Origin of the sequence: Pseudomonas sp. CNPSo 3701 (genome assembly GCF_028674975.1) — a bacterium.
In the GTDB taxonomy this organism is placed as follows: domain Bacteria; phylum Pseudomonadota; class Gammaproteobacteria; order Pseudomonadales; family Pseudomonadaceae; genus Aquipseudomonas; species Aquipseudomonas straminea.
Window position 1 is genome coordinate 112,482 of sequence record NZ_JAQZSI010000002.1, and the last position, 115,343, is coordinate 227,824.

Genomic DNA, 115,343 nt, shown 5'->3' on the forward strand with positions numbered 1-115,343 from the left:
AACCGAAGTGGGCGATGGACGAATAACCGAGCAGACGCTTGAGGTTGTTCTGCACCAGGGCCAGCAGGTTGCCGAACAGGATCGAGGCGATGGCGATGACCGTCAGCAGGTCGTTCAGCCAGCCGCCGGCGGTGGCCGGGGAGAGCTGATACAGACGCAGCAGCACGGCGAATACCGCGACCTTGCTGGCGGTTGCCAGGAAGGCGGCCACTGGCGCCGGGGCGCCTTCGTAGACGTCCGGCGTCCACAGGTGGAAGGGCACCATGGACAGCTTGAACGCCAGACCGATGAGCATCATGCCGATACCGATCTGCACCAGCTGGCTGCCGCTGGCACCGGCCAGGCTGGCACCGATCTGGGCGAAGCTCAGGCTGCCGGCGTCGGCATACAGCAGCGCCATGCCGAACAGCAGGAAGGCGCTGCCGGCGGCCGACAGCACCATGTACTTGATGCCGGCTTCCAGCGAACGCTTGTTGAAGTAGGCATAGGCGATCATCCCGTAGGTCGGTACCGAGAGCAGCTCCAGACCGATGAACAGGCCCGCCAGGTGCTCGGTGCTGACCAGCACCAGGCCGCCAGCCGCGGAGAGCAGCAGCAGCAGGTACATTTCTTCGCGGTTGCGCGGGTAGCCCTTGGTCTGCCCGTCATTGACCTTGGCCTCGCCCAGGTAGGCGTGGGTGAGGGTGACGCACGCCAGGGTGGCGATCAGCACCAGCGCCATGTAATAGCAGGCGAAGGTGTCGATCTGCATCAGCGGGGTGACCTGCAGCGGCGTGACGCCAATGGTCGGCAGCAGCGACAGCAGGGCCGCGTTGAGGCCGATCACCGACAGCACGAAGGTCATCGAGTGGCTACGCTTCCAGGCGATGGCCAGCATGACCACCACCACGGTGGCGCAGGTTACCAGCAGCGGCAGCAGGGCGATCAGGTGTTGGGTGGAGAATTGCACAGCATGATGTTCCATAAATTTTAACCCTTACCGGCCCGAGGCGAGTTGATCGAGAGCGCCACTGAACCACTGCTGCACGCCTTGCATGCTGGCGGCAGAGGTGTCGAGCACCGGCTGCGGGTAAACGCCGAGCAGGATCAGCAGCACCGCGAGGCACAGCACCATGCTCAGTTCACGAAATTGCAGGCCCGGCAGCGGGCTGTCGTTCTTCACCGGGCCGAAGTGGGCGCGGTGAATCATGATCAGCGAGTACACGGAGCCCAGTACCAGGCCGGTCGCCGCGATCACGGTGACCCACGGCGCGGTCGGGAAGCTGCCGATCAGGATCAGGAACTCGCCGACGAAGTTGCCGGTGCCCGGCAGGCCCAGTGCAGCAGCCGCGAAGAACAGGCTGAGTGCCGGCAACCAGGACATGCGTGCCCAGATGCCGCCCATCTCGCGCATGTCGCGGGTGTGCAGGCGCTCGTAAAGCTGGCCGCAGAGGATGAACAGCGCCGCAGCCGAAAGGCCGTGGGCCATCATCTGCACCACCGCACCCTGCAGGGCGATCTGGCTGCCCGAGTAGATGGCGATCAGCACGAAGCCCATGTGCGACACGCTGGAGTAGGCCACCAGGCGCTTGATGTCGGTCTGCGCGAACGACAGCAGGGCGCCGTAGATGATGGCGAACACGCCCAGGTACATGGCGATCGGCGCGAACTCCGCCGAGGCATTGGGGAACAGTGGCAATGAGAAGCGTAGCAGGCCGTAGGCCGCGGTTTTCAGCAGGATACCGGCGAGGTCCACCGAGCCTGCGGTCGGCGCCTGGGCGTGGGCGTCCGGTAGCCAGGAGTGCAGGGGCACCACCGGGAACTTGACCGCGAAGGCGATGAAGAAGCCCAGCATCAGCAGGTATTCGGTACCTTCGGACAGCTCGGTCTTGAGCAGGTCGGCATAGTTGAAGGTGAATACGCCGGTCTGGTTGAAGTGCACGAACACCAGGCCAAGAATCGCCACCAGCATCACCAGACCACTGGCCTGGGTGAAGATGAAGAACTTGGTGGCCGCGTTGATGCGGCTCTTGCCAGGGCTGCCGCTATGACCCCAGAGCGCGATGAGGAAATACATCGGCACCAGCATCATTTCCCAGAAGAAGAAGAACAGGAACAGGTCGATGGCCAGGAACACGCCGACCACGCCGCCGAGGATCCACATCAGGTTGAGGTGGAAGAAGCCCACGCGCTTCTGGATCTCGTTCCACGAGCACAGTACCGACAGCACGCCGAGCAGGCCGGTGAGGGTGACCATCAGTACCGACAGGCCGTCCATCGCCAGGTGGATGCTGATGCCGAAGCGCTCGATCCAGCGCACCTGGAATTCGTGCGCCCAGCGTGGCTCGGCACCCGGCGCAGGCGCCAGGCTAAAGTCACCGGTGCCCCACAGCCACAGGCCGAGGCCGAACAGCAGGGACATGGTCAGCAGCGCGATCCAGCGCGGCAGGGTTCCGCCGAAGCGCTCCGCCTGCCAGCACAACAGGCCGCCGATAAAGGGGATCAGGATTAGCCAAGGCAGAATCATGACGGGCGAGTTTCCTTAGAAAAAGTATTCGGGATCATCGGTCAGGCCAGCAGCACAGCAGCGAGCACCAGCACGGCGCCCCCGGCGATGGAGATGGCGTACCAGCGCAGATGCCCGGTTTCGCTGCGGCTCAGCACGCCATGACCACCACGCACCAGGCGCGGGACGATGCCGATGGCACCGTCGATCGGGTCACGGGCGAGCAACCGGCAGAAGAACAGGTAGGGCTGCACGAAAATCTTGTCGTAGAGCCAGTCGAAGCCCCAGGCGGCGAACCACCAGGCCGACAGGAAACGACCCGGCGCGCTGCTGGCGACGGCGTTCACGAAACTGCGCTTGCCGAGGAACAGCATGGCGGCCAGCAGGATACCGGCCAGGGCGATGCAGCCCGAGACGATTTCCAGGCTGTGCTTGGCCTCGCCACCGGCATGGCCGGCGCTCTGCGGCAGCACGCCAGCCAGCGGCGGGGTGATCCAGGCACCGATGAAGGTCGACAGCACGATCAGCACGATCAGCGGCAGGTTGTGGGCGATGCCATGACCGGCATGGGCATCGGTCTTCTGCTCGCCATGGAAGGCGATGAAGATCAGCCGGAAGGTGTAGATCGAGGTCATGAAGGCGCCCAGCAAACCGGCGTAGAGCAGGCCGGAATTACCGCTGGCGAAGGCTTCCCAGAGAATCTCGTCCTTGGAGTAGAAGCCCACGGTGATAAGCGGCAGCGCCGCCAGGGCCGAGCCGCCGACGATGAAGCTGGCATAGGCCAGCGGCAGCTTCTTCCACAGGCCACCCATCTTGAAGATGTTCTGCTCGTGGTGGCAGGCGTGGATCACCGAACCGGAAGCGAGGAACAGCAGCGCCTTGAAGAAGGCGTGGGTCATCAGGTGGAAGATCGCCGCGTCCCAGGCACCCACGCCCAGGGCCAGGAACATGTAGCCGATCTGGCTCATGGTCGAGTAGGCGAGGATGCGCTTGATGTCGGTCTGCACCAGAGCGGCAAAACCCGCCAGCACCAGGGTCACGCCACCGACGATGCCGACCAGCCCGAGAATCTCCGGGGTCAGCAGGAACAGGCCATTGGTACGCGCGATCAGGTAGACGCCCGCGGTGACCATGGTGGCGGCGTGGATCAGTGCCGAAACCGGGGTCGGGCCGGCCATGGCGTCGGCCAGCCAGGTCTGCAGGGGCAGCTGGGCGGATTTACCGACCGCGCCGCCGAGCAGCATCAGGGTCGCCAGCCACAGCCAGGTATCGCCGGCTGCGTACTTCTGCGGGGCCAGAACCATCAGTTCCTGGATGTTCAGGGTGCCGAGGTTGAGGAACAGCAGGAACAGGCCGATCATCAGGAACACGTCACCGATGCGGGTAACGATGAACGCTTTCAGCGCCGCATTACCGTTGGGCACGTGCTTGTAGTAGAAGCCGATCAGCAGGTACGAGCACAGACCGACGCCTTCCCACCCGAAGAACAGGGTCATCAGGTTATCGCCCAGCACCAGCAGCAGCATGCTGAAGATGAACAGGTTGGTGTAGGAGAGGAAACGCGAGTAACCCTCTTCACCGCGCATGTACCAGCTGGCGAACATGTGGATCAGGAAGCCCACGCCGGTGACCACGCCGAGCATGGTCAGCGACAGGCCGTCCAGGTACAGGGTGAAGCTCGGCGCCAGGCCGTCGACGCTCATCCACTGCCACAGGGTCTGGGTGTGAACGCCGTCTGCCGGTGGCGCGACGTTGAACTGCCACATGATCCAGGCGGTGGTCAGGGCCGACAGGCCGACCGAGCCGACACCGACGATCGCGGCAGCGCCTTCGCTCAGGCGGCCGCGGGAAAAGGCCAGGATGAACCAGCCGATCAGTGGGAACAGGAGTGTCAGGAATAAGAGGTTCATCCGCGCATCTCGCTGGCTGCGTCGATATCGAGGGTGTGGAAGCGGCGATACAGCTGCAGCAGGATCGCCAGGCCAATGCTCGCTTCGGCGGCGGCCAGGGCGATGACCAGAATGAACATGATCTGCCCGTCCGCCTGGCCCCAGCGCGCACCGGCGACCACGAAGGCGAGGGCGGCGGCGTTCATCATCACTTCCAGGCTCATCAGCACGAACAGGATGTTGCGGCGCACCATCAGGCCAACCAGGCCGAGGCTGAACAGCACGCCGGCCAGCGCCAGGCCGTGCTCCATTGGAATACCGTTCATGGCGTAGCATCCTTGATGTCGTTACGGCCCAGGTGATAGGCGGCGACCAGTGCGGCCAGCAGCAGCATGGAGGCCAGCTCGACGGCCAGCAGATATGGGCCGAACAGGTGAATGCCCACGGCCTTGGCATCAACCGTGGTGTGGCCGATGGTGGCGCCGCTCGGTACGGCGAACAGCACGTACAGCAGCTGACCCAGCAGCAGCGCGGAGAGCAGCGCCGGGCCGATCCAGATGCCCGGGGTCAGCCAGGTGCGTTCCTGCTGTACCGAGGCCGGGCCGAGGTTGAGCATCATCACCACGAACACGAACAGCACCATGATTGCACCGGCGTAGACGATGATCTCCAGGGCACCGGCGAACGGCGCGCCGAGGCTGAAGAACACCATGGATACGGCGAGCAGCGAGATGATCAGGTAGAGCAGGGCGTGCACCGGGTTCTTGCCGGTGATCACGCCAAAGGTCGAGGCAACCGCGACCCCTGCGGAGAAGTAGAAGGCGAATTCCATTATGGCAACAACCCCTTGACGTTGATCGGCTCGGCTTCGTCCTGCGCGGCGCCTTTCGGCTTGCCGGCGATGGCCATGCCGGCCACGCGGTAGAAGTTGTAGTCCGGGTTCTTGCCGGGGCCGGAGATCAGCAGGTCTTCCTTCTCGTACACCAGGTCCTGACGCTTGAACTCGCCCATTTCGAAATCCGGGGTGAGCTGGATCGCGGTGGTCGGGCAGGCTTCCTCGCAAAGGCCGCAGAAGATGCAGCGCGAGAAGTTGATGCGGAAGAAGTCCGGGTACCAGCGACCGTCTTCGGTTTCCGCCTTCTGCAGCGAAATGCAGCCCACCGGGCAGGCCACGGCGCACAGGTTGCAGGCTACGCAGCGTTCTTCGCCGTCGGGGTCGCGGGTCAGTACGATGCGGCCGCGGTAGCGCGGCGGCAGGTAGACCTGTTCTTCCGGGTATTGCAGGGTGTCGCGCTTGCGAAAGCCATGGCCGAAGACCATGACCAGGCTGCGCAATTGGGTCGCGGTACCGACCAGTACGTCCCAAATATATTTGAACATCACTCGCTCCTTACTGGGCCGTGGCCAGCACGACGGCGCCGGTCACCAGCAGGTTGATCAGGGTCAGCGGCAGGCAGAACTTCCAGCTGAAGGCCATGACCTGGTCATACCGCGGGCGCGGAATGGACGCGCGCAGCAGGATGAAGATCATGATGAAGAAGCAGGTCTTGATCGCGAACCAGAAGAACGGGATCTGCGGCAGAATGCCGAACGGACCGTGCCAGCCACCGAAGAACAGGGTTACCAGCAGCGCGGAGATGGTCACGATGCCGATGTATTCACCGACGAAGAACATGCCCCATTTCATGCCGGCGTATTCGATGTGGTAACCGTCGGCCAGCTCCTGCTCCGCTTCCGGCTGGTCGAAGGGGTGACGGTGCGTCACGGCCACGCCGGCGATGAAGAAAGTACAGAAGCCGAAGAACTGCGGAATGATGAACCACAGGTTCTGGGCCTGGTAATCGACGATGTCGCGCATGTTGAACGAGCCGACCTGGGCGACGATGCCCATCAGCGCCAGGGCCAGGAACACCTCGTAGGAGATGGTCTGGGCCGAGGCACGCAGGCTGCCGAGCAGGGCGAACTTGTTGTTGCTAGACCAGCCGGCGAACAGCACGGCGTACACCGAAAGACCGGCCATGGCGAAGAAGAACAGAATGCCGATGTTCAGGTCCGCCACGCCCCAGTTGGGGGTGATCGGGATGATCGCGAAGGCCACCAGCATGGCGCCCATGGCGATGATCGGCGCCAGGGTGAAGATCAGCTTGTCGGCGAACGGCGGCGTCCAGTCTTCCTTGAAGAACATCTTGAGCATGTCCGCAGCGAGCTGGAACATGCCGAACGGGCCGACCCGGTTGGGGCCGTAGCGATCCTGCCACCAGCCGAGCAGGCGGCGTTCGACGAAGCTCAGCAGTGCACCGCATACCACCACGGCGAGCAGGATGACGATGGCCTTGAGCACTTCCTGGATGATGTCGAGCAACTGTGGAGTCAGCCAACTCATTGCGCGGCCTCCCCAATGTTGCTCACGGCCGCGCCAGAGATGGCCGCCGGAATGCCAGCCAGGCCGACCGGCAGGCCGACCAGGCCGATGGCCAGTTCTTCAGTGACGCGCAGCGGCAGGCGCAGGTTCTGGCCGTTGACGCTCAGTTGCAGCAGTGCGCCGTCGTTGACGCCCAGGCGATCGGCTTCATCCTTGGCCAGCGCCACGTAGGCTTCGGGTGTGCGCTCGGCGATCGGCGCGGCGCGCGAGGACATTTCCTCGCTACCGAACAGATGGTGCAGCGGCACGGCCTGCCAGGTGCCTTGGGCCGGGTTGAAGGCCGTCGGTGCATTGAACCAGCCCAGGCTCGCGCCCTTGGCTTCGATCAGGCGCACGCCGGGGTCGCCGGCACGCAGGTGACCACCGACTTCATCCTGGAACTTGTTCCAGGCCTGAGGCGAGTTCCAGCCTGGCGACCAGGCGAACGGGATCTGCTGACGGTCTTCCTTGCTGCCCGAGTAGCCTTCCATGGAGAAGGCAAAGGCGCTGTCCTTGTCCTGGGGCTGACGCGGCTCGTGCACGCTGATGTTGGCGCGCATGGCGGTACGACCGCTGTAGCGATGCGGTTCACGGGCCAGCTTGAGGCCCTTGATGCGGAACGAGGCGCTTGGCGCGGCATCACGGATGCCGGCCAGCTGGGCGGAGCTGTCGGCGCAGGCCGCGGTGACCTGGTCGAGCTGGGTCCAGTCGACGACGCGATTGTGCAGCGTGCTGTGCAGCGCGTGCAGCCAGCGCCAGCCTTCGCGCACCAGAATGTTGGCGTCGTAGTAGGACGGGTCGTAGACCTGGAAGAAACGCTGGGCGCGGCCTTCCTGGCTGACCAGGGTGCCGTCGCCTTCAGCGAAGCTGGCAGCCGGCAGCAGCAGGTGCGCCTTGGCGGTGGTGGCGGTGCTCTGGTGATCGGCGACGATCACCACCTTGGTGGCGGCCAGGGCGGCGTCCACACGGGCGGCATCGGCGCGGTGATAGAGATCGTTCTCCAGCACCACCAGGGCGTCGGACTGACCGGAGGTCAGCGCTTCGAGGGCGTCGTCCAGGCTGTTGCCGGCGAACTGCTCGCCCATCAGCAGAGCCATGCCCATGCTGTTGGCTTCCGGCACCACCAGGCTGATGGAGCCGTTCTTCTCGCGGTTCTTCAGGGCGCTGGCGATGTTCGCGGCGGCTTCGATCAGCGCGCGATTGCCCAGCGAGGCGCCGGAAACGATCAGCGGGCGCTTGGCGTTGAGCAGCGCTTCGGCGATGCGTTGCACCAGCTCGCCGGCCTCGGCTTCCAGGCCTTCGACGGCCGGGGCGCTCGGATCGATGGCGTGGGCCACCGCGAAGCCGATGCGCGCCAGGTCATCGGGCGCGGCGTGTACGCACTGCTCGGCGACGTCGTCGAGGCGAGTGGCGGTGACGCTGGCGATGAACAGCGGATTGAGCGCGTGCTGGGCGACGTTCTGCACGGCGGCCATGTGCCAATCCTGGATCTTCGCGCCGGCAGCGATCTCGGTGGCCTTGCCCTTGACCGACTGGCGCAGGGCCAGAGCGACGCGGGCGGCGGTCTGGGTGAGGTCTTCACCGAGCACGAACACCGCGTCGTGGCTCTCGATGTCGCGCAGGGTCGGCACCGGCAGCGGCCCGTTCTGCAGCACGTCGCGGATAAGGCGGATGTTGGCCTGCTCGGCCGCGGCGATACCGGAGTAGAAGTTGCCAGCGCCGACCAGCTCGCGCAGGGCGAAGTTGCCCTCCAGGCTGGCACGCGGCGAACCGATGCCGATCACCTTGCGCCCCTTGAGCAGGGCAGCAGCCTGATCCAGTGCGGCGTCCAGGCCCATCTTCATCTTGCTGAGCATCATCACCGGCTGACGCGGACGGTCTTCACGGTTGACGTAGCCATAGCCGAAGCGGCCACGGTCGCACAGGAAGTACTGGTTCACCGAGCCGTTGAAGCGGTTCTCGATGCGGCGCACTTCGCCGTAGCGCTCACCCGGGCTGGTGTTGCAGCCGCTGGAGCAGCCATGACAGATGCTCGGGGCGAACTGCATGTCCCACTTGCGGTTGTAGCGTTCGGAGTGGGTCTTGTCGGTGAACACACCGGTCGGGCAAACCTCGACCAGGTTGCCGGAGAACTCGCTTTCCAGGGTGCCGTCTTCGACGCGGCCGAAGTACACGTTGTCGTGGGCGCCGTAGACGCCCAGGTCGGTGCCGCCGGCGTAATCCTTGTAGTAACGCACGCAGCGGTAGCAGGCGATGCAGCGGTTCATCTCATGGGCGATGAACGGGCCGAGCTCCTGGTTCTGGTGGGTGCGCTTGCTGAAGCGATAGCGACGGGCGTTGTGGCCGGTCATCACCGTCATGTCCTGCAGGTGGCAATGGCCGCCTTCCTCGCACACCGGGCAGTCGTGCGGGTGGTTGGTCATCAGCCACTCGACGACGCTCTTGCGGAAGGCCACGGCCTCTTCGTCGTCGATGGAAATCCAGCTGTTGTCGGTGGCCGGCGTCATGCAGGACATGACCAGGCGGCCGCGCTTGTCGTTTTCGTCGCTGTACTGCTTCACCGCGCACTGGCGGCAGGCGCCAACGCTGCCGAGCGCCGGGTGCCAGCAGAAGTAGGGGATGTCGAGACCAAGGGACAGACAGGCCTGCAGCAGGTTGTCCGCACCATCGACTTCGAGATCTTTGCCGTCTACGTGGATAGTGGCCATTTTTCTTCAGTCTTCGTTTGCCCGCTCGAAAGCGGACGGGCTAAGGGAATTCTTGTCTTTGCCTGGGCCGGACGGCGCCATCGCGCCCACTCGTCCGGCCATCGGGCCTATACCGCGTGTGCCGCTACCGGCGGCTGCGGCGCAGTGGCGCCAACACCGGCTTCGAACTCTTCACGGAAATACTTGATCGCGCTGCCCAGTGGCTCCACGGCACCCGGTGCGTGAGCACAGAAGGTCTTGCCGGGGCCGAGGAAGTTGACCAGGCCGAGCAGGGTGTCGATGTCCTCGCGGGTGCCCTGCTTGCGCTCCAGGGCACGGAGGATCTTCACGCTCCACGGCAGGCCGTCACGACATGGCGTGCACCAGCCGCAGGATTCGCGGGCGAAGAACTCTTCCATGTTGCGCAGCAGCGAAACCATGTTCACCGTGTTGTCGATGGCCAGGGCCAGGCCGGTACCCATGCGGGTGCCGACCTTGGCGATGCCGGCGGCGTACATGGAGGCCTCGAGGTGCTCGGGCAGCAGGAAACCGGTGCCGGCGCCGCCAGGCTGCCAGGCCTTGAGGGTGTAGCCGTCGCGCATGCCGCCGGCGTAATCCTCGAACAGCTCGCGGGCGCTGATGCCGAACGGCAGTTCCCAGATACCCGGGTTCTTGACCTTGCCGGAGAAGCCCATCAGCTTGGTGCCGTGGTCTTCGCTGCCTTCGCGGGCCAGGGATTTGTACCAGTCCACGCCGTTGCCGATGATCGACGGCACGTTGCACAGGGTCTCGACGTTGTTGACGCAGGTCGGCTTGCCCCATACGCCCACTGCGGCCGGGAACGGCGGCTTGGCGCGCGGGTTGGCGCGACGGCCTTCCAGGGAGTTGATTAGTGCGGTTTCTTCACCGCAGATGTAACGCCCGGCGCCGGTGTGCACGAACAGCTCGAAATCGAAACCGCTGCCCAGGATATTTTTGCCCAGCAGGCCGGCGGCCTTAGCTTCCTCGATGGCGCGGTTGAGGTTGGCTGCGGCGTCGACGTACTCGCCACGCAGGAAGATGTAGCCACGGTAGGCCTTCAGGGCCCGGGCGCTGATCAGCATGCCTTCCACCAGCAGGTGCGGCAGCTGTTCCATCAGCATGCGGTCCTTCCAGGTGTTGGGCTCCATCTCGTCCGCGTTGCACAGCAGGTAACGGATGTTCAGCGATTCGTCGTTGGGCATCAGGCCCCACTTCACGCCGGTGGGAAAGCCCGCACCACCGCGGCCCTTGAGGCCGGAATCCTTGACCGTCTGCACGATGTCGGCTTGGGCCATCTCGGCCAGGGCCTTGCGGGCGGCGGCATAACCGTTCTTCTGCTGGTACTCGTCGAGCCACACGGGCTGGGCGTCGTCGCGCAGGCGCCAGGTCAGCGGGTGGGTCTCTTCGCTGCGGGCGATGCGGTTGGCCGGGCCGAAGGAGGTCAGCAGGTTGGAGCTGCGGCTGATCATTGGAAGTTCTCCAGCAGTTGCGCCACGCCTTCGGGTTGCACGTCGCCAAAGGTTTCGTCGTCGATCATCATCGCCGGCGCCTTGTCGCAGTTGCCCAGGCAGCACACCGGCAGCAGGGTGAAGCGGCCGTCGGCGGTGGTCTGGCCGGGCACGATGCCCAGTTCGGACTTGATGCTGCCCAGCACGTTCTCGTGGCCACCGATGAAGCAGGTCATGCTGTCGCATACACGGATGATGTGACGGCCGACAGGCTGGCGGAAAATCTGGCTGTAGAAGGTGGCGACACCTTCGACGTCGCTGGCCGGGATGCCGAGAATCGCGCCGATGGCATCGGCGGCGCCGTCCGGCACCCAGCCGCGTTCCTTCTGCACGATCTTCAGGGCTTCGATGGACGCCGCACGCGGGTCCTCGTAGTGGTGCATCTCGTGCTCGATGGCCGAGCGCTCGGTTTCACTGAGGGCGAAACGGTCGGTCTGAATCATGTTCATGGTGTTCTCCTCAGCGATCCACGTCGGCCATGACGAAGTCGATACTGCCCAGGTACGCAATCAGGTCGGCGACCATGCTGCCGCGGATCACCGAGGGGATCTGCTGCAGGTGGGCGAAGCTCGGCGTGCGGATGCGCGTGCGGTAGCTCATGGTGCTGCCGTCGCTGGTCAGGTAGTAGCTGTTGATACCCTTGGTCGCTTCGATCATCTGGAAGCTTTCGTTGGCCGGCATGACCGGGCCCCAGGAAACCTGCAGGAAGTGGGTGATCAGGGTTTCGATGTGCTGCAGCGTGCGCTCTTTCGGCGGCGGCGTGGTCAGCGGGTGATCCGCCTTGTACGGGCCTTCCGGCATGTTGCGCAGGCACTGGTCGATGATCCGGATGCTCTGGCGCATCTCCTCGACACGCACCATGCAGCGGTCATAGGCATCGCCGTTGGCGGCCAGCGGCACTTCGAACTCGAAGTTCTCGTAGCCGGAATAGGGGCGCGCCTTGCGCAGGTCGAAATCGCAGCCAGTGGCGCGCAGGCCGGCACCGGTGGTGCCCCATTCCAGCGCTTCCTTGGTGTTGTACTGGGCCACACCGATGGTACGGGCCTTGAGGATGCTGTTCCTCAGTGCAGCCTTTTCGTATTCGTCGAGGCGCTTGGGCAGCCAGTCGACGAATTCCTTGACCAGTTTGTCCCAGCCACGCGGCAGGTCGTGGGCGACGCCACCGATGCGGTACCAGGCCGGGTGCAGGCGGAAACCGGTAATGGCTTCGATCACCTTATAGGCACGCTGACGGTCCGTGAAGGTGAAGAACACCGGGGTCATGGCGCCGACGTCCTGGATATAGGTACCTAGGAACAGCAGGTGGCTGGTGATGCGGAAGAACTCGGCCATCATGATGCGGATGGTGTCGACCTTCTGCGGCACCTTGATGCCGGCGAGCTTCTCGACCGAGAGCACGTAGGGCAGGTTGTTCATCACCCCGCCCAGGTAGTCGATACGGTCGGTGTAGGGAATGAAGCTGTGCCAGCTCTGGCGCTCGGCCATCTTCTCGGCACCGCGGTGGTGGTAACCGATTTCCGGCACGCAATCGAGGATCTCTTCACCGTCGAGCTGCAGGATGATGCGGAACGCCCCGTGGGCGGACGGGTGGTTGGGGCCGAGGTTGAGGAACATGTAGTCCTCGTTCTCGCTGTGGCGTTTCATGCCCCAGTCTTCGGGGTTGAAGCGCGCGGCCTCTTCCTCGAGCTGCTGCTTGGCCAGGGTCAGGCTGAACGGATCGAATTCGGTAGCCCGCGCCGGGTAGTCTTTGCGCAGCGGGTGACCTTCCCAGGTCGGCGGCATCATGATGCGCGTCAGATGCGGGTGCCCGGTGAAGTGGATGCCGTACAGGTCCCACACTTCGCGCTCGTACCAGTTGGCGTTCGGCCAGATGCCGGTCACGGACGGCAGGTTGAGGTCGCCCTCGCGCAGCGCCACCTTGATCATCACGTCGCTGTTACGTTCCAGCGACATGAGGTGATAGAAGACGGTGAAATCGGCGTCCGGCAGGCCGCGACGCTGGGTGCGCAGGCGCTCGTCGACGCCGTGCAGGTCATACAGCATGACGTAGGGGCGGGTGGTCTCGCGCAGGAAGCGCAGCACTTCGACGAGCTTGTCGCGGCCGACCCAGATTACCGGCATACCGGTGCGGGTGGCCTGCAGCGTGAAGCTGTCGGCGTCAAAACGGGATTGAAGCTCAACGACGACGTCTTGGTCGTCCGCCTTGTACGGCGCAATGGACACGGTGGTGTCTGCAGTCATGGTCTCGATCGCTATCGGTCAACGGTGAGAGTGAGTCCGGCTTTTATAAGGAAGCAGGACTCAGACTTCGTCAGGGGAACGCAGGTTGGTAACCGCAATACGCTGCTCGCGGCGCTGTTCTTTCTGCGATGGCATCTCGGCGCGGTAAACGCCTTGATCGCCAACGACCCAGGACAGCGGGCGGCGCTCCTGACCGATGGATTCCTGCAGCAGCATCAAGCCTTGCAGGAACGCCTCGGGGCGCGGTGGGCAACCGGGAATGTAGACGTCGACGGGCAGGAACTTGTCGACGCCCTGAACGACCGAATAGATGTCGTACATGCCGCCGGAGTTGGCGCACGAGCCCATGGAAATGACCCACTTGGGTTCGAGCATCTGCTCATAGAGGCGCTGGATGACCGGCGCCATCTTGATGAAGCAGGTGCCGGCGATGACCATGAAGTCGGCCTGGCGTGGGGATGCGCGGATTACCTCGGCACCGAATCGCGCGACGTCGTGCGGCGCGGTGAATGCTGTGGTCATTTCCACGTAGCAGCAGGAAAGCCCGAAGTTGTACGGCCACAGGGAGTTCTTGCGACCCCAGTTCACCGCACCGCTGAGAACATCCGAGAGTTTCCCCATGTAGATGTTCTTGTGCACTTCGTCTTCTAGCTGTTGGTCGGTAACGACCTCCCGCTTGCCGATCGGGTATTGCTCGTTGGGAGCATCCGGATCGATCCGAGTGAGCTTGTATTGCATCGCCAAAGCCTCATTGTTTGAGCTTCGCCTGCCGAGCCTTACGACTCTCCGGTGCCCAATCCAGCGCACCGATACGCCAAAGGTAGACAAGACCTGCCAACAGAATGTTTATGAAAACGGCTGCTTCGATAAAGCCGGCCCAGCCGCTTTCGCGAACGGAGACGGCCCAAGCGAAGAGAAAGAGGGCTTCGACGTCGAAAATCACGAAAAGCATCGCGACCAGATAGAATTTTGCCGACAGGCGCAGGCGCGCGCTACCGGTGGGAAGCATGCCCGATTCGAAGGGCTCGTTCTTGCTGCGACCCCAGGCTTTGCTGCCCAGCAGGCTGGAGACGCCCATCATGAAGGCACAGAGGCCAACGACACCCAGCAGAAAAACGGCCAACGCCCAGTTATGGGACAGGGAACTGCTTGCTTCCAGCATGCCGGGGCTCCTCAGGCAAGGAACGGCTTAACGCACGATTTGAATGTATGCCAAGGCGCTACAGGGCCTTGAATCAATTCACATAATGTTATGCCTGTATCTGGTGTAAGTAAATTTTTCAGCGCAAAAAATAATAAAAAGTCGCATGGTCGCAACTGATCGAGTTTTAAAACTCCAGGCAAATCAGGGCCGCAGGGCAAGTAGGTAAACGACACATCAGAATATAAGAGGTGCAGTAATGAAAAATACATTTATGAGAATATTTATCATTTAAGAAGCTGTCTCTTTTGGTTCGCCGCATTTCCATTTTTCTCTATTTAAAGAAATAAACCTCGGGCCAGGTAGAACCCGTAAAAAAGCCCCGGCATTGCTGCCGGGGCCCAGACATTGGAAATGCTTTTTTATCAATGGAACTGGTTCATGGTGTTGTCCTTGCCGCCAGCCTTCAGGGCCGCTTCACCGGCGAAGTACTCCTTGTGGTTGTCGCCGATGTCCGAGCCCGCCATGTTCTGGTGCTTGACGCAGGCGATGCCCTGACGGATCTCCTGGCGCTGCACGCCCTTGACGTAGGCCAGCATGCCCTGGTCGGCAAAGTAGCCCTTGGCCAGGTTGTCGGTGGACAGCGCAGCGGTGTGGTAGGTCGGCAGGGTGATCAGGTGGTGGAAGATGCCGGCATTGGCCGAACCGTCGCGCTGGAAGGTGCGGATCTTCTCGTCGGCAATCTGGGCCAGCTCGGTTTCATCGTACTCGGCGCTCATCAGCTTGGCGCGATCGTAGGCCGATACGTCCTTGCCGTCGGCAACGAAGGCATCGAACACCTGCTGGCGGAAGCTCAGGGTCCAGTTGAACGACGGGCTGTTGTTGTAGACCAGCTTGGCGTTGGGGATCACTTCGCGAACGCGATCGACCATGGCCTTGATCTGGCCGACATGGGGCTTCTCGGTTTCGATCCAGATCATGTCCGCGCCGTTCTGCAGCGAGGTGATGCTGTCCAGTACGCAGCGATCCTCGCCGGTACCCTTGCGGAACTGGAACAGGTTGGACGGCAGGCGTTTGGGGCGCAGCAGCTTGCCTTCACGGTTGATCACCACATCGCCGTTCTTCAGTTCGGCCGGGCTGATTTCGTCGCAATCCAGGAACGAGTTGTACTGGTCGCCCAGGTCGCCCGGCTCACTGGTCACGGCGATCTGCTTGGTGAGGCCGGCACCCAGGGAATCGGTACGGGCGACGATCACGCCGTCGTCCACGCCCAGCTCGAGGAAGGCGTAGCGCACCGCGTTGATCTTGGCGAGGAAGTCGGAATGGGGCACGGTGACCTTGCCGTCCTGGTGGCCGCACTGTTTCTCGTCGGAGACCTGGTTCTCGATCTGGATGCAGCAGGCGCCGGCTTCGATCATCTTCTTGGCGAGCAGGTAGGTGGCCTCGGGGTTGCCGAAACCGGCATCGATGTCGGCGATGATCGGCACCACGTGGGTTTCGAAATTGTCGATCTGCGCCTGGATCTCGCTCTGCTTGGCACGATCGCCCGACTCGCGAGCCGCATCGAGAGCACTGAACAGCAGGTCCAGCTCACGGGCGTCGGCCTGGCGCAGGAAGGTGTACAGCTCTTCGATGAGTGCGGCGACCGCGGTCTTTTCGTGCATGGACTGATCCGGCAGCGGGCCGAAATCGGAACGCAGCGCGGCGATCATCCAGCCGGACAGGTACAGGTAACGCTTGTTGGTGGTCTTGAGGTGCTTCTTGATGGAAATCAGTTTCTGCTGGCCGATGAAGCCATGCCAGCAGCCCAGCGACTGGGTGTAGACGGACGAGTCGGCATCGTACTCGGCCATGTCCTTGCGCATGATGGCCGCGGTGTACTTGGCTACATCCAGGCCAGTCTTGAAGCGGTTCTGGGCGCGCATACGAGCGACGGATTCCGGGTTGATAGCGCTCCAGCTGCTGCCAGCGGCTTCTTTCAGGGCGGCAACGGCTTTGATGTCGTTTTCGTAAGCTGACATGGTCAATCCTTCAAGTGTGTGTTTGGTCGAGCACCGGGCATCGCGCATGGAAGCGCAGGCTCGGCGCGAGCTCACCGCAGACGTTGAGAGGAAACCGGAAAGAGGAGGGCCGTGGCCGGGTGGACGAAGCGCATCGTGTGCCCGCCGCCGGGTAGGCGAGCGGTGGTGCGTGCAGGCCCGTGGACGCCCTTGGCACTGTGCCGTTCGATGCGTGAAACGCTTCCCCGTCCCTCAGGACAACCTCGTTCCAGTCGCCATCTCGTCGAGCTGCCTTGTGGGCGTAACAACACGAATCGATCCCTGCGGTAAGCGGAGATTGACCCGGAGGTCCCGTTTCCAGAACCCCTGATTAGCGGGAGCGAGGCCATCATGCGACCGACGGAAATGTTCGTCAATCGTTTTTGTAGTGTTTTTTTAGGAGTACTACATAGGTCTTGGATCGACCGTATGGTCACGTTTTACGGGACTTTCAGTCGATCACCTCGACCTTAACGCGCATGCTCATGTCGTCGCGGCCTTCGGTCGAGTAGCGGCGCAGAACGCCACTGCGGTCGGCCTGGCTCTGCTCGCTGCTGCCGCCGATGGTGATCCACTCGCCGAGCCGACCGCTGACCCGAGTGTCGGCTTGCTGGATGTCGATCACGCCGGGTTGCTGCTGGCTGACCCGGTCACGGTTGCTGCTGATATCCAGGTGCACGATCTCGCCCGCCAGGCTGGCGGTGACGTAGAAGCCCTGGGTGACGTTGCGGTACTCGGTGTTGTTGTACACCTGGCCGTAGGGGCCGCGGCTGCTGGTGGTCACCGGCACGCTCTGGCCAACCTGGATCAGCGCCGGGTAACCCTCGCTGGTCTGCACCTGCTGGGTGCCGCCACCGCGGCTATCAGTGCTGCGGCGGATGATGCGCGCCTGGTCACGGCCGTTCACTTCGCCGCGGCCGATTTCCACGCGGCCATTGCCGGCGCTGATGCTGCCGTCGACCCCGTAACCCCGGTCGTCGCGGTAGGTCGATTCGCTGGTGTCGACGCTGATCAGCAAGCGCCGCGGCTGGGTGTCGAGCTGGCCGAGCAGGGCGCGCACCTCCTCGATCTTCGCCGGCGACGCATTGACGATCAGCTGGTTGCCGTAGGCGCTCACCCGCCCGTCGTTGCCCAGTGCAGATTGCACCACGGGTAGTAGGTCGCCTGCCGTGCGGTAGTTGAGTGGAATGACTTCGGTGGCGGCCAGCGCCGAGAGGCTGAGCGCGAGCAGGGCGGCGCCGAGAAAATGTCGCTTCATGGCAAGAAATCTCTTCATAGCAGAAAACTTCGCAAGTCAGGATCGGTGATGCTGGTATCCCAGGTCTGGTCGAATAGCCGCTGCAACTGACGCACACGGGCGGCGTCTTGGTAATTCGCATAGCCGCCGAACTGATCCGGCTCCGGGCGCATCATCAGGCCCTGGTCGTCAGCCAGCAGAAAGGCGCCCTCAGGAACAGGGTAATCAGGATGACAGAGGCGAATGTGCAGGTGGCTGGGCAATTTTCGCGACAGGGCGATGAGTCGGTGCCCATCACGAACCGCGCGGCTGCTGTCGCACACCAGGATGCGCAGGCTGCTGTGGCGATGGCGCAACAGAAAATCGCTGCAGGCCGCGTGAATGCTGCTGTGGTGGTAGAGCCAGGGTTCGAGATCGGGGCTATAGAGGCACAGCGTGCGCCTGGCCTGCTGCATCATCGCCAGGGCGTGGCTGCGAGCCTGGTCGGGCAGGCTGAAACGCTGCATGGCCGACTCGCTGCCGAGCACGAAGGGTGCCGGCTCCCAGGCGGCCGGCTGCGGCAGGGGGCTGTCCGGGTTGTGCAGGGTGAAACGCCCGGGCGACTCGAACTCGATGGGCTCGAGATCGGCGGGCGTGTGTTCGTCGTTCATGCTGACCTCTGTGGCACCGGTGTGCCACGGCTGAGATTAGCTGCTGCGCACCATGTCGACGTGAGGGATACCGGCTTCCAGGTACTCCTCACTCACTACAGTGAAGCCCAGCTTTTCATAGAACGGCGTCGCCTGCACCTGGGCACTGAGCATTTGCTGGCTCAGGCCACGTTTTTCCGCTTCGGCGATCACCGCCTGCAGCAGGGCTTCGCCTACCTTCAGGCCGCGCCAGTCCTTGAGTACTGCTACCCGGCCAATCTGGCCGTCGGCGAGCAGGCGCGCCGTACCGATCGGGTAGTCACCTTCGCAGGCGAGAAAATGCACGGCATCACTGTCTTCGGCGTCCCATTCCAGTTCAGGCGGCACGGCCTGTTCAGCGACGAAGACGGTTTCGCGGATGCGATGCAGCTCTTCGTAATCCTTGTGCCAGTCGGCGATGCGTACGTGCAGGTCATTCATCGGCAGCAAACTCCAGGCTTCCTTGCTTGGCCAGTTCGAGCACCAGCTCGCGGGCCTCGTCGTTGCCCAGCCATGGGCCGAGGTTTTCCAGATGCAGGGCGTCGGCCGAGCAGATCATCTTCAGCAATTCGCGCAGGCTGGCGGAGACCAGGCGGCTCTGCCCGCTGGCGAACAGCACCAGGCCATCGCCGACTTCCGACCAGGCCAGACGCGCGCTCGGGTTGCGAACCAGAATGGCCCCGTCCTCGAGCTGATCGAGGAAGCTGTCCTCATCGATCTCGATGCCTTCGACCAGCTCCGGGTACTTGGGCTCGGTCATGAACTGGCCGAACCAGGTCATCAGCAGGCGCTCGTCGCTCATGTGTTCGGCGAGCAGCGCCTTGAGGCGTTCGAGGGCGTCACGCTGGATCTCGTGCGGGTCGCTGGTCGGCGCGGTGCCGGCGTCGCTGTAGCGCGTTTCGTCCGGCAGGAACTGGCCAAGGAAGTCAGTGAAATGGGTCAGAACTTCGGCCGCGCTGGGTGCGCGGAAACCCACGGAATAAGTCATGCAATCGTCCTCGGCGGTGCCACAGTGGGCCAGGAGCGGCGGCAGATAGAGCATATCGCCGGGCTCGAGCACCCATTCTTCAGTTTGATCGAATTGAGCCAGGATCTTCATGTCCAGATCCGGCAACAGCGGGCTCTGGGCGTCGCACATCTGGCCGATCTGCCAGCGGCGGCGGCCATGGGCCTGCAGCAGGAATACGTCGTAGTTGTCGAAGTGCGGGCCAACGCCGCCACCTGGCGTGGCGAAGCTGATCATCACGTCGTCGATCCGCCACTTGGGCAGGAACTTGAACTGTTCCAGCAGCTCGGCAACATCGGGCACGAACTGGTCGACGGCCTGCACCAGCAGGGTCCAGTCACGCTCCGGCAGATCGGCGAAGGCGTCCTCGGCGAACGGGCCGCGGCGAACTTCCCACGGCGTTTCGCCGTGTTCGAGCACCAGACGCGACTCGACCTCTTCCTCGAGGGCCAGCCCAGCCAGCTCATCGGGAGAAATCGGGCTCTCGAAGTCGGCAATGGCCTGGCGCACCAGCAAGGGTTTCTTCTGCCAGTAATCGCGCAGGAATTCGCGTGCGCTCAGGCCACCCAATAGCTGAAGAGGAGCATCAGGATTCATTTGTAAGTCCTTGATATTTATCGGTGCGTATAAAAAGAAACGCCCGGCGTCTGCCGGGCGTTCTCGGACGTGCCCGTCGCTTAGATGCGCTTGGCCTGAGCGATTGCGTTGCCGATGTAATTGGCCGGGGTGAGCTGCTTGAGCTCTTCCTTGGCAGGAGCGGGCATGTCCAGCGCATCGATGAAGGCCAGCAGCGCCTCGGGTGTGATGCCCTTGCCGCGCGTCAGCTCCTTGAGCTTCTCGTAGGGGTTCTCGATGGCGTAGCGACGCATGACGGTCTGGACCGGCTCGGCGAGCACTTCCCAGCAGGCATTCAGGTCTTCAGCAATACGTTGAGTATTGAGCTCCAACTTGCTGATTCCCTTGAGACTTGCTTCGTAGGCGATCACGCTGTGAGCGAATCCCACACCGAGGTTGCGCAGTACGGTGGAGTCTGTCAGGTCACGCTGCCAGCGCGAGATCGGCAGCTTGCTGGCCAGGTGCTGGAACAGCGCATTGGCTATACCGAGGTTGCCTTCGGAGTTCTCGAAGTCGATCGGGTTGACCTTGTGCGGCATGGTCGACGAGCCGATCTCGCCAGCGACGGTCTTCTGCTTGAAATAGCCGAGGGAAATGTAGCCCCAGATATCGCGATCGAAGTCGATGAGAATGGTGTTGAAACGCGCGATGGCATCGAACAGTTCGGCAATGTAGTCGTGGGGCTCGATCTGCGTGGTGTAGGGGTTCCACTGCAGGCCCAGGTCACCTTCGATGAATTGGCGGGCGTTGGCTTCCCAGTCGACCTGTGGGTAGGCCGACAGGTGAGCGTTGTAGTTGCCCACGGCGCCGTTGATCTTGCCCAGCAGCGGCACGGCAGCGATCTGGTTGATCTGCCGCTCGAGGCGGTAGACGACGTTGGCCAGCTCCTTGCCCAGGGTAGTTGGCGATGCCGGTTGGCCGTGGGTGCGCGACAGCATCGGCACGTCGGCGAACTTGACAGCCAGCTCGCGGATGGCGGCAGCGATCTGGCGCATCAGCGGCAGCAGCACGGTGTCACGGCCTTCGCGCAGCATCAGGGCGTGGGACAGGTTGTTGATGTCCTCGCTGGTGCAGGCGAAGTGGATGAACTCGCTGACCTTGTCCAGCTCCGGCAGCTTGGCAGCCTGTTCCTTGAGCAGGTATTCCACGGCCTTGACGTCGTGGTTGGTGGTGCGCTCGATTTCCTTGACGCGTTCGGCGTGCTCGACGGCGAAGTTTTCCGCCAGCTCGTTGAGCAGGGCGTTGGCTTCGGCGGAGAAAGGCGCCACTTCGCTGATGCCCTCATGGGCGGCGAGGCGCTGCAACCAGCGGACTTCCACTTGGACGCGGAAACGGATCAGGCCGTATTCGCTGAAAATGGGGCGCAGGGCGCTGGTTTTGCCGGCATAGCGGCCGTCTACGGGCGAAACCGCGGTGAGCGAGGAAAGCTGCATGGGAGGCGTTCTCGGACAGTCGGGCGTTGAAAAGGGCGCATATCATACACGAATCCGGGCGCCTATCAGCGCTGCCGCCCGGCGAATCGACGGATGAAATGCATGGGGGCGCGGCGGATCAGCCGCGCAGCATCGGGTAGAGTTCTCGCAGCAATTTGCGGCGGCTGAACACCAGCTGCCAGCGATGCCCACCCAATTGGCGCCACAGGCGCGCCGAGCGAATTCCGGCGAGCAGCAGGCCGCGAATCTTCGAGGCATTGGCCGGTTGCTGCAGGAAGCGGCTGTCGCCCTGCACCTGAATGCGCTGCTTGAAGGTGCTGATGGTGTCCTGGTACAGCGCGCCACAGGAGGAAATGACGTTCTCGTGGCCAATGCCGAAATGGTCGGCCTGGCTCTGGATCTGGTCCAGACGATTGCCCATCAGTTGCAGCAGGTCGCCGCGTTTGTCGAGCTGCCGCTCCAGGCCCAGCAAGGCGAGGGCGTAGCGCAGCGGCTCGCGCTGCAGGCTGGTGGGGTCGCGCTCCAGGGCGCTGACCAGGGCGCGGTAACCGTCGCGCAAATTCAGGTCATCACCGCCGTACACGTCCAGCGTGCCGTTGGCATCGCGCACCAGCAGGCTGTTGATCAGGCAGGTCACTTCGCTTTCGGCGGCCTGGCCGGTCTTGGCGATCTTGTCGACCATCACCGCGGCCTGAAAAACCGCGCCCAGGGCGATCAGCTGTTCTTGAATGGGATTCATCGCGGTGCGCCCTCGCTCCAGGGTTCGGCGCTCTCGATCACGCCGCCGCCGAGGCAGACGTCGCCGTCATAGAACACCACGGACTGGCCCGGCGTGACCGCACGCTGGGGTTGCTCGAACGTGGCGCGGTAGCCATCGGCGGTGCGTTCCAGGGTGCAGGCCTGGTCAGCCTGGCGGTAACGCACCTTGGCGGTCAGCTTGCGCGGCACGTCGAGGTTTACCGGGTTGACCCAGTAGATCTGCGAGGCATGCAGGGCGCGGGAAAACAGCCAGGGATGTTCGTTGCCCTGGCCGACGATCAGCACGTTGCGGGTCAGGTCCTTGTGCAGCACGTACCAGGGCTCGTCGCCGGCATCCCTGAGGCCGCCGATGCCCAGCCCCTGGCGCTGGCCGATGGTATGGTACATCAGGCCGTGATGTTTGCCGATCACGTCACCCTCGGTGGTTTCGATGTTGCCCGGCTGCGCCGGCAGGTACTGCTTGAGGAAGTCGCTGAAACGGCGCTCACCGATGAAGCAGATACCGGTGGAATCCTTCTTCTTGGCGGTGGCCAGCTCGTACTTCTCGGCAATCGCCCGCACTTCGGGCTTCTCCAGCTCGCCGACCGGGAACAGGGTCTTGGCGATCTGCTCGCCGCCAACGGCGTGCAGGAAGTAACTCTGGTCCTTGTTGGCGTCCAGGCCCTTGAGCAGCTCGCTGCGCCCATCGACATCACGGCGGCGCACGTAATGGCCGGTGGCGATCAGGTCAGCACCGAGCATCAGGGCGTAGTCGAGGAACGCCTTGAACTTGATTTCACGGTTGCAGAGGATGTCCGGGTTGGGCGTGCGCCCGGCCTTGTATTCGGCCAGGAAGTGCTCGAACACGTTGTCCCAGTACTCGGCGGCGAAGTTGGCGGTGTGCAGCTTGATGCCGATGCGGTCGCACACGGCCTGGGCGTCCGCCAGGTCGTCCATGGCGGTGCAGTATTCGGTGCCGTCGTCTTCGTCCCAGTTCTTCATGAACAGGCCTTCGACCTGATAGCCGGCTTCGAGCAGGAGCAGGGCCGAGACGGAGGAGTCGACACCGCCGGACATGCCGACGATGACGCGCTGGGTAGCTGGATCTTGCATGGTCGGGATCAATACGGGCTTCGAAGGGACGAGATTCTAACAGGATGCGCGGTGCGTTTCAGTCTGCCGCGCAAGTCCGGTTTTCACATGGGGTCATGGATGAGGGCGAGGGGGAAGCGGGCGCCCGCCAGGTAGTCATCCAGGCAGCGCAACACCAGCTCGCTGCGCAGGCGGTCGCGCTCGGCCAGCAGTTCGTCATACGTGAGCCAGCGGATGCCACTGATGTCGCTGTCCAGCGCACGCTCGGCATGGTGCCGAACTAGGTTGGCGACGAAGCAGATGCGTTGATAGGTCACGCCGTTGCTCGGTGCGGTGTACAGGTAGATGCCGGTGACGCCGGTCAGCTCGACGTCGCAGCCGGTCTCCTCGAGCGTTTCACGCATGGCTGCTTGCTGCAGGCTCTCCTTCGGCTCCAGGTGGCCGGCCGGCTGATTGAGCACCAGGCGCCCACCCTTGAGCTCCTCGACGAACAGAAAGCGCCCCTCGTATTCGACGATGGTGGCGACGGTGACGTGTGCGTGCCAGGTCATGCGGACTCCTTTTCGAATTGTGAAAACGACAACCCCGGCGCAAGGCCGGGGTTGTCGGTGTCGCTATATCAGCGCGTTGCTCAGGCCAGGGAGGCCAGTGCAGCGTTGAGGGTCGCGCTCGGACGCATGACTTTTTCGGTCAGCGCCTTGTCCGGTGCGTAGTAGCCACCGATTTCTGCCGACTTGCCCTGTACCGCGCCCAGCTCGGCGACGATCTTGGCTTCGTTGTCGGTCAGGGTCTTGGCCAGCGGTGCGAACTGCGCCTGCAGGGCGGCGTCTTCGCTCTGGGCTGCCAGGGCTTGGGCCCAGTACAGCGCCAGGTAGAAGTGGCTGCCACGGTTGTCGATGCCGCCAACCTTGCGTGCCGGCGACTTGTCGTTGTCGAGGAACTGGCCGGTGGCCTGGTCCAGAGTCTTGCTCAGCACCAGTGCTTTCGGGTTGTCGTAGGTGTTGCCCAGGTGCTCCAGGGAAGCAGCCAGAGCGAGGAACTCACCCAGGGAATCCCAGCGCAGGAAGTTCTCTTCGACGAGCTGTTGCACGTGCTTGGGCGCCGAACCGCCAGCGCCGGTTTCGAACAGACCGCCGCCGTTCATCAGCGGCACGATCGACAGCATCTTGGCGCTGGTGCCCAGCTCCATGATCGGGAACAGGTCGGTCAGGTAGTCGCGCAGCACGTTGCCGGTCACCGAGATGGTGTCCTTGCCTTCGCGGATACGGGCCAGGGAGAACTTGATGGCTTCGACCGGTGCGAGAATGCGGATGTCCAGGTCGCTGGTGTCGTGATCCTTCAGGTACTTCTCGACCTTCTTGATCATTTCGGCGTCGTGGGCACGCGCCGGGTCCAGCCAGAACACCGCCGGGGTGTTGCTCAGGCGGGCGCGGTTGACGGCCAGCTTGACCCAGTCCTGGATCGGCGCGTCCTTGGTCTGGCACATGCGGAAGATGTCGCCTTCCTCGACCTTCTGCTCCATCAGCACCTTGCCGTTGGCATCGCTGACGCGAACCACGCCGGCGGCCTGGATCTGGAAGGTCTTGTCGTGGGAGCCGTACTCTTCGGCTTTCTGCGCCATCAGGCCAACGTTCGGCACGCTGCCCATGGTGGTCGGGTTGAAGGCGCCATTGGCCTTGCAGTCTTCGATCACGGCCTGGTAGATACCGGCGTAGCAGCGATCCGGGATCACGGCCTTGGCATCCTGCAGCTCACCCGCGGTGTTCCACATACGGCCCGAGTCGCGAATCATCGCCGGCATCGAGGCGTCGACGATCACGTCGCTCGGCACGTGCAGGTTGGTGATGCCCTTGTCGGAGTTGACCATCGCCAGTGCCGGACGATCGGCGTAGACGGCGTTGATGTCGGCTTCGATCTCGGCCTGCTTGTCGGCCGGCAGCTTCTTGATGCTGGCGTACAGATCGCCAATGCCGTTATTCAGGTTGAAGCCGGCTTCCTGCAGGGCAGCAGCGTGCTTCTCCAGGGCCGACTTGTAGAACTCGGCGACGATCTGGCCGAAGATGATCGGGTCGGAGACCTTCATCATGGTGGCTTTCAGGTGCACCGAGAACAGCACGCCTTGCTTCTTGGCGTCTTCGATCTGAGCGGCGATGAAGCTGCGCAGGGCCTTCTTGCTCAGCACCGAGCAATCCAGGACTTCGTCAGCCAGCACGCTGGTTTTTTCTTTCAGCACGGTGGTGCTGCCATCAGCGCCGACCAGTTCGATCTTCACGCTGCCTTTGGCGTCGATCAGGGCCGCTTTCTCGCTGCCGTAAAAGTCGCCGCTTTCCATGTGCGCGACATGGGATTTGGAGTCGGCAGTCCAGGCGCCCATCTTGTGCGGGTGCTTGCGGGCATAATTCTTAACCGACAGCGGTGCGCGGCGGTCGGAGTTGCCTTCACGCAGGACCGGGTTCACGGCGCTGCCCTTGACCTTGTCGTAGCGGCTACGGATGTCGCGCGCCTGCTCGCTGTCGTCGGCGTCCGGGTAGTCGGGCAGGGCGTAACCCTGGCTCTGCAGTTCCTTGATGGCGGCCTTGAGCTGCGGCACCGAGGCGCTGATGTTCGGCAGCTTGATGATGTTGGCTTCTGGCGTGGTGGCCAGGGCGCCCAGCTCGGCGAGGTGATCACCCTGTTTCTGAGCATCGGTCAGAAACTCGGGGAACAGCGCCAGGATACGGCCGGCCAGCGAAATGTCGCGGGTCTCGACGGCGATATCGGAGGAGGCGGTGAAGGCTTTGACGATGGGGAGCAGGGAGTAGGTCGCGAGCGCTGGGGCTTCGTCGGTGAGGGTGTAAATGATCTTCGAGCGTGTGGTCATATTTGATTTAACTCTCTCTTTACTGAACTTGCACGGCACTGATCCGGGTGAGGTGGCTTCTGACCACAGCGCGGCATCAATGAGGTGAATTCGAAGTTCCATCCCGATGATGTTGGGTGTCGCAGCTGCCTGATGGCGGTATCTGGATCGCCTGACAGGGCACGCGCGACTGGTGCTGGAAGCCGTACTCCAGGCAAAGGCGCCCTTATGACTACTCAGTCAGCGCCCGAGTATATCAAACCGTCGCATCAAGTTGCTCATGGCCGTGGTGAAGAGGTTGGTCTTGGCGCTCGGCAACGAACTTGAAGGCTGTACTATTTTTGCCGCGCCTATAAAAAACCGGCCACATGGGCCGGTTGTGTCAAGCAGCGAGAATCAGGCGCCGACCGCTGTGGCGCGTGCTGGGCTGGCTGCCGGGGTTGGTTTGTCCTGGCTGGCCTGGGCGGCACTGATGTTAACGGCATGTAGACCTTTGGGGCCCTGGATGATATCGAAGCTGACGGCCTGACCGGCCTTCAGGGTTTTGTATCCATCCATCTGGATGGCCGAGTAATGGGCGAACAGGTCCTCATCTCGGCCGTCGGCCAGGATGAATCCGTAGCCCTTGGCGTTGTTGAACCACTTGACCTTACCACTTAGCATGCCGATATCCCTCTGCAAGGAACCCCACTGCTGGGGTATCATCCACATTAGATCCAGCGCCCGCGGGCATCGCCCGGCGAACGCAAGCCCTTTCGCCCCGTAGGGGTATCCTTTGGTTGTAACACCCTTTGACGGATAGTCAAGGCATCGCACGAAACGACGATAAACGGGTCTTATTTTTGCGGCCCGCTCCATCCACCCCCACGAACCTTTTATCCAGCATGCATGCAAGTAGCCAGATTCGACTAACATTCAATCAGGATCGACCCGCACCGCATGAGGACGACTCTTCAGGCCTGGCCGTCGAGGAATCCAAGCCGGCATTGCAGGCGCCTCCACTCTATAAGGTGGTCTTGTTCAATGATGACTACACCCCCATGGATTTCGTGGTCGAAATACTCGAGACCTTCTTCAACCTCAATCGCGAGGTGGCAACCAGGATCATGTTGACCGTGCATACCGAAGGTCGCGCCGTCTGTGGGCTCTATACCCGAGATATCGCTGAAACCAAGGCCACGCAGGTCAATCAATATGCGCGGGAAAGCCAGCATCCATTACTCTGTGAAATCGAGAAGGACGGTTAACGCCGGCCACTTGGGCATGAGGTGAAGCTATGTTAAATCGAGAGCTCGAAGTCACCCTCAACCTGGCCTTCAAGGAGGCACGCGCAAAGCGTCATGAATTCATGACCGTGGAGCACCTCCTGCTGGCTCTTCTGGACAACGAAGCTGCAGCCAGCGTGCTGCGCGCCTGCGGTGCCAGCCTGGACAAGCTGCGCAGTGACCTGCAGGAATTCATCGACTCCACCACGCCGCTGATCCCTCAGCACGACGAAGAGCGCGAAACCCAGCCGACCCTGGGCTTCCAGCGCGTGCTGCAGCGCGCGGTATTCCACGTGCAGAGCTCCGGCAAGCGCGAAGTCACCGGCGCCAACGTGCTGGTCGCGATCTTCAGCGAGCAGGAGAGCCAGGCCGTGTTCCTGCTCAAGCAGCAGAGCGTGGCCCGTATCGACGTGGTCAATTTCATCGCCCACGGCATCTCCAAGGTGCCTGGCCAGGGCGCGTCGCCCGAAGCCGACCCGGAAATGCAGGATGAAGAGGGCGGCGAGTCGTCTTCCTCGGGCAATCCGTTGGACGCCTACGCCAGCAACCTCAACGAGCTGGCTCGCCAGGGCCGCATCGACCCGCTGGTCGGTCGCGAGCATGAAGTCGAGCGCGTTGCGCAGATTCTCGCCCGCCGCCGCAAGAACAACCCGCTGCTGGTCGGCGAGGCCGGTGTCGGCAAGACCGCCATCGCCGAAGGCTTGGCCAAGCGCATCGTCGACAACCAGGTGCCGGACCTGCTGGCTGACAGCGTGGTCTACTCCCTGGATCTCGGCGCGCTCCTGGCCGGCACCAAGTACCGCGGTGATTTCGAGAAGCGCCTCAAGGCGCTGCTAACCGAGCTGCGCAAGCGCCCGCAGGCCATCCTGTTCATCGACGAGATTCACACCATCATCGGTGCCGGTGCGGCGTCGGGCGGCGTGATGGATGCCTCGAACCTGCTCAAGCCGGCGTTGTCGTCCGGCGAGATTCGCTGCATCGGCTCGACGACCTTCCAGGAATTTCGTGGCATCTTCGAGAAGGATCGCGCCCTGGCGCGGCGCTTCCAGAAGGTCGACGTGGTCGAGCCGTCGGTGGAGGACACCATCGGCATCCTCAAGGGCCTCAAGGGGCGCTTCGAGCAGCATCACGACATCGAGTACAGCGACGAAGCACTGCGCGCAGCTGCGGAGCTGGCCTCTCGCTACATCAATGATCGCCACATGCCCGACAAGGCCATCGACGTGATCGACGAAGCAGGGGCCTTTCAGCGCCTGCAGCCGCAGGAGAAGCGCGTCAAGCGCATCGACGTGCCGCAGGTCGAGGACATCGTGGCCAAGATCGCGCGCATTCCGCCAAAGCACGTCTCGAGCTCCGACAAGGAGCTGCTGCGCAACCTGGAGCGCGATCTCAAGCTGACCGTGTTCGGCCAGGACGCCGCCATCGATTCGCTGGCCACCGCCATCAAGCTGTCGCGGGCTGGTCTCAAGGCGCCGGACAAGCCAGTCGGCTCGTTCCTGTTCGCCGGGCCCACCGGCGTCGGCAAGACCGAGGCGGCTCGCCAGCTGTCCAAGGCCCTGGGCGTGGAGCTGGTGCGCTTCGATATGTCCGAGTACATGGAGCGGCACACCGTGTCGCGCCTGATCGGCGCGCCACCCGGCTACGTCGGTTTCGACCAGGGCGGCCTGCTGACCGAAGCGATCACCAAACAGCCCCATTGCGTACTGCTGCTCGATGAAATCGAGAAGGCGCACCCGGAAGTCTTCAACCTGCTGCTGCAGGTCATGGACCACGGCACGCTGACCGACAACAACGGGCGCAAGGCGGACTTCCGCAACGTAATCCTGATCATGACCACCAACGCCGGCGCGGAAACCGCATCCCGTGCGTCGATCGGTTTCAGCTATCAGGATCACTCGTCCGACGCCATGGAAGTGATCAAGAAGAGCTTCACGCCGGAGTTCCGCAACCGCCTGGACACCATCATCCAGTTCGGCCGTCTCAGCCACGACACGATCAAGAGTATCGTCGACAAGTTCCTCATCGAGCTGCAGGCGCAGCTCGAGGACAAGCGCGTCATGCTCGAGGTCAGCGATGCGGCGCGTGACTGGCTGGCCGAGCAGGGTTACGACGTGCAGATGGGTGCACGCCCGATGGCTCGCCTGATTCAGGATCGCATCAAGCGTCCGCTGGCCGAGGAGATCCTCTTCGGGGAGCTTTCCGAGCATGGCGGCACGGTGCACGTGAATCTCGAAAACGGCGAACTGACGTTCGATTTCGAGACCACTGCGGAAATGGCATGAGGGTTGGCGGGGCGTTCATCGCGCCCCGTTTTACAAAGCAAGCGATCAATAAAAAGCCCGGCATCTCTGCCGGGCTTTTTATTGATCGCTGGAGCAGAGCAGTGAATCGTGCTCTTGCCCTGTTAGCGAGCGCGATAGGTGATGCGACCTTTGCTCAGGTCGTACGGGGTCAGCTCTACGCGAACCTTGTCACCAGTCAGAATGCGGATGTAATTCTTGCGCATCTTTCCGGAGATGTGCGCGGTAACGACGTGCCCGTTTTCCAACTCCACGCGAAACATGGTGTTGGGCAGGGTGTCGACGACAGTGCCTTCCATTTCGAAGCTGTCTTCTTTCGACATGCAGTAAAGCCCTCGGTATCCAGAGAATGGCCCGGCGCAACTGGCCCCAGGCAAAAGCGGCAAGCATTGTGCCTGAAAACAAGGGTTGACGCCAAGGGGCTGCCTCTGTTTCAGCAGCGAAAGGCCAGGAAAATCGTCGATTTCAGGTCAGGGCGACCCAGCGCTGATTGACGAAGAGCTCGATGGGGCGGTACTGGGTCTTGTAGTTCATCTTCCTGCAGTTCTTGATCCAGTAGCCAAGATATACGGCCTGCAGATCCAGGCGCAGCGCTTCGCCGATTTGCCAGAGAATGGCGTAGCGACCCAGGCTGCGGCGTTCTTCGTCCGGTTCGTAGAAGGTGTAGACCGCCGACAGGCCATTGGGCAATACGTCGGTCACGGCGATGGCGAGCAGCCGGCCCTGTTCGCGAAACTCGAAGAAACAGGAGAAAGCCAGGTCGCGCACCAGGAACGTGGAGAACTGCTCGCGGCTGGGTGGATACATGTCGCCGTCGGCATGGCGCTGCTCGATGTAGCGCGCATAGAGCTGATAATATTCTTCGCTGAAACAAGGCCTTACCGCGCGAACCTCAAGCGACTCATTACGCTTGAGAATACGCCGCTGCTGCCGATTGGGGGCAAAGCGGGCAGCCGGAATCCGCGCCGGCACGCAGGCCGTGCAGCGCTGACAATGCGGGCGATAGAGATGATCGCCGCTACGCCGGAAACCCAGCTCGGAGAGCTCGGCATACATGTCCGCGTCCATCGGCTGGCTGGGGTCGAGAAACAGCGTGGTGGCCTGTTCCTCGAGCAGGTAGCTGCAGGGATGGGGTTGCGTGGCGTAGAACTTCAGGCGAGCCAGCTCAGTCATGATCGACTCCCGGGAATGGCCTGGAATCAGTGTATGCCAGTGCCGGGCTGCGAGCCAGAACGGCGCTCGTCACCGGTCGCCAGCGCCGTGCCAGTCGGCCAGGCTGGGCTGATCCAGAAAACGCTCCAGATAACCGGCGAACGCCTGGCGACTGATCGCGCGGGCGCCGAGGCTGTGCAGGTGCTGGGTCGGCATCTGGCAGTCGATCAGTTCGAACTGCCAGGCCTGTAGTCGCTCGACCAGGCTGGTGAAGCCTACCTTGGATGCATTATCGGCCCGGCTGAACATCGACTCGCCGAAGAACAGCCTGCCCATGGCCAGCCCGTAAAGCCCGCCGACCAATTGCTGGTCCTGCCAGACCTCGACGCTGTGCGCCACGCCGCGCTCATGCAGGTCGATATAGGCCTGCTGCATGGGCGTGGTGATCCAGGTGCCGTCCGCGTAGTCGCGAGGCGCCGCACAGGCGCGTATGACATCGGCGAACGCCTGGTCGAAGGTCACCTGAAAATGGCCCTGGCGGATGACCTTGCGCAGGCTGCGCGACACATGCAACTCGCTGGGAAACAGCACGGTACGCGGGTCGGGCGACCACCACAGCAGCGGCTGGCCATCCTGGTACCAGGGAAAGCAGCCGTGCCGATAGGCGGCGATCAGCCGCTCGGCGCGCAGGTCGCCGCCAGCGGCCAGCAGGCCGTTGGGTTCGCGCAGCGCCTTGTCGAGCGGCGGAAAGGTCAGGGAGTCGCGTTGCAACCAGGTAAGCATTGGCGAGACCGCAGCGGGGGAGGGCGGGAGTCAGCCCGCCCGGAACCTCAGTTGTCGTCGAGGAACTTCTCGACATCCAGGGCGGCCATGCAGCCCGCGCCGGCCGAAGTGATGGCCTGGCGGTAGACATGATCGGCCACGTCGCCGGCGGCGAACACGCCCTCGATGCTGGTGGCCGTGGCGTTGCCTTCGCTGCCGCCCTTGACCAGTAGGTAGCCGTCACGCATTTCCAGTTGGCCCTGGAACAGGTCGGTGTTCGGCTTGTGGCCGATGGCGATGAACACGCCGGCCAATGGCAGGTCGCTGGTGGTGCCGTCCTGGGTGCTGCGCAGGCGCGCGCCGGTCACGCCAGTGGCGTCGCCCAGCACTTCTTCCAGGGTATGGTTCCAGTGCAGCTTGATATTGCCGTTGGCCGCCTTGTCGAAGATCTTGTCCTGCAGGATCTTCTCCGAGCGCAGCTTGTCGCGGCGATGCACCAGGTGCACTTCCTTGGCGATGTTGGACAGGTACAGCGCTTCTTCCACGGCGGTGTTGCCGCCGCCGATGACCGCGACCACCTGGTTGCGGTAGAAGAAACCGTCGCAGGTCGCGCAGGCGGACACGCCCTTGCCGGCGAACGCTTCTTCGGAGGGCAGGCCCAGGTACTGCGCCGAAGCACCGGTGGCGATGATCAGCGCATCGCAGGTGTAGGTGCCGCTGTCACCCTTGAGGGTGAACGGACGGCTCTGCAACTCGGCGGTGTGGATGTGGTCGTAAATGATCTCGGTTTCGAAGCGCTCCGCGTGTTTCTGCATGCGCTCCATCAGCCCCGGTCCCGTCAGCCCTTCCACGTCACCCGGCCAGTTGTCGACTTCGGTGGTGGTGGTCAGCTGACCGCCAGGCTGAATACCGGTGATGATGACAGGCTTCAGATTGGCGCGAGCGGCGTATACGGCGGCGCTGTAACCGGCCGGCCCGGAGCCCAGGATAATCAGGCGGGAATGCTTGACTTCGCTCATAAAAACACCTCATAAGCCTTTGTCACAAAAGAGAATGCATGCTCAAATTGAGCCGCACGGACGAATAGTGGCCGCTATGCTACACCGAAGCACGGGACGAGCGGGAGCCAGCCGGGCGATCGGTTCCCCAATGCACCGGCGGCATGCCGTACAATGGCGGCGTTTCGTCCTCCACCGATCATTCGGCGCGCTAGCAGCGCAGGAACAGATGCGTTTTGAAGAACTCTAGCTCTACAGCACCGGCGCCGGCCTGGCGTCAGCAATTGCCATATCGCCTCAAAGAGGGCGCCCTGATCGCTCTCGGTGCGCTGTGTCTCTACGTGTGGATGGCGCTGCTCACCTACGACCCGGCCGATCCGGGCTGGACGCACACCAGCAACGTCGAGCAGGTGCACAACGCCGCGGGGCGCGCCGGCGCCTGGTTCGCCGATGTGCTGTTCATGGCCCTGGGTTATTTCGCCTATCTGTTTCCGCTGCTGCTGGGCATCAAGGCCCTGCAGGTGTTCCGCGCACGCCACGAACCGTGGCACTGGAGCGGCTGGCTGTTCTCCTGGCGGCTGATCGGCCTGGTGTTCCTGGTGCTGTCCGGCGCGGCGTTGGCCTACATTCACTTCCAGAGCGGCGCCAACATGCCGGCCTCGGCCGGCGGCGCGCTGGGCGAAAGCCTCGGGCAACTGACCGTCGCCGCGCTCAACGTGCAGGGCAGCACGCTGCTGTTCATCGCCCTGTTCCTGTTCGGCCTGACCGTGTTCACCGACCTGTCCTGGTTCAAGGTCATGGATCTGACCGGCAAGATCACCCTCGACCTGCTTGAACTGGTGCAGAGCGTGGTCAACCGCTGGTGGAGCTCGCGCCAGGATCGTAAGCAACTGGTCGCCCAGCTGCGCGAAGTCGACGAGCGCGTGCATGACGTCGCCGCCCCGGTGGTCAAGGACCGCCGCGAGCAGGCCAAGGTCAAGGAACGCCTGATCGAGCGCGAAGAGTCGCTCAACAAGCACATGACCGAGCGCGAAAGCCGCCCGGCGCCAGTCATTTCCGCACCGATAGCGCCCAAGGCGCCGGAGCCGAGCAAGCGCGTACAGAAGGAAAAGCAGGTGCCGTTGTTCGTCGACAGCGCCGTGGAAGGCACCTTGCCGCCCATTTCCCTGCTCGACCCGGCCGAGGCCAAGAAGGTCGAGTACTCGCCCGAATCCCTGGCTGGCGTCGGCCACCTGCTGGAAATCAAGCTCAAGGAGTTCGGTGTCGAGGTCACGGTGGATTCGATCCATCCGGGCCCGGTGATCACTCGCTACGAAATCCAGCCGGCGGCCGGCGTCAAGGTCAGCCGCATCGCCAACCTGGCCAAGGACCTGGCGCGCTCGCTGGCGGTGACCAGCGTGCGTGTCGTGGAAGTGATTCCCGGCAAGACCACCGTGGGGATCGAGATTCCCAACGAGAACCGCCAGATCGTGCGCTTCTCCGAAGTGCTGTCCACCCCTGAATACGACGACGCCAAGTCGCCGGTGGCCCTGGCCCTGGGCCACGACATCGGCGGCAAGCCGGTGATCACCGACTTGGCGAAGATGCCGCACCTGCTGGTAGCAGGTACCACCGGTTCCGGTAAGTCGGTGGGCGTCAACGCGATGATCCTGTCGATCCTGTTCAAGTCGAGCCCGGAAGACGCGCGCCTGATCATGATCGACCCGAAGATGCTCGAGCTGTCGATCTACGAAGGCATTCCGCACCTGCTGTGCCCGGTGGTCACCGACATGAAGGAGGCGGCCAACGCACTGCGCTGGAGCGTTGCCGAGATGGAGCGCCGCTACAAGTTGATGTCGAAGATGGGCGTGCGCAACCTGGCTGGCTTCAACCGCAAGGTCAAGGACGCCATCGAGGCCGGCGAGCCGCTGGCCGACCCGCTGTATCGTCGCGAGAGCATGGAAGACGAAGCACCGCTGCTCAAGCCGCTGCCGACCATCGTGGTGGTAGTCGACGAATTCGCCGACATGATGATGATCGTCGGCAAGAAGGTCGAAGAGCTGATCGCCCGTATCGCCCAGAAGGCACGTGCCGCCGGCATCCACCTGATTCTCGCCACCCAGCGCCCCTCGGTGGACGTGATCACCGGTCTGATCAAGGCCAACATCCCGACCCGTATGGCGTTCCAGGTATCGAGCAAGATCGACTCGCGTACCATCATCGACCAGGGCGGCGCCGAACAGCTGCTCGGCCACGGCGACATGCTCTACATGCCACCGGGCACCAGCCTGCCGATCCGCGTGCACGGTGCTTTCGTGTCCGATGACGAAGTGCACCGCGTGGTGGAGGCCTGGAAACTGCGCGGCGCACCGGATTACAACGAAGACATTCTCGCCGGTTCCGAAGAGGGCGGCGGTGGTGGCTTCGACGGCGGCAGCGGCGGCGAGGGCGGTGAGGACAGCGAGAGTGATCCTTTGTACGACGAAGCGGTCAACTTCGTACTGGAAAGCCGTCGCGCCTCGATCTCTTCGGTGCAGCGCAAGCTGAAGATCGGCTACAACCGCGCTGCTCGCATGATCGAAGCCATGGAAATGGCCGGCGTCGTCACTCCGATGAACACCAACGGCTCGCGCGAGGTCATCGCACCTGGTTCGAGCCGCGACTAACTCCGACAGAGGATTCACATGCGCCTGATTCGCCTGATACTGCTGGCCGTTCTCACCACGGCCAGCCTGTTCGCCCACGCTGACGACGAGGCCGCGGTCAAACGCCTGACCGAACTGCTCAATCAGGCGCAGACCATCACAGCACGCTTTTCCCAGCTGTCGCTCGACGGCAGCGGTACCCAGCTGCAGGAAACCGCTGGCGAGCTGGCCCTCAAGCGTCCGGGCCTGTTCCGCTGGCACACCGACCAGCCCATGGAGCAACTGCTGGTTTCTGACGGCAAGCAGGTCTGGCTGTACGACCCGGATCTGGAGCAGGTCACTATCCAGTCCCTCGATCAACGCCTGACTCACACGCCAGCGCTGCTGCTGTCCGGCGACGTGTCGCAGATCCGCGAGAACTTCGAGATCACCTTCAAGGAAGGCGGCAACGTGGTGGACTTCATCCTCAAGCCCAAGGCCAAGGACACCCTGTTCGACAGCCTGCGCCTGTCCTTCCGCAACGGCGTGCTCAACGACATGCAGCTGATCGACAGCATCGGCCAGCGCACCAACATCCTGTTCATGAGCGTGAAGATGAACCAGCCTCTGGATGACAAGCAGTTCCGCTTCGACATCCCTGAGGGTGCGGACGTCATCCAAGAGTAGGTAAGTCGTGGATCTGTTTCGCAGCGCGCCCGTCGCTCAGCCCCTGGCCGCCCGTTTGCGGGCGACCACACTGGACGAATACGTCGGCCAGGAGCACTTGCTGGCCCGCGGTAAACCGCTGCGCGAAGCCTTGGAGCAGGGCGCCCTGCATTCGATGATCTTCTGGGGCCCGCCCGGGGTCGGCAAGACCACCCTGGCGCGCCTGCTGGCCCAGGTCACCGACGCGCATTTCGAGACCATTTCCGCGGTGCTGTCCGGAGTCAAGGAAATCCGCCAGGCCGTCGAGGTCGCCCAGCAGCACGCTGCTCAGTACGGGCGCCGCACTATCCTGTTCGTCGACGAAGTGCATCGCTTCAACAAGTCCCAGCAGGACGCCTTTCTGCCCTATGTCGAGGACGGCACGCTGATTTTCATCGGCGCGACCACCGAAAACCCGTCCTTCGAACTCAACAACGCCTTGCTGTCCCGCGCCCGCGTCTATGTGCTCAAGAGCCTGGACGACGCCGCGTTGCGCAAGCTGGTAAACCGCGCCCTGAACGAACCCAAAGGGCTTGGCGAGCGCCGCCTGACGCTGCCGGAAGAAAGCTTCGAGATTCTCAAGAGCGCCGCGGACGGCGACGGCCGGCGGTTTCTCAATTTTCTCGAGAACGCGGCGGATCTGGCCGATGACGGCGGCGAGATCAGCACCGAGCTGCTGCTCGACCTGCTCGGTGACACGCGGCGGCGTTTCGACAAGGGCGGCGAGGCGTTCTACGACCAGATCTCTGCGCTGCACAAATCGATTCGCGGCTCCAGCCCGGACGGAGCGCTTTACTGGTTCGCACGCATGCTCGACGGCGGCTGCGATCCGCTGTACATCGCCCGTCGCGTGGTGCGCATGGCCAGCGAGGATATTGGCAACGCCGACCCGCGCGCCCTGACCCTGTGCCTGAACGCCTGGGACGTGCAGGAACGCCTGGGCAGCCCCGAGGGCGAATTGGCCGTGGCCCAGGCCATCGTCTATCTGGCGTGCGCGCCAAAGAGCAACGCCGTGTACATGGCTTTCAAGGCCGCCAAGCGTGATATCGCCGAGAACGGCTCGCGGGAAGTACCGCTGCACCTGCGCAACGCGCCGACCAAACTGATGAAGGAACTTGGTTACGGCGAGGAATATCGCTACGCCCACGACGAGCCTGATGCTTACGCGGCTGGCGAGGACTACTTCCCCGAAGACCTTGAGCCGCGACGTTACTACGAGCCAGTGCCGCGCGGTTTGGAGTTGAAGATACGCGACAAGCTGGCCCACCTGGCCAACCAGGATGCTCACAGCCCCAGGCAGCGGAGAAAGCCATGATCACCACCATCGTCGCGGTTGCCGTCGGCGGCGCCCTGGGCACCTTGGCACGGTTTTTCACCGGCAACTGGGTGAATGCCAACTGGCCACAGCATTTTTATGGCGCCACCTTAATCGTCAACCTCGTCGGCTGCCTGCTGATCGGGGTACTCTACGGTCTGTTCCTGATGCGCCCCGAAGTGCCGCTGCCCGTACGGGCAGGATTGATCGTCGGCGTGCTGGGCGGTTTCACCACATTTTCTTCGTTTTCCCTGGACACCCTGCGCCTACTTGAAGGTAGCCAGGCACCGCTGGCCATCGGCTATCTGGCGGTAAGTGTACTGGGCGGTCTGCTCGCTACTTGGGCAGGCCTTTCGCTAACCAAACTCTGATCGACGAGAACCTGAAATGCTCGATTCCAAACTGGTGCGCAGCCAACTGCATGATATTGCCCAGCGTCTGGCCACCCGTGGCTACGAACTGGATGTGACCCGCATTGAAGCCCTCGAGGCTCAGCGCAAGTCCGTCCAGACCCGAACCGAGCAACTGCAGGCCGAGCGCAACAGTCGATCCAAGTCCATCGGCCAGGCCAAGCAGCGCGGTGAGGACATCGCGCCGCTGTTGGCGGACGTCGACCGCATGGGCAGCGAGCTGGAAGAGGGCAAGCGCGAGCTGGACGCCATTCAGGTCGAGCTCGACAACCTGCTGCTGAGCATTCCCAACCTGCCCCACGAATCGGTACCGGTAGGCGCCGATGAAGACGACAACGTCGAGGTACGTCGCTGGGGTACGCCGCGGGTCTTCGATTTCGAGATCAAGGACCATGTCGCCCTCGGCGAGCAGCACGGCTGGCTGGATTTCGAAACCGCTGCCAAGCTGTCCGGCGCGCGCTTCGCTTTGCTGCGTGGTCCGATCGCCCGTCTGCACCGCGCCCTGGCGCAGTTCATGATCAACCTGCACACCGCCGAGCACGGTTACGAGGAAGCCTACACGCCGTACCTGGTGCAGGCGCCTGCGCTGCAGGGCACCGGCCAGCTGCCGAAGTTCGAGGAAGACCTGTTCAAGATCAGCCGTGAAGGCGAAGCAGACTTCTATCTGATCCCGACCGCCGAAGTGTCGCTGACCAACATCGTCGCTGACGAGATCGTCGACGCCAAGCAGCTGCCGATCAAGTTCGTCGCCCATACGCCGTGCTTCCGCAGCGAGGCCGGTGCATCGGGTCGCGACACCCGCGGGATGATTCGCCAGCACCAGTTCGACAAGGTCGAGATGGTTCACGTGGTCGAGCCTGGCAAGTCTTTCGATGCGTTGGAAGAGCTGACCGGCCACGCCGAGAAAGTACTGCAGCTGCTCGAGCTGCCATACCGCGTCCTCGCGCTGTGCACCGGCGACATGGGTTTCAGCGCCACCAAGACCTATGACCTGGAAGTCTGGGTGCCGAGCCAGGACAAGTACCGCGAAATCTCCTCGTGCTCCAACTGTGGCGACTTCCAGGCACGCCGCATGCAGGCCCGTTATCGCAACCCGGAAACCGGCAAGCCCGAGCTGCTGCATACCCTCAACGGCTCCGGCCTGGCGGTGGGCCGCACCCTGGTGGCCGTGCTGGAGAATTATCAGCAGGCCGACGGCACCATCCGCGTACCGGACGTGCTGAAGCCTTACATGGGTGGCATCGAGGTCATCTGAAGCGGGTCTGCGAGAGGGCTTGGGCGCTTCTGGGCGCCCGGGCGTTGCAGCGGTGGGCCAATAGAGTGTCTCTACGCGCCCCCGGCCCACCTTAAGAATCAGGCCCCGAGCTTCGTCTCGGGGTCGCCATTTTCAATGTCGCTGCCGTGAGCGACTGAAGCGGGACTCGCTATGGACTTCCTTCCCCTGTTCCACAAATTGCAGAAGCGCCGCGTGCTGGTGGTCGGCGGTGGTGAAATCGCCCTGCGCAAGGCGCGGCTGCTGGCCGATGCCGGCGGTACGCTGCGGGTAGTTTCGCCCGACGTGGTCAGCGAGCTGCGCGAACTGGTCGCGCAAGGAGCAGGGGAGCTACTGCTGCGTGGCTATGAGGCAGGCGACCTGCAAGGCGTGTCGCTGGTCATCGCGGCGACCGACGATGTCCCGCTCAATGCGCAGATTTCCGAGCAGGCTCAGGCCCTCGGCATTCCGGTCAATGTGGTCGATGCACCGTCGCTGTGCAGCGTGATCTTCCCGGCCATCGTCGACCGTTCGCCGCTGATCGTCGCGGTCAGCAGCGGTGGCGACGCGCCGGTACTGGCCCGCCTGATTCGCGCCAAGATCGAGACCTGGATCCCGGCCACCTACGGCCAGTTGGCCGGGTTGGCAAAAATCTTCCGTGCCCAGGTCAAGAGCCTGTTCCCGGACGTGCAGCAGCGCCGCGTGTTCTGGGAAGACGTGTTCCAGGGCCCGGTCGCCGAGAGCGCATTCGCCGGCAAGCTCGGCGAAGCCCGACGCCTGCTCGAAGACAAAATCAACGGCGCGGCGCCCAAGGCGCTGGGCGAGGTGTACCTGGTCGGCGCCGGCCCGGGCGATCCCGATCTGTTGACCTTTCGCGCCCTGCGCCTGATGCAGCAGGCTGACGTAGTGCTCTACGACCGCTTGGTCGCCCCGGCCATCGTCGAGCTGTGCCGCCGTGACGCCGAACGCATCTACGTGGGCAAGCGCCGCGCCGATCACGCCGTGCCTCAGGAACAGATCAACCAGCGCTTGATCGACCTGGCCAAGGCCGGCAAGCGCGTGCTGCGCCTCAAGGGCGGCGATCCGTTCATCTTCGGCCGTGGTGGCGAGGAGATCGAACAGCTGGCCGCCCATGGCATTCCCTTCCAGGTAGTGCCGGGCATTACCGCTGCCAGTGGTTGCTCGGCCTATGCCGGTATCCCGTTGACACACCGTGACCACGCCCAGTCCGTGCGTTTCGTGACCGGGCACCTCAAGGACGGCAGTGCCGATCTGCCTTGGCAGGAGCTGGTGGCCTCCAGCCAGACGCTGGTGTTCTACATGGGCCTTGTGGGCCTGCCGACCATCTGCCGGCAGCTGGTCGCCCACGGCCGTGCGGCGAGTACGCCAGCGGCACTGATCCAACAGGGCACAACGGAAAATCAGCGTGTCTTCACCGGCACGCTGACCAACCTGCCGGATCTAGTGGCGCAGCATGAAGTGCATGCCCCGACGCTGGTGATCGTCGGCGAAGTGGTGCTGCTGCGCGAAAAGCTGGCCTGGTTCGAAGGCGCTCAGCACGCAGCCCAGTAGTCGTGTTCTCGTAGCGCAGCGATACCCGGCAGAGGTTATGGCCGATAGCTCACCAAGCGGCAACGAACTAAAAACGACTAAAACGAAAGAGGCCCGCGTTATGCGGGCCTCTTTCGTTTGTGGAGAGATCAGTCGTGACGCTTGCGGTTCACGACCTGGGCGGCCTTGATCACGTCACTGCCGATTTCCGCTTCGAATTGCTGCCACACCGGGCGCATCGCCTCGCGCCAAGCCTGGCGCTGCTCGGGCGTGAGGGTGATGATCTGGCTCTTGCCGGAGGCTTCGATGCGGCGACGGTCGGCCAGGTTGGCTTCCTCGGCCTGGCGGTTTACCGCGTAGGTCACCTCGTCGATGATCGCTTCCAGCTCGGTGCGGATCTGGTGCGGGATGGCATACCAGAAGCGTGCGTTGCTGATCAGCATGTAGTCGAGCACGCCATGGTTGGTTTCCGTGATGAACGGCTGAACCTCATGCAGACGCTGGCTGTAGAGGTTCGACCAGGGGTTTTCCGCGCCCTGTACCTGGCCGCTCTGCAAGCCTTTGTAGACCTCGGCGAAGGGCATCTTCACAGCGGTAGCGCCCAGTTGGGCGAACTGGGCATCGAGCACCCTGGAGTTCTGAATGCGGAATTTCAGGCCGGCCGCGTCAACGGGTACACGCAGGGCCTTGGTGGCGGACATCTGCTTCATGCCGTTGTGCCAATAGGCCAGGCCGACGATGTTCTTGTCTTCCATCGAGCGCAGGAGCTGGCGGCCCTTGGCGCGCTTCTGGAAGCGGTTGACGGCCTCCAAGTCATCGAACATGAACGGCAGGTCGAACACCTGCAGCTGCTTGGTGTACTGGTCGAACTTGGCCAGCGACGGAGCCAGCATCTGCACCTCGTTGTTGCGCAGTGCTTCCAGTTCGTTGGCATCGCCGTACAGCGAGGAGTTGGGGTAGACCTCGACGCGTACCTTGCCTTCCAGGCGCTCATCGACCAGGCGCTGGAACATCAGAGCGCCCTGGCCCTTGGGCGTGTCGTCCGCCACCACATGGGAAAGCTTGATCACCAGCGTGCTTTCCTGGGCAACGGCGGCGTAAGAGGTGAGCGTCAGGGCGCAGGCGGCCGCGACAGCGAGCTTTTTCAGCATGGGGTTGACCTTATTCTTGTCGACTGTTGTCAGGTCGGGCGCTGGTTGGCGGCAACGCCCGCAGGATCCGTAAAGGATTGTAGGCGAAGTCTACTGCAGTCATGGCGTCAGATATGTGACGGCCTTCCTAGCTGGGGCAGGACAACCGGCAAAATGCCATCCTGGTAGTCAAATTCCGCGGGCGTTCTTGGCGGCGATCCACTGGGACATGTACTGAGTGCTCTTGTGCTGGTGGTGACGCAGCATGGCGCCCACGAAGTTCAGCTGGCGGTGCTGCTCGCGGTTGTCCATGAGCTGTTCGAGCCTGCCCAGCAGTTCGGCGGCGAGCCGCGGGCGATCGAAACGCTGAGCCAGCAGAGGGGCGGCGTGAGCGCGGGCTTGCGACCAGGCAGCTGGATCCTCATGGAGCTGCACGGCTGCATCGGCAAACCGCGTAGCATCGTCCGCGACAGCGCCCGGCCAGGGCAGCTCGCCGTGCATGCCTTCGCTGCCGATGGCGGTGGTTATGCTCGGTGTACCGCAGGCCATGGCATCAGCCAGCTTGCCCTTGATGCCCGCACCGAAACGTAGAGGCGCCAGGCAGACCCGGGCCTGGGCCATCACCCGATGCGCGTCGTCCACCCAGCCCAACACGTGAAAGCCCTGCCTGGGGTTGTGCAGCGCCGTGGCCTTGGGCGGCGGATAAGCGCCGTACACGTGCAGTTGCGCCTGGGGCAGGTGCGCGCGAATCAGCGGCCACAGGGCGTTCTTGAGCCACAACACGGCGTCCCAATTGGGCGCATGGCGGAAATTGCCGATGCTCAGAAAATGCGCGCGTTCGGCGAAAGGCAGATCGACCAGCGCGGGCGGGATCAGCATCAGTGCGCAGTCGTGTAGCAGGCACGCCGGCACGCCGAACCGTTCCTGCAGCAGCTGCATCTCGAATTCGGAAATCATCAGCGTCAGGTCACAGCGGTAGATCGACGCAACCTCGCGCTGGGCCATATCGGTGCCGGCCATAGCGGCATACAACTGCTGCGCTGAGGCCTGCACCGGACCGACCTGTTGGCGCTGCGCTTCGCTGTCGCAAGCCTGCTGACTGGCCTTGAGCAAGGCGTGACGGGCATCGCGAAGGCAATGCAGGTCGCTGGTATCGAGCACGCGCAGGGCGTCTGGCCAGGCGCGCTCTACCCGCCAGCCGAACTGTTCTTCAGTGAAGAAACGGTCGAACAGCACCAGGTCCGGCTGCAGGCTCGCCACGTAGCGATCGAAGCTGTCGCAATTCAGGGCGACGGTGACTTCCTCGATTTCCAGCTCGGCGAGATCAGCGCGGTGTGTGGACAGCGCCGCGGCACTGGCGAAGATGACCTGCCAGCCCTGGCTGCGAAACACCCCGAGCAATTCCAGCATGCGGCTGCCGGCCGCGGACGAGCGCGGCTCCGGCCACACATAGCCGATCACCAATACCTTGCGCATGGGCTTCAGCGTTTGCCGCGAATGCTGCGCCACAGGGTGGTCAGCACCAACGCAAACAGCGCGGCGATGCTGGCGAGCGTCCATACGGTGAAAGGCAGGCCGAGAATCTTGTAATCGTTCATGCCGCACACGCCGCCGCTCATGAACACGCCCGGCCAGTACTCGTGCAACGGCAGCACCTGGTAATAGAACGGGAAGGGCGAGCAGCTGAAGCTTTCCATGATGCCCACTTCGATCAGGGTGACATGGGCGTTGTCGATCAGCGCCATGCCGCTGGCGGCCAGCAGCAGCGGCCACAGCAGCACCGCCAGCCAGGTCTGGCGCGCCGCCGAGGCGGCGCTCAGCAGCAAGGCGATTGCGGCGGTCAGGCACAGCCACAGGCGGATCTGCACGCACAGGGTGCAGGGTTCCCAGCCGAATACATGCTGGGCAATCAGGGCACCGGCGAGCATCAGGACGCTGGCCAGGGCGATCAGCAGCAACAGCGGGGCGGGGCGGGACATGAAATTCTCCAGGAGGGAAGGCCTACGGCGACAAGGTGCCGTTTGTACCGGAAGGCAGCGTGCCGGGCAATCGAGGATTCCGATGCAAACCATCATTTTTGCAGGCATGTATAGGGGGGCAGTTGAAGACCATGCCTGACCACTATCTGTGGGAGCGTGCGGGGACGCCCAGTCCATGCGCGGGAAATCACGGGCATGGCCCGTTCCCACAACAACAGTGCGCGCGCTTTCACGCATCCAAAAAAATCCCCACGCAGAGGGGCGTCCGCGTGGGGCAGGGGGCCGGCGATGCGGCCGGGAGGGAATGGGGTACTCAGGTGGCCGGCTGCCAGCCGCCACCCAATGCCTTGTAGATGGCGACGATGCCCTGGTACAGCTCGACCTCGGCCTGGGCCTGGCTGTCTTCAGCCGCCAGGCGTTCACGTTCGGCGTCGAGCAGCACCAGGAAATCCGCTGTGCCTTCGCGATACTGCAAGGCGGCCTGGGCGGCAGCGGCGCGACTGGCCTCGGACTGGCGCACCAGCGACAGCAGTCGCTGCTGGCGTTTGCCGTAGTCGCTGAAGGCGTTCTCCGATTCTTCCAGGGCCAGCAGCACCTGCTGCTCGTAGCTTGCCAGGGCGCCGTCCGCATCCGCTTCGGCGCCGCGCAGGCGGGCCCTGACGCTGCCCAGGTCGAACGCGGCCCAGCTGATGGTCGGTGCCACGCCCCAGGCGCGCGCTGCCGAGGAGCCGAGTTGCGAGCCGCGCCCGGCGGTAAAGCCGAGGAAGCCGGACAGGCTGACCCGCGGGAACAGGTCCGCCGTGGCCACGCCGACCTGAGCAGTGGCTGCCGCCAGCTCGCGTTCGGCGGCGCGTACGTCCGGCCGGCGGCGCAGCAGCTCGCCCGGATCACCGATCGGCAGCGCCTTGGCGATGGCCGGCAACGGACGCGGCGCCAGGTCCACGCTGAGTTGCTCCGGACGTTTGCCGAGCAGGGTGGCGATGCGGTTGCGCGCCCGTACCTGCTGCGCCTGCAGTTGCGGAATCGTCGCTTCGGTGGCCGCCAGGCGGGCGTCGGAGCGCAGTACGTCCAGCTCGCTGCCCATGCCGACTTCACGGCGACGCTCGATGATGTCCCGCGACGACTGCTGGTTCTGCAGATCGGAACGGGCGATGCCTTCGCGCAACTGCGCTCCACGCATGGTGCCGTAGGCGTCGACCAGCTCGGCGATCAGGCTGACCTGCAGTTGCTGGTAGTCGGCCTGGGCCACCTCGATCTGCGCCTCGCTGGCTTCCAGCTGCCGCTGGATGCGCCCGAACAGATCAAGCTCCCAGGCCATGTCCAGGCCCAGGTCATAACGCTCGGCATTGACCCGCTGCTCGGTCACACCGGGCTGCTGGGCCTTGCCGATCTCGCTGCTGGCCCGGCTGGTCACGGTGGGCAGGCGGTCGTTGGCGACGTCGTCGCGAATCGACCGGGCGGCGCGCAGGCGGGCGTAGGCCACGCGCAGCTCGCGGTTGTCCTGCAGCGACTGCTCGACCAGCTGGTTGAGGGTCGGGTCATCGAACTGCTGCCACCACTGCGCCTCGAAGCGGGCGGTGTCATAGCGGCCCTGGGCCGCTTGCGCCGACACCACGGTGGCGTCCTGCGGCGCCTGGTAGTCCGGGCCAACCGCGCAGGCGCTGATGGCCAACGCCAGGGCGGTGATCAGCAGCGTACGTGGCACGAGGTGAGTCATCGAATTCATGCTTGGGCCTCCTGCAGACGGGCCTGTTGTTTACGCGCCTGGCGCTTTTCCACGAAGCCGCGAATCAGCACATAGAACACCGGGGTGAGCAGCAAGCCGAAGAAGGTCACGCCAAGCATGCCGCTGAACACCGCAACACCCATGGCGTGGCGCATTTCCGCACCAGCGCCGCTGGAGATGACCAGGGGCACCACACCCATGATGAAGGCGAAGCTGGTCATCAGGATCGGCCGCAAGCGCAGGCGGCAGGCTTCCAGCACCGCGGCGACGCGGTCCAGGCCGTGTTCCTGCTGTTCCTTGGCGAACTCGACGATCAGGATGGCGTTCTTGCACGCCAGGCCGACCAGTACGATCAGGCCGATCTGGGTGAAGATGTTGTTGTCACCGCCGGACAGGATCACCCCGGTGATGGCCGACAGCAGCACCGTCGGTACGATCAGGATCACCGCCAGCGGCAGGCTCCAGCTTTCGTACTGGGCGGCCAGTACCAGGAAGGCCAGCAGTACGCAAAGCGGGAACACGAACAGCGCGGTATTGCCGGCGAGGATCTGCTGGTAGGTCAGCTCGGTCCACTCGTAGCTCATGCCGTTGGGCAGCTCTTCCTTGAGCAGCTTGGCCATCGCCGCTTCGGCCTGGCCGGAGCTGTAGCCGGGGGCTGCCGCACCGTTGATCTCCGCGGTTATGAAACCGTTGTAGTGCATCACCCGGTCGGGGCCGGAGGTGTCGCTGACCTTGACGAAGGTCGACAGCGGGATCATCTCGCCACGGTTGTTGCGCACCTTCAGCTGGCCGATCTGCTCGGCGTCCAGGCGGAAGCGCTGGTCGGCCTGCACGTTGACCTGGTAGGTCCGGCCAAAGCGGTTGAAGTCGTTGGCGTACAGCGAGCCAAGGTACACCTGCATGGTGTCGAAGATGTCATCGATGGCCACGCCGTGGGTCTTGGCTTTCTCGCGGTCGAGGTTGGCTTCCACCTGGGGCACGTTGACCTGGTAGCTGGTGAACAATCCGGCCAGCTCCGGCACGTTCTGGCTCTTGGCGATGATGTTCTGGGTCTGCTTGTACAGTTCTTCGTACCCCAGGCTGCCTCGGTCCTGCAGCTGCACGCGGAAGCCGCCAATGGTGCCCAGGCCCATCACCGGCGGTGGTGGGAAGATGGCGATGTAGGCTTCCTGAATGCTGGAGAACTGGCCGTTGAGGTCGGCGGCAATGGCGTTGGCGCTCAGCGAGGCGTCCTTGCGCTGGTCGAAGTCCTTGAGGGTAACGAACACGATGCCGCTGTTCGGGCTGTTGGTGAAGCCGTTGATCGACAGGCCCGGGAACGACACGGTGTTTTCCACGCCGGGGTGCTTGGCGGCGATGTCCGACATGCGCTTGATCACCGCTTCGCTGCGATCCAGGCTGGCGGCGTCCGGCAACTGGGCGAAGGCCACCAGGTACTGCTTGTCCTGGGGCGGCACGAAGCCGGTCGGCGTGCTGGAAAAACCCATATAGGTCAGCCCCATCAGCCCCGCGTAAAGAATCAGCGCGATGCCGCTGCCGCGCACCACCCGGCGCACGGTGCCGACGTAGCCATGGCTGGCTCGCTCGAACACGCGGTTGAAGGGGTTGAACAGCCAGCGCCCGAACAGGCGATCGAGCACCATCGAGAAACGGTCCTTGGGCTCGTGATGACCTTTGAGCAATACGGCGGCCAAGGCTGGCGACAGGGTCAGCGAGTTGAAGGCCGAGATCACCGTGGAGATGGCGATGGTCAGCGCGAACTGCTGATAGAACTGCCCGGTGAGGCCGGAGATGAACGCGGTCGGCACGAACACGGCGCAGAGCACCAGGGCGGTGGCGACGATGGGCCCGGTGACCTCCTTCATGGCCTGGCGGGTCGCCTCCAGCGGCGTCTTGCCGAGGCCGATGTTCCGTTCGACGTTCTCCACCACGACGATGGCGTCGTCCACCACGATACCGATGGCCAGTACTAGCCCGAACAGCGACAGGGCGTTGAGCGAGAAGCCGAACATGTGCATGACCGCGAAGGTGCCGATCAGCGACACCGGTACGGCGGCCAGGGGAATGATCGAGGCGCGCCAGGTCTGCAGGAACAGGATCACCACCAGCACCACCAGCACGATGGCTTCGAGCAGGGTGTGCACCACCGCTTCGATGGAGCCGCGTACAAAGATGGTCGGGTCGTAGACGATTTCGTAATCCACGCCTTCCGGGAAGCTCTGCTTGAGCTCGGCCATGCGCTCGCGCACCGCATCGGAAATGGCGATGGCGTTGGAGCCCGGGCGCTGGAAGATCGGCATGGCCACGGCGGGTTTGTTGTTGAGCAACGAGCGCAGGGCGTATTGCTTGGAGCCCAGCTCGATGCGGGCGATGTCCTTGAGGCGGGTGATCTCGCCGTTCTCGCCGGCGCGCACCACGATGTTCTCGAACTCTTCCTCGCTGACCAGACGGCCCTGAGTATTGATCGACAGCTGGAAACTATTGTCGCTGGCAGCCGGTGGGGCACCCAGGGAGCCGGCCGCTACCTGGCGGTTCTGCTCGCGGATGGCGTTGACCACATCGGTGGCGGTCAGCCCGCGGGAGGCGACCTTGTCCGGGTCCAGCCACACGCGCATCGAGTAGTCACCGAGGCCGAACAACTGCACGTCGCCTACGCCATCGAGGCGAGCCAGCTCGTCCTTGATGTTCAACGAGGCGTAGTTGGACAGGTAGAGCATGTCGTAAGCGTCGTTGGGCGAGGTCAGGTGCACGACCATGGTCATGTCCGACGAGGCCTTGTCGACCGTCACGCCGAGGCGCTGCACTTCGGTGGGCAGCGTCGGCATGGTTCGGGTCACGCGGTTCTGCACCTGCACCTGGGCGGTATCCAGGTTGGTGCCCAGGGCGAAGGTGATGGTCAGCGTCATGCGGCCGTCATTGGTCGCCTGGGACGACATGTAGAGCATGCCCTCGACGCCGACGATGGCCTGTTCGAGCGGCGAAGCCACGGTTTCGCCGATCACCTTGGGGTTGGCACCGGGGAAGTCGGCACGCACCACCACGGTGGGCGGCACCACCTCCGGGTATTCGCTGATCGGCAGCTGGAACAGCGAGATGGCACCGCCGATCAGGATGATCAGCGAGAGCACGGCGGCAAAGATCGGCCGCTGGATGAAGAACTGCGAGAAGTTCATCGTTAATGTCCTTTTGATACAGGCACAGCCCAGCCTGCCCACGCCATGGGCGGCGCGAGCAGGTTCTCGGGTAGGAAGTGGGAGAGGGCGAGGCCCGGTGTTACTTGAGGCTGACTTTCAGGGGTTCGTCATTGCGCGCCGAGGCTACGGCCTTGCGCTGCTTTTCCAGCGTCGCCAGGGTTTTCTCGTCGGCCATCGGTACGCTCTGCGGGTCCACGGTGCTGCCCGGTATCGCGCGCTGCAGGCCATTGACCACCACGCGGTCGCCCTTGGCCAGACCACTGCGGACGATGCGCAGCCCTTCGAGCTTGGGCCCCAGCTCCACGGAGCGATAGGCCACGGTGTTGTTGTCACCAAGTACCAGCACGAACTTCTTGCCCAGGTCGGTACCGACAGCGACATCCTGGATCAGCATGGCGTCGTAGGTATCGCTACCCACCAGCTTCAGGCGCGCATACAGGCCCGGGGTGAATTGGCCGTCACGGTTGTCGAACACGGCGCGGCCCCGGATGGTGCCAGTGCGCGGGTTGACCTGGTTGTCGAGAAAGTCCAGCTGGCCCAAGTGCGGGTTGCCGGCTTCATTGGACAGGCCCAGGTAAACCGGGCTCTTGCCGCGGCTGTCATGGCCGGCCTTGCGAGCCAGTTCGGTGTACTTGAGGAAGGCGCGCTCGTCGGCGTCGAAGTAGGCGTACACCTTGTCGGTGGAGACCAGCGAGGTGAGCAGCGATTCGCTGGCGGTCACCAGGTTGCCGGCAGTCACTTCGGCGCGGCTTACGCGGCCATCGATGGGCGCGGTGACGCGGGTGAAGCTGAGGTTCAGGCGGGCGTTGTCGAGTTCGGCCTGGATGCCGGCCACCGCGGCCTTGGCTTCCTCGGCGGCGGTTTTGCGCGCTTCGGCCAGCTCGGTGGAAATCGCGTTGCTTTCACGCAAGCGCTCGCCACGCTGGGCTTCCTTGCTGGTGCGGGCCAGGTTGGAGCGAGCCTGCTGCAGCTGGGCTTCGAGGCGTTTGACCTCGGCCTGGAAAGGGCGCGGGTCGATCTGGAACAGCAGGTCGCCTTTCTTCACCAACGCGCCTTCGGTGAAGCTCACCTTGTCGATGAAACCGGAGACGCGCGGGCGAACCTGAACCGATTCCGGGGCTTCCAGGCGACCGGTGAACTCATCCCACTCGTTGAGCGGCTGTTCGATGACCTCGGCGACGCTGACTTTGGGCGCCGGCATCTGCTGTGCGGTTTCCTGGGATTTGCCACAGGCGGCGAGCACCAGGGCGGCGGTAAGGGCGAGGGGAAATTGCCAGAGTCTTGTAGTGGGCTGTTCCATGATTGAGATCCGCCAGGAGGAGAGAAGTGATGGAGGCGGAGTCTGGTCGCTGCAACATTTCTGAACGAATCGAACGACACGAAGATAAATATCATCACCAATGATGATATTACCCAATGGAATATAAATAGAAAGCTAGCTATCTATTTGGTCTAGTCCAATCAACCGGGTTACTTCGCTTATTCGAGGCTGTCCGGATCACCAAAGAACATCTGAATGCGCGAGCGCAGCCAGCGCTCGGCCGGATCGTTGTCCTGGGCGCCGCGCCAAGCCATGGACATTTCGAAGCTGTCACTCTCGAAAGGCAGGTCCTCGGCGCGCAGGCCACCGGCGGCGGTGAGCGCGGATGCGGTGTAGTCAGGCACCACGGCGATCAGATCGGTACCGGCGAGCAGGGTGCCAAGGCCGTTGAACTGCGGCACGGCGAGCACCACCTTGCGGGTTCGGTCGAAGCGCGCCAACTGATCATCGATGAAACCGTTGAGGTCGCCGGCGAACGACACCATGGCGTGGGGGCGGGCGCAATATTCATCGAGGCTGAGCTTGCCGGGGATGGCATCAGCGCGCAGCAGCTTGGGCTTGCTGCGCCGCAGGGTCTTGCGCTTGGCGTTGGCCGGCAGCTCTTCGGTATAACTGACGCCTACCGATATCTCGCCGGAAGCCAGCAGGTTGGGCATCAGCAGGTAGTTGGCGCGGCGCACTACCAGCACCACGTTGGGCGCCTCGGAGCGCAGGCGCCGCAGCAGGGCTGGGAGCAGGGCGAATTCGACATCGTCCGACAGGCCAACGCGAAACACCGCATTGCTGGTGGCCGGGTCGAATTCGGAAGCGCGGCTGACCGCCGTGGAGATCGAGTCCAGCGCCGGCGAGAGCAGGGCGAAGATTTCCTGCGCACGGGCAGTCGGCTCCATGCTGCGGCCAGTGCGCACGAATAGCGGGTCGTCGAACAGGTTGCGCAGCCGCGATAACGCCGCGCTGATCGCGGGCTGGCCAAGAAACAGTTTCTCGGCCGCACGGGTTACGCTGCGCTCATGCATCAGCGTTTCGAACACGATCAGCAGGTTGAGATCGAGACGTCGCAGGTCGTTGCGGTTCATCCGGGTTCCAAATGTGCGGGCTTGCCAGAGCGGGACGCTAGTGAGAGCCTTGTGCGCCAATAGTACGAGCACTTGAGCGTATTGGGAAAGACACCGGCATATCGGCATAACCACACGTTCTGGCAGCCTATATCACTGCGAGGCATGACGACTATTACTCGTGCCGGGTGGTGTGACATAAGGTCTGCAGATAAAGTCGAGTCCATTGAATGACCCAGTCCGCGATCAGTTGAGGTTGACGATGTCCCGCATGATCCGTTTCCACAAGTTCGGCGACGCCAGCGTATTGCAGTGCGAAGAAATGCCGACACCCACTCCGAACGCCGGGGAGGTGCTGGTACGTGTCCAGGCGCTTGGCGTCAGCTGGGGCGACGTGTTGTGGCGCCAGAACCTGGCGTCCGAAGAAGCCAAATTACCCTCCGGTGTCGGCTCCGAGCTGGCCGGTATCGTAGAAGCCGTGGGCGAGGGCGTTGACGACCTCCCTGTCGGCACGCCGGTCGCCGCATTCCCGGCCAACACGCCCAACCGTTACCCGACCTGGGGTGACGTGGTGGTGGTGCCGCGCTATGCGCTGACCCGCTACCCGGACGTGCTCAGCCCGACCGAAGCCAGCATCCATTACACCGGCCTGCTGTTCGCCTATTTCGCGATGGTCGACCTGGCCAAGCTCAAGGCCGGCCAGCACGTGCTGATCACCGAGGCCTGCCATTGCCTGGCGCCGCAGTCGGTGCAGCTGGCCAAGGCGCTGGGCGCCAACGTCATTGTGTCGACCAGCGTGCCGGGCAGCCGTGAGTTCCTGCGTGAGCTGGGCGCCGACAAGATCATCTTCACCGAAGAGCAGGATCTGGTGCTCGAGGTCGAGCGCTACACCGAAGGCAAGGGCGCCGAGGTTATCCTCGATCACTGCGCCGGCCAGCAGCTCAAGCTGCTCGGTGACGTGGCGGCCACCCGCGGCAAGCTGATCCTTTACGGGCTCAACGGTGGCAACGACACCGCGTTCCCGGCCTGCGCCGCATTCAAGAAGCACCTGCAGTTCTTCCGTCACTGCGTGCTGGACTTTACCGGCCATTCGGAGCTGGGCATCGAGCAGGATGAACACGCCGTGCAGCGCGCTTTGGACCACATCAACGAGCTCACCGCCAAGGGCTTGCTCAAGCCACGTGTCGACAAGACCTTCCCCTTCGAGGAATTCGCCGAGTCGCACCGCTACATGGAAGCCTGCCCGGATCGCGGCCGCGTCGCCCTGACGCTCGAGTGACCCCACCGCATACGAAAAAGCCCGGCATCGGCCGGGCTTTTTTGTGGGGCGACACGTCCTTGTGTCAGGCCTCTAGCATCACGCAGATCCATTGCGTTTTGATGACGTGCGCGTGTTGGAGCGTCAATAGATCCTAACTGCTCTCACGCACCCGCAGCTCGAAGCCCAGGTCGATACTGGGTGTGACGGGGCGGCCATCGAGCATTTTCAGTAGCAGGTTGGCGGCCTCGCGGCCCACCTCGGTGCGCGGCGTATGGATCGACGACAGGCGCGGCACGGTATGCGCCGAAGCCGGCAGGTCGTTGAAACCGACCATCGCCACGCGCCCCGGCACCGCCATCTCGCAGCGCTGTGCTTCGAACAGCGCGCCCTGGGCCAGGTCGTCGTTGCAGAAGAAGATGCCGTCGACATCCGGATGGCGCTGCATCAAATCGCGAAACAGCTGGCAGCCCAGGCCGATGGACGAGGGCAGGGGATGCAACAGCTCCAGGGCCGGGTCGTAGACGCCGGCGGCCTGCAAGGCGCGGCGAAACCCTTCGCCGCGTTGCATTACCCGCGGGTCCAGCTGGGCCGCCACATAGGCGAGCCGCCTGCGACCTTGCTGCAGCAGATGCCTGGCCGCGGCTTCACCGGCCGCCTGCTGGGAAAACCCGACGCTAGCGATACCCGGCGCAGCGCTCAACTCCATCATGTGCACGCAAGGAATACGGCTGGCGCTGAGCAGGTGTCGTGTGCCTTCGGTGCGGTCGAAACCAGTCAGCAACATGCCCATTGGCCGGTACGGCAGGTAGTTGCGTACCAACCGTTCTTCCTCGTCGCGGCAGTAGTGATAATCGCCGATCAGTACTTCGATGCCTCTTGGGCGCATCACCTCATGGATAGCCTCAAGCGGCTCGACGAACAACTGGTTGGACAGCGACGGCACCAAGACCACCACCGAGGTGCTGCGCGCCGACGCCAGCATGCGCGCCGCGGGGTTGGCCACATAACCCAGTTCATCGGCTGCTTGGCGTACCCGCTCGGCGAAATCGGCACCGACCGTGGTCACGCCGCGCAGCGCTCGGGACGCGGTGATCGTGGAGACGCCAGCGCGTTCGGCGACCTGCGCCAGGGTCGGCATGCCAAGGGTGCGGGAGCTGCTGTGCGTCGGAGATTTCATCGGCAGGGGTTGTCATCGGCCAGAATTGCTGGTTAAGGTAGCGCTGTCTCAAGGGCTTTTCAATCGAGCGCGATGCGCTTGTAGTCCCTGAGCAGCAGGAACCGGCGAATAACAGTTACAACATCTGAAGCCGCTGTCTCGCGAACGATTTATCCGCCAAAGATAGCGCTGTCTTCTGCTGGAGTTACACGATGAGCAAACCGATAACCGCAGTGGTCGTCATGGGCGTTTCCGGATGCGGCAAGAGCTGCGTCGGCGAGTCGATCGCCAACCATGTCGGCGGTTACCTGATCGAAGGTGACCAGTTCCATCCGCCTGCCAACATCGAAAAGATGAGCGCCGGCATTCCCCTCGATGACGATGATCGCGCCGACTGGCTGACCCGCCTGGGTCAGGAACTGGTCAGGACACTCGAAAGCCATCCTTACCCTGTACTCACTTGCTCGTCGCTCAAACGCAAGTACCGCGAACGGCTGCGTGCGGCTGTGCCCGGTCTGGGCTTTGTGTTTCTCGAGCTATCCCGCGAAGAGGCCGCCAAGCGAGTCGGCAACCGGCCTGGCCATTTCATGCCAGCCAGCCTGATCGACAGCCAGTTCGACACCCTGGAGCCGCCTTTAGGCGAGCCTTCAACCCTGGCGCTGGATGCCACGCAACCCATCGACACTCTTGGCCGCAAGGCCGCTGACTGGTGGCGGACCTCGAACAACGACCGCTGACCGTGCAACCCATGCATCTCCCATAACAACGACAAGTGGAGGCGACATGAAAACGATTCACCAGGCTGACCCTTACACCCAACTCCATCCTCGCCAGCTAGCGACTATAGAGGAGGGCGCTCATCATGAATGAGACGACCACCCTGGGCGCAGGCCCGCTGCTGGGCATCGCCGTCGGCGCTGTACTGCTGCTCCTGCTGCTGATCATTCGTTTCCGACTGCATGCCTTTCTGGGGTTGCTGCTGGTGAGCATCGTCACCGCACTGGCCACGCAGATTCCCTTCGACAAGATCGTGCCGACGCTGCTCGGCGGCTTCGGCACCACCCTGGCTTCCGTGGCGCTGCTGGTCGGCCTGGGAGCGATGATCGGGCGTCTGCTAGAAATCACCGGCGGCGCTCAGGTGCTGGCGGACACGCTGATCAACAAGTTCGGTGAACACCGCGCGCCATTCGCACTGGGCGTCGCGTCTCTACTGTTCGGCTTCCCGATCTTCTTCGATGCCGGCCTGGTGGTCATGTTGCCGATCATCTTCAGCGTGGCCAAACGCTTCGGCGGCTCGACACTGACCTACGCATTGCCGGCAGCCGGCGCCTTCGCAGCGATGCACGCCCTGGTGCCACCACACCCAGGCCCGGTCGCCGCGGCTGAACTGCTGGGGGCGAACATCGGCTTGCTGGTCATCGTTGGCACCTTGATCGCCATTCCGACCTGGTATTTTGGCGCTTATCTGTTCGGCCGCTGGGCCGGCAAGCGTTTCGACCTCAAGCTGCCCGCTAGCTTCCTGACCGACCTGCCGCGCGACGAGAACGTAGCGCCACCAGCGTTTTCGCTGGTCATGGCCATCCTGCTGTTGCCATTGCTGCTGATCTTCCTGGATACCGGCCTCAATACCCTGACCGTCATCGGCGCCGTCGATGGCGGCAGCACCTGGGTGCAATTCCTGCGCATGCTCGGCAAAACGCCGGTCGCGCTGCTGATCACCGTGCTCTTCGCGCTGGTTGCGTTTAGCGGCCGGCATAGTCGCAAGCACCTGGAGAAGGTGTGCGAAGGCGCGCTCGGACCGATCTGCTCGATCATTCTGGTTACAGGGGCAGGGGGCATGTTCGGTGGTGTGCTGCGCACCAGCGGTATCGGCGATGCCTTGGCCGATGTGCTGTCGGATACCGGCATGCCAGTCATCATCGCGGCTTTCGTGATCGCCGCGGCGCTGCGCGTGGCGCAAGGTTCGGCGACGGTCGCGCTGACCACTACCGCCGCGCTGGTTGCACCATTGGTGGCAGCCACGCCAGGGCTGAGCGAGTTCGACCTGTGCTTTATCGTCGTGGCCATCGCCGGTGGCGCCACGGTGCTGTCTCACGTCAACGACTCGGGCTTCTGGCTGGTCAGCCGCTTCCTGGAAATGGATGAGAAGACCACGCTGAAAACCTGGACGGTGATGGAAACGCTGCTCGGCGGCATCGCCTTCCTGTTGGCGCTGATCGGCAGCCTTATCCTCTAGCGCAAGAACGCCGAGGATTTCATCTCAGCAGCCTGCGATGAGATCCTTGGCACAACATTCAGGCTCGACTATTGCCCATTGCGCGCCCACCTCATGCACCGCATCGAGAGTCACTTTTCGATTAATCGACGCGGGCAGCGGCCACATTGAAGGGCCTGACGGCTGGGACTGATCTCGTAAAGAACACGGTCGCTAAAAGACTGAACCCGGATCGTCGCCACGGTGGTCGAATGACTTCAACTCACACAACCAGCCGGCAGAGGTTTTCAATGCGCAACCGTTTGGTAAGAGCGGTAAAGGCGACCATTATCGTCGGCGGATTCTTTTGCGCCTGTCTGTTCGTATTCATCGCCGTCGGCATTCTGATGGGTGCATGATTTACGACTGCTGAGCTTGTGAATGGAGATGCGAACGCCCTGGTGAGGAAACGTTGGTTTTGAGCGTTGAAAACTGACTGGGGAAGCCTGGCAAAGCTCAGAGCAAAACTTCGCATAATGTATATTATGTTAAATTATGTATGACAAACGTTCACGCTCATTCACCTTGCTCCTCACTCTGCCTTCCAATTGAGCAACTTCCCTGCGGCTCTCTATTCACCTGTTATCCAGCGACACGGACTTCCATCTGACGCTACAAGTGATAGTCGCCCGCCGCCTCCGGCTGATAAAGCACCTTCCTGATCTCGATCTGCCGCGTGCGGCCTGCGATGCGCCAGTCGATGGCGTCGCCTTCCTGATAGCCCAGGATGGCGGCGCCGAGGTCGGAGCACACTGAGTGCTTGCCGGCGCTGCTGTTGGCGTCTTCGGGGTAAACCACGGCCACTTCGATCTCTTCATCGTCCAGTTGCACCAGGGCTCTGGAATTCATGGTGATGACAGTGCCCGGCACCTGATCCGGCTCGACGACCACGGCGCGTTCGAGCTCGTGTTCAAGTTGGACGACCGGGCCTTCCTCCAGCGCGATCAGGTTATCGAGCTTGGCCTTGTCCATCTCGGTTATGTAGATCCCCGGCGCATCGCGAAAAGCGTCTTCACGGAGCAGCTGCAGATATCGCGCGGCGGTCATCGTCCATGACGTCATGGTCGGCGTTTCGCTCTCAAGCTCGAAGCCGCTGCGCTCAAAGGCCTTCTGCGAGCGCAGGTTTTGCGGATGAATATTGGCGATGAGTTTCTCGGCGCGCATGTCGAGAAAGGCCAGTTTCATGCCTTCGCGGATGGTGCGAGTACCGAGGCTGCGGCCCCATTTTTCACTGTCACCGATGGCCAGGACGATCTCGCATTCCTTGCCGGTCTTGATCAGACGGACGAAGCCCACCGGCTCGTCGTACCGGTCATAGGCCATGAAGAAACGGCCATCGCGGTTGAACAAATGGGTCAGGATCGGCAGTTGAGTCCGCTCGATGGTGTGTTCGATGGTGCGGGAAACGTCGCGTGAATCGCTCAGGTAGCAGGTAACGCGATCATCTTCCAACCAGTCCATCAGCTTCAGCGCATGTGCCCGAGTAATTTCAGGGCACAGCGAAATGAAAGGCTTGTTCATCTTCACCACACAGATTTGAGGATTTAAAGCCCTTCATGGCTATGGCCATGACGGTTCTTTCGGCAACCCGCTAGTTTAAAGCATCAGGCGTGTGATTCCGACCCTTCTGCGCGTTTGGCTTGGCTCGCTTATTGAGCGCCCCGCTGCGCCTCATCGCCCTCTCCCGCCTTGAACAGATGCTCGAAGCCGCGCAGCGTGCTGTCCACGAAGCGACTGTCGCTGGTGGAACTCGGCAATTGCAGCACGCCGTGGATCACCAGTGAGGCCAGGCCGTGGGTGTAGGACCAGCCAGCCAGGGCTGCGCGACGCACTTCCGGACTGTCGATGCGCTGATTGAGGATCTCGGCGATGATCCGTTTGAGTTCACCGAAAGCCTCATCGCGGGCTTCACGGTATTCGACCGGCATGTCCTCGCTGCCCAGTTCGGGGCCGAACATCAGTTGATACAACGCAGGATTGGCGCGTGCGAAGCTGAAATAGGCCAGGCTTGCGTCGCGCAGCTTGAGCAGGCCACTGCTGCCCTGCTCCGCCGCGCGCAGCGCAACCGCCAGTTCGCGAAAACCCTTGCCCGCCAGGTGGCCGATCAGCTCGGCGCGGTTGGCGTAGTGATGGTAAGCCGCCGTGGAGCTCACCCCAACGCGTTCGGACACCCCACGCAGCGACAACTTGGTCGGCCCGACTTCCTCGAGCATCTCGCGCGCTGCGCTGAGCAGCTGAGGCGCCAGGTTACCCACGTGGTAGGTGTCGCGAGAACGCTGAGGTCGCTTGCTCATGGAAAGGCTCTGACTGGACGGACAGGAAAGGCTTGGATCTTACCATTCATAAATATCTTGACGCTGATAAGATTGCAATCTTGGCATCGCTCAAATCGTCATCGAGAGGTGCACCATGATCGCAACCTACGAATGTTTCGCCTTAAGCGTCGAAGCCGGTATCGCCCACCTGCAATTGAACCGCCCTGACAAGGCCAACAGCCTGACCTGGGCTTTCTGGAGCGAGCTGCCGGCCGCGGTCGATGAGCTGAGCCGCTCTGGCCAGGTGCGCGCCATGGTGATTTCCGCCCAGGGCAAGGTGTTCTGCGGCGGCCTGGACATACAGATGTTTTCCTCGGCAAAGGAGTTTCACGCCGCCAGCGCCCAGGAACGGGAGATGCTGCAGCTCAATCTGGAGCGCATGCAGGATGCGCTCAATGAGCTGGAGAAGGCCCGCTTCCCGGTGATCGCGGCGGTGCAAGGCACCTGTGTCGGCGCCGGTTTCGACCTGATCGCCGCCTGCGACTTCTGCTTCGCCAGTGACGGCGCGAAGTTTCGTATCGAGGAAACCAACGTCGGCATGATGGCCGATCTCGGCGTGCTGCAGCGCCTGCCACGGCTGATTCCGGCCGGTGTCGCCCGCTACCTGGCCCTGACCGGCGACACGCTGAACGCGGCCGATGCGTACAGCATGGGCCTGCTCGCCAAGCTGTTCGCCACGCCCGAAGAACTGCTCGACGGCGCCTTCGCCGCGGCCAGGCGGATTGCCGAGCGCCCGCCCATCGCCATCAACGGCATCAAGCGCGCGATGCTCTACAGCCGTGATCACGGTGTTTACGAGTCCCTGCAGCACACGGTGCTGTTGCAGAGTTCGATCCTCAGCGGCCAGGACATTCTGCGTTCGGTGCAGGCGCGGGCCACCGGCGCGTCGGCAGAATTTGCCGATCTACTCGAATTGCCAAAGACCTTCTGACGCATTCTTTTTAACCAAATCTTATCGCTGATAAGTTTGAGGTGAGTGATGAAGCATTACGACGCCGTGGTCATCGGCGCCGGCAACGCCGGGCTGACCGCTGCCACCGCTCTGCAGCGCGGTGGCAGCCGCACACTGCTGGTCGAGCGCCACAATATTCCGGGCGGCTGCGCGACCTCCTTCGTGCGTGGCAACTTCGAGTTCGAGGTGGCCCTGCATCAGCTCAGCGGCCTGGGCACCGAAGACAAACCCTTCGTGATGCGCAAGTTCTTCGCTAATCTGGGCGTTCTCGACAAGGTGCAGTTCATTCAGGAACACGCGCTGTATCGCCTGGTGGTGCCGGGCGAGCTGGACGCCACCCTGCCCGCCAGTTGGTCAGGCATCCGCCGTCTGCTGCAGGAGCTGTACCCGGCCGAAAGCGAAGCCATCGAGCGCTTCATGCTGGTGTGCGAGAAGGTCAGCCTGGAAAGCTTCATGACCCTGCCTCAAGCGCGCCGCGCCAATAGCGAGGCGGCTCTCAACTCGATGTGCCCCTACTTCGTGAAGTACGGCTTTCGCCCGGCGCGTGAGGTGCTGGACGAATTCTTCAGCGACGCCAAACTCAAGCACGTGCTCGCCACCTACTGGCTTTATCTAGGCGTGGCGCCAAGCATGTTGCCGTTTTCCGACCTGGCGGTGATGCTCTACGCCTACGCGGTGTTCAAGCCCTGGCATATCAGGGGCGGCTCCCAGGCGATGTCCAACGCGCTGGTCGAGTCGTTCATCGAAGCCGGCGGCGAGGTGCGCTTCAACTGCGCCGTGCAGAAGATCCATACCCGTGACGGCCGGGTCAGCGCCGTCAGCCTGGAAGGCGGCGAAACCGTGAGCTGCACGGCAGTGGTTTCCAATGCCAGCCCGCTGATCACCTTCAACGAGCTGCTCGATCTGGAGCAGCCGCCGCTGCCGATCCGTGAGGATTTCAAATCGCGGCGCATGGGCACCTCGGCGTTCGTGATCTACCTCGGCCTGGACTGCACGCCCCAGGAGCTGGGCGTCACCACGGCGTCGAGCTTTATCTACGAGACGCCCGACGAAGAGCAGATCCACGCCCGCATGGGCAGCTTGGAACCGCCGCTGGGTGGCATGCTGACCTGCTACAACCTCGAAGACCCGAGCGCTGCGCCGCCTGGCAAGAGCCAGGTGGTGCTGGTGTGCCTGCAGTACGGCGACGTGTGGAAGGCGGTAAAACCCGAGGACTACGCGCAGACCAAATATGCCTTCGCCGAGAAGCTCATCGCGCTGATCGAGAAGGTCTACCCCAAAGTGCGCCAGTACATCGTGGAAGTCGAAGTGGCCACGCCGCTGACCATGATGCGCTACCTCAACACCCCGGGCGGCGCCATCTACGGTTTCCAGCAGAGCGCCCAGGATTCCAGCCTGCTGCGCGAGCGCCTGGACGCGGTGCCCGGCCTCTATAGCGCCGGTTCCTGGACGACCATCGGCGGCTTCCAGCCGACCTACATGGCCGGCGAATCCACCGCCAGGGCCGTGCTCAAGCAATTGAAGGCCCACAAGGCGAACGAGGTGGCACATGTCTGAGCACAACGCGCTGAATCTGATCGCCGGTTACTCCGCCGCGGCTGCCGCCAAACAGGCGCTGGAGCGTAGTGGCAGTGATTTTCAGGAGGTACGCGGCGAAGTAGGCAACGCCGTGGTGCAGCTGCATCCCAAGCGCCTGCAACTGGAAGTGGCCGAGATCATCGAGGAAACGCCGAGCACCCGCACGCTGCGCCTGGTATCGATCGATCGCCAGCCGCTGCCACCGTTCCAGGCCGGCCAGTACGTCAACATGTTCGTCGACATCAACGGTGTGCGCACGGCCCGGCCGTACGCCATGTCGTCTTCGCCGCTGCAGCGCCTGCATTACGACCTGACCATCAAGCGCGCCGAGGGGGGCTTCGTCTCGGGCTATCTGCTGGATCAGGTGACGGTCGGCCAACGCCTGACCAGTTCCGGGCCGATGGGCACCTTTCATCACAACCCGCTGTTTCATGGCGACGATCTGGTGTTTCTCGCCGGCGGCTCGGGTTCGGCGCCGGCGCGCAGCATGCTGCTGAACATCCTCGAACGCGGCCTGACGCAGCGCTTTCACATGATCTACGTGAACAGCCACACCGATGACGTGATCTACGCCGAGCAACTGCGCGAGTTGGCGGCGCAGCATGACAACCTCACCCTGAGCGAAGTCATCACCCGCCCGCCTGTCGGCTACACGGGGCGCAGCGGCCGACTTAACCGCGAGATGCTCGCTGAACTGCTGGATGTGCCCGACGGCAAGATGTTCTACATCTGCGGGCCGACGCCCTTCAACGACAGTTGCGTGGCGCTGCTCGGTGAGCTGGGCGTACCACGCCGGCGCCTACGTGTGGAAGCCAACGGCGCGCCCAAGTGGCCTAACGCCCAGGCCGGCTGGCCTGAATCGGTGGCCATGGACGACGAAGTGCAGATCACCGTGCAGGGCCGCGGCAGCTTCCGCAGCCGGGTCGGTGAGCCACTGCTCAACGCCCTGGAACGCAACGGTTACTTCGTCGAAAACGCCTGCCGCTCAGGCGAGTGCAGCCTGTGCCGGGTCAAGCTGGTGTCCGGCTCCGTGTTCAACCCGCAGGAAGCGCACCTACGCGCCTCCGACCGCGATTTCGGCTGGATTTATAGCTGCGTGGCCTTCGCCACCAGCGATATAGAAGTGCTGCTTTAACGCCGTGCTCGTTAAGATGCGCGGCCGATAAACCTTTACGAGTCGATTGAATGACCATCGCGATGGCCGCGCTGTGCCTGGTTCTGGCCTGTTTTACCGCCTACTACCTGGCCACCGCCGCACGCCGGCCGCAGCTGATTTACCAGGCCAACGCGCATAACGCCGACCTGCTGGCCAAGGTGCCGCGACTGACCCAGCGCTACTGGGTAACGCCCTGGCTGATCAACGGCCATCTGCAGATTCTTGTAGCCGGCATTCAGGAAGCGCTCTCTCCTCGCCTGGTTTACGACCACGCCGAGACGCTGCGCATGAGCGATGGCGGCACCACCGCGCTGCATTGGCTGGGCACCGAATTGCCGGAGCAGGTGCCGACTCTGGTGGTGCTGCACACCATCACCGGCTCGCCGCAAAGCATGCGCGTGTTCATGCGCGACATGCGGCGCCTGGCCGGTTGGCGGGTGGTGCTGTGCGAGCGTCGCGGCCATGGTGAATTGCCGTTGACCAGCCCGCGCTTCAATACCATGGGCGACACCGAAGATCTGCGCGAGCAACTGGAGTTAATCAGCGAGCGTTACCCACACTCCCCGCTCTACGCTGCGGGCGTTTCGGCCGGCACTGGCCTGCTGGTGCGTTACCTGGGCGAGCAAGGCGAAGACACGCCGCTAAGGGGCGCCTTCGCCTACTGCCCCGGCTACGATATTCAAGTCGCCTTCGCCCGGTCGCGGGCTCCATACAGCCGGGTGATGGCGAGAAGGCTGGTGCGCCAGTTCGTGACGCCGAACCGCGAAGCGCTGTCGACCTGGCCCAGCCTGGCACAACTGGAAGGCGCGCAAAGCCTGGATGAATTTCATCAGCACCTCTACGAATGCGCCGGCTACCCCAGCTGGCAGGCCTACCTGGACGGCTGCAACCCGGTGGCGCTGATGGAGCGGATCAGCGTGCCGCTGCTGGTGCTCAACGCCGAGGACGATCCCGTCTGCGTGGCCGACAATGTGCGCGAACACCAGGACGCCATGGCGAGGATGCCGAAAACCTTGCTGGCAGTCACCTCCCGCGGCAGCCACTGCGCTTATCTGTCCGGACTCAGCGCCCGCCCCTGGGCCCATTATCTGGCGGCGGAATTTCTGCAGGCGGTTCACACCGGCACTGATCGATAAGCTGCCAGATACTGAGTCATACCCGCCCACTTTCTGATTCAGTAAGCAATGCTGCCTTGCTCGCCTCTAACTGCGCGAGGCAGCTACCCGTCGGCACGCGCACCAATAGGCTGCAGCCAAAAACATGACGTTTGAGAAAACCTACTATTGGCACCTTGCCAACTTAGTTAATTGATCTGAATTTGGCGCCAAATAATAAACAGATAAGACAACTGATGATTTAAAAGAAGAATTTAATTATCTAGCCCATGCCTCCCCATATTCCACCCGTCATACTCATCGGATAATCTAAGTTCGTCTGTACACTTGGATAGCCATGCCGGTAGCGATAACCGAATGGCCAAAAGATAAGAAACGCCCCTTGAAGGACGTTCAATAAAACACTTTCGGTGTAGTCTCCCGCTGCACCGGCACTACACACTGAAATCCTTGATGCCTTTGCCAGCCCAGGCCTGCAGCCCGCTGGCGAAACGACGTCGCGAGCAAGGACTACGGGTGTGAGTGCTGTAACACGGCCCATACTGGCAAGGAGTTCGTATGCTAGGTTCGCTGGATTATTCGCACAGGCGTTTGCTGATGGTTGACTCCGTTAGCGACTGTGAACCGCTTATTCAGGAACTGCAGCGCGAACGCTGGCTGGTCGAACGCAGCGGCCTGAACAATAAGATCGAGCCCGGTTACGATGTTTGTGTTATTTGCCTGCAACCTCACCATCTGAACCAACTTGAACATATCAAACAGCTGATTCATCACAGCCGAAGTGAATGGATCGCCGTGATGAGTGGAGACCTGCGCCATAACACCGGGCTGGCCAACTTTATCTACGAATGGTTTTTCGACTTTCATACCCTGCCCATCGACATCGCTCGCATGCACTGCACCCTGGGCCGCGCGTTCGGCATGGGCCGCTTGCGCCACCCGGATACCAAGCCTAGCGCCATCGACGATGTGCTGATGGTCGGGCAAAGCCCAGCTACTCAGGCGCTATGCAAGCTGATCGGAAAACTCGCAATCAGCGACTCGCCGGTGCTGATCACCGGAGAAAGCGGCACTGGGAAGGAAGTAGTGGCGCGCAGCCTCCAGCGTCAATCGAGGCGTAACAAAGGCCCCTTCGTGACCATCAACTGCGGGGCGATCTCCGAACACTTGATCCACTCGGAGCTGTTCGGCCATGAGAAAGGCGCTTTCACCGGCGCGCATCAGCGCAAGATCGGCCGTATAGAATCCGCCGAAGGCGGCACGCTGTTCCTCGACGAGATTGGCGACCTCCCCCTGGAAATGCAGGCCAATCTGCTGCGTTTCATGCAGGAAATGACCTTCGAACGCGTGGGCTCAAGCAAGCCGATTACTGCCAATGTCCGGGTGTTGGCTGCGACCCATATCAACCTGGAAGACGCCATCGAGAAAGGTCGCTTCCGAGAGGATCTTTATTATCGGCTGAACGTGCTGCAGGTGCGCACCACGCCGCTGCGCGAGCGCAAGGAAGATATCGCCCTGTTCGCCGAACACTTCTCGCAACTCTATGCCGCTGAGATTGGCCGGCGCCCGCGCCGCTTCAGCCGCGAAGCCACCGCAGCCCTGCTCGCCCACCACTGGCCGGGGAACGTGCGCGAGCTGGCCAATCGCGTCCGCCTCGGCCAGGTGCTCGCCGAAGGGCGGGAGATCGAGCTGCACGATATCGGTCTGGCAGCGCCCGTTACCCCGCTCTGTCGCCCCCTCGATGAATACCTGCTCAACGCCGAACGCAAGGCACTGGAAGACGCCCTGCTGCACTTCGCCAGCAACATGAGCCACGCCGCCCGCTCCCTGGGCGTGTCGCGGCCGACTTTTTACCGGCTGCTGCAGAAACACAATCTGCGCAATAGTCGTGTGGCCCAAGGCGACTAGGCTCTGTACGGAGCCTAGAAGTAGTAAGGGAATTTGATGCTAAAGGTGAAGTCCGGCGCGTCCGGCGTCAGGCCGATCGACAGGTTGGGCACCACGGTGAGTTTGTCGGTGGCGGCGAACGTCATACCGATATTGAAGTAGGCGGTGTTGGCATCGCTGCCGGAGACGGTCTGCCAGCTCTGCCCCTCGGCCCTGATGCGACTCTTCTGGCTGATCAGCTCGCTGAACGACATCGACATGCTGGCCCGCTCGTTGAGGGCGAAGGCGACGCCGAGGCCGAATTGAAACCAGTTGCCCAGGTCTACCTTGCCTGGCACCTTCACGCCGCGCTGAGGGCTGATGTCGTCGAAACTGTCTTCCAGGTTGTAGGTGTAGGAGAAGTTGCCAAACACCACCGCCGGGTCAAGGGTCTTGACCAACGCCACGCCCGAAGTGACCGACCATACACCGTTGCCCGTGGGTAGGTCCTCGGGAATGCTCAAGTTGTCGTTGCCGGCTACTTTGTCGAGCTTGATGCCATATGGCTCGACGCCAGTAGGCGCCTTGACGCGCATGTTCAGCACCACATCGGGTGTGCCTTCGCCTTCATCGAACAACTTGTAGGCAAGCCCCACGCTGACATCGCCGAGCCGCGCATCACTGCTCACGCTGGCCTCGCTGATCGAGGTGCTGGAGCCGCCGGCACCGGCGGACTGGTAGGTGCTCTCGCGGTAGACCCACGGCGCGTTGACATCGAGCTGCCAGCGTTGCGCCCAGTTGTAGCGTCCGGTCAGGTCGAAGGTGAAGGTGTCGGCATTGATCTGATCGACGCCGATATTGCCGAGAAAGATCGCATCCAGGGCTAGAAAACCGTTGAGAAACAACTGGCGCGAGTCGTAATGGCTGTAGGTGATGCCCGGCTCCAGGCTGAAGGTACCGCTGCCGAAGAAGCCGCTGGCTTCTTGGTAGAGATGCTCAACGCTGGCCGGTGGCGCGGCGTCATCCTTCAATGCCGTCCCGTAGCCAGCGGACGAGCCGCTGCCGTTGCTGGCCACCTGCTGGTTACCACTGCGGGTTAGTGGCGCCGGGCCGCTGGTGGACTGTGGCGCGCGGCTTTCGACCTGGCGCAGGCGCTGTTCCAGCACCTTGAGGGCATTCTGCTGCGTTTCGTATTGGGTCCTGAGCGCTTGCAGCTCCTGCTGCAGCGCCTCGACCTGAGACGGATCAGCCGCGAAAGCCGTGTTGAAGCCGACACCGAACAGCATGGCGACGCTGATCATCTGGCGCATAGTCGTAATCCTTTGTGCCACCTTGGCACTGCTCAATAGCCATGGGGGCGCAGGGCCCGAAGTTGCTCGATACAGCTGTCCAGATTGAGGTTGCGCGGGTTGTCACGCAGCGCCACGTTGAGAGTCGCCAGGTTGCGCACCTCGTTCAGCGAGCCGGAGATGTTGGCGTGCTGGGCCACCCCGCCACCGATCTGCTGGCTACTGAAGCCCTGCCCTTGCCCGGCCTGCAACGCGATATTGATGCCGCCGTTGCGGCTGCTGACATTCACCGTACCGGCAGCGTTGGCGAACGCCTGGCTACCCGTCCACGCCTGGCCTTCGCTGCTAGCCGTAGTACTGCCACCGGTGCTGATCTGCACACGCAGATCGTTCAGGCCGCTATTCAGGTCCCCCGCGGTGCGCACGCTCTGCACGATGCCGTTGACCGAATCCAGGCCATTGCCACCAGTAATCACCCCGGTTCCGGCCGTGACGTTTGCGCCGGTACCCAGCGAACTGATCTCGCGAACCTGCAGCGACGGCAGCACCTGCCCGTTAGCGACGCTCACCGCCACCTCGGCACCGATCACCTGCCCTGCGCTGTTTTGCCAGGTCGAGCTCATCACTACGCCGAAGCTGATGATGCGGTCGGGCAATATGTAGCGCCCGCGCAACTGAGCGAGCTCCTGATCGGCGACCTCTATAGGTTGGAACGGATTGGCGGCGCTCACCGGCAGGCTCGCAGCAAGAATGCTCGCGGCCAGCCATAGCTTGCTGTTCATGACCCTTCCCCTGGCAGTTAGAAAAAATCACTCTGGATGAAGCCGAACTCCATCAGCTCGGCATCTTTCACCGGGCTGAAGCCATCGATGCGCGTCTTGGCGGTCAGTGGCTCCGGCGGTGTCAGCAACGCGTTGGCGCGGTTGTAGCCCGGGCCGATCAGCGCGAAGACAATCCCGTTCCAGCCCTGGCTGAGTTCGCTGAGCGGCATCTTCTTGTGCCCCAGCACCGGATCACCGACATAGGCGTAGCCGCGGTAGATGCGCTGTAGCACCACGAAGTGTTTGTAGCCGCGCACGTTGAGCAACACGATGCTGGGAATCTTAAGGTTCTGCAGTTGCTCGGCATCGACCCGGTAACCCCGCGCGCGCAGGCCCAGGGTGCTGGCGTAATTCTTCATGTCGAGCATGGAAAAGCCCTGGGTGCGTACCTGTTCGGCGTCGGCGCTGGCCAACATGCCGCGAATCACCTCTTCCTCCTGCAGCTGCATGCCATAGGCCTGATTGAGAATCGTCGCCATGGCAGCGGCGCCACAGCTGAAGTCGGTCTTCTGCTCGACCAGATTGGCGAAACGCCGCTCGCGCATGCTCTCGACCTGCACGGTGGCGAGCGCCCCGCCGGGCAACACAGCCATGCGCATCTCGGCAGCTGTCGCGGCCAGACATAGCGTCACGCAGCTCAAGCCCAGCAGTCGCCTGGCAAGAAATCCAGCCATGGTGGTTCCCCGATAAAACGATGCCGGGCGGTCCCGGCATCGTCGACTGCTTCAGGCCTTAACGTGCTACGCAGGCATTACAACCAGCGGCAATGGTCAGGCTGTTGCTTTGCTGGTTGCCGCCACCGGCTGCGATGTTGACGCCGACATTGCCCGATACGCCGGCCAGCGAACCGCTCAGGCTGGCGTTGTTGACGCTTGGCGTTTTCTCCTGCTGTGGCTGAGGCCACCAGGAACCGCCGTAGCTGCTGGTTTGCATGGCAAGGGCGGACTCGTCTTCGAAGACAGTGCCCTGGTTGTTATCGGTCACGTTGCCGTTGGAAGCCTGCAGCACGGTGGCCGAGGCGTTGGCCACGTAGGCGGTTTCAGACGAAGCGATGGTGGTGTCGTTCTTCTGCTGGTTGTAGTTACCCGCCGCCACGTTGACGCCCAGGTTGCCGGTTGCGCCGTTGGCGCTGTTATTGACCGACGCATTGTTGGGGTTGCCGTAGTTGGTCAGGTTGTTGGAGTACGCCCGCTGCTCGACACCAGTGGTGGCATTGGCGCCGGAGCCGGCGACCGCGACACCGAATACGAAGGCGGTGTCGGCGGTGGCAATGGCGGCCGCGTTGGCTTGCTGGTTGTTGTCGCCGGCCGCGACGTTGACGCCTACGTTACCGGAGGCATTACGCAGCGAACCGTCGACGCTGGCGTTGTTCTTGGTCTCGTGGTTGGTGACACGGTTACCGAAGTTGAGCTGGGTGTCGGAAATCTTTGCCGTGGCGCCGCTGGCGCTGCTGGAAGCACCGCTGCTTGGTTGGGTTGCGTGGGCGGAGGTGGCCAGAACAGCAGCCAGTGCGAATGCCAGAGGGCTGAGCAGTACTGAAGGTTTCATGACGTGTTTCTCCATGCGGTTTAGTGTTGGCCTTGCTCGATTAGGGTCAATCCACAACCCTGATGCTCAGGTGATTGGCGGTTCGGTTGCCAATCCCGGAACTCTGGTTCAGCTGCACGACGCCACGGCTTCCCGAGAAGGCCTCGTTGCTCATCTGCGCCCGGCGCTCGCCGACGGGTGTCGCTGAAAAGGATTCGTCGGCGCGAGTCACGCTCTGCGCCAGCACGCTGTCGTCCAGGCTTTGCGGTGCGGCTAGTAACGTCACGCTGAGTACGTTGACCTGCTGGTTGCCGACACCGGCTGCCTGGGTGACGCCGACCACGCCGTTACCGCCGCTGAAGGCGTTGCCGTCGATATTTGCCTGGGTGTTACGGGCAGCGCTGCCAGCGGGTAGTTGGTCGATGCTCTGGCGCACAGTGCTGGCTGAAACCCCTGTCCCGCCCACGCTGATGACCCGCACATTGGCCTGCTGCTGCAGATCGCCGGCAGCCTGGTTGACGCTGAGGTTGCCCTGATAAGCGGATCCGGCTGCGTCGATACGCGCGTCATCGTCAGCCTGAACCAGCCCGCTCAGGGCCAGACTTATGAGCAGAATGCACGAGCGCATATCAGCGATCCCCCAGCATCTGCAGAGGCCGCAGGCCCTGCTGCACGCTGCGGTTGACCTGCGAGGCCACACCGTTGCCACCGCTGCCGCTATGGGACGCGCCGAGTCCCGGCATCGATTGCTGCAGCGGCGCTTGCACCTGGTGGCCAAGCGAGTTGCCGAGCAGTTGCGCAGGCAAAGCCAGCCCACTGGAAACGTTGGCGAAGTCGCCATCGGCCAGTTCGGCAGTGGCATCGACCACCGAGCGACCAGGGTTCACGGAAAGTGGGTTCGGATCCGGTACCAGCGCTGCCCGGGTAGCGACACGCGGTTGTACGTCACGGGTGATGATCACGTCGCCATCGGCAGCCTGAACGCTGGCCTGCAGCACGCAGGCCAGCGCCAATATGCAATAGTTGAAGATAACCAGGCGCTTCATGACTTACATCCCCAGGCTCGATCCATGTGAGCGTTATCGAGCCTTGAGCATGCACTGTGCCACTAGCTATTTTTTCATATAAAACAAAGGGATAAGTTTTATAGCGGACAAGCCCCCACCGCTATTTGTAACGCTGGTGAGACACCTGCGCGTGCCGGGGTCAGGCAGCAATTGCCGCGCAACCTGCGTGGCAACAGGTGCCGCGTGGTAATGGATGAACTGTTAAAGGTTTGAAACAGGAGCCGAGCATCTGTATCCAGATGCGCTTGGCACAATGCGCGCGCAGCTCGCCAAGCCTACGTGTAGCCTGCATCAGGCGAATCCCGCCAGCAGCTGTCCGCTAATGGCGTTTGCGCTTGCGGCTGCTCAGCTCGATCCAAGCAGGCGCGTGGTCGCTGGGGTGATCCTCGCCGCGCACCCAGGTGTCTACACCGGCGCTCTGCAGGTAAGGAGCCAGCGCCGGGTTGAGTAGCAGGTGGTCGATTCGCAGCCCGGAATTGCTCTGCCAGTGGCGGCGAAAGTAATCCCAGAAGGTGAACAGCTGCTCGTTCGGGTGAAGTGTGCGCAGTGCGTCCACCCAGCCCTGCTCGAGCAACCGTTGAAAGCAGGCGCGGCTTTCGGGCTGCAGTAATGCGTCCTTGAGCCAGGAACGGGTGTTGTAGATGTCGAAATCGGTCGGTACCACGTTGAAGTCGCCAGCCAGCACCACCGGATGTTCGCTGGCCTGTAACGTCTGCGCGTGCGCGATCAGATGCTCGAACCATTTGAGCTTGTAATCGAATTTCGGCCCAGGCTGCGGATTGCCGTTGGGCAGGTACAGGCAGGCCACCACCACGCCCTGCACTGCGGCCTCGATATAGCGAGCCTGGACGTCCCACTCAGCGCCTGGCAGGCCGCGACGAATCTCCAGCGGTTGGGTATCACGGCCGAGAATCGCCACGCCGTTCCACGACGTCTGCCCCTGATACACCACGCCATAACCGGCCGCTTCGATATCACGGGCCGGGAATGATTTGTCCGCTGTTTTCAGCTCCTGCAGACACACCACATCCGGTTGCTCGCGCTCCAGCCAGCTAAGCAGGTTAGGCAGGCGGGCGTTGATGCCATTGATATTGAAGGTGGCGATACGCAGACGTTTCATCGGCCGTTTCCGGGATGTTCATGTTCTGCTTATGACCGGCTTTAGGGGCTGTCGATGCCAAAGAATGATGGGTGGCAAGGCGCAGCGGTGCCAGGCCCCTTTCGTGGCATGCATGGTTTGATTGATCGCTGCACCCGTCCTGGACACGCCGGTTGCCGATTTGGGATACCGGCTCTACGCCCACTGAGCAGATGATCGGCTTACCTGAACCGACATCCCGTAGAGGCCGTCATGAGCGAAGCCAAACTCGAATCCCTGCACTTTGCGGACGCCCCGCACATCGTCTCCAGCACCCTGCCAGGCCCGAAAACCAGCGAAGCCCTGGCCCTGTCGGCGCGCACCGAGTCGATGGCCCGTGGTGGCGGCCGCATGCCCATCGCCATGGATCGCGCCTTCGGGGCGACCTTCAAGGATCCGGACGGCAATACCTACATCGACCTGTCCGCCGGCGTAGGCGTGAGCAGCGTCGGTCGCTGTCATCCCAAGGTCGTCGAAGCCATTCGTGAGCAGTCCGAAGTGCTGATGCACGCCCTGGAGATCAACAGCACGCGGCGCACCGAGCTGGCCGCCAAACTCTCTGAAATCGCGCCGCCCGGGCTGCGTGGCGACTGCGTGACCTTCTTCACCCAGAGCGGCAGCGACGCGCTGGAAGCGGCGATCAAGTTCGCCAAGCGCGTCACCGGTCGTCACCAGATCCTCGCCTTTCATGGCGGTTACCACGGTGTCTGGCATGCCTCAGGCGCGCTGACTACCGGCAACGCCTACCGCAAGGGCTTTGGCGCGCAGATGGGCGGCGTGATTCACGCGCCCTACCCTTACGCCTACCGTTTTCCGTTCGACACTACCCACAAGAGTGCCGAGCAGATCGCCGGTGAGTACGTGGACTACCTGCTCAACACGCCCTACACCGCCGCCGACGACGTGGCCGCGGTGATCGTCGAGCCCGTACAGGGTGAAGGCGGTTACGTGCCGCCTTCACCCGAATTCCTGCAACTGCTGCGCAAGGCCTGCGACCGTAGCGGCACGCTGCTGATCGTCGACGAAGTTCAGGCCGGCGCCGGGCGTACCGGCAAGATGTGGGCCGTCGAGCATTCTGGCGTCAAGCCGGACATGCTGACCTTCGGCAAGGGAATCGGCAGCGATTTGCCAATGGCCGGCCTGATGATGCGCTCGGACCTCGCCGCGCAGATCCCCGACGGCTCGATGCCCAATACCTTCGCCGCCAACTCCCTGTCCGCCGTGGTGGCGCTGACCAACATCGCCATTCTTCAGGACCCGGAACTCGACCTGCTCAACCGCGCCCACACCCTCGGCCTGGAAGCTCAAGAGCGTATCCGCGGCTTCAACAGTCCGTTCCTGGGCGAAGTACGCGGTCGTGGCCTGATGATCGGCATCGAGCTGGTCGAGGATCCGGCCACCAAGGAGCCGCTGTCGCGCGACAAGATCGGCCAGTTGATGGGCTACCTGATGAACCACGGCGTGCTGATGATCCCGTGCGGGCGCTACAGCAACGTGATGCGCATCATGCCGTCGCTGACCATTTCACGTGCGCTGTTCTTCAAGGCGCTGGACATCTTCGGTGACGCTCTGGCGTCGCTCAAGGCTTAACCGACTCTCTCATTGGTAGACACGAACATGACTCAGCATCTGCAACATTTCATTGCCGGCGCCGCCGCAGACTCCTCCGATGGCCGCCGTTTCGACCTTATCGACCCGGTGACCGAGAAGATCTACGGCAGCTCCGCCCGCGGCACCACCGAGGACGTCAACCGCGCCGTGGAAGCGGCGCGTAGTCAGCTGGAAGGCGGCGCCTGGAGTCAGCTCACCGGCTCGGAGCGGGCTCGTCTGCTCAACAAACTGGCCGATCTGGTGGAGCGCGACAGCGAGCAGCTCGCGGACATGGACGCCAATGCCATCGGCCGCTCGCCGATGGAGCCACGGCGCATGGACCTGCCCAACGCCATCGTCAACCTGCGCGCCGCCGCTGGCTGGGCCAACCAGCTAGAAGGTCGCACCATTCCAAGCGGTGGTTATTTCGGTACCAAGACCCTGTCGTACACCGTGCGCGAGCCGATCGGCGTGGTCGGCGCCATCGTGCCGTGGAACTCGCCGCTGATGATCACCGTGTGGAAACTGGCCGCCCTGCTGGCTGCCGGCTGCACGGTGGTGGTCAAACCCTCGGAAGAAACCCCGCAATCGGCCCTGCATCTGGCCGCGCTGGCCAAGGAAGCGGGCTTCCCCGATGGCGTGATCAACATCGTCACCGGCTTCGGCGCCGAAGTGGGCCGCGCCCTGTGCGAACACCCGGTCATCGCCAAGATCAGCTTCACCGGCAGCCCCGAAGCGGGCCGCGAGATTCAGCGCACCGCTGGCGTGCTGTTCAAGCGCGTGGCCCTGGAACTGGGCGGCAAGAGCCCGCAGATCGTCTTCGACGACGCGTCATTCGAAGATGCCCTGTTCGGCTGCTCACTGGGCCTGTTCGCCAACCAGGGCCAGGTCTGCGCCGCCGGTTCGCGCATTCTGGTGCAGCGCGGCGTGGCCGAGCGTTTCGCGGCGGCACTGGCTCAGGCGGCCAGCTCCGTGAAGGTCGGCGACCCGCGCCAGCCGGACACCCAGATGGGCCCGGTGGCCAAGAAGGCGCAGTTCGACCGCGTCAACCGTTACATCCAGCTGGGCATCGACCAGGGCGCCACGCTGCTGGCCGGCGGCGTGTCCAACCCCGACCAGGGCTTCTTCGTGCGCCCGACTATTTTCGCCAACGCCAGCAATGACATGGCCATCGCCCGCGACGAGATCTTCGGTCCGGTCGGCACCGTGATCACCTTCGACACCGAAGAAGAAGCCATCGCCCTGGCCAACGATTCCAGCTATGGCCTGGCGGCTACCGTATGGACCACCAACCTGGCGCGCGCACATCGCGTGGCAGCGGCCCTGAAAACCGGCGCGGTAGGCGTCAACTGCTGGAGCCCGCTGGATGCCAACCTGCCCTGGGGCGGCGTGAAGACCAGCGGGATCGGCCGTGAAGGCGGCTTTGGCGGCGCCGTTGCCTACACCGAGGAAAAGGTGGTTACCGTTTTGCTACCCAACTGAGTGTGTCACCCGGGCGACCCGTAGTTTCGCGGGCCGCCCGTAATTCCCAGGCCTTGATGATCATTAAAAAGAGACTGCGATGAATACGATAAGAAAAGAACCAGTCGACCACTACCCGCGATCCTTGCTGGTGCTGCACTGGGTCCGCGCCGTGCTGGTTCTCGGCCTGCTATGGGCCGGCTGGCACATGACCGGAATGAGCGACGATGTCGAGAGCAAATTCGTGCTCTATTACCCCTGGCACAAATCCTTCGGCGTGCTGGCCTTTCTGGTGGTGGTGACTCAGCTCATCATTCGCTTGAAAACCCCCGTACTGCCAAAGCCACCGCTGACCTTAGCCAGGCACGAACGTTTTCTTGCGCAGCTGGTGCAACGTTCCATGTACGTGCTGTTGGTGCTGGTGCCGCTGATGGGCTATTCGATGTCGAGCACCTACACCATGAGCGACGGCGTGTACTTCTTCGGCGTCAACCTGCCGGAGCTGCTGGCCAAGAACGATGACTGGTTCGTGGTCTTCCAGTGGCTGCACAAAACGCTGGCCTACACCCTGCTCGCCCTGATCGTCCTGCACGTCATCGGTTCGCTGAAGCATCGGTTCTTCGACAAGGACAAGCGCAACGATGTGCTGAAACGCATGTTGTGACGCGTTCTCCAACGAAAAACGCCACCTTCGGGTGGCGTTCGTGCTTGTGCATGAGCAAAATTTGCCCGATCGCCAGCGGATATAGGGGCACTTACATCACGACATATTATGAAATAATATAACATCCAATATCTATTGCTTCGGTAGCGTAGCACCATGCACAGACGTCACCTCCTGCACCTGGCCCTGGCAGGTATCGCCCTGCCCTGGGCCTTCGACGCTTACGCCACACAGAAAATCGTGCATGCCCGCGCCTGGGATGACGGCGACAAGCTGAGGCTGGTGTTCGAGCTGAGCGGCCCGGCGAAATATCAGATTTTCACGTTGAAAGCGCCTGATCGACTGGTCGTCGACTTGGCAAGCACCAGCGCCTTTGCCGGCCTCAATGAAATTCCGGCTGGCAACCGCCTGCTCGGCGCCGTACGCAGCGGCCCTCAGGCTGGCGGCACGCGTATCGTGCTCGACCTGAAGCAGCCGGCTCGGGTGGAAAGCTTCCTGCTTGGCCCCTCCGGCAGTGAGGGCCATCGCCTGGTGGTCGACCTGCACAGTGCGGCAATGGCGACGCCGATTGCCAAGGCGCCGCCGGCAGCGGCCGTTGCTGCCGCTAGCAACAAGACAGCCGGGCAACGTGATGTGGTCGTGGTGATCGATGCCGGGCACGGCGGCAAGGACCCGGGTGCGGTGGGTGGCAACGGCGAGCAGGAGAAGATCGTGGCCCTGGCCATCGCCCGACTGCTGGCCGACAAGCTCAATCGCCAGCGTGGCTTCAAGGCGCAGCTGGTACGCAATCAGGACGTTTTCATACCGCTGCGCAAACGCGTGGAAGTCGCCCGCCGCTACAACGCCGACCTGTTCATCTCCGTGCATGCCGACGCCGCGCCGCGGCGCAACGCCTCGGGCGCTTCGGTGTTCGCCCTTTCGGAAAGCGGCGCCACCTCGACCACCGCCCGCTGGATGGCGGAGCGGGAAAACAGCGCCGATATCCTCGGCGCCCGCGAATTGCTGTCGCTCAAGAACAAGGACCCGATGCTCGCTGGCGTGCTGCTGGACATGTCGCTGAATTCCACCATCACCACCAGCCTGGGGCTGGGCAAGACGGTTCTCGACAACGTCGGCAAGGTGGCTGGCGTGCATCAGAAGCGCGTCGAGCAAGCGGGCTTTGCGGTGCTCAAGTCTCCGGATATCCCGTCGATTCTGGTGGAGACCGGCTTTATCTCGAACTCCGGCGACTGCCGCAAGCTGTGCGACCCGCTGCACCAAAAACGCGTGGCTCAGGCGATTTTCGATGGCTTGCAGACGCACTTCGTAGCGAGCCCGCCGCCGGGTAGTTATCTGGCGAGTCGCAGGGCTGAAGCGATCAGCTGAGGAACCAGCAATTCAATAGTGTGGGAGCGGGCCATGCCCGCGATTTTTTCGCGCGCATGGCGCGCTCCCACATTCGTAATCTTTCATCAGGACCACCGCGCGGTCTCATTGATCGGTTCGGGTGGGCGCTAGCTGCCCACCAAATGGCCCAGCCGCGCCTGCAACTCAACACGCCGAGCCGCATCGGCGGCCTCTTTGCTCTGCAGGCGCTCCAGCAATTCGCCGGCCTGCTGGGGCGACAGCACGTAGATGCCATCGTCATCGGCGACCAGCAGATCACCGGGCTGCACCCGCACGCCGCGTATTATCACTGGAACGTTCACCGCGCCCTGCTCGCCAAGCGGGCGCGTGGTGTAGGCGCTGACGCCGCTGCAGAAGATCGGCAGGCCCAGCGTTCGCAGCGCGCGTACGTCAGTCACCGGCCCGTCGATCACCACGCCGGCCAGGCCCTTGATGCGCGCCGCGAGGGTGCGCAGCTCGCCCCAGCAGGCGCAGTTCGCCTCGCCGCTGTTGGCGACCACCAGCACGTCGCCCGGTTGGCTGGCGATCAGCGCATCGCGCAGCACGCTGCCATCCGGCGCGTGGATCTGCGCGGTGGTAACGCGGCCGACGATGTGTACATCGGCCACCAGCGGTGGCAGACCGTGAATGTGTCCTTCCTGCAGCACGTGGCCGATGGTCGACGCGGCGATGCCGCGATAGGCGTCGATCAATGCAGCGGGAACGGATTCGGTAGTCATCGCGGGGCCTTGGGTCGGATCAATGGGCAGGTTGAGCAATATTCCACCGGGTCGCTGGCCTGGTAGTAGAAGCAGCAGGTGCGGCGGAACCGTACGGCGCGCGCGCCGTCATCGAGCAGGGTCAGCGGCCGGTTGAAATGCTGCAGCGGGTTGTAGTCGAGACCGAACAGGCTGCCGGGTGCCTGCTCGGTCAGCCAGCGAAAGTCTTCGGCGCAGCGCTGCCGCGTCGCGGCGCATTCGAGCTTGGCCAGGCGTCGCTCGTACAGCGAGTAGACGCGCACCGCGGTGTTCTCCCAGAGGATGCGCCGCGACACACCGGTGAGCCGGTAGAAGCTCTCCCACAACGGCTGCAGCAAGCCGGCGAACAGCTGCCCGGCCACCGCCTCGCGCCAGGCATCGCGCGCGCCGGGTTCGGGCCGCGAGACCGCCAGGCTGCGCAGCGGCAGCGACGAGGTCCACAGGCCATCATCGTGGCCGTACTCGATGAAGGTGTTGTCCAGCGACAGCTCCAGCCCTTTGTCGTAGGCGGACATGGCGTACAGGCAGGCGCCGGTGAGCAGGAACGACTGACGCTTGCCCAGCAGCGAGGCGGTGATGCGCCGCGACGGCGAGAGAATCACCGGGCCGAGCCTGTCCAGCAGCGCCGTGCAGGTGGTTTCGTCGAGCAATTCCCTGGCCGGTAGGCTGCGCGCGAGGTCGCGCTCGCTTTCGCGGCGCAGGCGCAGCGCGCCGCACAGGTTGGCCCATTCGGCGTCGCTGAAACTCATCGGGGAATGTCCCGACCGAAGGGAATACACAGCGGCGTGTGGAAGAACGGGTCGGGGATGATCCGGCAATCCAGGTCGAACACCGTCTTGACCAGTTCTTCGCTGAGGATGTCCGCCGGCTTGCCTTGGGCGTAGGCGGTGCGCTGGTGCACGGCGACCATGTGGTCGGCGTATCGACAGGCCAGGTTGAGGTCGTGCAGCACCATGACGATGGTCTTGCCCTCCTGGCGATTGAGTTCGCGCAGCAGGTCCAGCACCTCGATCTGATGGGCCAGGTCGAGAAAGGTGGTCGGCTCGTCGAGCAGCACCAACTCGGTCTCCTGGGCCAGGGTCATGGCGATCCAGGCGCGCTGCCGCTGACCGCCGGACAGCGCATCGACCGGCCGTTCGGCCAGCTCATCGAGGCCGGTGCGGGTCAGTGCGCGGGCCACCACGGCTTCGTCCTCGGCCGACCACTGCTGCATCCAGCTCTGGTACGGGTAGCGCCCCAGAGCGACCAGCTGCCGCACGCTGATGCCCTCGGGCGCTACCGGCATCTGCGGCAGGATCGCCAGCTCCCGCGCCACGGCGGCGGTCGGTTTGCGCTGGATGTCGGCGCCGTTGAGGATCACCGTACCGGCCTGCGGCTTGAGCAGCCGGGCGAAGGATTTCAGCAGCGTGCTCTTGCCGCAGCCGTTGCTGCCGATCAGCACCGTCACCTGGCCGCGCGGCAGCGCCAGGTCGAGGTTGTCGATGATCGGCTGGCGCTGGTAGGCCAGGGTCAGGTTGCGGCTGGCGATGGCGGTCATTTCAAGAGTCCTCACTGCCGCTGCTTGATCAGCAGGTACAGAAAATACGGGGTGCCGAACACGGCGACGAAAATGCCGGCGGGCAGGTCCAGCGGCAGGAACAGGGTGCGCCCGGCCAGGTCGGCAAGCATCACCAGGTTGGCGCCGACCAGCGCCGCCATGCAGGCCTGGGCGGCGAAACCGATGGGGATCAGCTGGCGAGCGATATGCGGCGCGATCAAGCCGACGAAGGCCATGGCGCCGCCCCAGGCGATGGACGAGCCGGCCAGGGCCACGCTGACGGCAAGAAGCGCGGCGCGCAGCCACTGCACGCGCACGCCGATGCCGCGGGCCAGGCCCTCGTCCAGTTGCTGAACCACCACGTGGCGCGACAGCAGGACCAGAACCGGCAGCAGGCACAGCAGCACGCCCGCCAGCGCCTTGACCTCTCGCCAGCCCGCGCCGTACACGCTGCCGGTCAGCCATACATAGGCCGACAAGGTGGTGCTCAGCGGGCTGAACACCAGCATGAAGGTGGTGGTCGCCGCCAGCATGGCCGACACACCGACGCCGATCAGCACCAGCCGCAGCGGTGACGTGCCTTGCTTCCAGGCCAGGCCGTAGACTGCCAGCGCGGCACTGCCGGCGCCGAGCATCGCCGCCAGCGGCAAGCCGCCCATGCCCCAGGTCGCCGCGAAGGCCGACAGGTACAGCACCGCCGCCGCACTGGCGCCGCTGGACAGGCCAAGCAGATCCGGCGAGGCCAGGGGATTGCGCACGATGGCCTGCAGGATCAACCCGGACACCGCCAGGGCCCCGCCGATCAGCCCGCCGAGCAGCAGACGCGGCAGGCGCAATTGCTCGACGATGAAGCTCAGCCCTGCCCCGCCCTCGCCCATCAGCACGGCAGCGACTCGCTGCGGCGAGAGCATGACTTTGCCCAGACACAGGCCGAGAACCAGCACGAAAAGGCTGAACAGCACGGCCAGCAGCAGGCGCAGTGCGCCGGTGCCTTCGATACGCCGAGAGAACCAGCCCCAGCGCAGGATGCGAGGTCTAGGCATTGCGACCTCCACGGCGTGCTAGGGCAATGAAAAACGGCGCGCCGAACAGCGCGGTCATCACCCCGACCGGCACTTCCTGGGGCAGGATCACCACCCGGGCGAGCATGTCGGCGACCAGCAGCAGCGTGGCGCCGAGCAGCGCGCAGCCAGGCAACATCACCCGGTGGTCGATGCCGACCAGGCGACGCACTATGTGCGGCACGATCAGACCGATGAAACCGATGCTGCCCGCCAGGGCCACCGCGCTGCCGGCCAGCATCACCACCAGCACGCCGAGTTGCAGGCGGATCAGGCCGGTGCGCTGGCCCAGGCCGATGGCGATCTGCACGCCGGCATTGAGCACGTTGACCTGGGCGCCGAGCAGGCAGGCCACCAGCAGCGCCACCAGCGCGCAGATCAACAGCGGCACGGCGGTGGCCAGGCTGCGCTCGCTGAGCGAACCGGCCAGCCAGAACAGCACGGTATCCAGACCTTGTTGATCGATCACCAGCAGCGCCTGGCTGAACGCCGTGAACAGCGCGGTGATCGCCGCCCCGGCAAGCACCATGCGCAACGGGTTGAGCGCGCCCTGCCCGCTGTTGCCCACCGTCCAGACCAGCGCACCGGCCATGGCGGCACCGCAGAAGGCGCTCCACAGCCATTGCTCAGGCGCATTCAGGGAGAACAGCGACAGGCTGACGATCAGCGCGAAGGTCGCCCCGGCGTTGATGCCGAACAACCCCGGCGAGGCCAGCGGGTTGCGGGTCATGGCCTGCATCAGCGCGCCGGCCACCGCCAGGCTGGCACCGACCACCACCGCCATCAGCGTGCGCGACAGCCGGGTGGTGTTGACCAGCAGGTGATCGACGTTCGAGGGATCCGCATGCAGCAAGGCGTTGAACACCGTGTGCGGGGCGATCCAGCTGGGGCCGGTGGACAGACTCAGCACGCAGCAAGCCAGCAGCACGAGCGAAGCGATGATCAGTTTGCTCCACGCCATCATGCCGCGGCGTCCTGCAGCAGGGTGCGTTCGATATCGTCGAGAACGCGATTGGCGCTGAGGATGCCGCCGGAAAATATCCAGGCCACACCATCCACCCACCACACCTGCCCGGCTTTGGGCGCGCTCATGCGCTGCCACAGCGGGTGATGGGTAATCGCCTGATAATAGCGCTGCACCGCCGGGCTGTCGGCACGGCCGAACACGAAGAACACGTCGGCATCGGCCACCGGCAGGCTTTCGCGGCTGCGCAACTTGATGGACACCCCGGTGGCATCGCGGCTCTGGCGGTTCCACACGAAGCCCAGTTCGGCCAGCACGCTGCCGGCGAAGCTGTCGTGCAGGTAGCTGCGCACGTGGTCTTCACGCACGTCCAGCACCGATACGCTGAGCGGCCAGCGCGCGCCGAACTTGCTGGCCAGGCGCGTGCGCAAGGCGCTGATGCGTGCATCCCAGCGTGCTTGCAAAGCCTGCGCTTCGACGTCGCGCGCCGTGGCGGCGCCCATCACGCGCAGGGTGTGGCGGAATTCGAATACCTCGTCGAGCATCACCACCGGGCACAGCTGTTCGAGCAACCCCTTGACCCGCTCGTGGCGAAAGCGCGAGGCGACGATCAGGTCCGGAGTGAGCAAGGCGATGTCCTCCAGGCTCGGCTGGGTTTCCAGGCCGACATGGGGCACGCCTGCCAGCGCCGGGCGCAGGTAGCGATACATGGGCTTCTCGCTCCACGAATCGACCACGCCGGCCGGCCGAATGCCAAGCGCCACCGCAGTGTCGGTGGCGCCTTGAAACAAGGTGATGACGCGCTGCGGTGCAGGCCCGGCCTTGGCCAGGGGCATTGCACCGGCAGCGATAACGCCCAGGGAAAGGCGCATCAACGTGCGCCTGGACAACGATCCACTAGGTTGCAAACTCGATCCTTTGTAATGGATTGACGACTAACCCCTTGCCGAACGGCATGCTGCCCGGCCCACCGGCCCGTTCGATCATCGGGCGCAGCAGGAGTTTCTGCGGCCAGGTGTCGGACTCGAACAACTGGCCACGCAGCACGGCGCGCGCGTCGTCGTCGAATGGCACAGCGGCGATCCGCTCGCTCAGGGCATCACGCAACACCCGCCAGGCCTGCACGGCCGGTATTTCGTAAACGCGCTCCAGGGTATCGATGATACCGCGCAGGTTGACCTGGATGCCCAGGGTCTGCAGCCAGAACAGCAAGTCTTCGGGGCGCTCATGGTACAGCGTCTGGGCATGACCTTTCTTGATTCGGTACTGCGGATCGAGCATGCCGTTGCGCTCCAGCCAGGGCACGTACAGGCGCAGCGAGTCGTGATCACGCAGGAGCAGCCCACTGACCGTGCCGGCGTCGTACACCAGCACGGCGTTCTGGCCGTGCACTTCGCCGAGCATGCCGAGGCGGAACATGCGCAGGTTGACGTCGAAGAACAAGGTGCACAGCTCGCCGAACAGTTGCAGCACCGACGCAGGGCCGACAGGCAGGCCGCGCTGGCGAATGCAGTCGTCGAAGAAATGCCGGTCGCTGTCGGGCAATGGCGTCCCCAGCGCGGCCATGGGCAGCAGGCGCTTGGCAGGGTCTGCGAGCAGCGCTGGCGGGTAGCCGCGGACCATGGCCGAGAGATGCCGCGGCGCCTCGTCGAACAAGGTGCCGCCGTCGGGCATGTAGCCCCACCATTTGCTCTCGTCACAGATGTGCAGCGTCTCGCGCAGCACCTCGTCGCGCTCGCGGCCCTGGCGCAACAGCGCCTCGCTCAGCCCGCCGTTGATCATCTTCACCGCCGGCAGGTAGCGAGAGGCGCCGAGGGAATACACCGCCATCGGCAGCTTGATGTGATCGGCCGGCGCCGCGGCGCAGGCCAGCGAACGCAGCGACGAGGTGGGATTGAAGCGGCCTTCCTGGAAGCTCAGGCGCCGGCACTCGCCCCGCTCGAAAGCCGCGCCGAGCTGCGCAGGCAGCACCTGCTCAAGTTGCCAGGGATGCACCGGCAGGGCGACGTGGCTATCGGCAATGCCCAGGGTGCGCAGCTCGGCGTCGAGCTGCGCGTGCTGCTCAGGCTCGAGAATGAACTGGGCCGGCTGGCAGCGCGCCAGTGCCTCGATACCGGCACCGAAGGTCAGGCAGCTCTTGGCCACCGCGACCCAGTTGAGGGCCAAGGGCTGGTCGAACTCGGCCTGGTACTGGCGGTACTGCTCGTCATCCAGGCCCTGCTTGGCCTTGGCCAGGGGATGGAACGGCCGGTCGCGCAGCGAACCCCACTGTTCCATGGCCAGGAAGAACGCGGCGCCGTCCTTTTCCAGCAGGCCTTCGGTCGGCACCTGGTGGTCGAGGGACAGCGCGGTCTGCCCGACGCTGGTGCGCAGCACGTCCATGAACAGCTCGATGCCCTTGTCGTTGTCGACCGCATCGACTTTCACGCCTTTCAGGGCCAGGGCCATGAAGGCATCCGGGGTGAGTTGCCGGGTGCTCTGCCCCTGCACGTCCAGTACCGGCGTGCCGGGCACCTTTTCCCAGGCCTGGGTGATGCCGGCGCGCAGGGCGACCGCCAGACCGCGTTGCTCGGCGGCGTCGTAGTGCCAGTGCCAGATCCTGTGCGGCACCTGCAGATCGGCTAATGGCGAATCCGGGTGCGCGGCGCGCCAGGTGGCGGGCTCGATCAGGTGGGCGTCGAGGGCGCCGAAGAAATCTTCGGCCAGCAGGCAGTCGACCAGGTCCTGCATCACCAGGTCAGCGGCAATCGAGTGGTTGGTATGAATCATGGGATCAGTTTCCTCGCGTCGAGGTGGCGGCCAGCTTGGCCTGGAGGGCGCGAAACGCGATGCCGCGTTCGTCACCCAGCACGAAAGTGTTGACGCCGCGTTCGAGCCACCGCAGGTGGTCGTCGGGCTGGCGTGGAATGGCGCAGTACGGAATGCCGGCTGCCTGGGCGGCGCGCCAGGTATCGAGCAGTGCTTGCTGCACCGTCGGCTGGTCGATCCGCCAGGGCGTGCCGAACGACTGGGACAGGTCGGCAGCGCCTTCGAGAATCATGTCCAGCCCCGGCACGGCGGCCAGCTCGGCGGCGCGGCGCACGCCCTCGACGCTCTCGACCATGGCCACGACCATGATCTGCGCGTTGGCCTCGCTGACGTACTCGGCCAGGCTGGCCTTGCCGAAGGCGCCGGGGCGCCCCGCATTCAGGCTGCGCTCACCCAGCGGGTGATACTTGCAGGCACGGATCGCCGCACTCAGCTCCTCGGGGCGCTCGACCTGCGGCATGACTATGCCCTGGGCGCCGCCGTCGAGCAGGCGCAGCATGCGTTTGGGCGCGAAGTCCGGCACCCGCACCAGCGGCGTGAGCGCATAGCTCTCGGCCGTGCGGATCATGTGCTCGACGGTTTCCGGGTTGATCAGCACGTGCTCCATGTCGATGATCACGAAGTCGTAGCCGGCCTCGGCAATCAGCTCGATGGACGCCGCCGACGGAATCGAGGCGATCAATCCGCGCACCGCCTCACCGGCAGCCAATTGCTGCTTGAGTCGGTTGGTTCTCAGCATGGACGTGGCCCGTGGCGGTGCATGGGATTGGCTACGTGCTTGAAGCGCCGCTCGCCATCGCCCAGCAGCCGGCGCTTGGTCAGCTCTTCCACCTCGTATTCGGCGGCGAACACGTCGAATGCTTCAAAGCGCGCGGCGTGCTGCGGGTGCTCGTGCTGATAGTCGAGCACCACGTCTGCGGTCATGCGCCAGAACTCGCCCTCGTCCAGGCCGTAGTGCTGTCGCAGGAAGATCGCCATCTCGGCCAGGCAGATGAAGAAGAAGGCGTCGCAGGAGAAGTCGCGCACCGCGTTCAGGTCATCGGTGAGGATGAACGAATTGCGGTTCAGCTTGGCGTGGCTCGCCGGCAACGGTACCAGCTCGGGCGCCAGTTCCGAGCGAGCCAGGTGCGCCGGCGAATAACGCACACCGTCGTGGAAGTCCTTCAGGGCGATACGCTCGGGCCAGCCGTCACGGTGGATCAGCACGATGTTCTGGCCGTGGGATTCCATGCCGATGCCCTCGGCATACAGCATGTGCACGATGGGCGCCACGCTGACGCGCAGCAACTGCTGCACCCAGGCGTGCAGGCCGTATCCGGCGATCCAGGCATCGATGAACGGGCGCTGCTCGCCCTCGCCATAGCGGTTCTCGACATGGCTGAGGCCGTTGAACGGCACGCCCTGCTCGCCCGGCTTCAGGTAGCGGTTGAGGTTTTCCCGCCAGATCGCGCCCAGGGTGCCGTAAGTCTGGCTCTGGCGGATGGCGGGCAACTGGGCGTAGTCGAAGCTGACCCCGGCGACTTCACCGAGAACCACGAAACCCAGTTTCTGGGCGGTGGCGTCGCTGGCGATCAGCCGTTGCAGCCAGTCGTTGATGATCGGCCCGTTGAGCACCGTGTGCCGCGCCAGGATGCGCGTGCTCGAGGTGTTGGTCATGCTCAAGGCGAGCTTCACGTACGGCCGGGTGGGCTGTTCGACGTTGGCCAGGGTGCGGATCGACTGCTGAGGGCGGTAATCCGGGCCGGACGTGCCCAGGTACAGCAGCTCGCCGCCGGCCAGCTCGGCCTGGAAGTTCGGCACGATGACCTGCTCCCACTGCCAGGGGTGCACGGGAATCGGCCAGTAGTCGGCGAGCGCGCGGCCCTGCTCGGCCAGTGCCCGGTCGATCTCGGCCCAGCGCCCGGCGCCGAATTCATCCTCGAGAAAGCGCTGCAGGTCGATGCCGTGCGACTGGTTCACCGAGCCCAGCCTGCGGGCGATGCCCAGCCAGACCACCGCCAGCGGCTGACCGAACTCCGGGCCATAACGACGGTTGTCGTCCAGGGAAAAGCCGATGCGCGACTTGTAGCACGGGTGGTAGCTGTGGGCATCCATGAAGTGCCGCTCCAGGCTGTCGGCATCCAGGGTGTGCGGCGCTGCAGCGGGCCGGTAGTCCTGGCTGCGCGACTGCAGGTCCTTGAGCAGCGTCTGCTCCAGTTCCTGGATGAAGCGCGGCATGTGCGGGCCGTCGGCCAGGTCGCCGAGCAGCTCGGCGATGGCCTGGTGCAGATCCGGCTGAGTGGCCTGGCCAAGGGCGTCGATACGCTCCAGGGTGGCCGAGTCGAGGCGGATGATGGCGAAGCTGTCGCTGAGCAGGCCCTGGCAGCGGTACTCGACCGCTGCGCCCTGCTCGTCAGTGCCGGCGACGATAAAGCGTTGGCGACCATCGTCCAGGGGCTCCTGGCGATAGCTCAGCACGTCCTCGTAAAGCAGGGTTTGCAACAGTTGCCCGACCACCCGTTGCGACACCTGGCGGTAGCGTTGCGGGTTGGCCGGGGTCAGCCATGCGTGGGCATGGGCGATCAGTTCGGGCATACGAAGGGGAGAAAACGAAGACATTGATAGACACCTCATGAACGGTGTTCGGACAGGGCCGAGCCGGGCTCGGCGCCGTCGTTGGAAAGGGGAAAACGCCAGGCGAACGGCAGGGCGAGGAGGATCAGCACGGCGGTGGCGATGAACACTTCACCGACGGCGCTGGCGGTACCCGCGTGGGCCGCCCCCCAGCTATCGCCCAGGCGAACCTGCAGCCACAGCGACGCCAGCACGATGGCCAGGGACGACAGCAGACGCCGGGAGATGTTGTTCATCGCCGCGCCCTGAGTGATCAGCGCCTCGGGCAGCACGTCCAGCCCGGCGGTGGTCACCGGCATGTAGGACAGCCCCAGGCCGGCGCCGCGCACCACCATCAGCAGGCAGATGGCGAGCATGCCGACATCGTGGTCGATGGTGCCCAGGGCGAAGGTCGCCAGTCCGGTCAACAGCAAACCGGTAGAGACGATGCCGCGCGGCCCGTGACGATCCAGCAACTGGCCGCCGAAGTGGCCGAACAGGCTGGCCGACAAGGCGGTACAGAGCAGCGCGATACCGGTCCAGATGGCGCTGTGACCCATGACCATCTGCACCAGCAGCGGCACCAGCACCAGGCACTCGAACATGCCGATGGACTGCACCACGGCGATCACCACGCTGGAGCGATAGCCCTTCAGCGCGAAGATGCGCAGCTCCAGCAAGGGCGCCGGGTGGCGCAACTGGTGCCGCACGAACGCCGCCAGGCAGAACGCCGCCAGCAGCAGGCCGAGCAGGTTGAACGGATCCTGCAACGCTTGCAGGTCGTGCAACCGCCCCACGGTGATCATCAGCACGCCGATACCGATCGCGACCAGCAGGTAGCCGCTCAGGTCGAACGCCTTGGCAGCGCCCGCCTCGCTTTTCGGCAGCACGTTGACGCCCAGGCCCAGGGCCAACAAGCCGATAGGCACGTTGACCAGGAACAGCGCGCGCCAGTCGTACCACTGCAGCACCAGGCTGCCGCACAATGGCCCGACCGCCGGGGCGAGCATCACGGCAGCGCCCCACAAGCCGGTCACCGCACCGCGCTCACCTTTCGGGTAAACCGAAAAGATGATCGCCAGCGACAGCGGAATCATCAGCCCGCTGGCGACGCCCTGCACCACCCGGGCAGCGATCACCCAGGCGATCGAGTCGGCCATGGCGCCCAGCAGCGAGCCACCGATGAACAGCCCCAGGCCGGCGAGATACAGCGGCTTGCGGCCTGCACGCTGGGCCAGGTAGCTGGTCAGCGGCATGGTCATGCCCATGCTCACCATGAACGCCGCGACGATCCACGTGGCCATCACCGGGCCCAGCGCGAACGCCTCGATGAAGGCCGGCAATGCCGGGTTCAGCGAGGTGTTGTTGAGGCTCACGGTGGTGGTGCCGAGAATCACCGCCACGACCACCAGGCGACGTGACGCCAGCATCAGCCATCACCTCGGCCGACGAACACCTGCTCCGGGCGCGGATGACAGAGGAAGTCGGCGTGGGAGATGTTGTAGCCGTACGCGCCGGCCATGGGCAGCACCAGCAGGTCGCCAACGGCCGGATCGACCAGTTGGCGACCACGGCTGAGCACGTCCTTGGGCGTGCACAGCTGGCCGACCACGCTGAAGGGCCGCGACACGCCGCTCGGTTCGCGCCCTGCCGCCGGCAGATGGATCACCGGGTGATCGTGGCCCTGGGCGACCGGCAGGCGGAACTGGTGGGTACCGCCGCGACAGATCAGAAAGTGCTGGCCGTGGCTGGATTTGCTGTCCAGCACCTCGATGGCGTAATAGCCGCAGTACGCACTGATGAAGCGCCCCGGCTCGAAGCGCACCACCGGTGCATCCGCCAACGCCCCGAGCCGGCGCTCCAGATGGCGACACAGGCGTGGCCAGTCGAAGCGCTCGCCGCTCAGGTAGTCGACGCCAATACCGCCGCCGACGTTCAAGTGGGTCACGCTCTCGGGCCGGTTGGCCAGAGCCTTCCACTGTGCCCAGCGCTCCAGGTACAGATCGAGCAGCTGCTCATGGCGCTCGACTTGCTGCTGGTGGGACATCGCGTGCACGTGGAAACCCTGCAGGCGCAGGTGGCTGCTGGCCTCCACCCGCTTGACCGCCTCTGGCACCTCGGCTTCGTCCAGACCGAACGGCGTCGCCGTGCCGGCCATGGCAAGCCGGCTGGACAGCGTGGCCGGCAACTCCGGGTTGATGCGGACGAACACCGCCTGCACCTTGCCCAGCTCGGCGACGATGCGCTGCAAACGCTCGATTTCGCCCAGGCTTTCCACGTGAATGGCCGCCACACCCTGGCTCAATGCAGCGCGAAAGTCCGAGGCCAGCTTGCCGGGCCCGGAAAACACGAAGGGCCGGTCGCTGGACGCCGCCTGCAGCCGTTCGATCTCGCCACCGGAGGAAATCTCGAAGCCATCCACCAGCGGCGCCAGGGTGCGCAGAATCGGCGCTTCGCTGTTGGCCTTGATCGCGTAGAACAGCTCGACACCGGCCGGCAGCGCGGCCATCACCTCGCGCACGTGCTGGGCCAGGGCGTCGAGGTCGTAGACGAACACCGCCAGCGGATCGGCCGCGCGGCTGCGGGCCTGTTCGATGGCATCCAGTACGCTGGCGGGCAGCTTATCCATGGCTCACCTCCTCCGCCCACGGGCACGCCAGCCAGACGTAACCGGCATGCCGGTCGGCCTGGGCCGACAGGCGCACCTTGAGATTGGTCTTGCAGGCGATCGGTTCGCCGGCCAGCAAGGCATCCAGCTCCGGCGCCGGGCGCACCAGCTCGCGGCGCAGCGCCTGCAGCTGCCGTTCGACCCGCTGCCACATGGCGGCGGCCAGGTGCGGCCGCTCCCAACTCAGCGCCAGGATGGCCTCGGACAGGTTGTTGACGAACAGGCAGTAGCTGATGCGCTTCCAGCCCTGCTCGCGGGTGTAGGTCAGCGACTGGCGAACGCGCTCGGCAATGCCTGTTTCCAGGTGATTCACACCGAGGTCGTCGGTGAGCTTCACGCCTTCGAAGTCGCGCAGCAGCAGTTGCGCCGGCCAGCCGTTGTCGTGCACCAGCACAGCGTTCTGCAGGTGCGGTTCGAGCACCACGCCATGGTTGAAGAACAGCGCCAGCACCGGGCACAGCAACAACGCCTGGTAGGCCTCCAACCAGTCCAACAGGTAATCGTCGCTGGGCTTGCGAGCGCCCGGTTGTTGCAGGAAGCCGTGAATCAGGGGGCGCAGCTGCAGGTTGCGCGCGAACAGCGTGCCGGCCATCAGGCAGGACTGCGGCGCGGCGTGGCGACAGAAGTTCTCGCGCAGGATGGCGCCGGTCTGCTCGCGGAACCAGTGCGCATCCTCAAAGCTGCTGCCTGCCGGCGCCCAGCTCAACGCTCCCGGTTCGCTGACCAGGGTGGCGCCACCGATGGTCGCCTGATGCTCACGTTGCAGGCGGCTGAACAGGCGGTCGATGAACAGCGCGCTGTCCAGCTCGTACCAGGCGTTCTTGCGCACGCAATTGGTGATGCGCACATTGAGCGAGCCCTTGAGGAAGTAGTCGCGGCCTTCGCCGTACCAGGTCCGCATCGACGCGGTCGGGCTGGCCAGTGGGCCTTTCTGACCGAGGTCGACGATCTCGCCGCTGGCGACCAGTTCCTTGACCCGCGGATCGGCCAGGAACAGCTCGGCCTGTACCGGGTGCAGGCCGATCACCACCCGCCCGCTGCGGGCCAGGCGCTGGTCGGCGAAACCGGCCAGCACCTGCTCGTCGCTCAGGCCATTGCCGCGCAGCTGCAAGCCGTCACGCGGGACCTCGAGCACATGCAGCGGTACCCGTGCGCGGAATTCCGGCGCGTAGGTTTGCTGCCCCAGGTGCTCGGGCCACAATCGGGCCTTGGGCGCCGGGTGGTTGGGGTGGCCGAACCACAGGCCCTGCTCGCTCGCCAGATAGTCACGCAGCGGGTCGTTGCCCTCGCTCTGCAAGGCGTGATCGACGATGGCGGCGGTCACGCCCTGGCTCTGCATCACCTGTTCGAGCAATTCCTCGTTACGCGAGCCGGTCAGTTGCTGGCAGGCCTCGAGCAGGTGCGCGGCAAACTCGGCGAACGGCGGGCAATACCAGTCGCCATCTCCCTCGCGCTTATACAGGTCGCTGAGGTAACGCTGGCTGCCGAGCGGGTCGCGACGATCCACCAGCACCAGAAACTGGCAGTTACCCGGCAGGTCGATCAGCAGAGGCAGGCCCTTGCCCTGCATCGCGCGCAGGTAATTGGCCGGCGCGATGCCGCGCACATGGGCCGGCCAGGAATAACGGGCGCGGTTTTCCGGCAGCGCGAATTCCTTGATCAGGCAGTTGAGCAAGGCATGGGTGGCGGCCATTTCGCTGATCACCCGGGCCATGCTGCCGCGCACCGAATCGATGCGGGTTACGCTGGCCGCTTCCTCGAAAGCGGTCGGGTAGGCACGCGTGGCGCGTGCGGTTTGCTCAGCCACGGGCACCTCCCAGCGCTGCGACCAGTGCGCGCTCGAAACGGGCGACCACCTCGGCGCACTGCGCCTCATCGATGATCAACGGCGGCAGCAGGCGAATCACGCTGCCATGTCGCCCGCCGCGCTCGAGCAGCAGGCCCTGCTTGAAGCATTCGCTCTGGATGGCCGCCGACAGCGCGGCGTCCATGGGATGGGCGCCTTTTGCATCAGCGCTCTGGCGCTCGTCGACGATTTCCAGCCCCAGCATCAGCCCGCGGCCACGCACCTGGCCGATCGCCGGATAACGCTCGCGCAGAGCATTCAGACGCGCCTTCAGCCAGTCGCCGCGCACACGGGCCTGCTCGGCCAATTCGTCACGCTGGATGATCTGCAGGGTGGTCATGCCGCTGGCCATTGCCATCTGGTTGCCGCGGAAGGTGCCGGTGTGGGCTCCTGGCTGCCAGGCGTCGAACTCGCGCTTGATGGCCAGCACCGCCAGAGGCAGGCCGCCGCCGACCGCCTTGGACATGACGATGATGTCGGGCTCGATACCGGCGTGCTCGAAGGCGAACATCCGCCCGGTGCGGCCGAAGCCGGCCTGCACTTCATCGACGATCAAGAGGATGCCGTGGCGTTGGGTCACCTCACGCAAGGTGCGCAGCCAGGCATTGGGCGCCGGGTTGGCACCGCCCTCGCCCTGCACCGCCTCGACGATCACCGCCGCCGGCAGGCTGACGCCGCTTTCGACATCCTCGATGAACTGGGTGAAGTAATGGGACAACGCCTGCACGCCCGCCTCGCCACCGATGCCCAGCGGGCAACGGTATTCATGGGGGTACGGCATGAATTGCACGCCGGGCATCAGCGAGGCCACGGCATCCTTCGGGCCGGTATTGCCGGTCACCGCCAGGGCGCCATGGGTCATGCCGTGGTAGCCGCCGGAAAAGGCGATCACGTTGCTGCGCCGGGTCACCGTCTTGGCCAGCTTGAGCGCGGCTTCCACGGCATCGGCGCCGGACGGCCCGCAGAACTGCAGGCAATAGCCGTTGGCCGGCAGCACACCCAGCAGGGTTTCACTGAAGGCGTCCTTCAGCGGCGTGGTCAGGTCCAGGGTATGCATCGGTACCCCGGAGGCCAGGAAGCTCGACAAGCTGTCGACGATGGCCGGATGGTTGTGGCCCAGCGCCAGGGTTCCGGCCCCGGCCAGGCAATCGAGGTAGCGGCGCCCCTCGACATCCGTCACCCACACACCCTGCGCCTTGGCGATGGCCAGGGGCAGCTTGCGCGGGTAGCTGCGCACATTGGATTCGAAGCGGTCCTGGCGTGCCAGGTAATCCGCGTTGTTGCTGTGTACCGCCTGGCGATCGGATCGCTCCAGCGGCAGGGTACGTTCACTCAACATGGTGCTCGCCTCTATCTGTTCGAGGCTCCGGGTGGAGCCGTTGAAAGTCGTCAGCACTGCACTCATCAGTAAGGCGGTCAGTAACGGCAGGTCATGCCGAATGCGGGGGCACCTTCTTCGAGGCGTCCCGCTTCATCCCTGAATGGTTGGTTTTATTGTGTTCAGCGAACGCCCGTTACCAGGCGTTCGCTGTGGAGGTGCAACGGAAAAATCAGAAGCCGAGGGTGGCCGACAGCACGAAAGTGCGTGGAGTTGAAAGGGTCAAACCAGCAGCGCTGTCGTCCGAAGCTCCAGCGGAAATCCAGTCACGGGAATTGGCGACGTTTTCGACGGTGCCGCGCAGGGTCACGTCAGTCTCGTTGACTTTAAAGGCGTAGCGCGCGCCGAGGTCATAGCGCGTCCAAGAGCCAATTTCCTGGTTGTTGGCCTGATCCAGATACTGCGAACTGCTGTAGATGCCACGGCCTGTCACCGTCAGGCCCTGGATGCCTGGCAGATCCCACTCGGCACCGAAGTTGGCATTGAGCTTGGGTGTGGCCGGTGCACGGTTACCATCGTTGGCACCGCCGTTGTTGGTGTCTTTCAACTCGCTATCGATGTACATCACACCACCGAGCAGTCTGATCCCATCAACGGGCTCGCCGAATACGTTGAGTTCGACACCATCATTGACACGTTTGCCGTTGGGACCGAAGTTGCCATCGTCTGCAGTGTCATAGGCAGGTTGCTTGATGCGAAATACCGCTGCGGTCAGCGCGAATTTGCCCATGTCATATTTGGCGCCGGCTTCGGCCTGACGGCTGACAAAAGGCGGGAATATGTCGTTTTCATTGGCAGTGCCACTGGGAGCGATTTTGCCCTGGCTCAGGCCTTCCATGTAGTTGGCGTACAAAGACAACTGATCGGTCGCTTTGAAAAGCACGCCTGCAGAAGGCGAGAATTTCTCTTCATCATAAGCAGTTGGTTGCTTCACCCCATCTGACCAGTCATCCACGATAATTCGTTGCCAGCGCCCCCCTACAGTTACCAAAAGCCGGTCTTCCATAAAGCCAAGCGTGTCCGAAAGAGCTATCCCGCTGAAACGATTTTCGGTGTTGTCCTTGGTTGACGGGCGCGTAGGCAAACCAGGTTCAGGCGTCGGTCGAGGGTTGTACAAGTTACTGGTGCCGCCAGCGTAGCGTGTGTCGCCGTTTTCGAAGTCCATGGAGAAATAGTCGGCGGCCAGATTCACTTCATGGCTGACTGCTCCGGTGTTGAACCATTTCCGCACGCCTGCGTTGACGGTCCATACATCCTCATCCCTGCTGAAGCCTCGAGGTGCCACGGCAAAATCGCCGGCCGCATTGGTCACCGATACGTTGTGACGTAGAAAATCGTGACGACTCTTGCGTACACCTACAGCACCGTAAACCATCAGCGAATCATCGATATCATATTCGCCGCGCAGGGCACCAAAGGTGTCACTGGTCTCGGCCTTGCTCCAGGCTTGGGCGTAGTTATGCCGCACATCGTCCGCTTTCGGGATAGGCACGTTTCTACCAACCAACACCCGCTCCTGCGGCGCATCGGTATTGCGCTCGGTGTGCCCTACATCCATCGACAGGCGCAGGCGCTCATCGCGGAAGTCCAGGCCCAGAACCGCCATCTCACGGTCGACCTTCTGGTGATCCCACTCGGTATCGCCAGACTGCTTGACGCCGTTGAAGCGGATGCCGAAGCGGTTGTCCTCGCCGAAGCGGCGACCTACGTCCACCGCGCCGCCAACCTGGCTGTCCGATGCGTAGCTGCCTGTGAATTCGGTGATCGGCTTGTCGGTGGCGCGCTTGGGCACGATGTTGATGCCGCCGCCGACGCTACCGCGCGGAGAGATACCGTTGACCAGCTGGGTCGGGCCGCGAAGGATATCAACGCGGTCAGCCATTTCCATGTCGATGGAGTACGTCGGCATGATGCCGTAGAGGCCGCCGTAGGACACGTCGCTGTTGAACAGGCTGAAACCGCGAATGGTGAACTGCTCGAAGCGCCCACCCGCCGGGTTGGTGGAACGTACCGCCGGGTCGCTGGCGGTCAGGTCGGCCAGGGTGCGCGATTGCGTGTTCTTCACCGCCTCGCTGGTGTAGGTGGTCATGCTCAGCGGCGATTCCATGAAGTCCCGCGAGCCCAGCAGCCCCTGGGAGCTGCGACGGGCGACCTGGCCGCCGGCATAGCGCTCGCCTTCCAGACTTTCCGACGGGATGGTCACGCCGGTAATCGCTGTGGGGGCGATTTCCAGGGTATCGGCGCTGTCGGCAGCGGGCGCGATGGTATAGGCCGAGTCACCTACCGGCTGCAGACGCAGACCGCTGCCCTGCAACAGGCGAGTAAACCCTTCATCGACGCTGAAGGTGCCGGACAGCCCCGGGCTACTGCGCCCGGCGACCAGCACCGGATCTACCGACAGGCTCACCCCGGCCTGGCTGGCGAAACGGCTCAGGGCCTCGCCAAGGCTGCTGCTCGGTACGCTGTAGCTGCGCTCGGCAGTTTGTGCCTCGGCGCTCAGTGGCGCGATGCTGCCCAGACCAAGCATCAGGCTCAGGCAAAAGGTGGAGTAGGAAATCGAAGACACCAGACGAGGCCGATGACGTGTCAGTGATGGCATGGCAGACGCTCTCTTTTTAATTCACTACTACCCATGACAGGCGAGCAGAAAAAAAGGGACAGCCTTCAGGCAATTTTTTCGCGGGGCACCAAAGTGACCCAGTAACGCGTGCGTTTCTGCACGTTCAGCGGTAGGCTGGCAGCCAGCAGATCGAGAACCTGATCGGTGTCGGCCAGGCGGAAACTGCCGGTCACCCGCAAACGCTCCAGGGACGGCGACCAGCGCAGTACACCGGGGCGATAGCGCTCCAGCTCGCGCAGAAAATCACCCAGGGGCTGGTTGTTGGCCATCAATACACCGTCACGCCAGCCCAGCTGCCGCATATCGAAGACCTGGGTGGACTCCACGCGACCGCCGCGTAGCGTCAGCCGCTGCCCTGCCTGCAGCGCCAGGGTGTCGTAGGCATTTGGCTGCAACTGCCCGACGCCCGTGAACATCGAAAACTGGCAACTGTCACCCTGTTGTCGCACGCAGATTTCGCCCGTGCTTAGCGTCGCTTTGCCCTGATCGGTTTCAATGACGAAAGGCGAGCCCGCCGCGAGCCTTAACGCGACCTCGCCACGCAGCAGAATCAGCCGACGCTGAGCGACGTCGAGGTTCAATGCGCTATCGGTATTGATATCCAGCACGCTGCCGTCGATCAAGGTTAGCCGGCGCTGCTCGCCAACCCGGGTCACCAGGTCAGCGCGCCAGATAGGCAATTCATGACTGACCAGCCAGGCGGCCGGCGCCAGGGTAGCGACGCCCAATAGCCCCTTGAGCACGCGCCGGCGCTTTTGATCGGGCCGATCCAGACTGGCCATCGCCAGCTCGGGCGGCACACCGCCAAAGCGCGAGCGCAGGGCCTGGATCTTCTGCCAGGCGTGTTCATGACTGGTATGGGCGTCACGCCAGCGCTGCAGGGCCGCGTGATCGCTTTCGCGGGCCTCGCCGGATTCGATCAGCGTCAGCCAGCGCGCGGCCGAGTGGGCGACACGGCGGGTGTCGTCACTGATCTCGCGCTTCAGCACAGCTCGACCAGCAGGCAATGCTCGTAGGCCTGCACCATATAGCGTTTGACGCTGCGTTCGGAGACATCCAGGCGTTCGGCGATATCCCGGTAACCCAGGCCTTCGAGCTGGCTGAGCAGAAAGGCACGGCGTACCACATGGGGCAGCCCGTCGAGTAGTTCGTCCAGTGCCTGCAGGGTTTCCAGCACCAGCCAACGTTCTTCCGGCGACGGCGCGCAGCTTTCGGGCAGTTGTGCGAGCGCATCGATATAAGCCTGCTCCAGGCTGCGGCGTTTATAGAGGTTGATCAGCAGGCGCTTGCCAATGGTTTTCAGGTAGGCCCGGGGTTCCTGCAGCTCGCTGATCGCCTGGGAGCCGGCCAGCACACGCATGAAGGCGTCCTGGCTGAGGTCGGCGGCGTCCCAGCCATTGCCCATGCGGCGGCTGAGCCACTGCTCCAGCCAGCTGCGATGTTCCCGGTACAGATCGTTGAACGCCCGTTCACTGGATACGGCCAGACCACCCATGCAAGCACCCGTTATGAAGATCAATAACGAGATCGATTCTAATTAACAATTAAGCAGAAAGGTAGCCTTGCCTTCTGATTTGCCTGGCAACCCTCAAACCCTTCGGCACTGCCAGGTACCCTTGCCCATGGTGCGATGCAAAATATTTGGCAAGCGTGGCCGCGGCGCTCTATTGTGCTGCCAATTTTTCGACCGAGCGGCTTGCCATGAAACGACTCTGCATCCTGTTGTTCAGTGTTGTCTGTTCCACTGCCTGGGCGACGGATGCCCCGGCTCCAACTCGCTGGACGCTGCTGGATCAGTTCGAGAAGGCCTACACCCTGGACGACGCCGCCCGGGTGGTATTGGTGGCGCGTAGCATGTCCACGGCCCGGCTAGTGAACGGCGCATTGGAAGAGAAACCGGAGGGTTATCTGGATGCGCGCCACGTGGTTTACGTGGCGGATATCGAAAAGATGCCGTCGTTCGCCAAGCTGGTCGCAGTGCCAGCCATGCGCTCGGCAAAGTACCGCATAATGCTCGACCAGACTGGCCGGGTGGCCAACCGCTACGACGGGGATCGGGAAACCGTGCAGTGGCTGGAAGTCGAGGATGGCAAGGTGGTGCGTGAACAGCGCTTTACCGACGCCGCGGCCCTGCAGGCCGCGCTGGAAGCCCTGCCCCAGTAATCAGCCGAACAGCATGCGCAGAAAGCGGCCGATGTAGACATCGCCGCGGTAGGCCTCGTCGAGGCAGATCTGCGCACGGGCCAGGTGCCCGTCGAGGCGTTCGCGAACCTTCTGTTCGCCACACAGGGCCAGGAGCGTCGACTTGCCGTCGTCCTTGCCCTGATCCTTGTCGCTGTTGGGGTTGATGTCCTGCAGGTCGTCGAAGAGCTGCACCGCATGCCCCAGCTCCACGGCAAAACGCTGCAGCACGCCGCGCACCGGTTTGGGTGCATCGCTGAGCAGATACGCCATGTCCATGATCGCACTGAACAGCACCCCGGTCTTGAGGTTGTTGGTCGCAGCGATTTCCTCTTCGCTACGGGCATGCTTGCCGTCGCGCAAGTCTTGCAGCTGCCCCTTCACCAGCCCTTGGGAGCCGATGGTATTGGCGAGCACTTCCACCAGTTGCGTGCGCACCAGCGGGCGCAGCCCGTCGATTGACGCCACCACGCCAAAGGCCCGCGACAGCAGTGCCACGGCGGCAAGGATGGCGATATCTTCACCAAAGGTCAGGTGTACGGTGGGCTTGCCGCGGCGCAGCTGGGCATTATCCATGCAGGGCATGTCGTCGAGAATCAGAGACGCGGCATGCACCATCTCGATGGCGCAGGCCAAATCCAGTGCCTGGCACTGATCGGCACCCAGGCCGTCAGCAGCCAGCAGCAGCAGCAGCGGGCGCATGCGTTTGCCCGGCGCCAGGGCGCCATCGCGAATCGCCGCGGCGACCAGATCGCGCTCGTTGCTGGCCGCTGGCAGCAGCTCGTCAAGCCGGCCATCGATGGCGGCGCGCAACTGCATCAGGTGTTCGGTAAATCCGCTATCGATCGCTGCGGTCGCATAGGCTGTCATCGTTCACTCTCTTCTTCTATATGCCTGCAGTACGTGAGCACGAGATACGTACTGAGGGTCACGACGCGGTACGATACTGACACCGAAATGAGCGTAACCAAAGCCGATTCGTAATGTTGGAACGTCCAGTGCCTGCGGTTGCCTGATAAGCTGCCCGAAAGGGCCAGGCGGATATATACATGCTATTCGAATATTCCGTTCTGGAAAGACCGCGTGCCCCCCAAAATGATTCCGGCGCAATGGAAATGGAGCCTGCATGAAGAATAGCGACCTTAGTCGGCGTAAGGACGATCATCTGGATATCGTTCTGGATCGGCACAAGGCAACGTCGCGGATCAGTGCCGGCTGGGCACGGTTGCAGTTCGAACATTGCGCACTGCCTGAACTGGACCACGGGGCCATCGACCTGCGCGCCGCCCTGCTTGGCGTCGAATTGCAGGCGCCGCTGCTGATCAGCTCCATGACCGGCGGTGCCAACCGCTCCGAGGCCATCAATCGACATCTGGCCGAAGCAGCGCAGGAGCTGGGCATTGCCATGGGTGTCGGTTCCCAGCGTGTCAGCCTGCAGACCGGCAATGACCAGGGCCTGACCCGCGAGCTGCGCCGCCTCGCGCCGGATATCGTGCTGCTCTCGAATATCGGTGCCGCCCAACTGCTGGAAAAAGACGGCCTCGAACTGGCGCGCCGCGCCGTCGATGCCCTGCAGGCCAATGGCCTGATCATTCACCTCAATCCCCTGCAGGAGGCGGTGCAGGCCGAGGGCGACCGCAACTGGCGCGGTGTGCTGACGCAGATCGCCCGGGTGGTCGAACGTCTTGAAGTGCCGGTAGTCGTCAAGGAGGTCGGCGCCGGTTTGTCCGCCAGCGTGGCTCGTTCGCTGGTCGAAGCCGGCGTGCAGGTCATCGACGTCGCCGGCGCTGGCGGCACCAGCTGGGCGGCTGTGGAAGGCGAGCGCGCGGCCAATGCAGCGGACCGCGCCGTGGCCATGGCGTTTGCCGACTGGGGTATTCCCACCGCCAGCGCCGTGCAGGCGATTCGCAATGCGTTACCGGATGTTGCATTGATTGCCTCCGGCGGCGTGCGCGACGGCGTGGATGCCGCCAAGGCCATTCGCCTGGGCGCCGATATCGTCGGCCAGGCGGCCAGCGCACTGCCCGGTGCGACGCTGTCGACCGAAGCGGTGATCGAGCATTTCCAGATCGTCATCCGCCAACTGCGCACTGCCTGCTTCTGCACCGGCTCGGCCAGCCTGGCTGCACTGCGTCACGCGCCCTTGCTGGCGAGCCAGGCATGACCCACTTCGCGGTTATCGCACCGCCCTACTACAGCCATTTCCAGGCTCTGCAGGCCCTCGCCGGCGAACTGATCGAACGTGGCCACCGGGTGACTTTCTTTCACCAGTCCGACGCCGCCCACTGGCTCAGCGATCCGCGGGTGACCTTCCGTGCGGTGGGCGTCGGCAGTCATCCGCCGGGCAGCCTGGAGCGCACCCTGCACCAGGCCGCGCATCCGGATACGCCCTGGGGGCTACGGCGCATCATCAAACAGATGGGTGCCACCAGCGCGATGCTCTGCAATGAGCTGCCCCAGGCGCTGGCAGACAACGAAGTCGACGCCCTGCTCTGCGACCAGATGGAGCCGGCTGGCGGACTGGTCGCTGAAAGCCTGAATCTGCCCTTCGTATCAGTGGCCTGCGCACTGCCGGTCAACCGCGAACCGGGCCTGCCGCTGCCGGTGATGCCCTTCGCCTACGGCACCGACGAGCGCAGCCAGCACATGTACCGCGGTAGCACCCAGGTCTACGACTGGCTGATGAAACCGCTCGGCAAAGTGATTCAGTCCTCGGCCGTGCGCCTCAGCGTGCCACCACGCACCGCGCTGCACGAATGCCTGTCGCCGCTGGCGCAGATCAGCCAGACCCTGGCTGGCTTCGATTTCCCGCGCAGCCAACTGCCGGCGCATTTTCATGCGGTCGGTCCCCTGCGCAGCCCGTCCACACCGCAGCAGGGCCAGTGGCCAATCGACGAGTCGCGCCCGTTCTTTTTCGCCAGCCTGGGCACCTTGCAGGGCGACCGTCTCAAGCTGTTCGAGCGCATCGCCAAAGCCTGCAAGCGTCTCGATGGTCAGTTGCTGATCGCCCATTGCGGCAAGCTCGATGCTGTCCAGGAACGCCGGCTGATCGATTGCGGCGCCACCTGGGTCACCGATTTCGCGCCGCAACAGTGGGCGCTGGAAAAGGCCGATGCGGTGATCACCCACGGCGGCCTGAACACGGTGATGGATGCCATCGTCGCGCGTACGCCGATGCTGGTGATGCCAATTGCTTTCGATCAGCCGGGCGTTGCCGCACGAGTCGCCTACCGCAACGTCGGCAGCCAGCTCAGCCGGCGGGCCAGCGCCGCACGTATCGAGGCGGCGCTGCGCGAACTGCTCGCCAAACCCTTGCCCGGTTTCGATCCACTGATCGAGGAACTGCAGCAGGCCGGCGGCGTAAAGCGCGCAGCTGATATCGTCGAGGCCGCCGTGGTCAGCCACGCCACTGCACAGGCGCACACCTTATGACCTACGATTTGATTCTTGCCGGCGGCGGTCTTGCCAACGGCCTGATCGCCTGGCGCCTGCACCAGCAACGCCCGGATCTCAAGGTGCTGTGCATCGAGGAACAGGCAAGGCTGGGCGGCAACCACACCTGGTCGTTCCATGACGGCGACCTGAGCGAGGCTCAGCATCGTTGGCTGGAACCGCTGGTGGTAAAGCGCTGGGCCAGCTATCAGGTGCAGTTCCCCTATTTGTCGCGCTCGTTGAACAGCGGTTACGCGAGCATCACCGGCGAACGCTTCGCCGAGGTGCTGACTCCGGCGTTGGGCTCGATGCTACGTTTGAATAGCGCCATCAGCGAAATCAGCCCGACCCACGTGCTGTTGGACAGCGGCGAGCGCCTCGAGGCTCGCGCTGTAATCGACGGCCGCGGTGCTCGGCAAAGCGATCATCTTGTGCTTGGCCAGCAGGCCTTCGTCGGCCAGCTGCTGCGTCTGGAGCGGCCCCACGGCCTGACCGCGCCGATCATCATGGACGCCCGGGTGCCCCAGGGCGAGGGCTATCGTTTCGTCTATGTGCTGCCCTTCTCGGCGGACACGCTGCTGATCGAAGACACCCATTACGTCGATAACCATCGCGCCACCACCGAGCAGCTTCGCGAGCATATCGCCGTCTATGCGAGGCAGCATGGCTGGCAGGTGGCTGAGTGCCTGCGCGAGGAACAGGGCGTGCTGCCAATCACCCTGGCCGGTGATTTCGACGCTTTCTGGAACGAGGCCGCCGGCCAGCCGTTATCCGGCCTGCGTGCCGGGCTGTTTCACTGCACCACCGGCTATTCCCTGCCCCATGCCGTGCGCCTGGCCGACTGGCTGGTGAGCTATCAGTTGCGTGATGCCGCCACCCTGGCCCGTGATCTGCGCGAACACGCCCGTTGCGAATGGCGCAACCAGGGCTTCTATCGCCTGCTCAACCGCATGCTGTTCCTGGCCGGTCGGCCACAGGATCGCTGGCAGGTGATGCAACGTTTCTACGGCCTGCCAGCCGGGTTGATCGAGCGTTTCTACGCCGCCAGCAACCCCTGGTACGACCGCGCACGAATTCTCATCGGCAAACCGCCGGTCCCCGTTGATCAAGCCATGCGGGCGGCCCTGCGCCACTCGCCTCGGCATTTCGAGACGCGTTCATGAACCAAGCGAAAACAGCCATCGTCATCGGCGCGGGTTTCGGCGGGCTGGCTCTGGCCATCCGCCTGCAGAGCGCAGGTATCCAGACCACGCTGCTGGAAAAGCGTGACCTGCCCGGCGGCCGCGCCTACGTCTATCGCGACCAGGGCTTCACCTTTGATGCCGGCCCCACGGTGATCACCGACCCGAGCGCCATCGAGGAGCTGTACGCCCTGAGCGGCCGCAAGCTCGCCGATTACGTCGAGATGCTGCCGGTCACACCGTTTTACCGGCTGTGCTGGGAAGACGGCACGCAGTTCGACTATGCCAACGATCAGGCCGAGTTGGACCGCCAGATCGCCGCCTTGAACCCGGCGGACGTGGCCGGCTACCAGCGGTTCCTCGCCTACTCCAAGGCCGTGTTCAAAGAAGGCTACCTGAAGCTTGGCGCGGTGCCGTTCCTGTCGGTTGGCGACATGCTCAAGGTCGGCCCACAGCTGGCCCGCCTGCAGGCGTGGCGCAGCGTTTATTCGATGGTGTCGAGCTTCGTCGAGCACGACAAACTGCGCCAGGCGTTCTCCTTTCACTCGCTGCTGGTGGGCGGCAATCCGTTCGCCACCTCGTCGATCTATACACTGATTCACGCCCTGGAGCGCGAATGGGGCGTGTGGTTTCCCAAAGGCGGCACCGGCGCGCTGGTGCAAGGCATGGTCAGGCTGTTCGAGGACCTTGGCGGCAAGCTGGAACTCAATGCCGACGTGGTGGCCATCGACACCCAAGGCAACCGTGCCACCGGCGTGCGCCTGCAGGATGGCCGGCACTTCAAAGCCGACAGCGTGGCCTCCAATGGCGACGTGGTGCACACCTACGACAAACTGCTGGCCGGCCATTCTCGCGGTCGCCAGGAAGGCAAGCGCCTGAAGGGCAAGCGCTTCAGTAACTCGCTATTCGTGATTCATTTCGGGCTCAAGCGTCCGCAGCCGCAGTTGCAGCACCACACGGTGTGCTTCGGACCGCGCTACCGCGAACTGATCGAGGAGATCTTCAAGGGCCAGACCCTGGCCGAGGATTTCTCGCTCTATCTGCATGCGCCTTGCGTGACCGACCCGAGCCTCGCGCCTGAAGGCTGCTCCAGCCATTACGTGCTGTCGCCGGTGCCGCATCTGGGCAATGCACCCATCGACTGGAGCGTCGAAGGCCCGCGCTACCGCGACCGTATTCTTGCTTATCTCGAAGAACACTACATGCCGGGGCTGCGTGAGGATCTGGTGACCTGCCGGATCTTCACCCCGGATGATTTCCGCGACGAGCTTTACGCGTATCAGGGCTCGGCGTTCTCGCTTGAGCCGGTGCTGCAGCAGAGTGCCTGGTTCCGCCCGCACAACCGCGATGCTCAGCTGAGTAATGTCTATCTCGTTGGCGCCGGCACGCACCCAGGCGCGGGGGTACCCGGCGTGATCGGCTCGGCCAAGGCCACCGCCAGTCTGATGATCGAGGATCTGCAGGCATGACTGGTGCGGTGCAGGACGATGCGCTGATCGAACATGCCAACCAGAGCATCGCCGTGGGCTCGAAGAGCTTCGCGGCGGCTTCTAAACTGTTCGACGAACGAACCCGTCGCGGCGCCGTGATGCTTTATGCCTGGTGCCGCCACTGTGACGACGTGATCGATGGCCAGGAAGCTGGCCACGACGCCGTATGCATCAGCCGCGAGGAAGCCGAACGTCGCCTGGCGCATCTCAAGGCACAGACCCACGCGGCCTACAGCGGCGTCGAATTGGACGACCCGGCATTCGCCGCCTTTCGCCAGGTGGTGCTGGCCCATGACATCCCGCAGCAGCATGCCCTCGAGCACCTGGCTGGTTTCGAGATGGATGTGCTGGAGCGCCGCTACCTGAGCATCGATGACACCCTCGAATATTGCTACCACGTTGCCGGCGTGGTGGGCCTGATGATGGCCAGGGTGATGGGTGCCCGCGACGAGGCCACTCTGGATCGCGCCTGCGACCTGGGCCTGGCGTTCCAGCTGACCAATATCGCCCGCGACATCATCGATGACGCCGCTGTAGGCCGCTGCTACCTGCCCGAGCAGTGGCTGGAAGAGCACGCCATCCCTCGAGATCGGGTCGCCGATATCCTGCATCGCCCGGCGGTCGCCGTGCTCGGCCAACGCCTGGTCGAGCTGGCCGAGCCCTACTATGCCAGCGCTCAGGCAGGCCTTAGTGCCCTGCCCTGGCGTTCGGCCTGGGCGGTGGCGACGGCGGCGGCGGTGTATCGGCAGATCGGCATGAAAGTGCTGGACGCTGGCGATCACGCCTGGGACGAGCGTATTTCCACCTCCAAGGCGGAGAAGATCGGTGCGGTGCTGATCGGCCTGTGGCAGGCAATCACGAGTCGTTTCGCACGCTGGCCGGCTCGCTCCGCTGAGCTGTGGCAGCGTCCCCATCCGTCTTGCGCAGCGGACCATCATGCATTGCCCGCAGCTGGGCCTTCAGACGCGCCGTAGTCGGCGCGTAGAGAAAGCCGAAGGACACGCAGCGCTCCTTGCCCTCCACAGCGTGGTGCATCAAATGCGCCTGGTACAGACGCTTGAGGTAGCCGCTGCGCGGCACGAATCGAAACGGCCAGCGGTGATGCACCAGGCCATCGTGAACGACGAAATACAGGAAACCGTAAGCGGTCATGCCGGCGCCGATCCACTCCAGCGGGTGCCAACCCTGGGTGCCCAGGGCGATCAGCACGATGGCCAGCCCGGCGAAGACCACGGCGTACAGGTCGTTCTTCTCGAACCAGCCTTCGCGCGGCTCGTGGTGCGAGCGATGCCAGCCCCAGCCCCAGCCGTGCATCACGTATTTGTGAGCGTAATAAGCAACGCCTTCCATGGCGGTCAGGGTGGCGAGAAAAACCAGAGCGTTGATGATCATCGGGTAACCGGCGCAAGAGCGCTGAAAAGGTAAAAAGGCAGTTTGCCAACTTGCAGGGCAATGACCAAGCAAGATCGCCGCGCATACGGCTCTGCTATCGGACCCCAGGCCAAGCCATCCAATCCATCTGTTTGGAACTGCAAGTGCTGCGGCGATTGTAGCCGCAGAGGGTGATCGCCGTATGGCCTAGGTCAACAAAGCGCAGGCAATAAAAAACCGGGCGCCTGGCCCGGTTTTCTCGATCAGTGTCGCGTATCAGCCGCGGCCTTCGCGGTACAGGTGCTCGAAGCAGAAGTTGGTTGCCTGGATATAACCCTCGGCGCCACCGCAGTCGAAACGCTGCCCCTTGAACTTGTAAGCCAGCACACAACCGTCCTGGGCCTGCTTCATCAGCGCGTCGGTGATCTGGATTTCACCGCCTTTGCCCGGCTCGGTGTTCGCGATCAGGTCGAAGATGTCCGGGGTCAGGATGTAGCGACCGATGATGGCCAGGTTCGACGGCGCGTCTTCGGCCTTGGGTTTCTCGACCATGTGGCTAACGCGGAAGATGTCGTCGCGGATGGTTTCGCCGGCAATCACACCGTACTTGTGGATCTCGTCCATCGGCACTTCCTGCACCGCCACGATGGAGCAACGGAACTGGTTGTACAGCTTGACCATCTGGGTCAGCACGCCGTCACCGCCTACGTTCAGGCACAGGTCATCGGCCAGTACCACGGCGAACGGCTCGTCACCGATCAGCGGACGGCCGCTGAGAATGGCGTGGCCCAGGCCTTTCATTTCCACCTGACGGGTGTAGGAGAACGTGCAGTTATCGATCAGGCGACGGATACCGACCAAGTACTTTTCCTTGTCGGTGTTACGGATCTGGTGCTCGAGTTCGTAGCTGATGTCGAAGTGGTCTTCCAGCGAGCGCTTGCCGCGGCCGGTGACCATGGCGATCTCGTTCAGGCCCGCATCGAGCGCCTCTTCAACGCCGTACTGGATCAGCGGCGTGTTGACCACAGGCAGCATTTCCTTGGGCATGGCCTTGGTCGCCGGGAGGAAGCGAGTGCCGTAACCGGCGGCAGGGAACAGGCATTTCTTGATCATGTGGTTTCCTTGAATGGTCAATGTTGCTCAAGTCGCTGATACACCCACGTCAGGAAGTCTGGCGCAGGCGCTCGTAGTAGTAAGGCAGGCGTAGCAAGGCATGGCGTGCGGCGGCCGCACGCCGTTCGTTGTTGTCTCCGGGAAAGGTCACCGTCTCGCTGGTCACGCCCTGGTGCTCGGCCAGGCGCGTAGCGCAGGCAAAGCACATGGCGCCGTCGTAGACTTCCTGACCACGCTTGTCGTCGGCGGTCGGAGCGCCAGTAATGGCCAGAATGATGTCGGCGCTGCTGGTCATCAGCACACCCAGGGCCATTTCGCGGGCGACTTCTTCACTGTTCATGCCGTAGGTTTCGATGGTCTCCGGTTTGACGCCCAGAGAAGCCTGCATGGCGCGCTTGGAATAGACCACGAAACCGCCTTCGAGCACGCCATCGCAACCCGGCACGGCAGCCACCGTAGCGGCCAGCAGACCGGCCGTGGCCGACTCCGCGGTGCTCAGCACCAGGTTGTACTTTTCCAGGAAATGAACCGCCTGCTCGATGTTTTGCATGCCCGCGAATGTCTCCTACTCGATCGTTACCGTGTGCCTATGGCAGTGGCCGAGGCCTACAAGTTCCGAAGCATTTACCGCAGACCGCTGATCCTGACGGCTGAACTCAACGGGCAAGCCGGTTTTCCCATTTGCGAGAGCCGAAAATCGAGGGGAACGACAGATGAATACTCTGCGCAAACTGCAAGATAGCCATGAGCTGAATGACGTCGGCAATGACTCGCGCCGTCAGGCGTTCGTCCAGGCGCTCAGCGAAAAGGCCCGCCCCTTGTTCGAGGAAGCAGCCAGTTACGCGCGCAATCATGATCTGGACGTGGTGGTCGATCTGGTACTGGAGCACGACAGTCCGCGGCTGATCCTGGCCGTCAGCCGGCCTGACGAAGACGCCGTGAGCAGCTACAGCCTGGTCGCCAACCTGGCGGCGCAGCGCATGTTGCATGAAGAGTTCTACGCCGACAGCGGCGATATCCATCGCCAGGAGTCGCCGCTGGCCTCGGTCAATGAAAAGGTCATCGATACGCGCCTGGCCAACTTCTTTCGCAAGGGCTTCGCCCTCCCTCTGGATTACATCAACGAACGCCACCCCATCGGTTTCTGGTGATACCGCGATTTGGCTGATCCTGAGCAAGGCTTGACGGCTGGTGCCGACCTAGACTGCCGGCTGGTCAATTTGCGAGGGGAACGCCATGAAAGCCGATGTCGTCATCGTGGGCGCCGGGCCTACCGGCCTATGCCTGGCGCGCTCGTTGTCCGGTCAGGGATTGTCGATCCGCCTTATGGAGCGTCAGACCGAGGCTGAGCTGGCTGCACCACCGTTCGACGGCCGCGAGATCGCTCTGACCCATGCCTCCCAGCATATTCTCGAAAAACTGGGTATCTGGCAGCAATTCACCCCTGACGAAATCTCGCCACTGCGTGACGCCCATGTCCTTAACGGTCCGTCTCCTTATGCTTTGCGCATTGCCGCTGCTGCGGCCGGCAAGGAACTTCTCGGCTGCCTGGTGCCCAACCAGGCGATTCGCCGTGCCGCCTATGGCGCTGCCAGCGAGTGTGCGGATATCGAAGTGCTTTACGAGCGGACGATTACCGAGCTGAGCTGCTCGGCTCGCGGTGTATCGATGCGGCTGAGCGACGGCCAAACACTCGAGTCCGGGTTGATCGTCGCGGCCGACAGCCGCTTTTCCGAAACCCGCAGGCGCCTCGGTATCGGTGCGCGCATGGAGGACTTCGGCAAGACCATGCTGGTATGCCGCATGGCCCATGAGCGCAGCTATGAGCAAGTGGCCTGGGAGTGGTTCGGCTACGGGCAGACCCTCGCCCTGCTGCCGTTGAACGGCAACTGCGCCTCGGCGGTACTGACCCTAGAGCCCACGGAAATGAATCGGGTGATGAGCCTCGATGACCAGGCCTTCGCCCGCGAGATGGAGCGGCGCTTCGACCGTCGCCTGGGGCGCATGGAGCTACTGGGCGAGCGCATCACCTACCCGCTGGTAGGCGTGTATGCGGAGCGCTTCGCCGGTCTGCGTAGCGCACTGATCGGCGACGCCGCGGTGGGCATGCATCCGGTCACGGCCCATGGTTTCAACTTCGGCCTGCAAAGCCAGAAGCGCCTGGCCGACACCCTACTCTGCGCATTGCGCCAGGGCCGGGACATCGGTGAGCCAGGCGTTCTGCAGCGCTACGCCGGTGCCCAGCAGCGAGCCAGCTGGCCGCTCTACCAGGCCACCAGCCTGCTGGTGCGCCTGTACACCGATGATCGCGCCCCTACCCGCCTGCTGCGCAATGCAGGCCTGCGCTTGGCGCAGAACCTACCACCGATCAAGGCGGCGCTGGCCCGGCACCTGACCCAGATTGCGCGCTAGTCAGCTGTCGGCGGCGCGCTGCATATTTACCCGCTGCCGCCATTCCATGTAGGTCTTCAGCAACAGGGTGATCAGCGCCATGCAGGCCAGCAGCGCTGCCGCGGTGAAGGCGGCGACTGGCTTGTAGTCGTTGTTGAGCTGGTCGACCAGCAACGGCAGCGTCAGGGTCTGGTTGAGAATGGTGCCGGAGACCACCGACACCGCACCGAACTCGCCGACCGCTCGTGCATTGGTGACCACCACGCCATACAGCAGCGCCCACTTGATATTCGGCAGCGTGATGTGACGGAAGATCTGCCAGCCATTGGCACCCAGGCACAGCGCCGAGGTCTCCTCGTCATTGCCCTGGGACTGCATCACCGGAATCAGGATACGCGCCACGTACGGAGCGGTGACGAACACCGTGACCATGACGATGCCCGGCCAGGCGAACATCAGTTGCATGTCGTTATCGTAGAACCACTGGCCCAGGGCGCTTTCCAGCCCGTAGACGACCAGATAGCAGAGGCCGGCGACCACCGGCGACACCGCATAGGGAATGTCCACCAGGGTGGTGAGCAGCTTGCGGCCGCGGAAATCGTAGTGGGTCACGCACCAGGCCAGCAGGATGCCGAAGCACAGGTTCAGCGGCACGGTGAGTGCGGCGACCAGCAGGGTCAGGCCGATGGCGTGCTGCATGTAATCCTGGGACAGGTTGTCGACCAGCATCGCCCAGCCACCGCTGAGAGCCCGGGTGAAAATCAGCGCCAGGGGCACCAGCAGCATCAGCGAGACCGCGCCGAGACCCAGACCGATGAGCACCCATTGGTGCCAGTGTTGGGGCTTCTTCATCGACCCTGCCTCTGCCATTTGAACAGTCGGCCCTGCACCACCTGCAAGGTGAACAGCAGGAACAGCGACGCAAGGAGAATCACCGAGGCGATCGCCGCCGCTGCCGGGTAGTTGAATTCCTGCAGGCGCACAAAAATCATCAGCGACGACACTTCGGTCTTATAGGGAATGTTGCCGGCGATCATGATCACCGCGCCGAACTCGCCCAGGCTGCGCACGAACGACTGCGACGCACCGGTGATCAGCGCCGGCGCCAGGCTCGGCAGCACCACGTAAGCAAAGCTCTGCCATTTCTTGGCGCCCAGGGTACGGGCCGCTTCCTCGTATTCATTGCCCAGGCTCTGCAGCACCGGCTGCACGGTGCGCACCACGAACGGCAGGCTGGTGAACACCATGGCGATCAGCAGGCCCGGGTAGGCATAGGCGATCTTGATGCCGGCGGCCTCGAAGTACTGGCCGAGCCAACCGCCGGGCACCAGCAAGGTCGCCAGGGTCAAGCCGGCCACCGAGGTCGGCAGCGCGAATGGCAGGTCCACCAGGGCATCGACCAGGCGGCGGCCCGGAAAGTCGTAACGGGTGATGATCCAGGCGATCAGCAAACCGATCAGCAGCACGATCACGGTCGAGTAGAAGGCGCCGCTGATGGTCACCTTGTAACTCTGCACCACACGCGGATCGCTGATCGCCTGCCAGTACTGCGCCCAGCTCATGTCGCTGACGTACAGCAACAGGGCTGACAGCGGAAACAGAATGACCAGCGACAGATAGAAAACGCTGAAACCGAAGCTCAGGCCAAAACCCGGCAGCAGCGGATTCTGCAGAAAGAAAACGGGGGACTTGCTCACTCGGAAATCCTTGAATGCACAAACCGCCGGAAGTCGGCGGTTTGTGAAATACAGCTGATGCGGCTCAGCGCCTGGCAATCATCATGATCGCCCGAGCCGCAAGGCCGACGCGCAGCAGATCGACTCTAAGCCATCAACGGCCTTCGGCCAGAAGCTGGTCAAGAATACCATTGCCGTCGAAATGCTTGGCAGTGATCTCGTCCCAGGTGCCCAGCACATCGGTCGGGTTGAGCAGGCGCAGTTCCTGGAACTGGCCGGCGGTTTCGGCGGCCACTTCCTTGTCCTGCACGCGATAGTGGTAGGTGGTCAGCAGCTTCTGGATGTCCTTGCTGTACTGGAAGTCCAAATAGGCCTTGGCCACGTCGCGGGTGCCCTTCTCGTCCACCACCTTGTCGACGATGGCGACCGGGAATTCGGCCAGCACGCTCACCGGCGGCACGATCACCTCGAACTCGCCGGACTTGAATTCCTCGCCCTTGGCGATATTCACCACTTCCGATTCGAAGCTCAGCAGCACGTCGCCCTGCCCGTTCTGTGCGAAGGCCACGGTGGCGCCGCGGCCGCCGGTGGGGAAGTTCTCGACATTGCGCAGCACCTTGCCGACGAATTCCTTGATCTTCGCTTCATCACCCTTGAACGCTTCGTTGGCGTACAGCCAGGCGCCCAGGTAGCTGTAGCGGGCGTTGCCGGAGGTTTTCGGGTTGGGGAACACCAGCTTCACATCGGAACGGGCCAGGTCGTCCCAGTTCTTGATGCCCTTGGGATTGCCCTTGCGCACCAGGAATGCGGTGGTGCTGTAGTACGGCGAGCTGTGGTTGGGGAACTGCTCGGCCCAGTCCTTACGCACCAGGCCACGCTTGGCGAGGATGTCCACGTCGGTGACCTGGTTGAAGGTCACGGTGTCGACCTTCTTGCCCTGGATGATGTCCTGAGCTTGGCGTGACGTACCGGCGAACGACTGGTCGATCTTCAGATCCTTGCCGGTCTCGGCCTTCCAATGGGCCTGGAACTTGGGGTTGATCTCGGCGAACAGCTCGCGGGCAACGTCGTAGGAAGCGTTGAGAATCGGCTTGTCCGCCGCCGATGCGACAGCGCTGCCAAGCAGCGACGTGGTGACGGCAGTCGCCAGCAGGAGTTTTTTCAGCATGATCCAGGGTTTCCTTACGAGAGCGCAGATAAGGCCGGTAGCGTGCCTGATGGCCTTATGCCTTAAAAGAACCTTTTTATCATAACTATATTCCACTACGCACTAGAGGCTGTTGACGTTTCATGCATGGCTGCGCCATAGCCCATTTTGCAGGGAGGCAAGGAACGCCTCATCACGGCAGAACAACGCCGGGCGCTGCAGGTCTGAATCCTCAGACAGACGGGTCTCCGCTGTTCCCCCCATGAAGGTAACCGGTATGCAAGAGCAAGCAGACGGCAAAACTCCCGGCCTGTCAGCCGAAGAAGAGCGCGAGATCGATGAGAAACTGCCGCCGCGGGCGGCGGTGTTGCATGAAACCATCAGGATCCAGGGCGACCATGAGCTGGAACGCAGCATCGCAGCATTATGGTGGTCGGCGCTGGCCGCCGGGCTGACCATGGGCCTGTCGCTGATGGCCATGGGTTTGTTCCGCTCTCGGTTGGGCCCCAGCGATGAAAGTCATGTGATCGCCAGCCTCGGTTATTCGGCAGGCTTTCTGGCGGTGATCCTCGCCCGTCAGCAACTGTTTACGGAAAACACGCTGACCGCCGTGCTGCCGGTGATGACCAAGCTGACCCTGAACAATGTCGGGCGACTCTTGCGTCTCTGGGGCGTGGTGCTATGCGGAAACCTGGCCGGCACCCTGCTGGTGGCTTGGGTGATGCTGCGCCTGCCGATTTTCGATACCCAGACCGACCTGGCGTTTCTGGAAATCGGCCGCAAGGTGATGGAAAACGACGTGTCCAAGATGCTTGCCAAAGGCATCATCTCAGGCTGGATGATCGCCACCATGGTGTGGATGATCGCCTCGATGGAAAGCGCCAAGATCGCCATTATCGTGCTGATCACTTACCTGATGGCACTGGGTGACTTCACCCACATCGTGGTCGGCTCGGTAGAGGTGTCTTATCTGGTGTATGCCGGTGAAGTGAGCTGGAGCGATTTCTGGCTGTTGTTTGCGGGGCCGACCCTGGCCGGAAATATCATTGGCGGCAGCTTTATCTTTGCCCTGCTCAGCCATGCCCAGATCCGCAGCGAGCGTGACGTGATTGCCAAGCGCGAGCGCGACAAGCACAAGTTGCTGGAGGAGTTGCGCCGCAGTCGCAAGGACTGACTGTCCAAGATCGCCAAAGGCCTCAAGGCCTCGGTGGCCGCCTTTCTCGAAGGCGTCGCAACGATGCCGGCGCGCACCAGCAACGCCTGGTCAACGTCAGTGGCGCGTTCTTCAGCAGAGCGCTGTTCCCATTCGATATCACGCGTCAATCGAGTCGCTACGCTGCCAGGAGTCAAGCGCCCAGTAGCGGGCGCTATCCCGTTCAACGCTGATCAGCTACCCGGATTGGCGTAGGCTTCTTCGAAGAAGTAATCCTTCCAGGAGCTTGCCTTGTTCTTCAGCACGCCCAGCTCATGCAGCTTCTCGGCGTAGATGAAGGTGCGCTGCGGCGACACGGTGAAGTCGTTTTCCGGGTCCTCGATGATTTTCTTCACGAACTCCAGCGGCAGCTTGGAGTTCTCCACGCGGATGTAGGTCTCGGCCGCAGCGGCCTTGTTGGCCTTGATGATCTGCGAGGCCTCGACCAGCGCATCGTAGAAGGCCTTGTAGGTCTTCGGGTTGGCGTCGTGGAATTTCTCGGTGGCGTAGAGCACGTTGAAGGTGGCCTGGCCGCCGAGGATGTCGTAGCTGCTGATCAGCTTGTGCACCTTGGGATTTTCCAGCGCCTGGTACTGGAACGGCGGGCTGGAGAAATGCGCGGTGATTTCCGAGCCGCCCTTGGTCAATGCCGCGGTGGCATCCGGGTGCGGCAGGCTGACGGAAATCTTGTCGAAACGCTGGAAGTCGGCATTGCCGTAACGCTTGGCGGTCTCGATCTGCAGGGTGCGCGACTGGAAGCCGACGCCGGCGGCCGGCACCGCGATGCGGTCCTTCTCGCCGAGATCGTCGAGGGTCTTCACCTCATCGCGATTACTCAGCAGGTAATTGGGCAGCGAGCCCAGCGAGGCCACGGCCTTGACGTTCTGCCGGCCGTGGGTGCGGTCCCACACGGTGAGCATCGGCGGCACGCCAGCCGAAACCACGTCGATGGCACCTGCCAGCAGCGCTTCGTTCATCGCCGTGGCGCCGGAAATGGTGCGCCACTCGACGTCGATCTTGTCCAGGCCCTGGGCCTTGGCGTGCTTCTCGATCAGTTGCTGGTCCTTGACCACGTGCAGCACCAGGTAACCGATGCCGAACTGCTGGGCGATGCTGATCTTGCCTTCGGCCTGGGCGGCCAGTGGAGTCGCCAGGGCGCCAAGCAAGCCCAGTGCGGTGGCCAGGCGGCCGAATTTGAACATGTTGGTCATGGTCGTTCTCGTTATGTGATCAGTAAGTTGGTTACGTAGGGTGGATGACGCTCTTTTCATCCACCATTGCGATTGCGAAACGGTGGATTGGTGAAGCGTGATCCACCCTGCTGGGCCCTAGCGCTGCATCCCCCAGCGCTTGACCGTCACCCGCTCGATGCTGGCGAAGATCAGGTTCTCCACCAGCAGGCCGATCAGGATCACCGCCACCAGCCCGGCGAACACCTTGTCGGTGTACAGCTCGTTACGGTTCTGGAAGATGTACCAGCCCAGGCCGCCCTTGCCGCTGGAGGCGCCGAACACCAGTTCGGCGGCGATCAGCGTGCGCCAGGCAAAGGCCCAGCCGATCTTCAGCCCCGAGAGGATCGACGGCAGCGCCGCCGGGATCAGGATGAACAGCACGAAGCGCAGGCCCTTGAGGCCGTAGTTGCGCCCAGCCATGCGCTGGGTCTCGGAAACGCCGAGAAAGCCGGCATAGGTATTCAGCGCCAGGGCCCAGAGCACCGAGTGCACCAGCACGAAGATCAGGCTGTTCTCGCCCAGCCCGAACCACAGCAGCGACAGTGGCAGCAGCGCAATGGCCGGCAGCGGGTTGAACATCGAGGTCAGCGTCGACAGCAGGTCGCGGCCGAGCTGGGTCGAGACCGCAAGGCTGGTCAGTAGAAAGGCCAGAACGATGCCGATCAGGTACCCCTTGACCAGCACCGACAGCGAGATCGCTACCTTTTCCAGCAACTCACCGCTGCCGATGCCCTCGACGAATGCCTTGGCCGTCTGCAGGAAACTGGGCAGCAGCAGGTCGTTGGCCTGGTAGCGGGCCGCCGCCTCCCAGATCAGTGCCAGGGCCAGCAAGATCAGCGATTTGCGCAGCCAGCCCTGTTGCCACAGGCGCTGACCGAGGGACAGCTCGCGCTCCAGCTTGAGGCCGGGCAGCGGCTGCAGGGGAATTTCGTATTCCTCACGCCGTGCGGGAGAAAGACTCATGATCGATACTCCTCAGTAGGCGATGCGGATATCCTGGAAACCCAGTTCGGCGGCCGAACCGCCGTCGACGTCTTCGTCGAACAGCAGGCGGTGAATCCGCTGCGCGGTGTGCTGGAAACCCACACCACCGAGGCTGTGCAGGTCGAACTGGTGGCTGTTGATTTCCGCCCGCACGCGGCCGGGGTGTGGCGACAGCAGCAGGATGCGATTGCCGACGATCAGCGCCTCTTCGATGGAGTGAGTGACGAACAGCAGGGTGAAACGCACCTCCTCCCACAGTTCCAGCAATTCCTCTTGCATCTTGCGGCGGGTCAGGGCGTCCAGGGCGGCGAAAGGCTCGTCCATCAGCAGGATCTTCGGCTGCATGGCCAGCGCCCGGGCAATCGCCACCCTCGCCTTCATGCCGCCGGACAAGGTGTGCGGATAGGCATCGGCAAAAGCGGCCAGGCCGACCTTCTCCAGGTAATGCAAGGCGCGCTCCTCGGCCTCTTTACGGCCCTGCGTGCGTGAGGCCAGCAGCGGGAACATGACGTTCTGCTTGACCGTCTTCCACGGCGGCAACTGGTCGAACTCCTGAAACACCACGATGCGATCCGGCCCCGGCTCATGCACCTCGGCGCCGTCAAGGCGGATGCTGCCGGCGACCGGTTCGATGAAACCGGCCACCGCTTTGAGCAAGGTGGATTTACCGCAACCCGAAGGGCCGAGCAGCACGAAACGGTCGGAGCGATCCACCTCGAAGCTGACTTCGTGGGTGGCGCGCACCACGCGCTGCGGGGTGCGGTATTCGAGGCTGACCTTGTCCACCTGAAGAACGGTGTCGAAGGCGCCTGGATTCAGCGTGCTGGCCGTGTGGCCTTGCAGAGGGGCATTCATGGGTTATCAGCTTCCCTGACCGATGGCGGCGTCTTCGAAGAAGTAGTCCTGCCAGCTGGCCGGTTTGTGTTTGATGGCGCCGACGCGGTGCAGGAAATCGGCCAGCGGGTAGGTGTTGGTGGGGGTGACGGTGAACTGGAACTGCTCGTTGTCGATGATCGTCAGCAGTTCTTCGCGACTGATCTTGGCGCCGGTGACGCGAATGTAGGTATCCGCCGCGGCGCCTTTGTCCTTCTGGGCGAAATCCGCCGCTTCGGCCAGGGCGCTGACGAAGGCCTTGTAGGTCTTGGGATTGTCGCGACGGAATTTCTCGGTGGCGTACAGCACCGTCGGCGAGTTCGGGCCGAGCAGCTCGTAGGTGTCGAGCACCACATGCACGTCAGGGTTTTCCAGGGCTTGGTTCTGGAACGGCGGGTTCGAGAAATGACCGCTCAGCTCGGTGCCACCGGCTTTCAGGGACGCCGTGGCATCCGGGTGCGGCAGCGCCACGGTGTATTTGTCGAGGCGGTCGAATTCCGTGTCGCCCCACTGCTTGGCCGCGGCGTATTGCAGGAAACGCGACTGCACCGACACGCCTACGGCAGGCACGGCGATACGATCCTTCTCGGTGAAATCGGCGATGGTCTTGACCTTGGGGTTGTTGCTGAGCAGGTAGTACGGGAAGTTGCCAAGCGAAGCGACACCCTTGACGTTCTGCTTGCCCTGGGTGCGATCCCACACGGTCAGCAGTGGGCCAACGCCGGCACCGGCAATGTCGATGGCGCCGGACAGCAGCGCATCGTTGACCGCCGAGCCACCGGAAAGCTGCTGCCAGTCGACCTTGATATCCAGGCCCTCGGCCTTGCCGTGCTTCTCGATCAGCTGTTGGTCGCGCACCACATTGAGCAGCAAATAGACGATGCCGAACTGCTCGGCGATACGGATCTGCCCTTCGGCATGGGCGACTTTCGGCGCCGCGAGGCTGCCTGCCAACAGGCTCAGACTCAGGGCGATGCCGCCAGCCACCCGGGCAAAACGTGGAACGAAGGGAAAGCGCTTGCCTGCCGACATATCGAGGCTCCAGTCAAAAAAGTGCGGAAATGGGGTGTAGCGGGCTGTTGCCTAGAACGGCACATCGCCCTGGATAGTCGTGCGGTGCATGCGCCGCCGCAGATGGCTCGGGCAGCCCGTGGCCAGGTGGATCAGTGCGCGGTTGTCCCAGAACACCATGTCGCCGTCCTGCCACTGGTGGCGGTAGATGAATTCCGGTTTGGCGCTGTGGGCATATAGCTCGGCGAGGATCTGCCGGCTTTCGTCCTCGGGCACATCGAGAATGTGGGTGGTGAAGTTCTCGTTAACGAACAGGCCCCGGCGGCCGGTTTCCGGGTGGGTGCGCACCACCGGATGAACCACGGCCTTGACCTCGGCGAGCTGCGTTTCGGTAAGCGTCGGGCGGCGAATGCCGGCGAACACCTCATCGGCGTAACGAGCGGTATAGGAATGGGCAGCGCGCTTGCCAGCGATGGCCTGGCGCAGTTCGGCCGGTAGCGTCTC

The 115,343-nt window shown here is 63.4% G+C and carries 101 protein-coding genes and 2 pseudogenes (2 of these 103 cut by a window edge); 30 read left to right on the plus strand and 73 right to left on the minus strand.

Annotated elements, in window-relative coordinates; genetic code table 11:
* The 24 genes from nuoN to cspD form a co-directional block, all read right to left on the minus strand.
* Nucleotides 1-949: the 5' portion of an NADH-quinone oxidoreductase subunit NuoN gene (nuoN, locus tag PVA39_RS07335; RefSeq protein ID WP_274123805.1), read on the minus strand. Its footprint begins 539 nt before the window's first position; only the first 949 of its 1,488 coding nucleotides appear in the window; the start codon lies at nt 947-949; the stop codon falls past the left edge of the window.
* A gap of 27 nt (nt 950-976) precedes the next feature.
* A complete protein-coding gene (gene nuoM, locus PVA39_RS07340) occupies nt 977-2,506 on the minus strand; it encodes an NADH-quinone oxidoreductase subunit M (RefSeq protein WP_147175810.1) in 1,530 nt (509 codons plus the stop codon).
* A gap of 41 nt (nt 2,507-2,547) precedes the next feature.
* The gene (gene nuoL, locus PVA39_RS07345; RefSeq protein WP_274123530.1) at nt 2,548-4,395 is read right to left on the minus strand and encodes an NADH-quinone oxidoreductase subunit L; all 1,848 of its coding nucleotides are present in this window, start codon (nt 4,393-4,395) and stop codon (nt 2,548-2,550) included.
* Nucleotides 4,392-4,700 carry an NADH-quinone oxidoreductase subunit NuoK gene (gene nuoK / locus PVA39_RS07350; protein ID WP_027905359.1) on the minus strand — a complete coding sequence of 103 codons (309 nt, stop codon included), beginning with the start codon at nt 4,698-4,700 and terminating at the stop codon, nt 4,392-4,394. The genes nuoL and nuoK overlap by 4 nt, the downstream gene beginning before the upstream one ends.
* Nucleotides 4,697-5,206 (minus strand): NADH-quinone oxidoreductase subunit J, encoded by a 510-nt coding sequence (gene nuoJ, locus PVA39_RS07355; protein WP_027905360.1) that lies wholly within the window; start codon nt 5,204-5,206, stop codon nt 4,697-4,699. Before nuoJ ends, nuoK begins: the two co-directional genes overlap by 4 nt.
* On the minus strand, nt 5,206-5,754 hold the full coding sequence (gene nuoI, locus PVA39_RS07360; RefSeq protein ID WP_027905361.1) for an NADH-quinone oxidoreductase subunit NuoI: 549 nt from the start codon (nt 5,752-5,754) through the stop codon (nt 5,206-5,208). The genes nuoJ and nuoI overlap by 1 nt, the downstream gene beginning before the upstream one ends.
* A 10-nt stretch (nt 5,755-5,764) precedes the next feature.
* Nucleotides 5,765-6,757 (minus strand): NADH-quinone oxidoreductase subunit NuoH, encoded by a 993-nt coding sequence (gene nuoH / locus PVA39_RS07365; RefSeq protein WP_013791405.1) that lies wholly within the window; start codon nt 6,755-6,757, stop codon nt 5,765-5,767.
* The gene (gene nuoG, locus PVA39_RS07370; RefSeq protein WP_274123531.1) at nt 6,754-9,483 is read right to left on the minus strand and encodes an NADH-quinone oxidoreductase subunit NuoG; all 2,730 of its coding nucleotides are present in this window, start codon (nt 9,481-9,483) and stop codon (nt 6,754-6,756) included. The genes nuoH and nuoG overlap by 4 nt, the downstream gene beginning before the upstream one ends.
* Nucleotides 9,484-9,590: 107 nt before the next feature.
* A complete protein-coding gene (gene nuoF / locus PVA39_RS07375; protein WP_013791407.1) occupies nt 9,591-10,952 on the minus strand; it encodes an NADH-quinone oxidoreductase subunit NuoF in 1,362 nt (453 codons plus the stop codon).
* Entirely contained in the window at nt 10,949-11,440 is a 492-nt protein-coding gene (gene nuoE, locus PVA39_RS07380) for an NADH-quinone oxidoreductase subunit NuoE (RefSeq protein ID WP_274123532.1), read from the minus strand. Before nuoE ends, nuoF begins: the two co-directional genes overlap by 4 nt.
* Before the next feature lie 10 nt (nt 11,441-11,450).
* Nucleotides 11,451-13,232 (minus strand): NADH-quinone oxidoreductase subunit C/D, encoded by a 1,782-nt coding sequence (gene nuoC, locus PVA39_RS07385; RefSeq protein WP_274123533.1) that lies wholly within the window; start codon nt 13,230-13,232, stop codon nt 11,451-11,453.
* A gap of 60 nt (nt 13,233-13,292) precedes the next feature.
* Nucleotides 13,293-13,970 (minus strand): NuoB/complex I 20 kDa subunit family protein, encoded by a 678-nt coding sequence (locus tag PVA39_RS07390; protein ID WP_013791410.1) that lies wholly within the window; start codon nt 13,968-13,970, stop codon nt 13,293-13,295.
* A 10-nt stretch (nt 13,971-13,980) separates the two neighbouring features.
* Nucleotides 13,981-14,394 (minus strand): NADH-quinone oxidoreductase subunit A, encoded by a 414-nt coding sequence (locus tag PVA39_RS07395; RefSeq protein WP_013791411.1) that lies wholly within the window; start codon nt 14,392-14,394, stop codon nt 13,981-13,983.
* A 404-nt stretch (nt 14,395-14,798) separates the two neighbouring features.
* Complete coding sequence (locus PVA39_RS07400; RefSeq protein ID WP_274123534.1) at nt 14,799-16,394, minus strand: isocitrate lyase; 1,596 nt, start codon at nt 16,392-16,394, stop codon at nt 14,799-14,801.
* 469 nt (nt 16,395-16,863) lie between these two features.
* Nucleotides 16,864-17,670, minus strand: a complete 807-nt coding sequence (locus PVA39_RS07405) for a secretin N-terminal domain-containing protein (RefSeq protein WP_274123535.1) — start codon at nt 17,668-17,670, stop codon at nt 16,864-16,866.
* 14 nt (nt 17,671-17,684) lie between these two features.
* Nucleotides 17,685-18,299, minus strand: a complete 615-nt coding sequence (locus PVA39_RS07410) for a DUF7931 domain-containing protein (RefSeq protein ID WP_274123536.1) — start codon at nt 18,297-18,299, stop codon at nt 17,685-17,687.
* Nucleotides 18,300-18,335: 36 nt separating this feature from the next.
* Nucleotides 18,336-18,758, minus strand: a complete 423-nt coding sequence (locus PVA39_RS07415; RefSeq protein WP_013791415.1) for a GNAT family N-acetyltransferase — start codon at nt 18,756-18,758, stop codon at nt 18,336-18,338.
* On the minus strand, nt 18,751-19,920 hold the full coding sequence (locus PVA39_RS07420) for a ribosomal protein uL16 3-hydroxylase (RefSeq protein WP_274123537.1): 1,170 nt from the start codon (nt 19,918-19,920) through the stop codon (nt 18,751-18,753). Before PVA39_RS07420 ends, PVA39_RS07415 begins: the two co-directional genes overlap by 8 nt.
* A gap of 80 nt (nt 19,921-20,000) precedes the next feature.
* Entirely contained in the window at nt 20,001-21,371 is a 1,371-nt protein-coding gene (gene purB / locus PVA39_RS07425; RefSeq protein ID WP_274123538.1) for an adenylosuccinate lyase, read from the minus strand.
* Between the two features lie 118 nt (nt 21,372-21,489).
* Complete coding sequence (hflD, locus tag PVA39_RS07430; protein ID WP_075930300.1) at nt 21,490-22,110, minus strand: high frequency lysogenization protein HflD; 621 nt, start codon at nt 22,108-22,110, stop codon at nt 21,490-21,492.
* Nucleotides 22,107-23,222: a tRNA 2-thiouridine(34) synthase MnmA gene (mnmA, locus tag PVA39_RS07435; protein ID WP_274123539.1), complete on the minus strand. Its 1,116-nt coding sequence runs from the start codon at nt 23,220-23,222 to the stop codon at nt 22,107-22,109. Before mnmA ends, hflD begins: the two co-directional genes overlap by 4 nt.
* Nucleotides 23,223-23,305: 83 nt before the next feature.
* Nucleotides 23,306-23,752, minus strand: coding sequence for an NUDIX hydrolase (locus tag PVA39_RS07440; RefSeq protein WP_274123540.1), 447 nt, complete (start codon nt 23,750-23,752; stop codon nt 23,306-23,308).
* A gap of 80 nt (nt 23,753-23,832) precedes the next feature.
* A complete protein-coding gene (locus tag PVA39_RS07445; RefSeq protein ID WP_274123541.1) occupies nt 23,833-26,061 on the minus strand; it encodes an NADP-dependent isocitrate dehydrogenase in 2,229 nt (742 codons plus the stop codon).
* A 375-nt stretch (nt 26,062-26,436) separates the two neighbouring features.
* A complete protein-coding gene (cspD, locus tag PVA39_RS07450; RefSeq protein ID WP_147175787.1) occupies nt 26,437-26,703 on the minus strand; it encodes a cold shock domain-containing protein CspD in 267 nt (88 codons plus the stop codon).
* Nucleotides 26,704-26,924: 221 nt separating this feature from the next.
* Between cspD and clpS the strand changes: the two genes are divergently transcribed.
* Both clpS and clpA read left to right on the plus strand, forming a co-directional pair.
* Nucleotides 26,925-27,287: an ATP-dependent Clp protease adapter ClpS gene (gene clpS / locus PVA39_RS07455; RefSeq protein ID WP_075930296.1), complete on the plus strand. Its 363-nt coding sequence runs from the start codon at nt 26,925-26,927 to the stop codon at nt 27,285-27,287.
* Between the two features lie 29 nt (nt 27,288-27,316).
* Nucleotides 27,317-29,587: an ATP-dependent Clp protease ATP-binding subunit ClpA gene (gene clpA / locus PVA39_RS07460; RefSeq protein WP_093504753.1), complete on the plus strand. Its 2,271-nt coding sequence runs from the start codon at nt 27,317-27,319 to the stop codon at nt 29,585-29,587.
* Between the two features lie 122 nt (nt 29,588-29,709).
* Here the strand turns inward: clpA and infA are convergent, their stop codons facing one another.
* From infA to trxB, 4 genes are all read right to left on the minus strand, one after another.
* Nucleotides 29,710-29,928 carry a translation initiation factor IF-1 gene (gene infA, locus PVA39_RS07465; protein ID WP_002553999.1) on the minus strand — a complete coding sequence of 73 codons (219 nt, stop codon included), beginning with the start codon at nt 29,926-29,928 and terminating at the stop codon, nt 29,710-29,712.
* Nucleotides 29,929-30,070: 142 nt separating this feature from the next.
* Complete coding sequence (locus PVA39_RS07470; RefSeq protein ID WP_274123542.1) at nt 30,071-30,778, minus strand: arginyltransferase; 708 nt, start codon at nt 30,776-30,778, stop codon at nt 30,071-30,073.
* 69 nt (nt 30,779-30,847) lie between these two features.
* Complete coding sequence (aat, locus tag PVA39_RS07475; RefSeq protein ID WP_274123543.1) at nt 30,848-31,540, minus strand: leucyl/phenylalanyl-tRNA--protein transferase; 693 nt, start codon at nt 31,538-31,540, stop codon at nt 30,848-30,850.
* A 47-nt stretch (nt 31,541-31,587) separates the two neighbouring features.
* Nucleotides 31,588-32,538 (minus strand): thioredoxin-disulfide reductase, encoded by a 951-nt coding sequence (trxB, locus tag PVA39_RS07480; RefSeq protein ID WP_027910772.1) that lies wholly within the window; start codon nt 32,536-32,538, stop codon nt 31,588-31,590.
* A gap of 215 nt (nt 32,539-32,753) precedes the next feature.
* Here trxB and ftsK point away from each other — a divergent pair, with 215 nt between their 5' ends.
* The 6 genes from ftsK to cysG all read left to right on the plus strand — a co-directional run bounded on the left by ftsK (nt 32,754) and on the right by cysG (nt 40,374).
* On the plus strand, nt 32,754-35,162 hold the full coding sequence (gene ftsK / locus PVA39_RS07485; protein WP_274123544.1) for a DNA translocase FtsK: 2,409 nt from the start codon (nt 32,754-32,756) through the stop codon (nt 35,160-35,162).
* An 18-nt stretch (nt 35,163-35,180) separates the two neighbouring features.
* A complete protein-coding gene (gene lolA / locus PVA39_RS07490; RefSeq protein WP_274123545.1) occupies nt 35,181-35,807 on the plus strand; it encodes an outer membrane lipoprotein chaperone LolA in 627 nt (208 codons plus the stop codon).
* Nucleotides 35,808-35,814: 7 nt separating this feature from the next.
* A complete protein-coding gene (locus tag PVA39_RS07495; protein WP_274123546.1) occupies nt 35,815-37,140 on the plus strand; it encodes a replication-associated recombination protein A in 1,326 nt (441 codons plus the stop codon).
* Entirely contained in the window at nt 37,137-37,511 is a 375-nt protein-coding gene (gene crcB / locus PVA39_RS07500) for a fluoride efflux transporter CrcB (RefSeq protein ID WP_274123547.1), read from the plus strand. Before PVA39_RS07495 ends, crcB begins: the two co-directional genes overlap by 4 nt.
* Before the next feature lie 16 nt (nt 37,512-37,527).
* The gene (gene serS / locus PVA39_RS07505) at nt 37,528-38,805 is read left to right on the plus strand and encodes a serine--tRNA ligase (RefSeq protein WP_274123548.1); all 1,278 of its coding nucleotides are present in this window, start codon (nt 37,528-37,530) and stop codon (nt 38,803-38,805) included.
* Between the two features lie 171 nt (nt 38,806-38,976).
* A complete protein-coding gene (gene cysG, locus PVA39_RS07510; RefSeq protein WP_274123549.1) occupies nt 38,977-40,374 on the plus strand; it encodes a siroheme synthase CysG in 1,398 nt (465 codons plus the stop codon).
* Between the two features lie 128 nt (nt 40,375-40,502).
* On the opposite strand, the gene PVA39_RS07515 is transcribed toward cysG, so the two are convergent.
* From PVA39_RS07515 to PVA39_RS07545, 7 genes are all read right to left on the minus strand, one after another.
* Nucleotides 40,503-41,504: a TRAP transporter substrate-binding protein gene (locus PVA39_RS07515; RefSeq protein ID WP_274123550.1), complete on the minus strand. Its 1,002-nt coding sequence runs from the start codon at nt 41,502-41,504 to the stop codon at nt 40,503-40,505.
* A gap of 168 nt (nt 41,505-41,672) precedes the next feature.
* Nucleotides 41,673-42,959: a glycosyltransferase gene (locus tag PVA39_RS07520; protein ID WP_274123551.1), complete on the minus strand. Its 1,287-nt coding sequence runs from the start codon at nt 42,957-42,959 to the stop codon at nt 41,673-41,675.
* 5 nt (nt 42,960-42,964) lie between these two features.
* Entirely contained in the window at nt 42,965-43,462 is a 498-nt protein-coding gene (locus tag PVA39_RS07525; RefSeq protein ID WP_178109850.1) for a disulfide bond formation protein B, read from the minus strand.
* Nucleotides 43,463-43,775: 313 nt separating this feature from the next.
* On the minus strand, nt 43,776-45,188 hold the full coding sequence (locus PVA39_RS07530) for an efflux transporter outer membrane subunit (protein WP_274123552.1): 1,413 nt from the start codon (nt 45,186-45,188) through the stop codon (nt 43,776-43,778).
* Nucleotides 45,185-48,361, minus strand: a complete 3,177-nt coding sequence (locus PVA39_RS07535) for an efflux RND transporter permease subunit (RefSeq protein WP_274123553.1) — start codon at nt 48,359-48,361, stop codon at nt 45,185-45,187. The genes PVA39_RS07530 and PVA39_RS07535 overlap by 4 nt, the downstream gene beginning before the upstream one ends.
* A gap of 100 nt (nt 48,362-48,461) precedes the next feature.
* Nucleotides 48,462-49,682: a multidrug efflux RND transporter periplasmic adaptor subunit MexE gene (gene mexE, locus PVA39_RS07540; RefSeq protein WP_274123554.1), complete on the minus strand. Its 1,221-nt coding sequence runs from the start codon at nt 49,680-49,682 to the stop codon at nt 48,462-48,464.
* Nucleotides 49,683-49,861: 179 nt separating this feature from the next.
* Entirely contained in the window at nt 49,862-50,779 is a 918-nt protein-coding gene (locus tag PVA39_RS07545) for a LysR family transcriptional regulator (protein ID WP_093504721.1), read from the minus strand.
* Nucleotides 50,780-51,020: 241 nt separating this feature from the next.
* On the opposite strand from PVA39_RS07545, the gene PVA39_RS07550 reads away from it, so the two are divergent.
* Nucleotides 51,021-52,037: a zinc-dependent alcohol dehydrogenase family protein gene (locus PVA39_RS07550; RefSeq protein ID WP_274123555.1), complete on the plus strand. Its 1,017-nt coding sequence runs from the start codon at nt 51,021-51,023 to the stop codon at nt 52,035-52,037.
* Between the two features lie 133 nt (nt 52,038-52,170).
* Here the strand turns inward: PVA39_RS07550 and PVA39_RS07555 are convergent, their stop codons facing one another.
* The gene (locus tag PVA39_RS07555) at nt 52,171-53,196 is read right to left on the minus strand and encodes a LacI family DNA-binding transcriptional regulator (RefSeq protein ID WP_274123556.1); all 1,026 of its coding nucleotides are present in this window, start codon (nt 53,194-53,196) and stop codon (nt 52,171-52,173) included.
* Between the two features lie 221 nt (nt 53,197-53,417).
* Here PVA39_RS07555 and PVA39_RS07560 point away from each other — a divergent pair, with 221 nt between their 5' ends.
* Complete coding sequence (locus tag PVA39_RS07560) at nt 53,418-53,912, plus strand: gluconokinase (protein ID WP_274123806.1); 495 nt, start codon at nt 53,418-53,420, stop codon at nt 53,910-53,912.
* A 125-nt stretch (nt 53,913-54,037) separates the two neighbouring features.
* Nucleotides 54,038-55,411, plus strand: a complete 1,374-nt coding sequence (locus tag PVA39_RS07565; RefSeq protein ID WP_274123557.1) for a GntP family permease — start codon at nt 54,038-54,040, stop codon at nt 55,409-55,411.
* Nucleotides 55,412-56,041: 630 nt separating this feature from the next.
* Here PVA39_RS07565 and PVA39_RS07570 read toward each other — a convergent pair.
* Nucleotides 56,042-56,999, minus strand: a pseudogene (locus PVA39_RS07570) (GNAT family N-acetyltransferase).
* A gap of 79 nt (nt 57,000-57,078) precedes the next feature.
* Complete coding sequence (locus PVA39_RS07575) at nt 57,079-57,723, minus strand: TetR/AcrR family transcriptional regulator (protein ID WP_274123558.1); 645 nt, start codon at nt 57,721-57,723, stop codon at nt 57,079-57,081.
* A 115-nt stretch (nt 57,724-57,838) separates the two neighbouring features.
* Between PVA39_RS07575 and PVA39_RS07580 the strand changes: the two genes are divergently transcribed.
* The 5 genes from PVA39_RS07580 (at nt 57,839) to PVA39_RS07600 (ending at nt 64,453) form a co-directional block, all read left to right on the plus strand.
* The gene (locus PVA39_RS07580; RefSeq protein ID WP_274123559.1) at nt 57,839-58,675 is read left to right on the plus strand and encodes an enoyl-CoA hydratase-related protein; all 837 of its coding nucleotides are present in this window, start codon (nt 57,839-57,841) and stop codon (nt 58,673-58,675) included.
* Nucleotides 58,676-58,723: 48 nt separating this feature from the next.
* Nucleotides 58,724-60,253, plus strand: a complete 1,530-nt coding sequence (locus PVA39_RS07585; RefSeq protein ID WP_274123560.1) for a phytoene desaturase family protein — start codon at nt 58,724-58,726, stop codon at nt 60,251-60,253.
* Entirely contained in the window at nt 60,246-61,409 is a 1,164-nt protein-coding gene (locus PVA39_RS07590; protein WP_274123561.1) for an FAD-binding oxidoreductase, read from the plus strand. The genes PVA39_RS07585 and PVA39_RS07590 overlap by 8 nt, the downstream gene beginning before the upstream one ends.
* A 50-nt stretch (nt 61,410-61,459) precedes the next feature.
* Nucleotides 61,460-62,566 carry a YheT family hydrolase gene (locus PVA39_RS07595; RefSeq protein WP_274123562.1) on the plus strand — a complete coding sequence of 369 codons (1,107 nt, stop codon included), beginning with the start codon at nt 61,460-61,462 and terminating at the stop codon, nt 62,564-62,566.
* A gap of 537 nt (nt 62,567-63,103) precedes the next feature.
* On the plus strand, nt 63,104-64,453 hold the full coding sequence (locus PVA39_RS07600) for a sigma-54 dependent transcriptional regulator (RefSeq protein WP_274123563.1): 1,350 nt from the start codon (nt 63,104-63,106) through the stop codon (nt 64,451-64,453).
* Between the two features lie 14 nt (nt 64,454-64,467).
* On the opposite strand, the gene PVA39_RS07605 is transcribed toward PVA39_RS07600, so the two are convergent.
* From PVA39_RS07605 to xth, 7 genes are all read right to left on the minus strand, one after another.
* On the minus strand, nt 64,468-65,721 hold the full coding sequence (locus tag PVA39_RS07605; RefSeq protein WP_274123564.1) for a hypothetical protein: 1,254 nt from the start codon (nt 65,719-65,721) through the stop codon (nt 64,468-64,470).
* 32 nt (nt 65,722-65,753) lie between these two features.
* Nucleotides 65,754-66,482, minus strand: coding sequence for a hypothetical protein (locus PVA39_RS07610; RefSeq protein ID WP_274123565.1), 729 nt, complete (start codon nt 66,480-66,482; stop codon nt 65,754-65,756).
* Nucleotides 66,483-66,499: 17 nt separating this feature from the next.
* The gene (locus PVA39_RS07615) at nt 66,500-67,195 is read right to left on the minus strand and encodes a C39 family peptidase (RefSeq protein WP_274123566.1); all 696 of its coding nucleotides are present in this window, start codon (nt 67,193-67,195) and stop codon (nt 66,500-66,502) included.
* Nucleotides 67,196-67,253: 58 nt separating this feature from the next.
* On the minus strand, nt 67,254-68,069 hold the full coding sequence (locus PVA39_RS07620; protein WP_274123567.1) for a heme utilization protein: 816 nt from the start codon (nt 68,067-68,069) through the stop codon (nt 67,254-67,256).
* Between the two features lie 46 nt (nt 68,070-68,115).
* Nucleotides 68,116-68,676, minus strand: coding sequence for an adhesin (locus PVA39_RS07625; RefSeq protein WP_274123568.1), 561 nt, complete (start codon nt 68,674-68,676; stop codon nt 68,116-68,118).
* Between the two features lies 1 nt (nt 68,677).
* Nucleotides 68,678-69,094 carry a hypothetical protein gene (locus PVA39_RS07630; protein ID WP_274123569.1) on the minus strand — a complete coding sequence of 139 codons (417 nt, stop codon included), beginning with the start codon at nt 69,092-69,094 and terminating at the stop codon, nt 68,678-68,680.
* A 340-nt stretch (nt 69,095-69,434) separates the two neighbouring features.
* Nucleotides 69,435-70,235: an exodeoxyribonuclease III gene (xth, locus tag PVA39_RS07635; protein WP_093504684.1), complete on the minus strand. Its 801-nt coding sequence runs from the start codon at nt 70,233-70,235 to the stop codon at nt 69,435-69,437.
* 231 nt (nt 70,236-70,466) lie between these two features.
* Between xth and PVA39_RS07640 the strand changes: the two genes are divergently transcribed.
* The 4 genes from PVA39_RS07640 (at nt 70,467) to PVA39_RS07655 (ending at nt 75,333) form a co-directional block, all read left to right on the plus strand.
* Nucleotides 70,467-71,843, plus strand: a complete 1,377-nt coding sequence (locus PVA39_RS07640; protein ID WP_274123570.1) for an aspartate aminotransferase family protein — start codon at nt 70,467-70,469, stop codon at nt 71,841-71,843.
* Nucleotides 71,844-71,870: 27 nt separating this feature from the next.
* Complete coding sequence (locus tag PVA39_RS07645; protein ID WP_274123571.1) at nt 71,871-73,325, plus strand: aldehyde dehydrogenase family protein; 1,455 nt, start codon at nt 71,871-71,873, stop codon at nt 73,323-73,325.
* Nucleotides 73,326-73,404: 79 nt separating this feature from the next.
* Nucleotides 73,405-73,968 carry a cytochrome b gene (locus PVA39_RS07650; protein ID WP_274123572.1) on the plus strand — a complete coding sequence of 188 codons (564 nt, stop codon included), beginning with the start codon at nt 73,405-73,407 and terminating at the stop codon, nt 73,966-73,968.
* Between the two features lie 156 nt (nt 73,969-74,124).
* Nucleotides 74,125-75,333 (plus strand): N-acetylmuramoyl-L-alanine amidase, encoded by a 1,209-nt coding sequence (locus tag PVA39_RS07655; protein ID WP_274123573.1) that lies wholly within the window; start codon nt 74,125-74,127, stop codon nt 75,331-75,333.
* A gap of 128 nt (nt 75,334-75,461) precedes the next feature.
* Here the strand turns inward: PVA39_RS07655 and PVA39_RS07660 are convergent, their stop codons facing one another.
* The 16 genes from PVA39_RS07660 to PVA39_RS07735 all read right to left on the minus strand — a co-directional run bounded on the left by PVA39_RS07660 (nt 75,462) and on the right by PVA39_RS07735 (nt 95,060).
* On the minus strand, nt 75,462-76,073 hold the full coding sequence (locus PVA39_RS07660) for an RraA family protein (protein ID WP_274123574.1): 612 nt from the start codon (nt 76,071-76,073) through the stop codon (nt 75,462-75,464).
* On the minus strand, nt 76,070-76,840 hold the full coding sequence (locus PVA39_RS07665) for an IucA/IucC family C-terminal-domain containing protein (protein WP_274123575.1): 771 nt from the start codon (nt 76,838-76,840) through the stop codon (nt 76,070-76,072). Before PVA39_RS07665 ends, PVA39_RS07660 begins: the two co-directional genes overlap by 4 nt.
* Complete coding sequence (locus PVA39_RS07670; protein WP_013791471.1) at nt 76,837-77,628, minus strand: ABC transporter ATP-binding protein; 792 nt, start codon at nt 77,626-77,628, stop codon at nt 76,837-76,839. The genes PVA39_RS07665 and PVA39_RS07670 overlap by 4 nt, the downstream gene beginning before the upstream one ends.
* A gap of 11 nt (nt 77,629-77,639) precedes the next feature.
* Entirely contained in the window at nt 77,640-78,671 is a 1,032-nt protein-coding gene (locus PVA39_RS07675; RefSeq protein WP_274123576.1) for a FecCD family ABC transporter permease, read from the minus strand.
* Nucleotides 78,664-79,653, minus strand: a complete 990-nt coding sequence (locus tag PVA39_RS07680) for a FecCD family ABC transporter permease (protein WP_274123577.1) — start codon at nt 79,651-79,653, stop codon at nt 78,664-78,666. Before PVA39_RS07680 ends, PVA39_RS07675 begins: the two co-directional genes overlap by 8 nt.
* Entirely contained in the window at nt 79,650-80,561 is a 912-nt protein-coding gene (locus PVA39_RS07685; protein ID WP_274123578.1) for an ABC transporter substrate-binding protein, read from the minus strand. The genes PVA39_RS07680 and PVA39_RS07685 overlap by 4 nt, the downstream gene beginning before the upstream one ends.
* Nucleotides 80,551-82,422 carry an IucA/IucC family protein gene (locus tag PVA39_RS07690; RefSeq protein ID WP_274123579.1) on the minus strand — a complete coding sequence of 624 codons (1,872 nt, stop codon included), beginning with the start codon at nt 82,420-82,422 and terminating at the stop codon, nt 80,551-80,553. The genes PVA39_RS07685 and PVA39_RS07690 overlap by 11 nt, the downstream gene beginning before the upstream one ends.
* Nucleotides 82,423-82,426: 4 nt before the next feature.
* Complete coding sequence (locus tag PVA39_RS07695) at nt 82,427-83,200, minus strand: HpcH/HpaI aldolase family protein (RefSeq protein WP_274123580.1); 774 nt, start codon at nt 83,198-83,200, stop codon at nt 82,427-82,429.
* On the minus strand, nt 83,194-85,059 hold the full coding sequence (locus PVA39_RS07700) for an IucA/IucC family protein (RefSeq protein ID WP_274123581.1): 1,866 nt from the start codon (nt 85,057-85,059) through the stop codon (nt 83,194-83,196). Before PVA39_RS07700 ends, PVA39_RS07695 begins: the two co-directional genes overlap by 7 nt.
* 11 nt (nt 85,060-85,070) lie before the next feature.
* A complete protein-coding gene (locus PVA39_RS07705; protein WP_274123582.1) occupies nt 85,071-86,483 on the minus strand; it encodes a DHA2 family efflux MFS transporter permease subunit in 1,413 nt (470 codons plus the stop codon).
* Nucleotides 86,483-87,682 (minus strand): type III PLP-dependent enzyme, encoded by a 1,200-nt coding sequence (locus PVA39_RS07710; protein ID WP_274123583.1) that lies wholly within the window; start codon nt 87,680-87,682, stop codon nt 86,483-86,485. Before PVA39_RS07710 ends, PVA39_RS07705 begins: the two co-directional genes overlap by 1 nt.
* Nucleotides 87,675-89,435: an IucA/IucC family protein gene (locus PVA39_RS07715; protein ID WP_274123808.1), complete on the minus strand. Its 1,761-nt coding sequence runs from the start codon at nt 89,433-89,435 to the stop codon at nt 87,675-87,677. The genes PVA39_RS07710 and PVA39_RS07715 overlap by 8 nt, the downstream gene beginning before the upstream one ends.
* Before the next feature lie 85 nt (nt 89,436-89,520).
* Nucleotides 89,521-90,906, minus strand: a complete 1,386-nt coding sequence (locus tag PVA39_RS07720; protein ID WP_274123584.1) for a diaminobutyrate--2-oxoglutarate transaminase — start codon at nt 90,904-90,906, stop codon at nt 89,521-89,523.
* A gap of 211 nt (nt 90,907-91,117) precedes the next feature.
* Entirely contained in the window at nt 91,118-93,544 is a 2,427-nt protein-coding gene (locus tag PVA39_RS07725; protein ID WP_274123585.1) for a TonB-dependent receptor, read from the minus strand.
* A gap of 65 nt (nt 93,545-93,609) precedes the next feature.
* A complete protein-coding gene (locus PVA39_RS07730; protein WP_274123586.1) occupies nt 93,610-94,554 on the minus strand; it encodes a FecR domain-containing protein in 945 nt (314 codons plus the stop codon).
* Nucleotides 94,548-95,060, minus strand: coding sequence for a sigma-70 family RNA polymerase sigma factor (locus PVA39_RS07735; protein ID WP_093504647.1), 513 nt, complete (start codon nt 95,058-95,060; stop codon nt 94,548-94,550). Before PVA39_RS07735 ends, PVA39_RS07730 begins: the two co-directional genes overlap by 7 nt.
* 206 nt (nt 95,061-95,266) lie before the next feature.
* On the opposite strand from PVA39_RS07735, the gene PVA39_RS07740 reads away from it, so the two are divergent.
* Nucleotides 95,267-95,728, plus strand: a complete 462-nt coding sequence (locus PVA39_RS07740; protein WP_274123587.1) for a hypothetical protein — start codon at nt 95,267-95,269, stop codon at nt 95,726-95,728.
* Here the strand turns inward: PVA39_RS07740 and PVA39_RS07745 are convergent, their stop codons facing one another.
* Entirely contained in the window at nt 95,729-96,616 is an 888-nt protein-coding gene (locus PVA39_RS07745) for a polyprenyl synthetase family protein (RefSeq protein ID WP_274123588.1), read from the minus strand.
* A 256-nt stretch (nt 96,617-96,872) separates the two neighbouring features.
* On the opposite strand from PVA39_RS07745, the gene fni reads away from it, so the two are divergent.
* From fni to crtB, 5 genes are read left to right on the plus strand one after another with little or no spacing between them, the layout of a single operon-like run.
* The gene (fni, locus tag PVA39_RS07750; protein WP_274123589.1) at nt 96,873-97,910 is read left to right on the plus strand and encodes a type 2 isopentenyl-diphosphate Delta-isomerase; all 1,038 of its coding nucleotides are present in this window, start codon (nt 96,873-96,875) and stop codon (nt 97,908-97,910) included.
* Nucleotides 97,907-99,178 carry a glycosyltransferase gene (locus PVA39_RS07755; protein WP_274123590.1) on the plus strand — a complete coding sequence of 424 codons (1,272 nt, stop codon included), beginning with the start codon at nt 97,907-97,909 and terminating at the stop codon, nt 99,176-99,178. Before fni ends, PVA39_RS07755 begins: the two co-directional genes overlap by 4 nt.
* The gene (gene crtY / locus PVA39_RS07760) at nt 99,175-100,341 is read left to right on the plus strand and encodes a lycopene beta-cyclase CrtY (protein ID WP_274123591.1); all 1,167 of its coding nucleotides are present in this window, start codon (nt 99,175-99,177) and stop codon (nt 100,339-100,341) included. The genes PVA39_RS07755 and crtY overlap by 4 nt, the downstream gene beginning before the upstream one ends.
* Nucleotides 100,338-101,828 (plus strand): phytoene desaturase, encoded by a 1,491-nt coding sequence (locus PVA39_RS07765; RefSeq protein WP_274123592.1) that lies wholly within the window; start codon nt 100,338-100,340, stop codon nt 101,826-101,828. Before crtY ends, PVA39_RS07765 begins: the two co-directional genes overlap by 4 nt.
* The gene (gene crtB / locus PVA39_RS07770) at nt 101,825-102,823 is read left to right on the plus strand and encodes a 15-cis-phytoene synthase CrtB (RefSeq protein ID WP_274123593.1); all 999 of its coding nucleotides are present in this window, start codon (nt 101,825-101,827) and stop codon (nt 102,821-102,823) included. Before PVA39_RS07765 ends, crtB begins: the two co-directional genes overlap by 4 nt.
* Here the strand turns inward: crtB and PVA39_RS07775 are convergent.
* The 3 genes from PVA39_RS07775 to PVA39_RS07785 all read right to left on the minus strand — a co-directional run bounded on the left by PVA39_RS07775 (nt 102,705) and on the right by PVA39_RS07785 (nt 104,883).
* Entirely contained in the window at nt 102,705-103,241 is a 537-nt protein-coding gene (locus PVA39_RS07775; protein WP_274123594.1) for a sterol desaturase family protein, read from the minus strand. The genes crtB and PVA39_RS07775 overlap by 119 nt on opposite strands.
* 255 nt (nt 103,242-103,496) lie before the next feature.
* The gene (gene galU, locus PVA39_RS07780) at nt 103,497-104,333 is read right to left on the minus strand and encodes a UTP--glucose-1-phosphate uridylyltransferase GalU (protein ID WP_093504631.1); all 837 of its coding nucleotides are present in this window, start codon (nt 104,331-104,333) and stop codon (nt 103,497-103,499) included.
* A 49-nt stretch (nt 104,334-104,382) separates the two neighbouring features.
* A complete protein-coding gene (locus PVA39_RS07785) occupies nt 104,383-104,883 on the minus strand; it encodes a CinA family protein (RefSeq protein ID WP_013791494.1) in 501 nt (166 codons plus the stop codon).
* Between the two features lie 163 nt (nt 104,884-105,046).
* On the opposite strand from PVA39_RS07785, the gene PVA39_RS07790 reads away from it, so the two are divergent.
* Together PVA39_RS07790 and ubiM are read left to right on the plus strand one after the other, a co-directional pair.
* Entirely contained in the window at nt 105,047-105,484 is a 438-nt protein-coding gene (locus PVA39_RS07790) for a hypothetical protein (protein WP_093504629.1), read from the plus strand.
* 85 nt (nt 105,485-105,569) lie between these two features.
* On the plus strand, nt 105,570-106,745 hold the full coding sequence (ubiM, locus tag PVA39_RS07795; protein WP_274123595.1) for a 5-demethoxyubiquinol-8 5-hydroxylase UbiM: 1,176 nt from the start codon (nt 105,570-105,572) through the stop codon (nt 106,743-106,745).
* Here ubiM and cysW read toward each other — a convergent pair whose 3' ends face one another.
* From cysW to cysP, 3 genes are all read right to left on the minus strand, one after another.
* A complete protein-coding gene (cysW, locus tag PVA39_RS07800) occupies nt 106,746-107,576 on the minus strand; it encodes a sulfate ABC transporter permease subunit CysW (protein WP_274123596.1) in 831 nt (276 codons plus the stop codon).
* A complete protein-coding gene (gene cysT / locus PVA39_RS07805; RefSeq protein WP_274123597.1) occupies nt 107,573-108,421 on the minus strand; it encodes a sulfate ABC transporter permease subunit CysT in 849 nt (282 codons plus the stop codon). The genes cysW and cysT overlap by 4 nt, the downstream gene beginning before the upstream one ends.
* Nucleotides 108,422-108,554: 133 nt before the next feature.
* A complete protein-coding gene (gene cysP, locus PVA39_RS07810; protein ID WP_274123598.1) occupies nt 108,555-109,568 on the minus strand; it encodes a thiosulfate ABC transporter substrate-binding protein CysP in 1,014 nt (337 codons plus the stop codon).
* A gap of 256 nt (nt 109,569-109,824) precedes the next feature.
* Between cysP and PVA39_RS07815 the strand changes: the two genes are divergently transcribed.
* The gene (locus tag PVA39_RS07815) at nt 109,825-110,721 is read left to right on the plus strand and encodes a formate/nitrite transporter family protein (RefSeq protein WP_192290859.1); all 897 of its coding nucleotides are present in this window, start codon (nt 109,825-109,827) and stop codon (nt 110,719-110,721) included.
* Nucleotides 110,722-110,891: pseudogene (locus PVA39_RS07820) on the plus strand (helix-turn-helix domain-containing protein); the annotation flags it as partial.
* Nucleotides 110,892-110,933: 42 nt separating this feature from the next.
* Here PVA39_RS07820 and PVA39_RS07825 read toward each other — a convergent pair.
* The 5 genes from PVA39_RS07825 to PVA39_RS07845 form a co-directional block, all read right to left on the minus strand.
* Nucleotides 110,934-111,950 (minus strand): ABC transporter substrate-binding protein, encoded by a 1,017-nt coding sequence (locus tag PVA39_RS07825; protein ID WP_274123599.1) that lies wholly within the window; start codon nt 111,948-111,950, stop codon nt 110,934-110,936.
* A 117-nt stretch (nt 111,951-112,067) separates the two neighbouring features.
* On the minus strand, nt 112,068-112,934 hold the full coding sequence (locus PVA39_RS07830; protein ID WP_075961582.1) for an ABC transporter permease: 867 nt from the start codon (nt 112,932-112,934) through the stop codon (nt 112,068-112,070).
* Between the two features lie 12 nt (nt 112,935-112,946).
* The gene (locus PVA39_RS07835; RefSeq protein WP_274123600.1) at nt 112,947-113,810 is read right to left on the minus strand and encodes an ABC transporter ATP-binding protein; all 864 of its coding nucleotides are present in this window, start codon (nt 113,808-113,810) and stop codon (nt 112,947-112,949) included.
* A gap of 6 nt (nt 113,811-113,816) precedes the next feature.
* On the minus strand, nt 113,817-114,860 hold the full coding sequence (locus tag PVA39_RS07840; protein WP_274123601.1) for an ABC transporter substrate-binding protein: 1,044 nt from the start codon (nt 114,858-114,860) through the stop codon (nt 113,817-113,819).
* Between the two features lie 51 nt (nt 114,861-114,911).
* Nucleotides 114,912-115,343: the 3' portion of a TauD/TfdA dioxygenase family protein gene (locus PVA39_RS07845; protein ID WP_274123602.1), read on the minus strand. Its footprint extends 462 nt past the window's final position; only the last 432 of its 894 coding nucleotides appear in the window; its start codon lies beyond the right edge, outside the window; it ends in the stop codon at nt 114,912-114,914.

Coding starts and splice junctions, on each gene's coding strand:
- PVA39_RS07550 (WP_274123555.1), top strand. CDS start 51,021: ATGTCCCGCATGATCCGTTTCCACAAGTTCGGCGACGCCAGCGTATTG.
- PVA39_RS07765 (WP_274123592.1), top strand. CDS start 100,338: ATGAACCAAGCGAAAACAGCCATCGTCATCGGCGCGGGTTTCGGCGGG.
- PVA39_RS07630 (WP_274123569.1), bottom strand. CDS start 69,094: ATGAAGCGCCTGGTTATCTTCAACTATTGCATATTGGCGCTGGCCTGC.
- nuoM (WP_147175810.1), bottom strand. CDS start 2,506: ATGATTCTGCCTTGGCTAATCCTGATCCCCTTTATCGGCGGCCTGTTG.
- mexE (WP_274123554.1), bottom strand. CDS start 49,682: ATGGAACAGCCCACTACAAGACTCTGGCAATTTCCCCTCGCCCTTACC.
- purB (WP_274123538.1), bottom strand. CDS start 21,371: ATGCAGCTTTCCTCGCTCACCGCGGTTTCGCCCGTAGACGGCCGCTAT.
- xth (WP_093504684.1), bottom strand. CDS start 70,235: ATGAAACGTCTGCGTATCGCCACCTTCAATATCAATGGCATCAACGCC.
- PVA39_RS07755 (WP_274123590.1), top strand. CDS start 97,907: ATGACCCACTTCGCGGTTATCGCACCGCCCTACTACAGCCATTTCCAG.
- PVA39_RS07710 (WP_274123583.1), bottom strand. CDS start 87,682: ATGGATAAGCTGCCCGCCAGCGTACTGGATGCCATCGAACAGGCCCGC.
- PVA39_RS07725 (WP_274123585.1), bottom strand. CDS start 93,544: ATGCCATCACTGACACGTCATCGGCCTCGTCTGGTGTCTTCGATTTCC.
- PVA39_RS07840 (WP_274123601.1), bottom strand. CDS start 114,860: ATGTCGGCAGGCAAGCGCTTTCCCTTCGTTCCACGTTTTGCCCGGGTG.
- PVA39_RS07825 (WP_274123599.1), bottom strand. CDS start 111,950: ATGACCAACATGTTCAAATTCGGCCGCCTGGCCACCGCACTGGGCTTG.
- PVA39_RS07735 (WP_093504647.1), bottom strand. CDS start 95,060: ATGGGTGGTCTGGCCGTATCCAGTGAACGGGCGTTCAACGATCTGTAC.
- cysG (WP_274123549.1), top strand. CDS start 38,977: ATGGACTTCCTTCCCCTGTTCCACAAATTGCAGAAGCGCCGCGTGCTG.
- nuoC (WP_274123533.1), bottom strand. CDS start 13,232: ATGACTGCAGACACCACCGTGTCCATTGCGCCGTACAAGGCGGACGAC.
- PVA39_RS07790 (WP_093504629.1), top strand. CDS start 105,047: ATGAATACTCTGCGCAAACTGCAAGATAGCCATGAGCTGAATGACGTC.
- PVA39_RS07670 (WP_013791471.1), bottom strand. CDS start 77,628: ATGACCGCCATCGCCAGCCGCAACCTGACCCTGGCCTACCAGCGCCAG.
- PVA39_RS07620 (WP_274123567.1), bottom strand. CDS start 68,069: ATGAAACCTTCAGTACTGCTCAGCCCTCTGGCATTCGCACTGGCTGCT.
- PVA39_RS07395 (WP_013791411.1), bottom strand. CDS start 14,394: ATGCTGGAAGCAAGCAGTTCCCTGTCCCATAACTGGGCGTTGGCCGTT.
- PVA39_RS07690 (WP_274123579.1), bottom strand. CDS start 82,422: ATGATTCATACCAACCACTCGATTGCCGCTGACCTGGTGATGCAGGAC.
- nuoH (WP_013791405.1), bottom strand. CDS start 6,757: ATGAGTTGGCTGACTCCACAGTTGCTCGACATCATCCAGGAAGTGCTC.
- nuoI (WP_027905361.1), bottom strand. CDS start 5,754: ATGTTCAAATATATTTGGGACGTACTGGTCGGTACCGCGACCCAATTG.
- PVA39_RS07695 (WP_274123580.1), bottom strand. CDS start 83,200: ATGCTGAGAACCAACCGACTCAAGCAGCAATTGGCTGCCGGTGAGGCG.
- nuoL (WP_274123530.1), bottom strand. CDS start 4,395: ATGAACCTCTTATTCCTGACACTCCTGTTCCCACTGATCGGCTGGTTC.
- serS (WP_274123548.1), top strand. CDS start 37,528: ATGCTCGATTCCAAACTGGTGCGCAGCCAACTGCATGATATTGCCCAG.
- PVA39_RS07405 (WP_274123535.1), bottom strand. CDS start 17,670: ATGAAGCGACATTTTCTCGGCGCCGCCCTGCTCGCGCTCAGCCTCTCG.
- clpS (WP_075930296.1), top strand. CDS start 26,925: ATGCATGCAAGTAGCCAGATTCGACTAACATTCAATCAGGATCGACCC.
- clpA (WP_093504753.1), top strand. CDS start 27,317: ATGTTAAATCGAGAGCTCGAAGTCACCCTCAACCTGGCCTTCAAGGAG.
- PVA39_RS07745 (WP_274123588.1), bottom strand. CDS start 96,616: ATGACAGCCTATGCGACCGCAGCGATCGATAGCGGATTTACCGAACAC.
- PVA39_RS07400 (WP_274123534.1), bottom strand. CDS start 16,394: ATGTCAGCTTACGAAAACGACATCAAAGCCGTTGCCGCCCTGAAAGAA.
- PVA39_RS07520 (WP_274123551.1), bottom strand. CDS start 42,959: ATGCGCAAGGTATTGGTGATCGGCTATGTGTGGCCGGAGCCGCGCTCG.
- PVA39_RS07565 (WP_274123557.1), top strand. CDS start 54,038: ATGAATGAGACGACCACCCTGGGCGCAGGCCCGCTGCTGGGCATCGCC.
- nuoJ (WP_027905360.1), bottom strand. CDS start 5,206: ATGGAATTCGCCTTCTACTTCTCCGCAGGGGTCGCGGTTGCCTCGACC.
- PVA39_RS07625 (WP_274123568.1), bottom strand. CDS start 68,676: ATGCGCTCGTGCATTCTGCTCATAAGTCTGGCCCTGAGCGGGCTGGTT.
- PVA39_RS07675 (WP_274123576.1), bottom strand. CDS start 78,671: ATGCCTAGACCTCGCATCCTGCGCTGGGGCTGGTTCTCTCGGCGTATC.
- PVA39_RS07585 (WP_274123560.1), top strand. CDS start 58,724: ATGAAGCATTACGACGCCGTGGTCATCGGCGCCGGCAACGCCGGGCTG.
- PVA39_RS07530 (WP_274123552.1), bottom strand. CDS start 45,188: ATGAATTCGATGACTCACCTCGTGCCACGTACGCTGCTGATCACCGCC.
- mnmA (WP_274123539.1), bottom strand. CDS start 23,222: ATGCAAGATCCAGCTACCCAGCGCGTCATCGTCGGCATGTCCGGCGGT.
- lolA (WP_274123545.1), top strand. CDS start 35,181: ATGCGCCTGATTCGCCTGATACTGCTGGCCGTTCTCACCACGGCCAGC.
- PVA39_RS07835 (WP_274123600.1), bottom strand. CDS start 113,810: ATGAATGCCCCTCTGCAAGGCCACACGGCCAGCACGCTGAATCCAGGC.
- galU (WP_093504631.1), bottom strand. CDS start 104,333: ATGATCAAGAAATGCCTGTTCCCTGCCGCCGGTTACGGCACTCGCTTC.
- PVA39_RS07440 (WP_274123540.1), bottom strand. CDS start 23,752: ATGACCTGGCACGCACACGTCACCGTCGCCACCATCGTCGAATACGAG.
- PVA39_RS07610 (WP_274123565.1), bottom strand. CDS start 66,482: ATGAACAGCAAGCTATGGCTGGCCGCGAGCATTCTTGCTGCGAGCCTG.
- PVA39_RS07815 (WP_192290859.1), top strand. CDS start 109,825: ATGCAAGAGCAAGCAGACGGCAAAACTCCCGGCCTGTCAGCCGAAGAA.
- PVA39_RS07680 (WP_274123577.1), bottom strand. CDS start 79,653: ATGATGGCGTGGAGCAAACTGATCATCGCTTCGCTCGTGCTGCTGGCT.
- PVA39_RS07470 (WP_274123542.1), bottom strand. CDS start 30,778: ATGACTGAGCTGGCTCGCCTGAAGTTCTACGCCACGCAACCCCATCCC.
- PVA39_RS07605 (WP_274123564.1), bottom strand. CDS start 65,721: ATGCGCCAGATGATCAGCGTCGCCATGCTGTTCGGTGTCGGCTTCAAC.
- PVA39_RS07720 (WP_274123584.1), bottom strand. CDS start 90,906: ATGTTGAGTGAACGTACCCTGCCGCTGGAGCGATCCGATCGCCAGGCG.
- PVA39_RS07700 (WP_274123581.1), bottom strand. CDS start 85,059: ATGTCTTCGTTTTCTCCCCTTCGTATGCCCGAACTGATCGCCCATGCC.
- aat (WP_274123543.1), bottom strand. CDS start 31,540: ATGCTTACCTGGTTGCAACGCGACTCCCTGACCTTTCCGCCGCTCGAC.
- PVA39_RS07390 (WP_013791410.1), bottom strand. CDS start 13,970: ATGCAATACAAGCTCACTCGGATCGATCCGGATGCTCCCAACGAGCAA.
- crtY (WP_274123591.1), top strand. CDS start 99,175: ATGACCTACGATTTGATTCTTGCCGGCGGCGGTCTTGCCAACGGCCTG.
- cysW (WP_274123596.1), bottom strand. CDS start 107,576: ATGAAGAAGCCCCAACACTGGCACCAATGGGTGCTCATCGGTCTGGGT.
- nuoK (WP_027905359.1), bottom strand. CDS start 4,700: ATGAACGGTATTCCAATGGAGCACGGCCTGGCGCTGGCCGGCGTGCTG.
- PVA39_RS07650 (WP_274123572.1), top strand. CDS start 73,405: ATGAATACGATAAGAAAAGAACCAGTCGACCACTACCCGCGATCCTTG.
- PVA39_RS07590 (WP_274123561.1), top strand. CDS start 60,246: ATGTCTGAGCACAACGCGCTGAATCTGATCGCCGGTTACTCCGCCGCG.
- PVA39_RS07640 (WP_274123570.1), top strand. CDS start 70,467: ATGAGCGAAGCCAAACTCGAATCCCTGCACTTTGCGGACGCCCCGCAC.
- PVA39_RS07665 (WP_274123575.1), bottom strand. CDS start 76,840: ATGAGTTTCAGCGACGCCGAATGGGCCAACCTGTGCGGCGCGCTGCGC.
- nuoF (WP_013791407.1), bottom strand. CDS start 10,952: ATGATCAGCCGCAGCTCCAACCTGCTGACCTCCTTCGGCCCGGCCAAC.
- PVA39_RS07415 (WP_013791415.1), bottom strand. CDS start 18,758: ATGAATGACCTGCACGTACGCATCGCCGACTGGCACAAGGATTACGAA.
- PVA39_RS07655 (WP_274123573.1), top strand. CDS start 74,125: ATGCACAGACGTCACCTCCTGCACCTGGCCCTGGCAGGTATCGCCCTG.
- PVA39_RS07555 (WP_274123556.1), bottom strand. CDS start 53,196: ATGAAATCTCCGACGCACAGCAGCTCCCGCACCCTTGGCATGCCGACC.
- crtB (WP_274123593.1), top strand. CDS start 101,825: ATGACTGGTGCGGTGCAGGACGATGCGCTGATCGAACATGCCAACCAG.
- PVA39_RS07525 (WP_178109850.1), bottom strand. CDS start 43,462: ATGTCCCGCCCCGCCCCGCTGTTGCTGCTGATCGCCCTGGCCAGCGTC.
- PVA39_RS07535 (WP_274123553.1), bottom strand. CDS start 48,361: ATGAACTTCTCGCAGTTCTTCATCCAGCGGCCGATCTTTGCCGCCGTG.
- cspD (WP_147175787.1), bottom strand. CDS start 26,703: ATGCTAAGTGGTAAGGTCAAGTGGTTCAACAACGCCAAGGGCTACGGA.
- PVA39_RS07575 (WP_274123558.1), bottom strand. CDS start 57,723: ATGAGCAAGCGACCTCAGCGTTCTCGCGACACCTACCACGTGGGTAAC.
- PVA39_RS07445 (WP_274123541.1), bottom strand. CDS start 26,061: ATGACCACACGCTCGAAGATCATTTACACCCTCACCGACGAAGCCCCA.
- PVA39_RS07705 (WP_274123582.1), bottom strand. CDS start 86,483: ATGCTGGCGTCACGTCGCCTGGTGGTCGTGGCGGTGATTCTCGGCACC.
- PVA39_RS07775 (WP_274123594.1), bottom strand. CDS start 103,241: ATGATCATCAACGCTCTGGTTTTTCTCGCCACCCTGACCGCCATGGAA.
- PVA39_RS07715 (WP_274123808.1), bottom strand. CDS start 89,435: ATGGCCCGGGTGATCAGCGAAATGGCCGCCACCCATGCCTTGCTCAAC.
- PVA39_RS07615 (WP_274123566.1), bottom strand. CDS start 67,195: ATGGCTGGATTTCTTGCCAGGCGACTGCTGGGCTTGAGCTGCGTGACG.
- cysP (WP_274123598.1), bottom strand. CDS start 109,568: ATGCTGAAAAAACTCCTGCTGGCGACTGCCGTCACCACGTCGCTGCTT.
- PVA39_RS07515 (WP_274123550.1), bottom strand. CDS start 41,504: ATGCTGAAAAAGCTCGCTGTCGCGGCCGCCTGCGCCCTGACGCTCACC.
- PVA39_RS07410 (WP_274123536.1), bottom strand. CDS start 18,299: ATGAACGACGAACACACGCCCGCCGATCTCGAGCCCATCGAGTTCGAG.
- ubiM (WP_274123595.1), top strand. CDS start 105,570: ATGAAAGCCGATGTCGTCATCGTGGGCGCCGGGCCTACCGGCCTATGC.
- PVA39_RS07645 (WP_274123571.1), top strand. CDS start 71,871: ATGACTCAGCATCTGCAACATTTCATTGCCGGCGCCGCCGCAGACTCC.
- fni (WP_274123589.1), top strand. CDS start 96,873: ATGAAGAATAGCGACCTTAGTCGGCGTAAGGACGATCATCTGGATATC.
- PVA39_RS07595 (WP_274123562.1), top strand. CDS start 61,460: ATGACCATCGCGATGGCCGCGCTGTGCCTGGTTCTGGCCTGTTTTACC.
- PVA39_RS07580 (WP_274123559.1), top strand. CDS start 57,839: ATGATCGCAACCTACGAATGTTTCGCCTTAAGCGTCGAAGCCGGTATC.
- PVA39_RS07660 (WP_274123574.1), bottom strand. CDS start 76,073: ATGACTACCGAATCCGTTCCCGCTGCATTGATCGACGCCTATCGCGGC.
- PVA39_RS07560 (WP_274123806.1), top strand. CDS start 53,418: ATGGGCGTTTCCGGATGCGGCAAGAGCTGCGTCGGCGAGTCGATCGCC.
- PVA39_RS07785 (WP_013791494.1), bottom strand. CDS start 104,883: ATGCAAAACATCGAGCAGGCGGTTCATTTCCTGGAAAAGTACAACCTG.
- nuoE (WP_274123532.1), bottom strand. CDS start 11,440: ATGAACATGATTCAGACCGACCGTTTCGCCCTCAGTGAAACCGAGCGC.
- PVA39_RS07545 (WP_093504721.1), bottom strand. CDS start 50,779: ATGAACCGCAACGACCTGCGACGTCTCGATCTCAACCTGCTGATCGTG.
- nuoG (WP_274123531.1), bottom strand. CDS start 9,483: ATGGCCACTATCCACGTAGACGGCAAAGATCTCGAAGTCGATGGTGCG.
- PVA39_RS07420 (WP_274123537.1), bottom strand. CDS start 19,920: ATGAATCCTGATGCTCCTCTTCAGCTATTGGGTGGCCTGAGCGCACGC.
- infA (WP_002553999.1), bottom strand. CDS start 29,928: ATGTCGAAAGAAGACAGCTTCGAAATGGAAGGCACTGTCGTCGACACC.
- trxB (WP_027910772.1), bottom strand. CDS start 32,538: ATGAGCGAAGTCAAGCATTCCCGCCTGATTATCCTGGGCTCCGGGCCG.
- PVA39_RS07830 (WP_075961582.1), bottom strand. CDS start 112,934: ATGAGTCTTTCTCCCGCACGGCGTGAGGAATACGAAATTCCCCTGCAG.
- hflD (WP_075930300.1), bottom strand. CDS start 22,110: ATGAATCCCATTCAAGAACAGCTGATCGCCCTGGGCGCGGTTTTTCAG.
- PVA39_RS07600 (WP_274123563.1), top strand. CDS start 63,104: ATGCTAGGTTCGCTGGATTATTCGCACAGGCGTTTGCTGATGGTTGAC.
- crcB (WP_274123547.1), top strand. CDS start 37,137: ATGATCACCACCATCGTCGCGGTTGCCGTCGGCGGCGCCCTGGGCACC.
- PVA39_RS07740 (WP_274123587.1), top strand. CDS start 95,267: ATGAAACGACTCTGCATCCTGTTGTTCAGTGTTGTCTGTTCCACTGCC.